This window comes from Phytobacter sp., assembly GCF_059074235.1.
Window position 1 is genome coordinate 451470 of the sequence record NZ_JCACPZ010000004.1, and the last position, 115343, is coordinate 566812.

Consider the following 115343-nt stretch of genomic DNA (forward strand, 5'->3'; position numbering starts at 1 on the left):
TTTGATGGAATCAATCAGTTGTCCGTGATTTCCTTTCGGGAAGTCACTGCGTCCCACGCCACCTTTGAAAATAACATCGCCAGAGATCAGCAGTCTTGATTGCGCATCAAAAAAGACGATATGGCCCGGCGTATGACCGGGGCAATGCAGCACCTGCAAATTGACCTTGCCTACACTCACCGCCTCCCCTTCGTTTAACCAACGATCGGGGGTTAACGGCTGGCAGTCATCCAGACCAAACATGCGGCTCTGTGCAGGCAGGCCCTGAAGCCAAAACTCATCTTCTTTTTCCGGCCCGATAACGGGAACACCGTAATGCTGCGCCAGCTCAGCGGCTGCCCCCACATGATCCAGATGACCGTGCGTGAGCAAAATCTGGGTTAACGTTACACCAGAAGCATCTACTTCTTGCTTGATGCGTTCTGCATCACCACCAGGGTCCACCACGGCAGCAAGTCGGGTTTCTTCACACCAGATTAATGAACAATTCTGGGAGAATGCGGTAACCGGAATAATACGATAGTTCATGCTGCTCCTGTCTGTTTCTGTCTGAGGATTACCAGTGCCGTAACGGCCCGGTATCAATATGCACAAAGTCACTGCTGGGGTAATATCCTACACCACCCGCACGCAGAGATAACGCAGCTTTGCGAACATTGCTCAGAGAAATCCCTTCGATGTGAAAATCCATCGCCTGCCCCTTGGTGTGATAGCTGTTTTTTGCTACCCCACGGCTGTGAGCACGGAGTTCATTGTTGGTATCTACCGAACGGTACCCCGAAATCAGTTGCACCGGCTTGCGTGTTCCCAGTAAGCCCTGCAGGCGGAAAATCTGATCAAACAATTGCGGATCGATGGTCTTTATTTTATTCGCGCGATAATCACGGAAAAAATGATTTAGTTTTGCTAGTTCGTCCTGAATATAGCCCTTACCATCGAAAAACTCGGCCTTAATAGATTCTCCAGTATGAAGATTATTCAGCGTTAAAATACGCGGGCGTGGTGTTGATAGGGTTGCAAATGCACGTTGGGGTAAGATGGCTGCACCAAGGGCAATACCACCTAACGCCAACAATTTGCGGCGATTAGCGTCAAATTTGTCCATGATATTCAGGTCTTCAAGAAAGCAAAGTGATCGTATTTTATGCACTTTTGTTGCGCACGAAAGGCACCTTACCGGGCAAAAACGCCCACGTCAAGGCAGCCTGACCCCAGGAAAGACGGGCCTTACAGCATATCAGGCCCATTTCCCCCAGGTATTACGACAACGATGTTTTCAGAACGTCTTCATTTACCTGATTAATTGTTCAGCTTTCGCCAGAATTTGTGCACCGGATCGCGCCGTCAGATCGTAATTGTAAATATCTGTACGATATTGTGTACGCCCATCAGCACCTACAAATGCAGTCAAATAATAAAGATTAACGGGAATATTCTGACGAATATTAACGTAGCGGGTATCCCCTTCTTTTAGCGCGTCGGAAATGCGTGAATCATTCCAGCCTGCATCCTGCAACAACATATTGGCCAGTTCCGAGGCTTTATTCACCCTCACGCAGCCAGAACTCAACGCACGCGCGTCTTTCTGGAACAGGTTATGGTTCGGCGTGTCATGCAGATAAATGGCGTCAGAACTCGGCATATTGAATTTGTAGCGTCCAAGTGAGTTCTGCGCTCCTGGCGCCTGCTGGAAGCGGAATGGCAGATTGGATGGTGTGATGGTTGCCCAGTCGACCATCCCGGGGTCGATCGCCTCTTTACTGTTCCAGCCTCGCATTACGGTATAGCCGTGACGTTCGAGGTAGCCTGGGTCGTTCCAGACTTTAGGCAAAATATCTTTGCGCGCCAGCGTCGGCGGCACATTCCACGGTGGGTTAACGACCACATTGTTAAGCGCACTGCTCATCATTGGCGTTTTACGATCCGGACGCCCCACGATCACCCGTGACGCAAGCACCTCATTACCGTTCAGGTAATAGACCAGTGAGTATTCCGGAATGTTCACCATAATGCCCGTGGATAATTTACCCGGCAGCAGACGAAGGCGCTGGATGTTGAGGGCCAGTACGCCCGCACGCTGTGCAGGGGTAACGTTAAGCCAGTCACGCGTTGCGGTGCCAATCACGCCATCAGCGTGTAAGCCTTGCGCAGTCTGGAAGCGTTTTACGGCCTCAACCAGTTTGCGATCATACTCGCTGCGTAACGTCGTTGCTGGCTGGCCTTTTTTAGCCTGCTGCAACGGAGCCGGTGTCGCTGATTGCTTCGCATCAACCGCAATGGCTGAAGGGCTCACCACTGCATCCGTCGCGGTATCACCTGGCAACGCGATTTTAGGCTGCTCATCCATCATGCCACTACGCTGTAAAATCTCGCGTAGCGCAGGCACATCGTTGCTCCACTGACCTGGGCGCAGTGAGGTTGTTGCCGTAAGCTGCGGCCACGGATTATTGTCCGCCACCAGCGTCAGCAAGGACTGATGCAGAGCACTATATTGCGGATGCCGAGGCGCAAGGCTGGTGATAAAACGGGAGACGTCGCCGTTGTCCAGCGCCACCTGCCATTGGTTGATGACCGACAGCGGAGGCATGTCCATAGCGTAAGGTTTGCTACTGTAGAGCCAGCGATTACCTTTCACGGGGATACTGGCAACAAAGTGCAGGTAGCCCATCATTGCATCTGAGAGCACCACATCCCTTGCCATACCCGTCACACCCGGGTCGGTGAGTAATTCAACCCATGCAGTAAACTGCGGCTGAAAGCCGGCAATAGCAACTTCAGCAAGTTGCTGCTGAAATGCCTGAACGGCCTCACGATTCTCCCACAATGGTTTCATCTCCCGGGCTGCGTACAACGCAGCGAGAGAGTTCATATAGACAGGAGTCCAGTTAGCGGGTAATACACTTTGCAGCGACGTGCGAGCATTTGCTGCAGCGTTTGCCATCGGGAAAGGCGCCAACCCAGCCATCATCGCCGTAGCAGGAGATTGCGCCAGCGGCTGGGTTAACGCAGTGGGTTGATCGCCCAGTGTTGCTGAACTATCAACGGGTACTACTTCAGGCTCATCAGCCTGTGCACTAAACAGCGGAGCGAGTACGAATGTCAGGCATAAACCTAATGCGGACATCCGACGACCATACGACTTCATAAGCAACATCCCTTGCCCCCTGTTTCTCAGTAAACCAAAAACACTTCAGTCTTCATCTAATTATATAAAGACAAAAAAGCATTTGCCTTGCCAAATGTAAAGAAGTTTAAAGACTGGTGGCCGCTCAGCGGACCTGTTTCAGAAAAGAAAAAGGGCGGCATTTCTGCCGCCCTTATAAACGATGAGACCGTCAGGATGCGTCAGCCGTTCCAGGTAGGGTTTCCGGTAACTGAGCGGCAAAACCGCGCAGGCCGACGACATGCACATGCTCGTTATTGTGCACAACCTTACGTACCAGCTTATAGGTTGTCCCTTTCTCCGGACTGATATTTTCCGGAGCCGCGATAATCAGCTGCATCTCCAGGCGTTCACACAGTTCGAACAAAGTGGCAATGGAACGGGCATCAAGGCGCGCAGCTTCATCCAGGAACAGCAGTCGGCATGGAGAGATGTCTTTACCACGCAGACGACGTGATTCGTCTTCCCAGCTCTGCACCACCATGACCAGAATCGACATCCCGGTACCGATCGCTTCCCCAGTAGAGAGCGCACCAGATTCCGCACGTAACCAGCCGTCTGAACCACGATTAACCTCAACTTCCATTTCCAGATAGTTACGATAATCCAGTAACTCTTCACCGATGGTTTGCGGCGTACGCTGCCCAAGGTCAATCTGCGGGTTCAGGCGCTGGTACAGCTTCGCCAGCGCTTCCGAGAAGGTCAGACGGTTGCTGTTAAACAGATCCTGATGCTGTTCATGTTGCTCAGAAAGCACTGTCAGCAAGGTCGCGTGGGTTTCACGTACGTTCACATTCAGTCGAACGCTGTTCACCTGACCAAAGGAGACACTTTGCAGCCCCTGGTTCAGCACACGGATACGGTTCTGCTCGCGCTGGATGGTTTTACGAATAATGTTCGCCACACTGCGGGAGCTGATGGCCAGTTTCTGTTCGCGGGAGGTTAACTCTTCCGTCAGACGACTCAGTTCAATTTCCATCTGCTCGATGGCTTCGACTGGATCATCAGTACGGATAATATCCTGACGAATACGTTCACGCAGATGCTGATAAACCGCCACGAAGAACTGAATCTTGCGCTCTGGGCGCTTCGGATCTTCCGACATGCGCAGAACGTCGCGCAGATGTTCGTTGTCCGCCACCGCAAGGCGCAATGCACCCAACGCTTTATCCGACATCGAACGCAGTTCGTCGCCAGATTGATAGGCCAGTTCACGGCGGTGGAGACGACGTTCAACGCCATTCTCTTTCACCATCCGCATAACCGCGCACCAGCCCGCTTTGGCGGTCACCACTTGTTCACGCACTTCGTGATAATCACGCTCCAGACGGCGCAATTTGCGGGTCAGGTTATCCATTTCCGCTTCACAGAACGTCAGCGCTTTTTCGAGCTGATTACGGCGCGCACGGTTGCCGGAAAGCTGGGCATGGAGCTCATCACGACGAATCCGTGCACGCTCTTCCGCACCGCTGTCCGCACGGACACCGATATCCTGCAGTTCTTTTTGCAGATCGTTAAGCAACTCTTTTTTAGTATCAAAGGAGCTTTTCAGCGACGCCATGACCTGATTGTACTGACTGAGCTGAGCCGCATGGCTACGCAGCGCTTCACGCGTACGGCTACGTTCGGCTTCCGCCTGCTCCAGACGTTGGCGCAATTTCTCGTTAAGGTCGTTGTTACCGCTGAGCATTTCCGCAGAATCGGAATAGCTAAAGTGCGCACGACGCTGAACCACTTCCGTCAGGGCAAAGGCCTGCTGACGGGCATCTCGTTGCGCTTGTTGCGACAACGCATAATCTTCTTTTAACTGTTCAAACTGTTCCGGATCGTTTTGCAGTACGGAAACCACCGGTTCGAGCTTCGCCAGTTGGTTGCCAAACTGTTGGATGAAGCGAGCGGCTTCCTGCGCTTCGTCCAGACGTTCCTGAATCTCGTCAACGCGGTCAGCAAGCGTCTCATCCGCCAGCAGGCTCAGACGTGGCAGGAGACGGTTAAGCTGCGCCACGCCCTCTTTCGCTTGCTCGAACTGCGTACGGTTTTGCTGGTTATCATTTTCATGCGCACTGATTGCCCGCTCCAGCTCACCACGGCGGATGTTGAGGGTGCGAATTTCCGCTTCCGGATCGGCGTCAAATGCCACCGACAGGTGACTGCCGATAAAGCGGCTGAAGGCCTGGTGCAGACGCTGCGTTTTTTGCACATCGAAAGACAGAGTAGCAAAGCGTTCAGACAGCTCTTCGCGCTCAGCGTGGAGGCTCTCGATACGGCTTTCACGCGCGGCACGACCAAACAACGGTACAGAAGGGAAGCGCGAATAACGCCACTGCCGGTCAGCAATTTTCACGACAACAGCTTTTTCCAGTTCATCCACACCGAAAACGCTGTCATCGAAAGACTGCGGGTCCCCTTCAATCAAATAGAGATCTTCCGGGCAGTCGTCCAGGCCTTCCAACAGTTCCGACACCAGCGATAAATCCGGGACGACGATGGCATGGCGTGAAGGGCCATAAAGCGCAGAATAATACGGCGCATCTTCCAGGCTGACGTCGTCATAGATTTCTGACAGCAGCACGCCCCCGAAACGTTCGGCGAGGGTGTTCAGGCGACCATCTTCTGCCCCGCCAGGCTGGCTCAGGCGTTCAATTTCTTCATCTACCGCTCGTTTGCGCGCGCCAACCTCATCGCGTTCCACGATGGCTTCACGCTCACGCTCCAGCAATTGCTGGAGGTATTCGGTCACATCCTGACCGGATTCAAACTGCTCACCACTCTGTTCACACAGTTGCGTCAGGCTGCTCTGCGCCGCCAGCCAGACTGGCGCACGCTGAGTCAGCGTCTGAATACGTGACTGCAGCTGTTCCTGCTCCTGGCGTAGCGCCATACGCTGTTCGCCTGCGGTGGAAACCTGCTCCGACAGCACTGCAATTTGTGCTTCCAGCTCCTGATGCAACGACTCAAGCTCTTCGGCATCATATTTTTTGCCCTGGCGTTTGCAAAACTCAGCCAGCAGTCGCTCGGCTTCCTGCTGCTCACGCAGACGCTGTTCAAGCTCATTGAGACGCATACGCAGTGATTGCGCTTCACCCGCATGGTGGCGCTGGTTGGCGCTGTCACGCAGCAGGTCACGCGCCACATTCCAGGCATCGCCACGCGCCAGCGGACCGTTAATCGCAACAACTAGCTGGTAGGCCTGCTCAAACTGGCTGTGCGCCGTTTGTGCCACGCTCATGCGTTGATCCAGCACCAGTAATTTTTCAGTCGCTTCGAGCTCTTTCGCCTGGAAGGTTTCCAGCCATTCATCCGCCGTTTCTGACGTCAGATCCGGCAATTTACACAGATCTCTGGCACGCTGGAGGGCCTGCAATGCCTGGTTATATTGAATGGCTCGGGTTTGCTGCACATCCAGCGCCTGCTGGTAATCGGCAAGCTGATTTTTCAGCTCATCCACTTCCAGCTCAGCCGCTTCTGCGCGAGCTTCGTTCTCTTCCTGACGATCGGCTGCCTCGGCAACCACTTCAGTTTGCTCTTCAAGGCGAATCTGCAACTCTTCCAGATCCGACTCATAGCGCTCAATTTTTTCCTGCTGACGCAGTGCTGTCTGCACCAGATTCAGGTGATCGCTGGCCGCCTGATAATCGGCTTCCAGGTCGCCCTCTGCACCATTCTGCTCAGCCAGTTCGCGTGCCATATCAACATGCTTGTACTGTTCAGCCGCCAGCTGTTGGCGTGAAGAGAAGAGATCGCGACGATCGGTGATGGCTTTATCCAGATGGATGCGACGCTCATTAGCATGGCGCATATAATCCGCCGCCACATAGTTAGTGGCTTCGCTGATCAGGTGCTTGAACAGGTCACGGTCCGACTGAGTAACACGAATGGCTTCAAGCGTCATTCGGTTCTCTCTCAGTGCCGCTTCCATGTCCTGGAAGGCCTTACGTACACCACTGTTTTCAGGCAACAGGTAGTCGCGCAAAGAACGCGTAATTGCACTCGAGATACCGCCGTAGAGCGAGGCTTCAATCAGGCGGTAGAACTTGCTACGGTCAGATGCAGTACGCAGACGGCGGGCAACAATCCCCAAATCAAACATCAGCGCATGGTAGTCGGTGATGGAGTTAAATTGCTTAAACTGCACCCCTTCCATCGCATCGAGTTTGTCTTTTACTTCCTGCAAAGGCAGCACACGTGCCTGACGTTCGTTGAGTGTTTCCGTCAGCAATTGTGTCGGTAAAAAGGCGGTCGGCAGCCCCTGGATTGCAAAAGGTTTGATGTCGACTTTACGGTCGCGGCCTGCGACCTGCTGTAAACGCACCCCGACCAGCACACGCTGATGACGAGAGTTGATCACGTCCAACACGGCATAACAGACGCCGGCTTTTAATTTACCGTGCAGGCCTTTATCTCTGGAACCCGAGGTTGCCCCCGCTTCCGTGGTATTACGGAAATGAAGTAGCGTCAGATCGGGAATCAGTGCCGTGACAAAAGCGGCCATGGTGGTGGACTTACCCGCACCGTTACCCCCGGATAAGGTGGTGACCAGCTCATCCAGGTCAAACGTGCGGGCAAAGAAACCGTTCCAGTTAATCAGCGTCAGTGAGCGAAATTTACCGCGATCAATCATTATTCTTCCTCTCCACTATCCGGCTGGCTCTCTTCTGGCTCATCATTGAGCTGCAGGTGATTTTCGACAGGCATAGCTTCACCATCACGGATTAAGCGACGCTGCGCTTCACGGGCATCGTCTCCGGAGCGCACATCAGCACCAAAGCGGAACACGGATTCAGTTATCCGGAACTTGCTGCTGTCATTTCCCATAAACCAGACCATGCCAAGACGGCGCAGGCGATTAAGGGAGGAACGCATTTTTTCCTGCAATTTCTGTCGATCAAGGTCAGAACCGGTTGAGCGGTTATTCACCAACTTCAGCAGGCGACTTTCGTCAGCTAATGACAGGAGTTCGTCATAAAGTTCCTGCTGGGTGAAAATCCCTTCGTTGGCCAGACGCTCCGGGCTGAGATAGAGGTAGCAGAGAATTTTACCCACCATCATATCCAGCTCAGACAGCACCGAACGTGGGATCAGCGTTGTGGAACGCGGACGCAGGTAGAAAAAACCTTCCGGTGCACGCAGTAACTCTACGTTATACCGGGCGTAGAACTCTTCCAGATACTCCTGAAAATCCATCAAGAAAGCGTGATTATCCAGCTCATCAAGACCGATATGACGGCCTGAGCGCAACGCGCTGTCGAGTGCCGGAAAAAGGGAATTCGAGAGTGCCTGGGCCAGTTTAACCGGCATCATTTGTTCAATATTTGTCAATGACATGTGCCTGTACCTTGGCTCCGTAATCATTAATCGGCTGCCATTTTGGTGGCAGTCCGGTGAAGTCTGCTTGCGCCACGCCAAGGCGCACCGCCTGATCAATGACGATCCTTGCAACATCAAAGTGCCGCGCACGTGGGTATCGCAGCAGATATTCGCGTACAACCAGGCCGAGATCCAGTGGGGTTTCTCTGGTTTTATAGATAGCCAACTGTTCTTCGATCATCGCCGCAAGTTGTTCGCGAATTTCGTTGAATTCTTCGAACTCCAGATCCGGAGGAAGCTCCCCCATCACCTCTTCATCGCGCAATGTCATCTCTTCATCACGCATATCCAGTAACCTGTCGGCGTTGGCATAGGTGAGCGCCCAGGGAGCATCGAAATAGGACTGAACGGACTGGCGCAGACGCTGGGCAAACACGCGGTTTTTGTCCATATCAATCGCAGTACGGATAAATTTGTGCACGTGGCGGTCATAACCGATCCACAAGTCGATGGCCTGTTGGCCCCAACTGACAATACGGTCCAGCTTGCTTTGCAGATCGAAAACCAGGCGATCGATGAACTCAAGGTCGTTGTGGGCCAGGATCGCATCCTGAATTTGCAACAGGTTCGCCTGCAGTTTATCCCCCGCCGCATCCAGCGTGTCCTGCAGTTCTCGCAGCGTACCGGAAGTTTCTGACAGTAAAAGTTCGCAGCTTGAAATCGCCGCGCGCCAGTCTTTGTTCAAGAGCTGGGCAATATCGTCTTTCACCAGTTGCTGCTGCTCGTCCATCACGCGCTGCGTCAAATCGATGCTGTCGAAGATCTCCGCCACGGAGTATTTCAATGGCGCATACACATTGCGGTGCCAGTGGAATTCATCCCCGCCTTCATCTGCAGCATCGGCGGCACGTTTTAATTCCCCGGCCACAATGGAAAGCTGCATGGAGAGACGCAGCGTGGAAAATTCACGCTGGCGAATATAGTAGTCCGTGATCCCGATCCCCAGTGGGGTCAGGCGATAGATAGCATTGCCTTCGGTAAGCTCGCTGGTAAAACGGTTTAATAAGCGCTGACGCACCATATCGTTGATGGCGTTGTTGGCGCGTTGGGTGATGGTTTCACTGCTTTGCTCGAACGCGTCGCTGACATGGCGAAACGCATCCACCAGCTCTCCTTCGCTCATTTCACCATCCAGTCGTTCACTGTTTAACGTGGCGACCGCCAGCAAAAATGAGAGTCTGTCCACCGGCAATGCGATGGAAAAATCATTTTTTCTGGCCCAGGCAACCAGTTCGGGAACCGTCTGGGAAAATTCACTCATCGTTCATCCTTTCATCTCTCTGCGGCTTGAGCGCGGTCACGTGAATATAACGACCCAGGCTAACATAGGGCTCCTGACGACAATATTGCGTTTCAAGTTCCAGTAATGCGGCATAGCAGTCATGCTGCTGCTGTTTGTCTCGCAGGTAATCATGAAAAACGCGGACACCGGTTTTCCCGGTAATATGCCAGCCAATCTCTTTGAGCCAGCCATAGACCTCATCCGGATGGCGCGGATAATCCGGGGACAAGGTACGCTTTTTCTTCTTAGGCATTCCTGCCAGCACGTAGTCGAAATTGCCCACGACCATATTGCGCATCAGCAGGCCGTTTGCATTGTAGAACATCAACGACAGCGCACCACCCGGAGACAGAACTGACCACAGCGTACGTAAAACACTCTCAGGTTCAGCAACCCATTCAAGCACCGCATGGAACAATATCAGATCAACCGACGATTCCAAATGCTGTGCAATATCCTGAGCGGCGCATTGTACAAAATGCATGTTACCGCTCACACCTTTCTCTTCTGCCGCCACTTTTGCGCGGGCAATCATCTCCTGGGAGACGTCGCACAAAGTGACATGATGGCCCCGTTGCGCCATCTGTATTGCCGTCTGTCCTTCGCCTCCGCCAGCATCCAACACACGAAGTTTTTTCTCGCCAAACCCGGAAAGCAAGGTCTCCAGATCTTGCCAGAGGATCGCCTGACGCAGTTGGCCCTTTGTCGTGCCATAAATATTACGCGAGAACTTTTCCGCGATGCCGTCGAAATTACGATCCTTCATGACTGCTCCACGATCCTGACAAAACCGCTATTTTGTCACAGCCGTGCGGAGAATGAACCCACCTGGTGTAAGATCGCCGTGAAACGCTAGCTATATGGTCAAAAAGGAGACGGAAGCCGTGCTTTTCACCCTCAAAAAATACATTGGTGGCCTGATGTTACCCCTGCCCCTTTTGTTGCTTCTGATTGGCATGGGGCTGTTACTGGTCTGGTTTAGCCGCTGGCAGAAGGCCGGAAAAGGTCTCATCACCCTAAGTTGGCTGGTCTTATTGCTCATCAGTTTGCAGCCCGTTGCCGACAAAATGCTCCGACCGCTCGAAAGCAGCTACCCGACCTGGCGCGGCGGTGAACAGGTGAAGTACGTGGTGATTCTGGGCGGCGGTTACACCTGGAACGATAATTGGGCCCCCAGTTCCAATCTCATTAACAACAGCCTGCCTCGCCTTAATGAAGGGATCCGTTTATGGCGAGAAAACCCCGGGGCTAAATTGATCTTTACCGGTGCAGCCGCGAAAACAAACCCGGTGAGTACCGCGGAAGTGGGTGCACGCGTGGCAGAAAGTCTCGGCGTTCCGCGTAGCGAAATCATCACGCTGGATAAGCCTAAAGATACCGAAGAAGAGGCCGCCGCCGTGAAGCAAGCGATTGGGGATGTGCCTTTCTTGTTAGTGACATCCGCGTCGCATATGCCACGGGCAGTCATTTTCTTCCGTCAGGCCGGATTGCACCCACTTCCCGCTCCAGCGAATCAACTGGCGATCGATTCCCCGCTCAATCCCTGGGAACGTGTCATCCCCTCCCCGGTCTGGCTGATGCACAGTGACCGGGTCGGATACGAAACGCTGGGGCGAATCTGGCAGTGGCTTAAAGGGGATTCAGGCGAGCCAGGGCAGGAGTGATTTTGAGGCTAAATCGAAGCTGCTGCGATTGAACTGACCGGTATTGACCAGTTGCGCCACTTCATCCCACAGCAGATACAGCCAGCGTCGCCACATAAAAGCCTCCGAGACAGGCGCTCGCTGGAGGTAGTGCCAGAGCAGCCCTTCAGAGAGAGGCCCATCCGCCAGACGGAACAGTTCATATTCACGTGGGGCCCAGAGCATAATGCCTGGGCCGACCATCGCCAGCAGTTGGTCACTACGCGCGTCTTTGAGCATACTGCGCAGGTTAAAATGACCATGCACCAGCACGCAGTTGTCATTAAAACCGTCAAACAGCGCGGGCAGACACTCACGGGTTCTGAACAGAATCCGCTTATCCTGCATGGTTAACCCAGTATTTTGGTACTGATTGAGCGTCGACCAGAGAACTTCGACGCGCTGTCGGAACCACGAGGGCCAGATATTTTCCTGGGTGCTGTCGACCATACCGACACAACCCCGACTGTCCTGCCGATGCCAGGCCAAAAGCCCCTCAACAATCTGATCTTTGAGTTGCTCCCAGCGTTCAGGCGTGCGTGCTGGTGCTTCGACGGGCACACCACGCAGCCGCTCAATGAGAAGGACATCCGGGCCGGGGTGCTCTTCATGGGTCATCACGCCATAGACCACTGGCATACGTACGGTGCCACTGCGCGCCAGCATTGAGATTTTCCACGCCAGCTGTCGCGCCAGTCCAGGAGTGGTAAAGCTTCTCGCCAGCAGTGGCATCGCATTTCCCTGGCTGTCATAAAGCGACCACAACGCCGTGTCAGGTCGTTCACTGACACATTCCATTCGGCTCAGCCTTTCACCCAACAGGTGGCTCAGTTCTGCGCGCAGTTGTTCCATATAAGATTACCCTCATGAAGACCACTGCTTTTATAATGAGCGCCAGTCAGAGGGATGTCACCCTGATGAGATCAAATCAGGATGAGAATCTGGTGGAAAAATGCAAATCCCCTCCGGGCGGAGGGGATGAAAGGAGAAATTAGTGCATTTCAGCGCGAACGCGCGCCAGATCTTCCGGGGTGTCAACGCCAGTGCCTGGGATCTCAGCGGCGACGGCAACATGGATTTTCTCGCCGTACCAGAGCACGCGAAGTTGCTCAAGCATTTCAATATTTTCCAGCGGGCTGGCTTCCCAGTTTACGTAGCGACGGATAAAACCTGCGCGATAACCGTAGATCCCCAGATGACGAAGCAACGTATTGCCGATAGTTTCTTTGGAAACCGCAAAACGGTCACGATCCCAGGGAATGGTGGCGCGGGAGAAATAGAGGGCATAGCCTTCCGCATCCAGCACCACTTTTACCGCATTTGGATTAAAGGCTTCTTCTGCGCTGTGAATAGGCGCGGCGAGTGTTGCCATCCCAACCGAGCGTGCCGCCAGGTTTTCCGCGACCTGACGAATAATGGCCGATGGGATCATCGGCTCATCCCCCTGCACGTTCACAATCACCGTATCATCACTGAAGCCACACTTCTCGACCACTTCCGCAAGACGCTCTGTACCGGACTGATGATCGGCACGCGTCATACACACCTCGCCCCCGGCGGCTTCAACGGCTTTCGCCACATCAGCATGATCGGTCGCCACAATCACACGCGCTGCGCCCGACTCTCTGGCGCGCTCTAGCACATGTACCACCATCGGCTTGCCGTTAATGTCGACTAATGGCTTACCTGGCAAGCGGGTCGAGGCATAGCGAGCGGGAATAATGACGACAAAGCTCATGGGCGGTTCTCTTCTTCTGTCAGTGGACGGGCTTCAACTTCTAACAGTACCGGGATCCCTTCGCGCACCGGATAAGCGAGACTATCCAGCTTGCAGATTAACTCTTGTTTGTCCTGACTGTAATACAGTTTGCCGTTGCAAACCGGGCAGGCAATGATTTCCAGCAACCGATGATCCATATTTTCTCCTGATAAAACCGGACGTTTAATCGTTAAATATTAACATAATCGTTGATCAGACCGGGGCAATTTCCAGTCCGTGACGTATTTGGGCAAACATGCCGTCTGGTAGATGACCAAAGGTGATACGCTGCGCGCCCTGCCAGCGAGCAAATTCAGCAATGGCGCCAGAAAGCCCTTTTTCGAGAGCCTGGCCCGGTTTCACGTCAGATTCAAGATAGAGCGCGATAACTTCAAGGACGCCCTCTTTGCGATGCATTTTGGCATCCATTCGCCCCACAAGACGGCCGCGGTGAAGCAGCGGTAACACGAAGTATCCGAACTGGCGTTTTGCCGCGGGCGTGTAGCACTCGAGCCGGTAGCTAAAGTTGAAAAGTTGCTCAGCCCGTTTACGATCCCATACCACCGGGTCAAAAGGCGAAAGCACGGCACTGTGGGTGGCGGTTAATTTTCCGGCGATATTCTGTTCCAGCAATGGCAACAGATCGGTATGCAGCCAGGCCGGGCCGAGGGTTTCAACATCCACCGGCACGATGACATTTTCTTCCTGCAATTTTTCAAGTAAGACAGGTAAGGCTGGTTGGCGCAGGCGATAGTAGTCAGCCAGCCATTGTGCGCGAAAAACACCGAGGCTACGGACGCTGTTTACCAACATCAAGTGTTCTGCATCCGCTTGGGACAAGAGGTCGCGTTCATCATCCCAGTGTGGCATGACGCGTGTGGTGAGATCGTAGACGCGTTGGAAATTGCGCCGCTCAATCACCATCACCTTACCCGCAGTGAACAGCCCTTCAAGATGGCGTTTATGTGGCTTCCATTCCCACCAGCCACTTGCACCTTTACGCGGATGTTCAAAATCAGCAGAGCGAACCGGGCCGTTGTGGTGAATATGCGTTAGCAGAGCGTCAATCTCTTGCGCATGTTCATGCATCCACTCTTTACGGTATTTCCAGCCCATGTTGTCAGGCGCAAGCATCCGATGACGAATCAACTGAAAATCGCTGCGCGGTAAAAAGCAGGCTTCGTGCGCCCAGTACTCCATCAGCTCGCCGCGGCTTAGCGCCTCATCCAACCATTGCGGAGAATAGTGACCGAGACGACTGAACAGTACAAGGTAGGGGCTTCTGGCGACAATATTGATGGTATCGATTTGCAGCAATGACATGCGCTGGATGGTAGAGAGAATATCTCCCGGCTTTGCTTTTCGCGTCGGTTTTCGAAGTAACCCCTGGGCGGCAAGATGGAGATTACGGGCGACTTGCAATGAAATTTGCGGCACTGACATAGGCTTCCCGGTCTAAAACGAGGTGCAGCCGCCAGAGCGTTAATGCACCAGGGTTAACAATTCCTGCAGCAGTTTTTCTGCTTGCTCATGCGCAAGATGAGCATCAACAGGCAGATACCACCAGTTTTCTTCTGCAAAATCGCGGCATTTCACGGCGTCTTTTTCCGTCATGATCAGCGTCTGCCCTGCTTTCAATAGTTTTGCGACATCCGCATGTGACAGCGCCTGGTGGTCGGCCAGCGCAACGGTCAGCTCAGGCGTCACGCCACACTGAGCAAGCGTAGCAAAAAAACGCGGAGGATGACCGATACCCGCCATCGCAACCAGATGCTGTAATTCGCGAACATCACGGCGCTCGCCAGTGCGCAGATTGACTGCCTGTCCGGGCTCCAGCTGCATAGCAATTTCCGAGCCCAAAGTCACGCCACCGTTGGTGATCACGGCATCGACTGTTTTCAGACGTGATGCCCGTTCGCGCATTGGACCTGCCGGTAACCACCAGCCATTACCGAAACGGCGGACGCCATCAATGACCACAATCTCTTTATCACGGTGCAGCCGATAATGCTGTAGACCATCGTCAGTGATAACAATTTGTACCGGATCATGATCCAGCAGTGCCTGTACGGCGTCAACACGGACAGGTGATACCGCAACAGGCGCGCCCGTACGCTGATAAATCAACACCGGCTCATCGCCAGCTTGCGCCGTTGTGGTCTCAGGAGCTAGCACCAGTGGGTACTGAGGTGCTTTACCGCCATACCCGCGTGAAACAACGCCTACGCGAATACCACGCTGCTGCAGTTGCTCCACCAGCCAGATCACAACGGGCGTTTTACCATTACCACCCGCGGTGAGATTACCCACCACGACGACAGGTACCGGCGCACGCCAGGGCTTTCTCAACCCCCACCGCCAGCTCAGCCGAATCATGCCACTTACCAGGCCATACAGCCAGGAAAGCGGCAATAAGAGCAGCCAGAGCGGTGATTCGCCGGACCAGATTCGCGCTATCATTCGCCAAACTGCATTTTATGCAATTGTGCGTAAACGCCGCGGTGCTCCAGCAGTTCGGCATGGCTACCACGTTCAACAATGCGACCATCTTCGACAACGACAATTTCATCAGCCTGTTCAATGGTAGACAGTCGGTGCGCGATAACCAGCGACGTCCTGTTTTTCTGCAGTTCGTTGAGTGCCGCCTGAATCGCACGCTCAGATTCGGTATCCAGCGCGGATGTCGCTTCATCAAGAATCAGGATTGGGCTGTCACGCAGCAAGGCGCGGGCAATGGCGATACGCTGGCGCTGACCGCCGGAGAGCAATACGCCGTTCTCGCCAATAATGGTGTCCAGGCCGTTATCCATTTTACGGATGAAGTCCATGGCATAGGCCATTTTTGCCGCTTGCTCGATTTGCTCGCGATCGAACTCATCCGTGCGGGCATAAGCAATGTTGTTCGCAACGGTGTCATTGAAAAGATGGACATTTTGCGATACCAGAGCGACCTGATTACGCAATGAGGTCAATTTGTACTCGCGCAAATCGTGGCCATCCATGAGGATTTCGCCTTCATCGATGTCGTAAAAACGCGTGATCAAACTGGCCATCGTTGACTTACCGGAACCGGAGCGCCCAACCAGTGCGACGGTCTTCCCTGCCGGGATTTTCAAGTTGATGTTGCGTAGCGCCGGTGTTTCACGGCCAGGGTAAGTGAAAGTTACATTGCGGAATTCAATGTCGCCCTGCGCACGTTCAATGACCAGTTTGCCTTCATCTTTTTCCTGCTCGCTGTCCAGAATCGCAAACAGAGTCTGACATGCCGCCATACCGCGCTGGAACTGGGCATTGACGTTAGTCAACGACTTGAGCGGACGCATCAGTGCAATCATTGAAGAGAAGACAACAGTAATCGTACCCGCAGTCAGCGTTTCCATGACGCTTGGGAAGCTCGCGGCATACAGTACGAACGCCAGTGCCAGTGAAGCAATCAGCTGAATAATCGGATCAGAGATAGATGATGCAGAGACCATTTTCATGCCCTGCAGACGCATTTTGTTGCTGACTTTATCAAAGCGGCTGGTCTCAACTTCCTGACCACCAAACATCAGCACTTCTTTATGCCCTTTCAGCATCTGTTCTGCACTGGTGGTCACCTGCCCCATGGTGTTCTGCATATTCTTACTGATATTACGGAAGCGTTTTGACACCACACGAATGGCAAATGAGACGACAGGCGCAAGGACAATCAAAATGACCGACAGCTGCCAGCTGTAATAGAACATCATGATGAACAGGCCAATGATCGAGGCCCCTTCGCGCACAACGGTAATCAAGGCGCTGGACGATGACGACGCAACCTGCTCGGAGTCATAGGTAATACGTGACAACAGTGTCCCGGTCGATTGTTTATCAAAATAGGAGACAGGCATGCCCATCATGTGGCTAAACAAACGACGGCGCATGGTCATGACCACTTTGCCGGAAACCCACGAGATACAGTAGCTTGAGATGTAGCTGGTGATGCCGCGTAAAATCATCAGCCCGATAACCACCAGTGGCATCCACAGCAGCACTGAACGGTCCGTTTTGCCAAAACCATCATCCAGTAACGGTTTAAGAAGCGATAGCATGAAGGTATCGCTGGCTGCGTTGAGGATTAACGCTACTCCCGAGACGAACAACCCCGCTTTAAACGGCGCAATCATGGGCCAGAGGCGGCGGAATGTTTGCCATGTTGAGAGATCTTTGTCGTTATGCATTCAAAAAACCAGCACTTGTTGAAATAGCCGCATATTCTACCCGTTATCGCCAGGTACGCCAAACCACTGATGATACCAACGAGGCAAAATTTGCATTCGTAAGCTCACGATTTCCCACCCATCAGGGGAAAATGAAGCCGTAAGCTGTCCATGATGCGGGGTGTCATACCAGGCGTACGCTTGTTCGAGGTACCTTTTTTTCACTTTGGCTGAGGGCAATCGCCAGGAATTATACCGTGAAGCGGATACCAGCGCGGCCTCGCCACTGACTCGCTGAATAAACGGGGTGGCGGAAGACGTATTGCTGCCATGATGAGGCACCTGAATAAGGGTTGCCCTAAGATGCTGCCAGTAATGGCTCATCATTGCCAGTTCCGCGGGTGTTTCGATGTCACCCGTGAGTAAAACGCTCTGTTTCCCGTCATCGACTTTCACCACACAGGAGACATTGTTACCCCGCATCGGCGCATCCTTCACTGGCCAGTGTGCACTGAACGTCAGGCCTTGCCATTGCCAGGTTTCTCCACGAAAACAGGGGCGATGATTCTCCCAGCCTAAAGGACTTCTCACCCACATTTCAGGCCAGGCGCGCAAAAGAGTGTTGAGACCACCTCTATGATCAAGATGCTCATGGCTCAGGATAATCCCTTCGGGTTGCAGATTGTGCCAGCGAAGCCAGGGAACAATAAGCTGTTTTGCACTGTCTCCGCCCGGCCAGGCTAAGCCCGTGTCGTAAAGAATGGCCTTACCATTGCGTTCAATAACCATTGCAAGCCCCTGCCCCACATCCAGCATATGCACACGCCAGATGCCTGGTGGCGAACTACGAAAAAGAGGAAAGATCAGTGCGGTCATTACGGCAAGACAAAGCAAGGGTACTGATCGATAAAGATTTAAGCGCATAGCAATCAGAAGCAACCAGGGGAAGCCACCCAGGCCGAGCCAACGTGCATCAACATTTACCCATCCTGGCGGTAAGATGCGTAAGAACCAAAACAGAAATTCCAGCGAGCCGTCAGAAGCAGACCAGAGAACACTCTCAACAAATTGTGGCCCCGTAAGATGAAGTAACATTCCTGCTAAAATCAGCGGAACGGTTACAAATGTCACTAGCGGTACTGCCAGTAAGTTGGCCACCAGCGAACTCACGCTCACGCCATGAAATGAGAGAATCTGCAACGGTAGCAATAACAATGTCATACCCGCCTGCAAATACAGCAAATTGATTAACCAGCGATACCACCATGCCATTGCATCCGTCTTGAGCGGTAACCACTGATACCAAAAAATAAGTGCAGCTACGGCAAAAGCGGAAAGCCACAAACTTTGCGACAATATCGCGATGGGATCGACAAACAAGATACCAGCGACACAACAACTCCAGACTTGCCAGGCGCTCCATTGTCGACCAGAAAGACGCAACGCGGCCCATACGCCCAGTGATATTGCCGTTCTGAATGCAGGAGGTTGCATTCCAGTAAGCCAGGCGTAATAAAACGCGCAGATAGCACCGGCATAGAGAGGTAATCGCCAGTTTATCCAGTATGCCGGGAAGAAAAACTGCACTCCTCTGGTAAGCAACCCCCCCAGCACGGCCGTTAATGCGATGTGCAGCCCAGAAATCGCCATCAAATGCGCAGTGCCTGTCTCACGCATAATGTCCCTGGTATCCACATCAAGAGAGGAACGTTCTCCTAAACCTAACGCCAGCATGACCGCTTGCCAGTGAAAAGGCTCAAGTGTCTTCTTCAGTGAATTAAGGAACAGCCCCCGCCAGCTACAATCGCGACTTATGATGTTTGCGCTTAAAAAACGCCCCGTTAACGGTAGATGACTGGACAGCGCATGTCGCTGTGTATCAAACCCACCGTCATTGAGTTGACCGTGAATAGCCCTGGCTCTGATGGTCATTTCCCATTGCTGACCAACACAGACCGCCTCAGGCAAGTACTCGCCATAAAACACGATGCCCGATGCAGGATAGAGACGTTCACCATTCAGATGCGTGATGCTGGCATAGTGGGTCGTCATATGATCCGTATCGATGATGACAACCTGTACTTTCTGATTACGTCCTGGGATCTGCTCCATAGGCCACATCTGCTGTAGCGCTGCCAGTACACCCCATGCAAAAAACAGCAACGTCAGTCCAACACAGCGCAGGGCATGCTGACGCTGCATGACCAGTAAACATGCCAGCAAGATAATGGGCCAGAGATAATGCACACCAGGTAAGGTTGGCAAAAATAAGAGCGGCAGCAATCCCAGATTGATACACATCGCCAGAACGGGTAACGGCATTCACACCTCCTTGTTGCCGCGAGTGTGAATGGCTCTTTCAGAACTGTCTGGTCAGAATGTTGAGTTTTGCGGCAGCCGCTGACGGAGATCTCCGCTTTTGCATTCGGCGACAGGGAATTTGCGGGGCGGATCCAGTTATCACAAAGCAATACGCCAGAAACGAAAAAAGCACCTTATCGGTGCTTTTTGCGATGGCTAAGTTTCAATAGAAATTAAAACTTACTCATAAATATTGGCGCGGTCACGTAGTTCTTTACCCGGCTTAAAGTGCGGAACGTATTTACCTTCCAGATCCACTTTGTCGCCCGTTTTTGGGTTACGTCCGGTGCGAGGTGCACGATAGTGCAGAGAAAAACTACCGAAACCGCGGATCTCAATACGCTCACCCTGGGCGAGAGTAGAGGCCATATGCTCCAGCATCTCTTTTACTGCATCTTCCACGGCTTTCGCGGGAATATGCGAGTGCTGGCTGGCAAGTCTTTCAATCAATTCTGACTTGGTCATGATTCCTCCGGTTTCCTTCAAGGCAAATTAGCTTAACAGCTTGAACAAGGGCGGCCGTAGCCGCCCTTTGTGCTTGATTACAGGACGAAATCTGTAATCTGTCAAGTATCCTCATCATACTTCGGGTAACAGAACCATTTGTTTCGTTGCTTACCCCGGAATGAACCGGGGTTTTGCATTCAACAATCAGACGTTACTCGAATAATGCTGAGAAATTACTCGCCTTTAGCTGCTTTGAAGGCTTCAGCCATAGCGTTAGAGAAGTTACCGTCTTCCTGTTTGTTGTTAACAGTTGCGATAGCATCTTTCTCGTCAGCTTCGTCTTTAGCACGTACAGACAGGCTGATTGCACGGTTCTTACGATCAACACCGGTGAATTTAGCTTCTACATCATCACCAACGTTCAGAACCAGAGTTGCATCTTCAACGCGGTCACGTGAAGCTTCAGAAGCGCGCAGGTAACCTTCAACGCCGTCAGCCAGTTCTACGGTTGCGCCTTTAGCGTCAACTGCAGTGACTTTACCGTTTACAATTGCGCCTTTCTTATTCACTGCAACCCAGTTGTTGAACGGATCTTCTGCGAGCTGTTTAACGCCCAGAGAGATACGCTCACGCTCTGCGTCAACCTGCAGAACAACTGCTGCGATTTCGTCGCCTTTTTTGTATTCACGAACTGCTTCTTCGCCTGTAACGTTCCAGGAGATGTCAGACAGGTGAACCAGGCCGTCGATGCCGCCGTCCAGGCCGATGAAGATACCGAAGTCAGTGATAGACTTGATTTTACCTTCAACACGGTCGCCCTTGTTGTGGGTTTCCGCGAACTGCTGCCATGGGTTGTTTTTGCACTGCTTCAGACCCAGGGAGATACGACGACGTTCTTCGTCGATATCCAGAACCATAACTTCCACTACATCGCCAACGTTAACAACTTTGGACGGGTGGATGTTTTTGTTGGTCCAATCCATTTCGGAAACGTGAACCAGGCCTTCAACGCCTTCTTCGATTTCAACGAAGCAGCCGTAGTCGGTCAGGTTGGTCACGCGACCAGTCAGTTTGGTACCTTCCGGATAACGCTTAGCGATAGCGACCCAAGGATCTTCGCCCAGCTGTTTCAGGCCCAGGGATACACGAGTGCGCTCGCGGTCGAACTTCAGCACTTTAACAGTGATTTCGTCGCCAACGTTTACGATTTCGCTCGGGTGCTTAACGCGTTTCCACGCCATGTCGGTGATGTGCAGCAGGCCATCAACGCCGCCCAGATCAACGAATGCGCCGTAGTCAGTGAGGTTCTTAACGATACCTTTGACTTCCATGCCTTCCTGCAGGTTTTCCAGCAGCTGATCGCGTTCTGCGCTGTTTTCGGATTCGATAACGGCACGACGGGATACAACAACGTTGTTACGCTTCTGGTCAAGCTTGATGACTTTGAATTCAAGCTCTTTGCCTTCCAGGTGCAGGGTGTCGCGAACTGGACGCACGTCAACCAGGGAACCTGGCAGGAACGCACGAATACCATTCAGCTCAACAGTGAAGCCACCTTTAACTTTGCCGTTGATAACACCGACCACAGTTTCAGCTTCTTCGTAAGCTTTTTCCAGCGTGATCCAAGCTTCGTGACGTTTAGCTTTCTCACGGGACAGCAGGGTTTCACCGAAGCCGTCTTCTACTGCATCCAGAGCAACGTCAACTTCGTCACCAACCTGGATTTCCAGTTCGCCCTGGGCGTTTTTGAACTGCTCTGCCGGGATGGCGGACTCAGATTTCAGACCGGCGTCAACCAGTACGATATCTTTGTCGATAGCAACAACAACACCACGAACGATGGAACCCGGACGGGTTTCGATTGTTTTTAAGGATTCTTCAAATAGTTGAGCAAAAGATTCAGTCATGTTTAATCTTCAGGTTTCATATTTAACGTCCACCTGGCTCCGTGCCGGATGGGGTTGTTTAACATACCCGCTAACACTCCATTGCTGCGGGGGTACTGCAAATTCGGTCGCTTTACGCGAGAGCCAATTTTTGGCGCGCATATTGTAACGCTTTTTCAATCACTTGCTCAATACTTAAACTGGTGGAATCCAGTACTAAAGCATCAGCAGCGGGAATAAGCGGCGCAACGGGACGGTTACGATCACGATCGTCACGTTCTTTGATCTCGGCCAAAAGGCGATCAAAGTTAACACTAAAGCCTTTTTCCTGCAACTGAAGCATGCGGCGATGCGCGCGCTCTTCAGATGAGGCATCAAGGAAAATTTTGACGGGGGCATCCGGAAAAACAACCGTCCCCATATCACGTCCGTCGGCAATCAATCCCGGCGCTTCACGGAAGGCACGCTGACGACGCAACAATGCTTCACGAACGCGCGGAAATGCAGCGATCTGAGAAGCAGCGTTGGCTACTTCCTGTGTACGAATTTCGCCGCTTACGTCTTCACCCTCCAGAATCACTTCGACATTGCCATTCGTCGAAATAAAACGCACATCCAGGTGAGCCGCCAGCGGAACCAAAACCTCTTCCGAAGAGACATCAACATGATGATGCAATGCAGCCAGTGCCAGCACACGATAGATTGCGCCAGAATCCAGTAGATGCCATTGCAACGTTTCCGCCATTGCTTTGCACAGGGTGCCTTTCCCCGCACCGCTTGGCCCATCAATGGTGATTACCGGGGCAATTGCTGTCATCTTTTTCTCCTTCATTAAGGCATACCGTTAACGTGAACGCGGCGCATTATACGCTGCAACGCGAATGACCGTTACCCTCATATGCAAATAACGAAATGAACAGGATTAAGTGAGGAAGGTTTGCGCAATTATAGAGGGCTGGCAGAACGCCAGCCCGGAAGTGACAATTATTTACTTTTTGTCTGCCGCAATCCGATCGCGAATGTGCTTAGCACGCTCTGCTGAAGGCGGGTGCGAATCAAACATGGATTTTTCTGAACCAGCATCCAACTTAGCCAGTTTCTCAAAGCTTGTGACTAAGCCCTGAGTACTGATCTTACGCTTTTTAAGCAGATCGTAGGAGAAGTCATCAGCATCCGATTCCTGACTACGGGAGAAGGCGGAGTTAATCATTTTCTCCCCCAGTTCGCCGAGCTGAGAATTCGAAAGCTGGGCGCCGACGGCGCTGCTCGCAGAAATGGCATCGCGCGCTGCCAGCGTCGCATACGCGGTTTGCATGGCTTTACGGGTATGGCCCAACGCAACATGTCCCATCTCATGACCCAGCACTGCTTCAACTTCATTGTCGGTCATCATGTCCATCAGGCCGCTATAAACGCGAATACAGCCGTTGGCCATTGCCCACGCATTCACATCTTTAGTGGCATAGACTTTGTAATTAACCGGGGTACCGTCGATGGAACTGCCCAGCGCTTTGGAGATTTTTGCCAGTCGTTTGGTATAAGAACTTGAGGCCGGAGCAACGGTGTTCTGCTTATCCATCTCCGCACACGCTTCATTTGACAGTGTTTTAACGTCTGCATCGCTTAATGTCGCGGCTTTATATGCAGACATGCCTGATTTCGCCAGCGAATCAGGATCGAGACTCATTGTTTTACAGCCAGAGATCAGTGTTGCCGCAACCAGGCAACTTAAGAGTACTTTTTTATTTTTCATTACATCATCCTTGTATTAATCAATGACACCATTGGGATAAACCCGCATGAAGACTAACACTACAAGGTGATGATGTTATAACCAAAAAATGACAGGTGCGGGCTACCCTGCAATATGTTACAGAGCAGCCCGGCATATCAAGCGAGGGTACTGATGCGCGCTAGCTGCTCAAAGTAGTCAGGGAAAGTTTTCGCCGTGCATTTCGGATCGAGGATAGTCACCGGCGTGTCTGACAAGGCCACCAGTGAGAAACACATCGCCATACGGTGATCGTTGTAGGTACCGATCTCTGCATACTGGATGTGAGCAGGTGGCGTGACACGAATATAGTCTTCACCCTCTTCCACTTCGGCACCCACTTTACGCAGTTCAGTCGCCATCGCGAACAGACGGTCGGTCTCTTTCACACGCCAGTTGTAGATGTTGCGCATCGTCGTGGTGCCACGCGCAAACAGCGCCGCCGTCGCGATGGTCATCGCCGCGTCAGGGATATGGTTCATATCCATATCAATGGCGTTCAACTCGCCGCGGGTACAGGAGATAAAGTCATCGCCCCACACCACCTGCGCACCCATTTTTTCCAGTACGTCGGCAAAACGAATATCGCCCTGCACGCTGTTGCGACCAATGCCCGTCACTTTCACCGTACCGCCCTTCACGGCTGCTGCGGCAAGGAAGTAAGAAGCTGAAGAGGCATCGCCTTCCACCAGGTAGTGTCCCGGAGACTGATAACGCTGATTACCACGCACAATAAAGCGCTGGTAGTCCTGATTGTCCACTTCAACCCCAAAGGTTTTCATCAGGTGCAGCGTAATGTCGATATACGGTTTTGAGACCAGCTCGCCTTTAATGGTGATGGTCGTATCCTGCGGCGCAAGAGGAGCTGTCATCAGCAATGCCGTCAGGAACTGGCTGGAAACACTGCCATCAACCTCAACGGTACCGCCAGCAAAGCCACCACGTAAACGCAGCGGCGGGTAATTTTCTTGCTCAAGATAGTCAATCAGAGCGCCACCCTGACGCAGCGCATCGACCAGATGGCCAATCGGGCGCTCTTTCATGCGCGGTTCGCCGGTCAGTACCAGATCGTTGCTGCCCAGGCACAATGCTGCCGCCAGAGGACGCATTGCCGTACCGGCATTCCCCAGGAACAGCTCCAGCGGCTTGTCCGAAACCAGCGGACCACCAACACCGGTGACTTCACAGCGAGTACGATCATCAGACAACGTAAATGAGACGCCCAACGCACTGAGCGCATTGAGCATATGGCGTACATCGTCACTGTCCAGCAGGTTGGTCAGCACGGTGGTGCCCTCAGCAAACGCAGCCAGCAGCAAGGCGCGATTGGAGACACTTTTTGAGCCGGGCAGATTGATGGTGCCATCAACGCGCGCGATGGGTTGTAACGTCAGGGATTCCATGAAACTTAACTCTCAACAAAACGGAATAAAAAACCCCGCAGCAGGCCACGGGGGTATGAAGAAAGACCAGATTAACCGCGACGGCGTTCGAAGTCAGCCATAAAGTCAGTCAGTGCTTTCACGCCTTCCAGCGGCATCGCGTTATAGATTGAAGCGCGCATGCCACCGACTACACGATGGCCTTTCAGCGCATGCAGGCCTGCTTCCAGGGACTCTTCGAGGAAGAGTTTGTCCAGTGCGCTATCAGCCAACTGGAACGGAATATTCATGCGTGAGCGGTTCGCTTTCGCTACATCGTTGCGGTAGAAATCACTGCCATCAATCACACCGTAGAGCAGATCGGCTTTTTGCTGATTGACCTTATCCATCGCCGCCACACCACCATTGTTTTTCACCCATTTGAAGACCAGACCCGCCAGATACCAGGCAAAGGTCGGAGGGGTGTTAAACATGGAGTCATTTTCAGCCAGAATGCTGTAATCAAGAATCGACGGGCAACTCTGATGCGCTTTGCCCAACAGATCATCACGCACAATCACCAGCGTCAATCCGGCAGGACCGATGTTTTTCTGCGCACCCGCATAGATCACACCATAACGACTGATATCCAGCGGACGAGACAGAATCGTTGAAGAGTAGTCAGCCGCCACAACCACATCGCTGCCAAAGTTTGGCGTTTCATCAATTGCGATGCCATCGATGGTTTCGTTCGGGCAGTAGTGCAGGTAAGCACTGTTACCGCTGAGCTGCCATTCACTCATCGGCTTCACGCCACGCAGCCCGTCAACGGTAATTTTGGCGTCAATGACGTTCGGCGTGCAGTATTTTTTGGCTTCTTTTACTGCACTTGCCGCCCAGTAACCCGCATCAACGTAATCCGCTGTCGTCTTGTCACCCAGGATGTTCAGAGGAACACCAGCAAACTGACCGCGACCACCGCCATGGCAAAAGAGAACTTTGTAGTTTGAGGGGATGTTCAGCAGGTCACGAAAGTCCTTTTCTGCCTCTTCCGCTACCTGGATAAATTCTTTACCACGGTGGCTGATTTCCATCACCGAGGTACCAAGACCTTGCCAGTCACATAACTCTTGTTGAGCTTGTTTAAGCACATCCGCCGGTAACATTGCCGGACCTGAACTGAAATTGAAGACCTGAGCCATTTCCCCTCACCACGCTAAAAGCAATAAGTTATAACAGTGGATATCGGTTTTATCATTCAGTGACACGCGCCGCAATGTCTAAAACTTATGACCTCGCAAATGTGCTCTACTTCACACAAAACATTCTCCCGGTTAATCGTCATAAAACCGACATAATTGCTATCAGGTGATGCGAATTGCCCGGCTGGCCTTCGACCATTCTGGATTTGCGCAGCGCGGACATAATTGATGCTCTCCCTGATGCATTGCCATCACCAGGCTACAACGTGTACAGGCATAGTCGGAAGCATCCGGCACCGTGGTGTAACGGGTGGAAAAGGTTGCGGGTAAAATAGACAGACCTGGTTTCACTTCGTCATCCGGGTAATAATAAACGCTGAGCTGACCATTAGTTTCGAGTATAGCCAGCCGTACCTGTCCGAGGTGATCCACGCTACCCTGGCGCAGTTCCATAAAAAATTCGTACTCCGTGATGTTTTCCGCCTCAAGCTTTTCCCACGCCAGTTGGCCATTTTCGACAGCGACGACAGGTTTGCCTTCCAACAAATCCCCTAATCTTTCACTATGGGCCATGAGCCACATAACCAGTCGATAAAGCAGCCCCAATGTGATGAACACCACCAGCACGGGCAACATAGGAACATTATCGTAGAACGCCACATCCCCAGCCGCCGAGCCCAGCGTCAGGATAATCAACACTTCAAACAGCGACATCTGCCGCACGCCACGGCGACCTGTAATTTTGAGAAATAAGAAGACCAAAACAAAGGTATAAAGGCTACGAAGCGAGACTTCCCAGAGAAAATCAAGCGGCACCTTATCAAGCGCCATACGATGTAGATCAAACGCTTTCATTTTTAATGCCTTAGCAGCTATTTACGTTACATAAGCATAGTCAAAAGTTTTATTTTCGCCGACCGCCCGGTGAAGATAGCGTCAGTCACATAAAACCCGTATGATCGCCCGCTTTACGTACAAAAAAAGTGACTGCTGCTATGACGCAAACCTATATCCCCGGCAAAGACGCCGCACTGGAAGATTCCATCGCTCGCTTCCAGCAAAAACTGCTCGATCTTGGCTTTAATATCGAAGAGGCTTCCTGGCTGAACCCGGTACCGAATGTCTGGTCAGTGCATATTCGCGATAAAGACAGTGCGCTGTGTTTCACTAACGGTAAAGGTGCCACCAAGAAGGCGGCTCTGGCTTCCGCACTGGGTGAATATTTTGAGCGTCTGTCCACCAACTACTTCTTCGCTGATTTCTGGCTGGGCGACACCATTGCCAATGGCCCGTTCGTTCACTACCCGAACGAAAAATGGTTCCCGCTGCCGGAAGATGACGAGCTGCCGGAAGGCATTCTGGATACCCGCCTGCGTGCGTTTTATGATCCGGAGAACGAACTGACCGCAGGCATGCTCGTGGATTTGCAGTCTGGCAATGAAGCGCGTGGCATCTGTGCCCTGCCCTTTACCCGCCAGTCCGACGCGCAGACCGTCTACATTCCGATGAACATCGTCGGTAACCTGTATGTCTCTAATGGCATGTCCGCAGGCAACACCGCTAACGAAGCGCGTGTTCAGGGCTTGTCTGAAGTCTTCGAGCGTCACATCAAAAATCGCATCATCAGCGAACGCATCAGCCTGCCGGAAATTCCTGCAGATGTGCTGGCACGCTACCCGGGTGTTGTCGCCTCTATTGAGAAACTTGAAGCTGAAGGTTTCCCAATTTTTGCTTACGATGGTTCACTGGGCGGTCAGTATCCGGTCATTTGTGTTGTGCTGTTTAACCCAGCCAACGGAACCTGTTTTGCTTCCTTTGGTGCGCACCCGGACTTCGGTGTGGCGCTGGAGCGTACCGTCACTGAGCTGTTGCAGGGTCGTGGTCTGAAAGATCTGGATGTCTTTACCCCGCCAACGTTCGATGACGAAGAAGTCGCAGAACATACCAACCTCGAAACACACTTCATTGATTCCAGCGGTTCCATCTCCTGGGATCTGTTCAAGCAGGACGCTGACTATCCGTTTGCTGACTGGAGTTTTGCTGGCACGACGGAAGAAGAGTTCGCCACCCTGATGGCTATCTTCAACGCGGAAGATAAAGAAGTGTACATTGCCGACTACGAACACCTGGGCGTTTATGCCTGCCGTATCCTGGTGCCGGGTATGTCTGACATTTATCCTGCTGAAGATCTGTGGCTGGCAAACAATGCCATGGGCACTCATCTGCGCGAAACGATCCTCTCTCTGCCAGGCAGTGAATGGGAGAAAGAAGACTACCTGAATCTGATCGAGCAGCTTGATGAAGAAGGTCATGACGACTTTACCCGAGTGCGTGAGTTACTCGGTCTGGCTACCGGTAAAGACAACGGCTGGTTCACACTGCGTATTGGCGAGCTGAAAGCCATGCTTGCACTGGCAGGCGGTGATCTGGAGCAGGCGCTGTCCTGGGTTGAGTGGACGATTGAATTCAACGGCTCTGTCTTCACGGCAGAACGTGCCAATTACTATCGTTGCCTGCAGACCTTGTTACTGCTCTCGCAGGAAGAGGAGCGCCAGCCGCTTCAGTATCTGAATGCATTTGTGCGGATGTACGGTTCGGCTGCTGTCGAATCAGCAAGTGCAGCATTAAGTGGTGAAGAGCCGTTCTTCGGTCTGCAACCTGCAGATGGCACACTGGAAGCCTTCCCGGCCCATCAGGCGTTGTTAGCCGCTTACGAAAAATTACAACGTGCTAAACGTGCTTTCTGGTCGAAATAACGACAAGTAGTACGACAAAATGTAGGCTTAATGACAGGTCTACGTTATATTACGGGGCAATTTCATTGCCCCGTTTTATTTATATTTCGGCAATGCACGCCAATTGTGATAATTAAGTTAATTATGGGTAAATATATATATTAATACCCAGGGCTTATTGTTACTTTTTATGGCAATTACTCCATTTTAATTAACTGTTTCACGGGAGGCCGTATAAAAATTTTCAACACTTTTTGCAAACTTTAAACTTTATTTTTATTTTGATAATCAACAAGTTACTTCGCAATCGTGCTAAAACCCTGCGCTTTGCGGTACCATTAGCCAGGCGAGATATGATCCATATCAAATTCTCTTCTATAATGCTTTGTTAGTATCTCCTCGCCGACTTAAACAAAGAGAGAGTTAGTGTGAAAGCTGACAACCCTTTTGATCTAATACTTCCAGCTGCGATGGCAAAAGTTGCCGAAGAAGCAGGTGTCTATAAAGCAACAAAGAAACCGCTGACGACGTTCTTTTTGGCGATTACAGCAGGCGTCTTTATCTCCATCGCTTTTGTTTTCTATATTACTGCCACAACAGGTACAGCATCGATGCCCTTTGGCATTGCTAAACTTATTGGTGGTGTGTGCTTCTCATTAGGGCTGATCCTTTGCGTCATCTGCGGCGCTGACCTCTTTACATCAACTGTGTTGATCGTGGTCGCTAAAGCCAGCGGACGTATTACCTGGGGCCAACTGGCTCGCAATTGGGCAAACGTCTATATCGGTAACTTGATTGGCGCGCTGCTCTTCGTCTTACTGATTTGGTTGTCTGGCGAGTATATGGTGGCAAACGGTGGCTGGGGCTTAAACGTCCTGCAAACAGCTGACCACAAGTTGCATCATACTTTTGTTGAAGCCGTTGCACTGGGCATTTTAGCAAACCTGATGGTCTGCCTGGCGGTATGGATGAGTTATTCCGGCCGCAGCCTGACAGATAAAGCATTAATTATGGTTCTGCCGGTGGGCATGTTTGTAGCCAGCGGTTTTGAGCACAGTATCGCAAACATGTTTATGATCCCGATGGGTATCTTAATTCGTAACTTTGCGACCCCGGAGTTCTGGACCGCTATTGGTTCCAGCCCGGAAAACTTTTCTCACCTGACTATTGCAAATTTCATCACTGATAATCTGATTCCTGTAACAATTGGGAATATCATTGGTGGAGGATTGTTAGTTGGGTTGACATACTGGGTCATTTACCTGCGTGGCGACGATCACCATTAATGGTTGTCTCAGGCAGTAAATAAAAAATCCACTTAAGAAGGTAGGTGTTACATGTCCGAGCTTAATGAAAAACTAGCCACAGCCTGGGAAGGTTTTGCGAAAGGTGACTGGCAGAAAGAAGTAAACGTACGTGACTTCATCCAGAAAAACTATACCCCTTATGAGGGTGATGAATCCTTCCTGGCGGGCGCAACTGATGCGACCACCACGCTGTGGGATAAAGTTATGGAAGGTGTTAAACAGGAAAACCGCACCCATGCGCCTGTTGATTTCGACACCTCTGTTGCGTCAACTATTACTTCTCACGACGCTGGCTACATCAACAAAAGCCTTGAGAAAATCGTTGGTCTGCAGACCGAAGCTCCACTGAAACGTGCGATCATCCCGTTCGGTGGTATCAAAATGGTTGAAGGTTCCTGCAAAGCGTACAATCGCGAGCTGGATCCAGCACTGAAAAAAATCTTCACCGACTACCGCAAAACTCACAACCAGGGCGTATTTGATGTTTACACCAAAGACATCCTGAACTGCCGTAAGTCTGGTGTTCTGACCGGCCTGCCGGATGCTTATGGCCGTGGCCGTATCATCGGTGACTACCGTCGTGTTGCGTTGTACGGTATCGACTTCCTGCTGAAAGACAAATACGCACAGTTCCTGTCTCTGCAGTCTGACATGGAAAATGGCGTTAACCTGGAAGCCACTATCCGTCTGCGTGAAGAAATCTCCGAACAGCACCGCGCACTGGGTCAGATTAAAGAAATGGCAGCAAAATATGGCTGCGATATCTCTGCTCCAGCAACCTCCGCTCAGGAAGCTATTCAGTGGACTTACTTCGGTTACCTGGCCGCAGTTAAATCCCAGAACGGCGCAGCAATGTCCTTCGGTCGTACCGCTACCTTCCTGGACGTGTTCATCGAACGCGACCTGAAAGCAGGCAAAATCACCGAACAAGAAGCGCAGGAAATGGTTGACCACCTGGTCATGAAACTGCGTATGGTTCGCTTCCTGCGTACTCCTGAATATGATGAACTGTTCTCCGGTGACCCGATCTGGGCAACTGAATCCATCGCAGGTATGGGCGTTGATGGCCGTACTCTGGTGACCAAAAACAGCTTCCGTTTCCTGAACACCCTGTACACCATGGGGCCGTCTCCGGAGCCGAACATCACCATTCTGTGGTCTGAAAAACTGCCACTGAACTTCAAAAAATACGCTGCTAAAGTCTCCATCGACACCTCTTCTCTGCAATACGAGAACGACGATCTGATGCGTCCGGACTTCAACAACGACGATTACGCGATTGCTTGCTGCGTAAGCCCGATGGTTGTTGGTAAACAAATGCAGTTCTTCGGTGCTCGCGCTAACCTCGCGAAAACCATGCTGTACGCTATCAACGGCGGCGTTGATGAAAAACTGAAAATCCAGGTGGGTCCGAAATCTGAACCTATCAAAGGCGACGTCCTGAAATTCGACGAAGTCATGGATCGTATGGATCACTTCATGGACTGGCTGGCTAAACAGTATGTCACCGCTCTGAACGTTATCCACTACATGCACGACAAATACAGCTACGAAGCGTCTCTGATGGCACTGCATGACCGTGACGTCGTTCGCACCATGGCGTGTGGTATCGCTGGTCTGTCCGTTGCAGCTGACTCCCTGTCTGCAATCAAACATGCGAAAGTTAAACCAATTCGTGACGAAGACGGTCTGGCTATCGACTTCGAAATCGAAGGCGAATACCCGCAGTTTGGTAACAACGACGCTCGCGTTGATGACATGGCGGTTGACCTGGTAGAACGTTTCATGAAGAAAATTCAGAAACTGACTACTTACCGTAACGCTATCCCGACTCAGTCTGTTCTGACCATCACCTCTAACGTTGTGTATGGTAAGAAAACCGGTAACACCCCAGACGGTCGTCGTGCTGGCGCACCGTTCGGACCAGGTGCTAACCCAATGCACGGCCGTGACCAGAAAGGTGCAGTTGCCTCTCTGACCTCCGTTGCTAAACTGCCGTTTGCTTACGCTAAAGATGGTATCTCTTATACCTTCTCTATCGTTCCAAACGCACTGGGCAAAGACGATGAAGTGCGTAAAACTAACCTGGCAGGCCTGATGGATGGTTACTTCCACCACGAGTCTTCTATCGAAGGTGGTCAGCACCTCAACGTGAACGTAATGAACCGCGAAATGCTGCTCGACGCGATGGAAAACCCGGAAAAATATCCGCAGCTGACCATCCGTGTATCTGGCTACGCAGTACGTTTTAACTCCCTGACTAAAGAACAGCAGCAGGACGTTATTACCCGTACTTTCACTCAGACCATGTAATGGTATTGACTGAAATCGCGAAGTAAAAAGCGTACAATAAAGGCTCCACGTCAGTGGGGCCTTTTTAACACCCCTCCCCCAGTCTGCTTTGTCAGATATCTATACTAAAACGATGGATATCAGCCAAAATAGACTTAAACACAGCCGGATTGAGCTGTGCATCAATACAGGCCCCGGATGGGCCATATCTGGAGAATACACCGCAATGTCAGTGATTGGTCGCATCCACTCCTTTGAATCCTGTGGCACTGTTGATGGCCCAGGTATCCGTTTCATTACCTTCTTCCAGGGCTGCCTGATGCGCTGTCTCTACTGTCACAACCGTGACACCTGGGACACACACAGTGGCAAAGAAATAACCGTTGATGAACTCATGAAAGACGTGGTGACCTATCGTCACTTTATGAATGCATCAGGGGGCGGCGTCACAGCCTCCGGCGGCGAAGCGATGTTGCAAGCCGAATTCGTACGTGACTGGTTCCGTGCCTGTAAAAAAGAAGGCATTCACACCTGCCTTGATACCAACGGTTTCGTGCGTCGCTACGATCCGGTTGTTGATGAATTACTGGAAGTGACCGACCTGGTGATGCTCGATCTCAAGCAGATGAATGATGAGATCCACCAGAACCTGGTGGGCGTATCCAACCACCGCACGCTGGAATTCGCCAAATACCTGTCCAATAAGAATATCAACGTCTGGATCCGTTACGTCGTCGTACCGGGCTGGTCAGACGATGATGATTCCGCACACCGTCTGGGCGAATTTACCCGCGATATGGGTAACGTCGAAAAAATCGAGTTACTGCCGTACCACGAGTTGGGTAAACACAAATGGGTCGCGATGGGTGAAGAGTACAAACTGGATGGTATTCATCCACCGAAGAAAGAGACCATGGAACGCGTGAAAGGTATTCTCGAACAGTACGGTCACAAGGTGATGTACTGAACCCGCACCAGTTTCTTTGTCGGAAGGCATAAAAGTAAAAAGCCCGCGGAATCTCCGGCGGGCTTTTTTTCAGGCATGTGCGACAGGTGTCGGATGGTGACCGGCTTTGCGCATCAGCATCATCAGGTAAATAAATGACACGCAGGCAATCATGATAAACAACAGGCTGTCTGAATAGCTCTGCATAAGCATTGCGGTCAGGGTTGGGCCTAACAGGCTGCCGATGGTGTAGCTTAACAGCAGCGCCTGATTCATCGCCACCAGCTGATGATATTCCACTTTCTCGCAAGCCCAGGCCATCGCAACCGGATACAGCGTAAACCCGGCGGTACCTAATACGAACAGAGCCGGAGCCATCGCTGCGTTGCCCAGCATCGCTACACACCCCAGAATGACCACGAATACCTGTACGCGCAGTACCAGCAAGCGGCCAAAACGATCCGCGAGTCGACCTATTGGCCACTGCCCGACAATGCCCGCACTGACCATCAGCGCCATCCAGAATCCAATGCCTGAATCGCTCACACCCTGATGATTGAGATAGAGTGGCATTAAGCCGTATAACGAGCCGAGAATAATACCGGAAATAATACAACCGTTGACACCGAGACGCGCCTGGCGCAAACGGAACATCGGCCATACTGAAGTCGTGCTTTGCACTTCATCATGTTGCCCGGTGATATGGGTAAACAGTAGCGGTAAAATCGCGGCCAACACCAGGCCCACCGCCCACGGGAGAACGCTCATCAGGTCGGTGGGCAATTTGCTGACCATCACCTGCCCCAGCACCGTACCGACGTAATAGACCATCATATATGCCGCAAGCAGGCGTCCACGATTTCCTGACGTACCGCTGCGCATCAGAGCACTTTCCACCACGACCCAAATCATGGCGCAACCGACCCCGGCAACGAAACGCCAGGTCAGCCAGCTCCAGAATCCGATATTAAAGCCCAGCCCTGCACAGCCCACGGCGAAAATCAGCGAGGCAAAATAATAGGTGCGATTAAAGCCCATCCGCTGGATAAGCCACCCCGTCATCATCGTTCCCAGTAAATTACCGGTAAAATAGGAAGAGCCGACCATACCAACCTGCCATGTCGGCATGTTTTCATGGGCGAGCCAAAGCGGGACCAGCGTGTTCAACACTGCGATCGCAAGGGTCAACAGAAGCAGGCCACAGAGCAATAAAAGCACTGGCCGGGTATAGGTGGTCATGGATTAAAACCGTGAGGAAGTTCAAGATTCGTGCGCATCATGCCACTGGCAAAAACATTGTCAATCTACTGATTTTGGGCACCCGCACGTTTTATTCACTGACGATATATAAAACTTATCCTGCGTGTTCGTTCTCGATGCTTAGTGAAAAGCACTCTATTGATTAATAAGATTTATTTAACTTTATCCTCCAAAATGTTTAGTAGAAAAAATTCATGATGAATATAAGCTCTGGCCGGGGAAAATCCCGGCCAGAGAGAGGGAATTAACCGGCGACCGCCATGCCGACCGTCATATGCAATCCGTAAAACAGACCACGGCCAATCAACTCGCCGGCCACCACCAGTGTTACACCGGCAAGCAGGCTGGTTACACGCGGGGATTTACGCATCGCCAGTGGGCAAATCCAGCAGCCCAGGCCCGCGACCAGCAGCACCATTCGCCATACCTGTAAACTGCCGTAATCCGGCACCAGTGCGTTCGCCTGCACCACCGAACTGTGTACCGCGCTGAGGCTCATCGCCTGCAGCATGACCAGCGCCAGGCTTGCCAGCAGTGCGGCGACGCTCAGTGAGGCAAAGGTCGCACCGTTAAACGGCGTTTTTGCCACGCGCAGCAGCAGCGCCGCCAGCAGCGGACCACCGAGCAACATCGTCAGGAAGAAACCGACGGTGGTGTAAGCCGAGTGCCAGGTCGGAACCGTGTCAATCTGGTACACCCGGGTCATCGCCCAGACAAACACCACGCCCAGCACCATGCTCACCATCAGCCAGAGTTTGCCCAGCGTAGCCGGCATTTTGCCCAGCTGAGTCACCAGCCACCAGAAACCGCCCACGGCGAAGAAGACTGAACCAGCGGCGATTTCATTACTCAACGCCGAAGCGCCCACCCGGTTCAGGGAGTTGAAGGCGCGCATCGGGGACCCCAGGTGCAGCATCGACGCGATAAACCCGATGCCCATCAGCACCCAAAGAAAGAACATGCTGCGGGTGATGCGCTGCTGGCTGTCGGCGTCATCTTTTGCCGCCAGCCAGGCCAGCCCCATCACGATTAACCCGCCCGCCACGCACTGCCCGAGCACCGTAAACAACACCAGCGGCCATTCATGCCATCCGTTACCCATCTCACACCTCCCGCGGGTTTGCCAGATAGCCGGTGGTATCCCCAGTTGGGCGGCTGTTGGCGTTAGGTTTAATCACAATGCACGGCTTGGTGAAACGTGCAGCCGGAAGCGGCGCAACGGCCGCCAGTGCTCCGTGTTTTTTACGCAGTTCGTCAATCGGACCGAAATCCAGCGCCCGCAGTGGGCAGGACTCGACGCAGATGGGTTTGTGACCCTCAGCGACGCGGCTGTAACAGCCATCGCATTTGGTCATGTGACCTTTTTGCGCATTGTACTGTGGCGCACCGTACGGGCAGGCCATGTGACAGTAGCGGCAGCCGATGCAGATATCTTCGTCCACCACCACAAAGCCGTCCTCACGTTTGTGCATCGCGCCGCTGGGGCAGACTTTGGTGCAGGCCGGGTCTTCGCAGTGGTTGCAGGCAATCGACAGATAGTAGGCAAAGACGTTCTGGTGCCAGACGCCGTTGTCTTCCTGCCAGTCCCCGCCTGCGTATTCATAAATGCGTCGAAAGCTGACGTCCGGGGTTAAGTCTTTGTAATCTTTACAGGCCAGCTCACAGGTTTTGCAGCCGGTACAGCGGGCGGAATCAATAAAAAATCCGTATTGGGTGGTCATCGGCTACTCCTTAAACCTTCTCAACCTGGACGAGATTGCTATGAGAAGGGTTTCCCTTCGCCAGCGGTGATGGCCGCTGACTGGTCAGAACATTGATACAGCCAGCCTGATCGATCCCTTTTCCATCAGGCGCATACCACGCCCCTTCTCCCAATGCGACGACGCCCGGAATAATACGCGGCGTCACCTTCGCTTCAATGTGCACTTCACCGCGATCGTTGCGAATACGCACCCGATCGCCGTTAGTAATGCCACGCTCTTTCGCATCAATCGGATTGATCCACATCTCCTGACGACAGGCTGCCTTCAGCACATCGATATTACCGTAGGTCGAATGGGTTCGTGATTTGTAGTGGAATCCGGTGAGCTGCAATGGCCATTTTTTTACCAGAGGATCGTTCGGACTCTCGAAACCCGGACTGTAAACCGGCAAGGGATCGATAACATCGTCTTTATCCAGTTGCCAGGTGGCGGCAATACGGGCCAGTTGCGCAGAGTATATTTCGATTTTTCCTGAGGGTGTGGTTAACGGATTCGCATCAGGATCGGCACGAAATGCTTTGTAAGCCACATGGTGGCCTTCAGGATCACGTTGCTTAAACATGCCCTGTTTACGGAAAGCATCAAACTCCGGCAATGCCGGGATGGCTGCCCGGGATTGTTCGTAGAGATGGCGCATCCAGCCTTCCTGAGTGCGTCCTTCAGTGAATTGCTGCTCAACACCCAGGCGTTTCGCCAGCTCGCTTGTCATCTCATAAATAGTTTTGCATTCAAAACGCGGCTTAATAACCTGATCGTTAAAAATCACGTACGCCATGTTGCCGCAGGAAGCATCAAGGGCGAAATCCATCTGTTCTGATGCGGTACAGTCAGGCAGAAGAATATCGGCGTACTTCGCCGAAGAGGTCATATGGCAGTCAATCACCACAATCAGCTCACACTTTTTATCGTCCTGTAAAATGTCGTGCGTTCGATTGATTTGCGAATGCTGATTTACCAGACAGTTTCCCGCGTAATTCCAGACCATCTTGATGGGGACATCCAGTTTGTCTTTGCCGCGAACACCATCGCGCGTAGCGGTCATTTGCGGACCACGTTCAATGGCATCGGTCCACATAAACATGGAAATGCTGGTCTGTACCGGATTTTCTAACGTCGGCATACGAACAAATGGCAAGGAATACGAACCTTCACGGGCTCCAGAATTCCCGCCGTTTATGCCAACATTCCCGCTGAGGATAGCGAGCATGGCAATAGCCCGCGAAACCAGTTCACCATTTGAGTGGCGCTGCGGCCCCCACCCCTGAGAGATACACGCGGCTTTTGCTCCGGCGATTTCCCGCGCCAGCTTCACAATACGGGCCGCAGGAATGCCGGTAATGGCAGATGCCCATTCTGGCGTTTTCGCTATACCGTCGTTGCCCTGCCCCAAAATATGCGCTTTATAATGCCCATTTGCGGGCGCATCTGCAGGCAACGTTTTCTCATCGTAACCGACACAATATTTATCAAGGAAAGGCTGATCAACCAGGTTTTCATCGATCATCACCCAAGCCAGAGCCGACACCAGGGCTGCATCAGTACCCGGGCGGATCGGGATCCATTCATCCTCTCGTCCCGCCCCCGTATCCGTGTAGCGCGGATCGATAATAATCAGCCGAGCATTCGACTTCTGCCGTGCCTGTTCAAGGTAGTAAGTCACACCACCACCGCTCATGCGTGTCTCACCAGGGTTGTTGCCAAACAGCACGACCAGATCGCTGTTTTCAATGTCTGAGGGGCTGTTACCGTCCGCCCATCCGCCATAGGTGTAATTAAGTCCGGCTGCAATTTGCGCGGTGGAGTAATCCCCATAATGGTTCAGATAACCGCCACAGCAGTTCATTAACCGTGCAATCAGGGTTTTTCCCGGGGGCCAGGAACGCGTCAAGGTTCCCCCTAACGTGCCGGTTCCGTAATTCAGGTAGATGGATTCATTGCCATACTCTTTAATCAGCCGGGTCATATTTTCAGCAATAGTGCTGTAGGCCTCGTCCCAGCTAATTCGCTCAAATTTCCCTTCACCGCGTTTACCCACGCGTTTCATCGGATATTTTAATCGGTCAGGGTTATAGACTCGTCTGCGCATCGAGCGCCCGCGCAGACATGCACGCACCTGATGCAGGCCATCGTAGTTATCGTCACCAGTGTTATCCGTTTCAACATACTTAATTTCGCCATCTGCGACATGCATACGTAACGGGCAACGGCTACCGCAGTTGACAGTACAGGCGCTCCATACAACGCGCTCCGGCGAGGGAGTCAACGACTCTGCCGCAGAAACATAGCGGGAAAAAGGTAGCGTGAATGCGCTGCTTGCCACCGCCAGCCCACCCATCACGCCGGTTTTCACCAGGCCGCGTCGGCTGACTTCTACATCCAGTAGCATTTCGGGGGTTTTAGATTCCATAAAGACTCACTTTGCTCACGAAAAGAAACACTTCAGAATCGCTATATAGATATGTATATATCGAAATCTGAAATTTTTAGTTTTTTATCCTGAAATACGGCAGTAATTATGACCACTCAATAATTGTGGTTTATTGCCTGGTATCAAAGCGAGCAAAAAAAAAGCGCCCGAAGGCGCTTTATACTTAAGATAGAGAAGGAATTAACCGATGAACTCAGCACCGCGCATGTAAGGACGCAGCACTTCCGGGATCTCAATACGGCCATCAGCCTGCTGATAGTTTTCCAGCACGGCGACAAGCGTACGACCTACCGCCAGACCAGAACCGTTCAGCGTGTGAACAAGACGGGTTTTCTTGTCGGATTTGCTGCGGCAACGCGCCTGCATGCGGCGAGCCTGGAAGTCCCAGACGTTCGAGCAAGAGGAAATTTCACGGTAGGTATTCTGTGCCGGAACCCACACTTCCAGATCGTAGGTTTTGCATGCGCCAAAGCCCATATCACCGGTGCAAAGCGCAACGCGACGGTACGGCAGGCCCAGCAACTCCAGTACTTTTTCAGCATGACCGGTCATCTCTTCGAGAGCAGCCATGGACTCTTCCGGACGAACAATTTGCACCATCTCAACTTTGTCGAACTGGTGCATGCGGATCAGACCGCGGGTGTCGCGTCCATAGGAACCGGCTTCGGAGCGGAAGCACGGAGAGTGCGCAGTCAGTTTGATCGGCAGATCGTCTTCATCGATGATCTCGTCGCGCACAAGGTTAGTCAGCGGAACTTCTGCAGTTGGGATCAACGCATAGTTGCTGCTGTCTGCCTCTTCATCCAGCGGGCGCGTGTGGAACAGATCGCCTGCAAATTTCGGCAACTGACCCGTACCGTACAGGGTGTCATGGTTCACCAGATAAGGAACATAGGTTTCGCTGTAACCGTGTTGCTCGGTATGCAGATCGAGCATGAACTGCGCCAGTGCACGGTGCAGATGAGCAATCTGGCCTTTCATGACCACAAAACGGGAACCGGTCAGCTTAACCGCAGCAGCAAAATCCAGCCCGCCATGCATTTCGCCCAGCGTCACGTGGTCACGCACGTCAAAGTCAAACTGGCGCGGCGTGCCCCAGCGTTTCACTTCAACGTTATCATTTTCGTCTTTACCCACCGGAACACTGTCGTCCGGGGTGTTCGGGATGGCCAGCGCGATGTCACGGATTTCTGCCAGCAGCGTTTCCAGCTCAGCCTTAGCAGCATCCAGATCTTCACCCAGCTTGTTCACTTCCAGGCGTAAAGGCTCGATGTCTTCCCCGCGTGCTTTAGCCTGGCCGATGGATTTCGATCGCGAGTTACGCTCTGCCTGCAGATTTTCAGTGTTTACCTGCAAAACCTTACGACGCTCTTCAAGAGCGCGTAACTTATCTACATCCAGCTTAAAGCCCCGGCGTGCCAGTTTTTCTGCGACTGCGTCTGGCTCGGTACGCAGCAGATTGGGATCGAGCATGCTTATCCTGTGCTTATCGAATTGAAATAATGAGAAAGTGGCCACAGCCTGCGGCCACAGAGATACAGCGACAACATTACCGCAAGGTCACTCTCAACGGTAGCGTTTTATGGGGCTTTTATGATCCTGTTCAGCCAGCCAGGCGAGCTTTTCGCCAATCTTACCCTCAAGACCCCGGTTCGTCGGATAGTAGTAACGTGTTTGTGCTATTTCTTCAGGGAAAAAGACCTCGCCAGCCGCGTAGGCATTGGGTTCGTCATGGGCATAGCGATACTCCTGGCCATAACCCATCTCTTTCATCAATTTGGTTGGCGCATTACGCAAATGGACGGGAACATCGTAATCCGGGCGTTCACGGGCATCGGCCATCGCGGCTTTAAAAGCGGTATAGACCGCATTACTTTTCGGCGCACAGGCCAGATAGACAATCGCCTGTGCAATAGCACGTTCACCTTCCGCCGGGCCCACGCGGGTAAAGCAATCCCATGCCGAAATCGCCACCTGCATAGCTCGGGGATCGGCATTGCCAACATCTTCAGAAGCAATCGCCAGGCAGCGACGTGCAACATAGAGAGGATCTCCTCCCGCCGTGATGATCCGGGCATACCAGTAAAGCGCAGCATCAGGGGCGCTACCCCGCACAGATTTATGCAGTGCCGAGATCAAATCGTAAAAACGGTCACCTTTGTTATCAAAACGCGCACTGCGTTCACCGGCGATTTCCGTCAACAGTGTCGGTTGTAACACCCGTTTCCCTGAACCGTCGAGTTCGGCCATGTCGGCCATCATTTCCAGCGTATTCAGTGCACGCCGTGCATCACCGTTAACCAGTTCAGCAATAGCTTTGCGGGTATCGTCTGGTAGCACGATGTCCTGACCACCATAACCGCGTGCGTTGTCTTCCATTGCCTGGGTCAGAACCTGTTCAATATCGTCAGTGGTCAGAGACTTGAGCAGATAGACGCGTGCGCGAGAGAGCAATGCGGAGTTGAGTTCAAACGAGGGATTTTCAGTCGTCGCACCAATAAACGTGATGGTGCCGTCTTCAATATGCGGCAGAAAAGCATCTTGCTGGCTTTTGTTGAATCGATGGACTTCGTCCACAAACAGAATAGTGCGACGCCCGGCATTGCGGTTTTGCCGCGCTCGCTCAATCGCTTCACGGATCTCTTTGACGCCGGAAGTGACGGCAGAAATGCGCTCGACATCCGCACTGGCGTAGCGAGCAATTACTTCCGCCAGCGTGGTCTTTCCTGTACCCGGTGGCCCCCAAAGGATCATGGAGTGCAGATGCCCGGCTTCTATTGCACGGGGTAAGGGTTTCCCCGCAGCCAGTAAATGCTGCTGACCGATGTACTGCGCTAAATTTTCTGGCCGCATGCGAGCGGCCAGAGGTTGAAATGTATTATCGGAAAAGTCGAGCGACAGGTTGCCCACGCATGCCTCTTACTTACGTTGATCGTCAACCGTTACGCCCTTTGGCGGGGTAAAGGTGAATTTAGAAGGATCAATGCTACCGTTTTGCTGAGATTTGAGCTGATAGCTGCTCTTCTGGTCGTCCTGCTCAATGGCACTGAACTGATGAATGGTGCCATCACGACTCACATTGATCGTGAACTGTTTCAGGTTACCGCTGGCCGATTTCGGCGTCAGGACAAAATCATCGCCATTCTGAGCGATGTTATATTTCTGCCAGTCGCTGCTCTGGTTACGCGCAATAAGCATAAAGGGCGTGTTGCTGGTGGCATCCGTCAGCGTAGTGGCTGTTGCCTGCTCCACAAACGGGTTATAGAACCACAGCGTTTTACCGTCTGACACCAGCACACTTTCATCGGGTTGCGTCATGTGCCAGTTAAACAGGCTCGGACGTTTAACCCATAAATCCCCTTGCCCTTCCTGCACCGCAGCCCCACTGCCATCCGTTACTTTCTGGGTGAAACTGGCATGGAAGCTGTTCACTTTATCAAGGCGGCTTTTCAGGTCACTGGACGCATCAGCCCAGACATTGCTGACCATGAAGCTACCGATTAATGCACAAGCCATCGCGATTCTTTTCATTGTTATTCCTTAAATTCATCGCCTCCGGATGAGGCACCTTCCTGTCACTCTAAAAGCAGTTCGGGACGAGTGACAGGAGAAAAGACTTAAATTTTACCGCTTTACCCATCTTTGCATTTAATCGAATGGCGGCGGGGCAAGGACCTCACGGTTACCATTGTGCCCCTGCTCGCTCACGATGCCCTGGGCTTCCATCTGCTCGATAATACGCGCGGCGCGGTTATAGCCAATACGGAACTGACGCTGCACACCCGAAATCGAGGCTTTACGTTTTTCCGTCACAAAATTAACGGCCTGATCGAACAACGGATCCAGCTCTTCTCCACTATCGAAACCGCCACTACCGCCTTCGCTTTCGCTGTCAGAGGTAATACCGTCGATATACTGCGGGCGACCACGGGCTTTCCAGTCCTGAACAACCGCATGCACTTCTTCATCGCGCACAAAAGCCCCATGGACACGAACAGGGATGGTCGAGTTCGGACCGGAGTAAAGCATATCCCCCATCCCAAGCAAGGATTCTGCACCGCCCTGATCAAGAATGGTACGTGAGTCAATTTTACTTGATACGGTAAAGGCGATACGTGTCGGGATGTTCGCTTTGATAAGCCCTGTAATTACATCAACCGACGGTCGCTGAGTTGCCAGTACAAGATGTATGCCTGCCGCACGGGCTTTCTGTGCCAGACGTGCGATCAGTTCTTCAACCTTCTTGCCGACCGTCATCATCAGGTCAGCAAATTCATCCACCAGAACGACAATATACGGCAACTTTTCCAGTACCGGATGTTCGATAGCCATGCTGTCACCCGGTTTCCAGTAGGGATCAGGGATTGGGCGGCCCATCTTCGCGGCTTCGGCAATCTTGTCGTTATAGCCCGCCAGGTTTCGAACGCCCAACGCGGACATCAGCTTATAACGACGCTCCATCTCGTTCACGCTCCAGCGCAACGCATTGGCCGCGTCCTTCATGTCGGTGACCACTTCCGTTAATAGGTGCGGAATACCCTCATAAACGGACAGCTCCAGCATTTTGGGGTCGATCATGATGAACTTAACGTCTTCAGGCTGCGCTTTATAGAGCATGCTGAGGATCATGGCGTTAACGCCCACAGATTTACCAGAACCGGTGGTACCCGCAACCAACAGGTGAGGCATTTTCGCTAGATCGGCCGTTACCGGATCACCGGCAATGTCTTTCCCGAGGACGACGGTCAACGGAGAAGGATTATCGCGGAAACTGGCACAGTCCAACACTTCACGCAGATATACGGTCTGACGCTTTTTATTCGGCAACTCCAGACCAACGTAAGGTTTGCCAGGAATGACTTCAACAACACGAACCGCAGCCGTCGACAATGAACGGGCTAAGTCGCGGGACAAATTGGAAATACGAGCGGCTTTTACCCCTGGCGCCAGGTTTAGCTCAAAGCGGGTAATCACCGGACCCGGCGAATAATTCACAACATCCGCTTTGATACGGAAATCAGCAAGTCGGGCTTCAACCAGACGGGCCATCTGTTGCAGCGCAAACGTATCGACCGGCTCAACCTGCGACGGCGGTGGTGTAAGCAGATCCAGTGAAGGCAACGGCGTCGTAGGTTTCTGCAACGGACGGCTGTCACCATTACGCATCAACAACGGATGAATCAGGCTTTCCTTAGGGGCCGGCGCTTGCGGCTGCTGATGAGCTGCAACAGGTTGCTGCGGGGCATACTGAGGTCGTGGAACCTCAGCTTCCGGCATTACGCTCGGTGTAAAAAGCGGCTCACTCGGGCCATCATCCACCAGCGCTTTGGTTGGCGAAAACTCGAAATCATCCAGTGAGAACATACCTGGCGCGACCGAGCTGTCGCTTGAGTAACGCTGCTGCTGGCTGCTGGCAAACTGACGAGCCAGCTCGGCTTCAGCCTCTTCATCTTCGCTGAGCTCAGGTGAAACAGGGGTCGATGGCGCGTCATACGTGTACTCTTCGCTATAACGGTTATGCTGACTGGCTGCAAACTGCTGGGCCAGTTCCTGCTGCTGAAGCATATCGGCTTCATCATCGTTCATCGGCTCATGCAGCGGGCGTTGTTCTGCACGTGCACGTTCTTCAGCCATCCGCTGTGAGGGTAATTTAATACCATAAGAGGCCAGTTCACGACGCGTAGGAACACGTACACGATTCGGGCGGGGCAATTGTGGACCAATGCCCTCTTTTACCTGCTGACGTACCGCCCCCCCTTCAGCCAGACTGAACATTGGGCTGCCGGTATCCGTTGCAGGAGATTCAGACAGGCTTGATGCCACCGACACCGCAACAGGTGCGACCGTAGCCAACGCTGGAGACGTAGGTGCTGGCGTAACAGGACGAGCGGGCTCTTGCATCGGCTCAGGAACCGGTTGATACCAGGCCGCGAGTTGCTCACGCTCACGCGCACGCTTCTCTTCCACTTCTTCAAAATAGTAAAGCGGTGGACGCGCCGCCTGTTTCACCTCTTCAACCTCAGGTGCCGGTTCTGTTTCAGTTACGAGTTCAGGCGCAGCATAATCCGGCTCAGGCATATAAGCCTGATACCCGGCAGGCTCAGCAACAACGGGAGGCGTTGGTTGCCAGTCACTTTCTTGTACTGGCGCAACATAATGCGAAAGCGGCACTTGCTCGGCAACCGGAATTGCTGGTGCGAATGGCTCTTGCGCCTCAGGCTGCCAGGCGGGAGCTTGTTCCGCTGAGTATGCGGCTGGTGCCGACGGCGCAGCATAAGCCTGAGCCGCTGTCATGTCAGCCGCAGCGGCAGTTAATGGTTCGGTTGCCCGGTATCCGCTGAGCAGCGGATCATAAGCATCTTGTTCAGACTGGGTGGCGCGATTGCCGGAAAACAGGACATCATCAGCATCCGCAGGGACACCGCGCGCAGAGTATTCGACCTCATCGCTGCCTTCATCATCCATGCGCTTGCCGGAGAACAGAGCCTCGTCCGTTTTTCGCCCCATGGGATTATTGAATTTTTCTGCCACGCGTTTGCGACGCGCCAGCGCCCCTCGCATGATACGCGCCCGACGTGACTCACGCGGGGCTCTTGAGGACTCGTCTTCATATTCGTCATCCTCATATTCTTCTTCATCGACCCAGGAGTCGTCGCGGCGGGTACGGTTGCTGGCAAAAGTCAGGATGCTAAGAATAACGCTACCGATCTTCTCCGCAATCGTCACCCATGACCAACCTGTAAAGAGCGTCAGCCCTGCCGCCCAAACACATAGCAAAGCGATCGTCCCACCGCTACTGCGTAACAGGGGTTGCAAGGTGGTGCTAAGCAGGCTACCAATCACGCCACCAGAGGCAAAGTACCAAATGTCATCGGCGTTGATAGCGGCAAGACCACAGGAGGTAAGAATCAGCGCCAGTGCACCAATTAAACGCAGGGAAACAGCAAAATAATCGATATAGTCTTCGTTGGCGCGATGGCGATAAGCAAACCAACAGCCGCCGATAATGATCACCGGAATGGTGTACGCCATAACGCCAAATACGAAGAATAAGGTATCAGCCAGCCATGCACCGGGTTGGCCACCTAAGTTATGAATAGGCTCATGCCATGCAGTTTGTGACCAACTGGGATCGGACGGATTAAAGCTAATAAGTGCCGCCATCAGCCAGATGGCAAACAGAGATACGAGGATCAGCAACGCCTCAAGGAGTCGACGCCCGCTGCTTAGCTTGGTAAGTGTGACTTCTTTGTCTTCTGTGTATTCCTGGCTCAAGTAAGGCTCTCCAGCTAAAACGGACAACAGCGCCGGGAAGCCCCGGCACTGTTGCTGTATGGATTAACAGGAGTGTAATCAAAAAAAGCCGATTTTGCACCTGTTCCGTATTAGCGCGTCTTGATAACCAGACGATTGCTCTGTTTGACTTCTTCCATCACCACATAGGTACGGGTGTCATTCACGCCTGGCAGTCGCAGCAGGGTTTCCCCTAACAGCTTACGGTAGGCTGACATATCTGGCACACGCGTTTTCAACAGGTAGTCGAAATCACCAGATACGAGATGACACTCTTGAATTTCTTCAAGTTTCTGTACTGCGGAGTTAAATTGCTCAAACACATCCGGCGCGCCACGATTCAGAGTAATCTCAACAAATACCAGAAGTGATGCATCCAGATAATGTGGGTTCAGCAGCGCTGTGTAGCCCTGAATGAAACCCTGTCTTTCCAGCCTGCGCACACGCTCAAGGCACGGCGTAGGAGAAAGCCCTACTCGTTTAGAAAGCTCGACGTTGGAAATACGCCCATCTTTTTGCAATTCGTTCAGAATATTACGATCAATGCGGTCGAGATCTTTGCCAGGGCGCTTCTTGCTATCTACCATTATTATTGTCTCTCTGTATTCCTTCCCTACTCCTGTCTTGACCCTGTGCACTTCACTGTTCAGAGTCTTTGCCCGTCGCTTTACGTGTGATGTGTTAATAAGAAACTAGCACCACGTAATCCCAGGGTCTGTATTAAGAAGCCGTTGCCTGAAGGCAGCTTTCGACATCACGAATGGCATCTGTCCACACCATGCGTAGATTTCGCTAGCCCGGTAAAAATGGCATTTACATGCATGACTTTGCATCACGCGCGAAACACTGCTTTTTTTTCTTCCTTTGATGTTTTCGCAAATGCGCAGGGGATTGTCAAAGCAAAACATCTTTTTTTAGTACAACATGCCAGATATTCATCATCACGGTCAGTGAATACTCATGTTATCCCCCTATAACAGACCAATTTTCAGTAGAAATTGTTATATTTCGATTATTCGCTTGAACTTTTCCATCGGCTTTATCTATTACACATATCGTTAACAAAACCGCTGCACCCTTTTTTTACGCCCACAAATTCCCTACAATCCAGACCAATGTCTGCAAATAAAAACGAGGATTTCATGGGTACGGCCAAACACAGTAAGCTGCTTATCCTGGGTTCAGGCCCCGCGGGTTACACCGCTGCGGTCTATGCTGCGCGTGCAAACCTGGAACCGGTATTAATCACAGGTATGGAAAAAGGCGGTCAACTCACCACCACAACTGAGGTGGAAAACTGGCCGGGCGATCCGAATCACCTGACCGGGCCGTTACTGATGGAGCGCATGCATGAACATGCCGAGAAATTCGATACGCAGATTCTGTTTGATCACATCAACAGCGTTGATCTGCAGAATCGTCCGTTCCGCCTGACCGGCGACAGCGGCGAATACACCTGTGACGCATTAATCATCGCAACAGGCGCGTCTGCACGTTATCTGGGGCTGCCATCTGAAGAAGCATTTAAAGGCCGCGGCGTCTCTGCCTGCGCAACCTGTGATGGTTTCTTCTACCGCAATCAGAAGGTCGCGGTAATTGGTGGCGGCAATACTGCCGTTGAAGAGGCGCTTTATCTGGCTAACATCGCCTCTGAAGTGCATCTGATCCACCGCCGTGATTCTTTCCGTGCTGAAAAAATCCTGATCAAACGTCTGATGGAAAAAGTGGCTAACGGTAATATCGTTCTGCACACCAACCGTACGCTGGAAGAAGTGACCGGCGATCAGATGGGTGTGAGTGGACTGCGTCTGCGCGATACGCAAAACACCGATACCGTCGAGTCACTCGACGTAGCAGGTCTGTTTGTCGCCATCGGTCATAGCCCGAACACTGCGATCTTTGCTGGCCAGTTAGAACTGGAAAACGGCTACATCAAAGTGCAGTCCGGTATTCATGGTAATGCCACGCAAACCAGTATCCCAGGCGTCTTTGCTGCTGGCGACGTAATGGACCACATCTACCGTCAGGCTATCACCTCTGCTGGGACAGGTTGCATGGCCGCGCTGGATGCCGAGCGCTATCTCGACGGTCTGGCTCAGGAAAGTAAATAATCTTTACAAGTCAGTAACAAAGGTAAATAAGGCGACTATAAGTCGCCTTTATTTTTGTGCCGATGTAACATTGCGAAGCTAAAAAAATCCGATAACTTCACCTGCAAAGCGCGCAATGAATAAAACCCGTCAACAAGAATTAACACGCTGGTTAAAACAGCAGAGTGTCATCTCCCGCCGCTGGCTCATGATGTCCCGACTTCTGGGAGTGGTGAGTGGCGTTCTGATCGTCGCACAAGCCTGGATGCTGGCGAAAATCCTGAACCAGCTGATCATGGAGAATATCCCGCGTGAAGCATTACTGCTCCCCTTCGCACTGTTGGTGCTGACTTTTATCCTGCGCAGTTGGGTGACCTGGTTGCGCGAGCGTGTTGGGTTCCATGCGGGTGCCCATATCCGATTTGAGATCCGCCGCCGGGTACTCAACCGCTTGCAACAGGCTGGTCCTGCCTGGATTCAGGGGAAACCCGCTGGCAGTTGGGCCACGCTGATTCTTGAGCAGATTGACGACATGCATGATTTTTATGCCCGCTATCTGCCACAGATGACACTGGCCGCCAGTGTGCCTCTGTTGATTGTTATTACGATATTCCCCATTAACTGGGCCGCCGCATTAATCCTGTTATGCACCGCCCCATTGATCCCTCTGTTTATGGCGATGGTGGGAATGGGTGCCGCTGATGCAAACCGTCGTAACTTTAAAGCGCTGGCACGTTTGAGCGGGCATTTCCTTGACCGTTTACGGGGTATGGAAACACTGCGTATTTTTAATCGTGGCGCGGCTGAAACAGAAAATATCCGTCTGGCCTCTGAGGATTTTCGTAGCCGCACGATGGAAGTCTTACGTCTCGCATTTTTATCATCCGGCGTACTCGAATTTTTCACCTCGCTGTCCATCGCACTGGTCGCGGTCTATTTCGGCTTTTCTTACCTCGGTGAATTCAATTTTGGTCACTATGGGGCGGGGGTCACGTTGTTTGCCGGATTCCTCGCGCTAATTCTGGCACCGGAATTTTTCCAGCCTCTGCGTGACCTGGGGACGTTTTATCATGCAAAAGCGCAAGCTATAGGTGCGGCTGACAGTTTGAAAACCTTTATGGAAGCCCCGCTCGCTCATCGACAGCGCGGTGACATCACGTTAAAAAGTGATGAGGCGATAACCCTTACGGCACGAGACCTGATCCTTAAATCCCCTGACGGGGCCGTACTTGCCGGCCCACTCAACTTCACCCTACCTGCCGGCCAGCGCGTTGTGCTGGTCGGAAAAAGTGGTTCAGGCAAAAGCTCCCTCATCAATGCGCTTTCCGGCTTTCTTCCCTATGACGGCTCATTGCTGGTTAATGGCGTGGAGTTAGGAGACCTGGATCCAGATGCCTGGCGACGTGCAATTAGCTGGGTGGGTCAGAACCCGCAGCTCCCGGCTACGACCCTACGCGAAAACATTCTGCTGGGCAGACCGGATGCAAGCGATGCGGAACTGCAGGCTGTGCTCGACAAAGCCTGGGTGAGTGAATTTTTACCATTATTACCGCAAGGCCTCGATACGCCAACGGGCGATCAGGGTGCGCGTCTGTCCGTAGGCCAGGCTCAGCGTGTGGCCGTTGCACGTGCCTTGCTGGATGAAAGCAAACTCTTGTTGCTTGATGAACCTGCAGCCAGTCTGGACAGCCATAGTGAACAACGCGTAATGCAGGCACTCAATGAGGCCTCGTCACATCAGACAACCCTGATGGTGACGCATCAACTGGAAGGATTAACCGACTGGAGTACCATTTGGGTGATGGATAACGGACACATCATTGAGCAGGGCTCATTTACCGAGCTTTCTCAGACTAATGGGGCGTTTGCTACTCTGCTCGCTCACCGTCAGGAGGCGATTTAAATGCGCGCACTTCTCCCCTACCTCGCACTCTACAAACGCCATATCTGGCTGCTCAGCCTCGGTGTCATTCTGGCGATTGTGACATTGCTGGCAAGTATTGGGTTGCTGACGCTGTCCGGTTGGTTCCTGTCCGCATCCGCGGTAGTGGGTGTCGCGGGAATTTACAGCTTTAACTATATGTTGCCCGCAGCCGGAGTACGTGGTGCTGCCATTATTCGCACCGCAGGACGTTACTTTGAACGCCTGGTGAGCCACGATGCAACCTTCCGTGTGCTGCAACATTTGCGCGTCAGCACCTTCAGTAAGTTGCTTCCTTTGTCCCCTGCTGGGCTGGCTCGCTTTCGTCAGGGTGAGTTGCTTAACCGCGTGGTCGCAGATGTCGATACACTGGATCACCTCTACCTGCGCGTTATTTCGCCTCTTGTAGGCGCACTCGTTGTCATTGTGGTGATCACATTAGGCCTGAGTGTTCTGGACATGACGCTGGCCTGGACGCTGGGCGGCATTATGCTGGCAACGCTATTTATTCTGCCGCCGCTCTTTTATCGTGCGGGGAAACCTACGGGTGAGAGTCTGACTCATTTACGTGGTCAGTATCGCCAGCAGCTAACCAGTTGGCTGCAAGGACAGGCAGAGTTAACCATTTTTGGTGCCAGTCAGCGTTATCGCGAACAGATGGAAAATACTGAACTGAGCTGGCATGACGCCCAGCGCCGCCAGTCCGATTTAACCGCAGCCGCACAGGCCGTAATGTTAGTGATCAGCGCCACGGCGGTGGTTGCCATGTTGTGGCTGGCTGCAGGCGGCGTGGGTGGAGACACACAACCTGGCGCACTTATCGCACTCTTCGTCTTTTGTGCACTGGCCGCATTTGAAGCACTGGCGCCGGTGACGGGCGCTTTCCAGCACCTGGGGCAGGTCATTGCATCAGCGGTACGCATCACGCAAATCACCGACTGTCCGCCTGAAGTCGCGTTTCCGGATATCGCTGACGCGCCACTGGAAAAGGTGAATCTGCACCTCAGTAATGTCACCTTTGCCTATCCCGGCCAACCGCTGAATGCGCTCAATCAGCTCTCATTATCTCTTTCATCGGGAGAGCATGTCGCAATACTCGGACGCACCGGTTGCGGCAAATCAACGCTGCTACAACTGCTCACTCGTGCATGGGATCCGCAATCAGGTCAGATCCTGTTCAACGACAAGCCGCTCGCAAATCTGAGTGAAACAGCGTTACGTGGGAGTATCAGCATGGTGCCCCAACGGGTCCATCTGTTCAGCGCCACTTTGCGCGACAACTTGCTTCTGGCTTCTCCGCAAGCCAGCGATGAAACCCTAGCCGCGATGCTCACCCAGGTAGGGCTGGAAAAACTGCTGGATGAGAGCGGTCTGAACGCCTGGCTTGGTGAAGGTGGTCGCCAGTTATCCGGCGGTGAGCTCCGCAGGCTCGCGATTGCCAGGGCGCTTTTACACGATGCTCCGCTGGTCCTTCTTGATGAACCCACCGAGGGGCTGGACGCGGCGACTGAGAGTCAAATACTTGATTTACTTAAGCAAGTCATGAAAGAAAAAACCTTACTCATGGTCACACATCGCCTACGCGGCTTGTCACATTTTGATCAGATTATTGTGATGGACAACGGCGAAATAATTGAGCAAGGTAATCACGCAGCGTTAATGGCGAAACAGGGGCGTTACTACCAGTTTAAGCAGCGTCTGTAATCCGTCTGTATCGTCATTTTTCGTTTGAACTTGCGCTGACGCTAAAGTGAAATACGAAGATGACGATATACATTATGAATTACTCATTGTTGCGTTGTGGAGCGTTGCAGTTATGCGCCTGGTCCAGCTTTCTCGTCACACTATTGCTTTTCCTTCGCCAGAAGCGGCGTTGCGCGAACCCAATGGATTGCTGGCCCTCGGCGGGGATCTCAGCCCTGCCCGATTATTAATGGCCTATCAACGCGGCATCTTCCCCTGGTTTTCTCCCGGCGATCCTATCCTTTGGTGGTCGCCCGATCCACGCGCCGTACTCTGGCCAGCAGACTTTCACGTTAGCCGCAGCATGAAACGCTTTCACAAAACCTCGCCCTATCGCGTCACCATCAACCATGCATTTGGTCGTGTCATCGACGGCTGCGCCGAAGATCGTGATGAGGGAACGTGGATAACCTCTGATATTGTCCTGGCTTATCATCGTCTCCATGAACTGGGTCATGCGCACTCTATCGAAGTCTGGCAGGACGATGAACTCGTCGGAGGAATGTACGGTGTGGCGCAGGGGACGCTGTTCTGCGGTGAATCCATGTTCAGCCGCAAGCTGAATGCCTCCAAAACCGCACTGATGCTCTTCTGCGATGCCTTTGCCCGTGCAGGTGGTAAACTGATTGATTGCCAGGTGCTCAATACGCACACCGCCTCGCTGGGGGCCGTAGAAATTACGCGTCGTGATTACCTTGAGCATCTTGGTCTGGCACGACAGCAGCCTATGCCATCCCATTTTTGGGTGCCACGAGAACTGTTTTTACACGCGTGATGAATGTTTTCGGCACATTTTTTATCAGGGTGTTATAATGGTCGCTCAGAGCAGCTTCTGCCTGTTACCCGCCATTATTCGGGAAGCTCGTATCAGGGACGCCCTTCTTAGTACTCAATCGCTCCCCTTTACGATGCGCGTGATGCGCGTCCTGGTAATGGCATGTGGGTAATGCGCAAAAGCCGTTTGCTGCCTTTTATCAGCACAAATCTTTACTTAACAGACGAACTTGGGCATTATCTTGCCGGTTCAAAAAAATATGGTAGTGATACCCCCGAGGATTAGATGGCCAAAGAAGACAATATTGAAATGCAAGGCACCGTTCTGGATACGTTGCCTAATACTATGTTCCGCGTAGAACTTGAAAACGGTCACGTGGTCACTGCGCATATCTCCGGTAAAATGCGTAAAAACTACATCCGCATTTTGACGGGCGATAAAGTGACTGTTGAGCTGACCCCGTACGACCTGAGCAAAGGCCGCATTGTCTTCCGTAGCCGTTAATCACCGTTAGCCACGACGCTTCGTGCGAATTTCAGAAAGCCGGACAGTTGTCCGGCTTTTGTCGTTTAGGCACGTTAATAGTGTTCGCCGTTTTCAGGCATAAAAAAACCGGACTCACGTCCGGTTTTTATTTTAGCTAAATCACAATCAATGCGCCGTTTCCGGTTTATGCTTCTGCGCACTCTGGAAACCATATTTCAGCTCATCGTTTTCCAGTGTTACTGTGACCTGACCACCGTCGACTAACAAGCCAAACAGCAGTTCGTTAGCCAGCGGTTTTTTCAGGTTGTCCTGAATAACACGGGTCATCGGACGTGCACCCATGGCACGATCGTAACCTTTTTCTGCCAGCCAGTTGCGAGCATCCTGGCTAACTTCCAACGACACGCCTTTCTGGTCCAGCTGCACCTGAAGCTCAACAATGAACTTGTCGACAACCTGATGGATAACGTCAGTAGACAAGTGATCGAACCAGATAATGTTGTCCAGACGGTTGCGGAACTCTGGCGTAAAGATCTTTTTGATCTCTTCCATCGCATCAGTGCTGTTGTCCTGATGGATAAGACCAATAGATTTACGCTCCGTTTCGCGTACGCCGGCGTTGGTAGTCATCACCAGAACCACGTTGCGGAAATCTGCTTTACGCCCGTTGTTGTCGGTCAGCGTACCGTTATCCATCACCTGCAGCAGCAGGTTAAAGACATCCGGGTGCGCTTTTTCGATTTCATCAAGCAGCAGTACCGCATGCGGATGTTTGATAACCGCGTCAGTCAGCAAACCGCCCTGGTCAAAGCCCACATAACCCGGAGGCGCACCGATTAAACGGCTGACGGTGTGACGTTCCATATATTCGGACATATCAAAACGCAGCAGTTCAATCCCAAGAGCTTTGGAAAGCTGCACCGTCACCTCGGTTTTCCCGACGCCTGTTGGACCGGCAAACAGGAAAGAACCAACCGGTTTATGATCCTGACCGAGGCCCGCACGGCTCATCTTAATGGCTTCGGTTAAGGCCTCAATGGCTTTATCCTGACCAAAGACCAACATTTTCAGACGTTCGCCGAGGCTCTTCAGCGTATCGCGATCGCTTTGCGAAACACTCTTCTCAGGAATACGTGCAATACGCGCGACGACCGATTCGATATCCGCCACGTTAATGGTTTTCTTGCGCTTGCTGATCGGCATCAGGCGTGCACGTGCACCAGCTTCATCAATCACGTCAATCGCTTTATCCGGCAGATGGCGGTCGTTAATGTATTTCACCGCCAGCTCCACGGCTGCACGGACTGCTTTCGCCGTGTAACGCACATCATGATGCGCTTCGTATTTCGGTTTCAGGCCATTAATGATCTGCACCGTCTCTTCAACAGAAGGCTCAGTGATATCAATTTTCTGGAAGCGGCGTGCCAGCGCACGATCTTTCTCGAAGATGTTGCTAAATTCCTGATAGGTCGTGGAACCCATCACACGAATTTTACCGCTGGAGAGCAACGGTTTGATCAGGTTGGCGGCATCAACCTGCCCACCCGATGCCGCACCCGCACCGATAATGGTGTGGATCTCATCGATGAACAGAATGCTGCTGGTGTCCTGCTCAAGCTGTTTCAGCAGCGCTTTAAAGCGTTTCTCGAAATCGCCGCGATATTTGGTACCCGCCAGCAGTGAGCCGATATCAAGCGAGTAAATGGTGCAGTCGGCCATGATTTCTGGCACATCGCCCTGCACAATACGCCATGCCAGACCTTCAGCAATGGCCGTTTTACCCACACCAGACTCACCGACCAACAGCGGGTTGTTTTTACGGCGACGGCAGAGTACCTGAATAGCACGCTCAAGTTCTTTGTCGCGGCCAATCAGCGGATCGATTCCGCCGACGCGAGCAAGCTGATTAAGGTTGGTGGTGAAGTTTTCCATACGTTCCTCCCCGCCTGCTTGCTCTTCGTTGTTATTGGCCTGACTGCCAGAGTCAGAAGAAGAAGACTGTCCCGGCTCGTCTTTACGGGTGCCGTGGGAGATAAAGTTCACCACATCAAGGCGGCTGACTTCATGTTTGCGTAACAGATAAGCCGCTTGCGACTCCTGCTCGCTGAATATTGCAACCAGCACGTTCGCCCCGGACACTTCGCTACGACCGGAGGACTGGACGTGAAACACCGCACGCTGAAGAACACGCTGGAAGCTGAGCGTCGGCTGAGTGTCGCGCTCCTCTTCACTCATCGGCAGGACGGGTGTGGTTTGTTCGATGAAGGCTTCGAGTTCCTGCCGCAACGCCACCAGGTCCACTGAACACGCTTCCAGCGCTTCACGGGCCGAGGGGTTACTGAGCAGTGCCAGTAACAGATGTTCGACAGTCATAAACTCATGTCGGTGCTCACGCGCTCTGGCGAAAGCCATGTTTAAACTGAGTTCCAGTTCTTGATTGAGCATTGGCACCTCCCCCAATTTCACGCCTGTAATCAGGCCTTTTCCAGCGTACACAGCAACGGATGCTCGTTCTCCCGGGCGTAATCGTTCACCATAGACACTTTCGTTTCTGCGACTTCGGCGGTGAAAATTCCACAAATGGCCTTTCCACGATAGTGCACGGTAAGCATCAGTTGCGTTGCACGTTCTACATCATAAGAAAAGAACTTTTGTAGCACGTCAATAACAAATTCCATCGGCGTGTAGTCATCGTTCATTAACATCACTTTATACATCGATGGCGGTTTTAGCGCGTCACGCAGTTTTTCATCCGCCAGGTGGTCAAAATCCAGCCAACTATTGCTTTTGCCCATCGTCAGTTTTCATCTTAGGTTACAGGTTCCGGCGACGTTCAATCGACCGATTACATGATTCTAGATGTATTTTAAATCTACATCAGGTGTTAGATAACTATCATCTATCGTTGTCATCCGCGACGGCTGTCACAAACCCTTTCAATAGCGTTAACTGCTTCAAATTTTTGATTGATACACCCCTCAGAACCCCTGCCAAACGCTTGACGCGTTGCCCGATTTCTCTAAATTGTACTGTCGAGAGTTGGCGAGGTTTTGAACAACCGCCACACTCTGCCACCGGTTCATTCCATCTTACTTAAATAAGATTTACGAAGGATGTCGAAGCATGGAAACGGGTACTGTTAAGTGGTTCAACAATGCAAAAGGGTTTGGCTTCATTTGCCCTGAAGGCGGCGGCGAAGATATCTTCGCGCATTACTCCACCATTCAAATGGATGGTTACAGAACGCTAAAAGCCGGGCAAACCGTCCGGTTTGATGTACATCAAGGCCCCAAAGGCAATCATGCCAGCCTTATCGTGCCTCTCGAAATGGAAGCCGTGGCCTGACGTCACTTCTTTCATTGTGTACATCCCGCAGTTAAAATGCCAGTCCAGTCGACTGGCATTTTTATTTACTCGCGGGCCAGTGCATCAACCGGGTCAAGTCGCGCCGCACTGCGGGCCGGTAACCAGCCGAACAGCACACCGGTAAAGGTTGAACAGGCAAACGCTGTTATGAGTGCAACCGGCGAGAAACCAATTTCCCACCCCGGCAAGAACAACTGCAGCGTGAAAGCAATCGCCATCGATAGCGTCACACCCAGAGCACCACCCACCAGACACACCAGCACGGCTTCAATCAGAAATTGCGCCAGTACATCACTAGCCCGAGCGCCTACCGCCATCCTGATACCAATCTCGCGGGTGCGTTCAGTCACGGACACCAACATGATGTTCATCACGCCAATCCCCCCCACCAGCAGAGAGATAACCGCCACCAGTGTTAAGAACAGCTGAAGAGTACGTGTGGTCTTTTCCGCCGTTTTCAAGACGCCGTCCATGTTCCAGGTGAAGAAATCTTTCTTCCCATGACGCAACGTCAACAGCCGTTCGAGTTGCTGCTCAGCCTGCGTACTGCCATAGCCTTCATTGACACGCACGGTAATGGAATTGAGCCAGGATTGCCCCAGCACACGGGCTGAGAGCGTGGAATAAGGCAGCCAGACGCGCAGAATTTTACTGCTGCCAAACATCGATTGCTTCTCCTGCGCCACACCAATAACCGTGGCCGGCATATTGCCTACCAGGATAATTTCTCCCACGACATTCGCTTTATTCGGGAACAGCTGGCGTCGGGTATTGTTGTCGAGCACGACCACCTGCGCCCGCCCCTTCTGCTGCTCCTCATTAAAGGTGCTGCCTTCGCTGAAGGTCATTCCGTAGACGTTGAAGTACTGGCTACTGACGCCATTGGCACTCGCAGCCACATCAATATTACCGTTGCGTAGCCGCAGGTTTTGCGAAATAGCAGGTGTTGCGGATTGTACCCAGGGCTGTTTTTGGATGGCGACAAGGTCGTCATACTTTAACGCCTGCTGATACTGCGGATCGTCATCACCAAAATCTTTGCCGGGATAGATATCAATCGTGTTAGTGCCAATCGAGCGAATGTCTGCCAGCACCAGTTGTTTGGCAGCATCGCCTACCACCACGATAGAGACCACCGACGCGATGCCGATAATGATTCCCAGCATGGTAAGCAGCGTACGCATTTTGTTGGCGGCCATTGCGCGCCACGCCATCATCAGGGCTTCGCGAAAACGCCCCGAAAACTGACGCATAGCCGGGGCATTCTCGGGTTCAGCCTTCAACGTCTGCGACGAAGCCGATACCTGCGCAGGAGGATTGGCAATAATTTCGCCGTCACGAATTTCAATGACTCGCTGCGCCTGGGCTGCCACTTCCGGATCATGCGTAACGATAATAACGGTGTGCCCACGCTCGCGCAGTTGGTGAAGGATAGCCATCACCTCTTCACCGGAATGGCTGTCCAGTGCCCCGGTCGGTTCATCAGCAAGGATAACCTGCCCACCGTTCATCAGCGCACGGGCAATACTGACCCGCTGCTGCTGACCACCGGAAAGCTGCGAAGGAGAGTATTCTTCACGCTCGCTTAACCCCAGGCGGGCGAGCAGTTCCTGCGCACGGGCAAGGCGGGCTTTTCGTTCAACACCCGCATACACCGCCGGAACTTCGACGTTCTGCGCGGCCGTTAAGTGCGAAAGCAGATGATAGCGCTGGAAGATAAAACCAAAATGTTCCCGACGCAGACGGGCAAGCGCATCGCTATTAAGCGTTGACACATCTGTTCCTGCAACACGATACGTGCCGCTCGAAGGCTTATCCAGGCAACCGAGAATGTTCATCAGCGTCGACTTACCTGAGCCAGAGGCTCCGACAATCGCCACCATTTCGCCTGCATGGATCTGCAAAGAGATGCCCTTGAGCACCTCCACCTGACCGTCGCCTGAGGGATAACTACGACGAATATTGCTCAGGTCAAGAAGCACTGTCATTGCCCCACTCCGGCAGGCGTTGTCGTGACGATCACCTCGTCACCCGCTTCAAGCCCTTTGGTCACTTCTGCGTCAGTGTCATTACGCATACCCAATGTGATTTCGCGATCCCGCACTTCGCCATTTCGTAGCAGCTTCACTTTATAGCGGTTATCACCCACCGGATCGCCCAGTGATGACAGAGGAACGGTGAGTACATTCTTCACACCACTCAATTGAATGTGCACCTGTGCAGTCATTTCCAATCGCAGGACGCCTTGCGGGTTAGGCACTTCAAAGCGCGCATAATAGAAGATGGCATCATTCACTTTGGTTGGCGTCGGCAGAATATCTTTCAGCTTGCCTTCATAACGGGTATCCGGATCGCCAAGCACAGTAAACCAGGCTTTTTGACCGGGTTTAAGATGAATAATATCAGCCTCTGAAACCTGCGCTTTCACCAGCATGGTGGACATATCTGCCAGGGTCAGAATGTTCGGAGCCTGTTGAGCAGCGATGACCGTCTGCCCCTGCAATGTGGTGATTTCGGTCACTTCACCTGCCATAGGGGCCACGATGCGGGTGTAATCAAGGTTAGCTTTGGCGGTATCAAGTGTGGCCTGGTTGCGCTGGATCTGCGCATCAATGGTGCCGATCTGCGCCTCTTTTACTGCCAGCTCTGTTGCGGCGCTGTCCAAATCCTGCCGTGATACCAGATTGTTTTTTATCAGTTGCTGCTGACGCCCCAGCGTTACGCTTGCGAGTTTTCGCTCTGCTTCGGCCTGCCGACGTTGTGCCCGCAGCTCCATCAGCGTTGCGTTAACTTCTTTGATCTGGTTCTCGGCCTGCTCGGGGTCGATAACCCCCAACAGCTGATCTTTTTTAACTTTATCACCGATACTGACCGACAAGGTTTTCAACTGCCCGCTGACCTGAGCACCCACATCGACCTTACGAAGAGCATCAAGCTTTCCCGTCGCCAGCACGCTTTGTGAAAGTTCACCAGGACGTACAATCAGTGTCTGGTAGTGCGGCACTGGCGCATTCAACTGACGCCATAACCAGAATCCGGCCAGCATCACCAACAAAGCCAGTAGCAACCAGCGTTTTTTGCGTTTTCCCTTAAAATTCATAAAAATTCCTAATGTCTTCACTAACGCTATTGATGCCAATAATAACTAAACAGTGTCCTAACGGAACGTAATCTTTTTATACACTCTGAAATCCATTTATCTGCCGTTGAAGCTTCGCTTGTTTAAATAGCCGAATCACCACTCTTTTTTCAGGTTATTCCATGTCTATCATTGCTGACGCATCTTCACCAGGCTCACCTGTCACCCAGACAGGCTGGCAGCTTTTCCGAGCTCTCGCAACGGGCATGCTAAGACCCGGACTCGCCTGGCATAACCCGGCTTATCGCCGTAAATTCATGATGCGCTCACTGCTGATGCCGCTCAGCACATCGACTTTGCTGGCGGATTTAGCCAAGCATCCGGACATTCTGCCAATGCTGCACGCGCAGCCGGGTTTACCTTGCCGACTGCATCGCCCCTGGCTGTCGCTGGTAATGGACAGAAAACAGACGCTGGCAGCGCTGGCTTATCATTACCAGATCTTCGCCACCCACCTGTCTGCGCCCGTACGCATGAGCTATTTCACGTCGCAGGGTATTACCCTGGCGGAGCTTACCGGAAAAAGCGAGGAGCTTTACAACATCCGTCTGGTCGCCGAGGCCAATCTGGATAAAGAAGGTGAAGCAACACTGATCTTCTGTGATGCCCAGCAGACGCCGCTGGCAGAAATGACTTTCGCCCTCTGCGAATATCAGGGTAAGCGCACGCTGTTTATCGGTGGATTGCAAGGGGCAAAAGCCAATGTGTCCCATGAGGCCATTCAGTCTGCAACCAAAGCCTGCCACGGCCTGTTCCCGAAACGTTTGTTACTGGAAGCCTGTACTGAGCTGGCGACATTCATGGGCATGGAGCAGATCATTGCGGTCAGTAACACCACGCATATTTATAAAAGCTGGCGCTATCGCAAGAAAAAACAAGGCAAGCTGTTCGCAGACTACGACAGTTTCTGGCAGTCACTCTCTGGCGAGCAAAATGCCGACGGCACGTTCCTTCTGCCTTCCACTATCGCACGTAAGCCGATGGAAGAGATTGCCAGTAAAAAACGCTCTGAATACCGCCGCCGTTATGAATTACTGGATTCACTGCAGGCGCAAATCGCAGCCGCACTGAAACGTTAATCCGCCCGACCTCGCGCCAGCCAAAGCACGCGCGAAAACATCTTACGCAGCAGGTGCGGTACTGATTCTACGCCGCGCCTGCCTGCTTCCATCGCGACCTCAATCGCCAGATCCGGTTTAGACGAACGATGGATGGCTTTAGTAATGATACGGCGCATATTCATCGGTACTTTCTCTGGCAGTTGTGCAACACGATGATAGACGTCAGCAAAACCTTCGCGGTACATGAAGTGTTCCATGTCCAATGCGGGTAATTCGGTCAGGTGATCCCGCACATGGTCGCCGTCTCCGTTTAAGAGCCCCCGAACCGTTGCGGCATATTTTCTCCCGGCATCATCGCCATCCACCAGAACATGCCACTCAATACCCATACGCCGAGCGAATTTCACCAGAGGTTTCAAACCCGACTGGGCAAACTCAATCACTTTGACCCCTTCGGCATCAAAGTGGTGCCCGCACTGGCGAGCAAACTCATTAATCACCCAGGTTTCCGTCTCCCCCTCCACCAGCAGCCAGCAGCGGGCGAAGAGCGACGAGGCGCGATTAAAGCGAATATGGAAAGCAATACGACGCCCCTCATCAGCATTCATTCCGCCAGGCCCTAAACGCCATGCCGCAACGCGTGAAGACTCCCTCACCAGGCGACAAACATGCTCCACCGGCGTCAATGAAAGCAATTCCCCCGAATTGGTCGTGGTTATCTGTTGCAGAGGCAGCAAATTAAGCAGATGCCAGGCTACAGAGAGCATAATCGGATGGAGTCGCGTTTCAGGATCTTCGACCAGCAGTAATGGACGCGCATCGCGATCCAGTTGCACATTCCCCTTGGCCTGCAACAAGGTGGCAAAGAAGCCCAGCAGGATGACGCGATACATGCGCCCACCGGGTTTATCAATTATCCGGTTGATAACGTCCAGATAGCGCCAGCTACGCTGCTCATCATGGGAACGACGACGCATCAGCCTCTGGTGAGAAGGGCCACTCCCCTGTTCAGCAAAATAGTGCTCAAGCAACTGGACCATCGCCGATAAGCCATGCCGGATTTGCGCATCAGAGAGATTTTGTGGTCGGGCAACTAGCTCACGGGATAGCAGATCCAACTGCCGGGCAGTGGCCTCAATTTCCGGTGCCTGGGTATGACCACCACCATGAATACGACGCATAAAGCGGGCATCTCGCAGGCGAAGCACAGGCATGAGTCGAATCAGATGATGAGCAAAATCATCGATGTCGCTTAACCTAAGAGGATCACCCCGGGCGTCCAGGAACGTGCGTAATGTCATCACACTGCCATCTTCCGCCAACTCGCCTTCAAGCCGATAAAAGAGCCGATGATAGCCATCGCTGCAAGGTACCCAGCACTCTCCTAGTGGGCGGTAGCGACGGACCAAATGGCGCCCTGGTTCGGATTCACGAAACGTCAAAATGATATGCAGATGATGTTCGCGGCCCTGAATATCACCGGGAGGAAACCAAAAATCGTCGCGAACGAAGTGATACAAATCCGTTTCCGGCGACAACAATAGCGTCAATGCGTCCAGCAGGCTGGATTTACCCCAGGCATTTTCCCCGATCAGGACGTTGTTCTGCTCCAGCATCAGCGATAAGCGGTTAATACCGCGAAACCCTACAATGTCCACACGCTCAAGAATCATAGCCCCTCCGGGAAACATGCCATTTTCCATAAAGTTACCTTGAGTATAGCGGTAGGATGCCCGGGGAAAAACCGTATTTACGCATCGGTATAAAAACGGTTATATCTCCGCACCACAAAGTCGGAGCACATTTGATATATTCTTAAAACTCTGCTTCATTTGAAAATATCTCACTTACGTTCTTTCATTCGAGTCACAATATTTACTCCTCTTTGCCCTAAATCAAACTAAGACTATTTATTTATCTGGCTAGCACACTCGCACTATTTCTAAAATAGCGACGCGTCAGTCCATATTATTTTGGCTGATATCACAGGACGTATGATCTTTATAGAGGAATTTATGTTTAGAAAATTAACAGCCGAATGTTTTGGTACATTTTGGTTGGTATTGGGTGGCTGTGGAAGTGCTGTTCTGGCAGCAGCATTTCCAGAACTGGGAATTGGTTTTGTCGGTGTTGCTCTGGCATTTGGTTTAACGGTTTTGACTATGGCTTATGCAGTTGGGCATATTTCCGGTGGCCACTTTAACCCAGCTGTAACGCTGGGATTATGGGCTGGCGGACGTTTCCCGGGAAAAGAGATTGCCGGGTATATTGTGGCCCAGGTCGTCGGCGGTATTATTGCGGCAGCCGTGCTGTACCTCATTGCCAGCGGGAAAGTGGGGTTTGATGCTGCAACCAGTGGATTTGCGGCCAATGGTTACGGTGATCACTCTCCGGGAAACTATTCATTATTATCAGCCGTTGTAATAGAACTCGTTCTGACATGCGGATTTATTATGATTATTCATGGTGCTACCGATAAATCAGCCCCTGTTGGCTTTGCCCCTATTGCGATCGGTCTGTCACTCACCCTGATCCATTTAATAAGTATTCCCGTCACCAATACTTCCGTTAACCCGGCACGCAGTACTGCGGTGGCCATATTCCAGGGAACCTGGGCACTGGAGCAATTATGGTTATTCTGGTTAGCCCCGATTGCTGGCGGTATTTTAGGCGGTATTTTATATCGCACTCTTCTGGAAAAACGGCACTAAACTTATCCATGATAATCATCTTGGAAGAGATGAAATAATATCCGACCCTCAGCCGGGAACGGTGTTCTACCAGACCCGGCAGCAATACCAGAAATGTTATTGAGAATTATTCCTTTTAATATTTAACATCTCCACTTCCGCGCAGTTACCTCTTTGGCGGTAGAATGTCGTCACTAAAGTTGCGCTAAATCAATCTCTCTTTAAGTTGTATAAAAAACATCTTTTAAGCCGTTACGCACACGCTTAATCTTAAACATGTATTTCAAATATAACTTTAAAACTTATAAGGTGTGACTATGTTTTGTGTGCAATGTGAACAAACCATCCGTACCCCGGCGGGCGATGGCTGCGCTTATGCGCAGGGTATGTGCGGCAAAACGGCCGAAACATCGGACCTGCAGGACCTGCTGATCGCAGCACTTCAGGGGCTTTCAGCCTGGGCCAGCAAAGCACGTGAGTACGATATTATCGTTCATGACATCGATAATTTCGCCCCGCGCGCCTTCTTCTCTACTCTGACCAACGTCAACTTCGATTCCGTGCGTATTGTCGGTTATGCGCGTGAAGCAATTGCTTACCGTGAAACGTTAAAAGCGCAGTGCCTGAGCAAAGATCCTTCTGCCACCGTTGAAAACCCGATGGCTGACCTGCAACTGTTAAGCGATGACCTGGGCGACCTTCAACGCCAGGCCGCTGCGTTTACGCCAAACATTGATAAGGCCGTTATCGGTGAAAACATTCTTGGTCTGCGTCTTCTCTGCCTCTACGGCCTGAAAGGTGCAGCAGCGTACATGGAACATGCCCATGTCCTTGGTCAGTACGACAATGAAATCTACGCGCAGTACCACAACATCATGGCATGGCTGGGTACCTGGCCTGCGGATATGAATGCCCTGCTCAACTGCTCGATGGAAATCGGTCAGATGAACTTTAAAGTGATGAGCATTCTGGATGCTGGCGAAACCACCGCCTACGGCCACCCAACGCCAACACAGGTCAACGTGAAAGCCGTTGCCGGTAAATGCATCCTGATTTCCGGTCACGACCTGAAAGATCTGCACAACCTGCTGCAACAAACCGAAGGGACTGGCGTTAACGTCTATACCCACGGCGAAATGCTGCCTGCGCACGGTTATCCGGAACTGCGTAAATACAAGCATCTGGTCGGTAACTACGGCAGCGGCTGGCAGAACCAGCAGGTAGAATTTGCCCGCTTCCCTGGCCCAATTGTGATGACCTCCAACTGCATCATCGACCCGACCGTGGGTTCTTATGATGAGCGTATCTGGACCCGCAGCATCGTCGGCTGGCCGGGCGTCAACCATCTGGAAGGCGACGATTTCACCCGCGTTATCGACCAGGCACAACAGCTTGCGGGCTTCCCGTACAGCGAAATTGAACACCTGATCACCGTTGGCTTTGGTCGCCAGACGCTGCTGGGTGCAGCCGATACCCTGATTGACCTGGTGAGCCGCGAAAAACTGCGTCACATCTTCCTGGTTGGCGGCTGTGACGGCGCACGTGGCGAACGTAACTACTTTACTGATTTCGCCACCAGCGTGCCGGATGACTGCCTGATCCTGACCCTGGCCTGCGGCAAATATCGCTTTAACAAACTGGACTTCGGCAACATCGAAGGCCTGCCGCGTCTGGTCGATGCCGGTCAGTGTAACGATGCCTATTCCGCGATTATCCTGGCCGTTACGCTGGCAGAAAAACTGGGCTGTGGCGTGAACGATCTGCCGCTGTCACTGGTCCTCTCCTGGTTCGAACAGAAAGCGATCGTTATTCTCCTGACGCTGCTGTCACTGGGTGTCACCAACATCGTGACCGGGCCAACCGCGCCGGGCTTCCTGACGCCGGATCTGTTGGCTGTACTGAATGAGAAATTCGGTCTGCGTGCCATCACGACCGTTGAGCAGGATTTGCAGCAGATGTTAGGTGCTTAAGGAGTAAAGAATGACGATGCCAACCCCGCAGTGCCCATGGCGTATGCAGGTTCACCACATCCAGCAGGAAACGCCGGATGTCTGGACGCTGTCGCTGTTATGCCATGATTATTACCCTTACCGCGCAGGTCAGTACGCGCTGGTGAGTATCCGCAACAGTGCAGAGCAGATGCGTGCTTACACAATTTCCTCGACGCCAGGGGTGAACGAATACATCACGCTGACCATTCGTCGTCTGGATGACGGTGTCGGTTCCTCCTGGCTGACGCGGGATGTCAAACGCGGCGATTATCTGTGGTTGTCTGACGCGCAGGGTGATTTCACCTGCGACAATCAGGCCAATGATAAATTGCTGCTGCTGGCGGCAGGTTGTGGGGTGACGCCGGTCATGTCGATGCGTCGTTGGCTGGCAAAATACCGTCCGCAGACGGACGTGCAGGTTATTTTTAGCGTGCGTTCACCGCAGGATGTGATTTTTGCCAGTGAGTGGAAAAATTACCCGGTCACCCTGGTGGCGGAAAACAACGCCACCGACGGTTTCCTGGCCGGGCGTTTGACCCAGGATATGCTGCGTGCCGTCCCGGATCTTGCCTCACGCACCGTCATGACCTGCGGGCCTGCGCCTTATATGGCTCAGGTTGAGAAAGATGTAAAAGCGCTCGGCGTTACGCAGTTCTTTAACGAGAAATTCTTCACGCCGGTCGCAGAAGCGGCCACCAGTGGGCTGAAATTCACCAAGCTCCAGCCAGCAAAAGAGTTTTATGCGCCCGTTGGCACGACCTTGCTGGAAGCCTTTGAAAGCAATAAAGTACCTGTGAATGCTGCCTGCCGGGCGGGCGTGTGCGGATCCTGCAAAACGAAGGTGATTTCCGGGAAGTACAGCGTCAACAGTACGATGACGTTGACCCCGCAGGAGATTACTGACGGCTATGTACTGGCTTGCTCATGCCATCCGGAGAGTGATTTAGTACTCGCATAACTAGCATACCGGCACAGGAAAAAGGCCTTCCCAAACGGGAAGGCCTTTTTATTATTTCAGGGAAGGAATGAGGGAGTAACGGCCCGCACCCAGGAAGGCCACAGCCAGTCCACCGATAAAGAAGTAAACCAGACTTTCGATAGCCCAGGCACCCGTCGCATCCAGGGCACCGGTTTTACCGACACCGACCATCAGCCATGCAACCACCATAGTGAAGGCCAGAACCAGCGCAGCCGGGCGGGTAAAGACGCCAATGACGATAAGAATGGGGGCAAGCACTTCACCCACCAGTACCCCATACGCGATAAAACCAGGCAATCCTTTCGCAACTAACATACCGGCGATACCATCAGTACCGTCCATCAGCTTGTGGAAACCGTGAAAAAACATCAGTCCACCTACTGCCAGGCGCAGCAGTAACCGACCAAAATCCTCATGCGCTAACATCTTATTAACCGGATCTAACAATGTTTTAACCATCTGAAATGATTCCTATTTTTATCCAACTGTAAGCAGATTATTCCTAATACTAAAATAAATAAAGCCCTAACTAATGAGGGGCAATTTACGCAAAATTAATGACATTTCATCGACTACGCTTTAGACGACATACTCAAATGGAGTCAGACGATGAAACAGACAGTGGCAGCCTATATTGCGAGCACGCTTGAGCAGGTTGGGATCAAACGGATCTGGGGCGTAACCGGGGATTCTCTTAATGGCTTAAGTGATAGTCTCAATCGTATGGGCACGATTGACTGGATGCCTACGCGTCATGAAGAAGTGGCAGCTTTTGCGGCAGGGGCCGAAGCGCAATTGACCGGTGAGCTGGCCGTATGTGCTGGGTCCTGTGGCCCGGGTAACCTGCATCTGATTAACGGTCTGTTTGACTGCCACCGCAACCATGTTCCGGTGCTGGCAATTGCTGCCCATATTCCGTCGAGCGAGATTGGCAGCGGCTATTTCCAGGAGACTCACCCGCAAGAGTTGTTCCGTGAATGCAGCCACTATTGCGAACTGGTTTCCTCTCCTGAACAAATTCCGCAGGTGCTGGCGATTGCCCTGCGTACTGCGATTCTGAAACGTGGCGTGGCGGTGATTGTTCTACCCGGTGACGTGGCGCTGAAACCGGCCCCGGAAACCGCCAGCAGCCACTGGTATTCTGCACCGCAACCAGTCATCACTCCCGCGCAGGAAGAACTCAAAAAACTGGCGCAATTACTGCGCTACTCCAGCAACATTGCTCTGATGTGTGGCAGTGGCTGCGCCGGAGCCCATAGCACCCTGATTGAATTCGCCGCCAAACTGAAAGCGCCAATTGTGCACGCCATGCGCGGTAAAGAGCATGTGGAGTACGATAATCCGTACGATGTGGGTATGACCGGGCTTATCGGTTTCTCCTCGGGGTTCCATACCATGATGAATGCCGACACGCTGATCCTGCTCGGCACCCAGTTCCCTTATCGCGCGTTCTACCCGACCGATGCCAAAATCATTCAGATTGATATCAACCCCGGCAGCATTGGCGCACATAGCAAAGTGGATATGGCACTGGTAGGCGATATCAATGCCACGCTTACTGCTCTGTTGCCATTGCTGGAGGAGAAAACCGATCGTCGTTTCCTCGACAAAGCGCTGGAGCATTATCGCGATGCACGTAAGGGGCTGGATGACCTGGCGAAGCCCAGCGAGAAAGCCGTTCACCCGCAATATCTGGCGCAACAAATCAGCCATTTCGCCAGTGACGATGCCATTTTCACCTGCGATGTGGGCACACCGACCGTCTGGGCGGCCCGCTATCTGAAAATGAACGGAAAACGCCGTTTACTGGGCTCGTTTAACCATGGTTCGATGGCCAATGCCATGCCGCAGGCGTTGGGAGCCAAAGCCACCGCGCCCCATCGTCAGGTCGTTGCTATGTGCGGCGATGGCGGCTTCAGTATGCTGATGGGGGATTTTCTCTCGGTCGTGCAGATGAAGCTGCCCGTGAAAATTATCGTCTTTAACAATAGCGTGCTGGGCTTTGTGGCGATGGAGATGAAGGCCGGCGGCTATCTAACCGATGGCACGGAACTACATGACACTAACTTCGCACGTATTGCTGAAGCTTGCGGTATTACCGGTATCCGCGTCGAGAAATCGGCCGATGTCGATGCAGCCCTGCAACAGGCCTTTTCTATTGATGGCCCGGTGCTGGTTGATGTGGTCGTCGCAAAAGACGAGCTGGCGATACCCCCACAAATCAAGCTGGAACAAGCCAAAGGCTTCAGCCTTTATATGCTGCGTGCCATCATCAGCGGACGTGGCGATGAAGTTATCGAACTGGCGAAAACCAATTGGCTCAGGTAAAACAGAAGGCATTCTCCGTTGTTAGGTAAGGAAATGCCATGATCGATTTACGCAGCGATACCGTCACCCGACCGAGTCGTGCCATGCTCGAACAGATGCTGGCCGCCCCGGTTGGGGACGATGTCTACGGGGATGACCCGACCGTTAATGAACTCCAGCGCTATGCCGCTGCACTTAGCGGTAAAGACGCCTCCCTTTTCCTGCCGACAGGCACTCAGGCGAATCTGGTAGCCTTGCTGAGCCACTGTGAACGTGGCGAAGAGTATATCGTCGGTCAGGGGGCGCATAACTACCTCTACGAAGCCGGTGGTGCGGCAGTGCTCGGCAGTATTCAGCCACAGCCTATCGACGCAGCACCCGACGGTACCCTGCCGCTGGATAAAGTCGCCGCCAAAATCAAAGCCGATGACATTCACTTCGCCCGTACCAAATTGCTGAGCCTCGAAAACACCCACAACGGTAAAGTTCTCCCGCGTGAGTACCTGAAACAGGCATGGGAATTTACCCGTCAGAAAGGGCTGGCGCTGCATGTGGATGGGGCACGTATTTTCAACGCTGTGGTCGAGTACGGCTGCGAACTGCGTGACATCACGCAATTCTGTGACTCGTTCACCATTTGCCTCTCCAAAGGCCTCGGCACACCGGTCGGCTCTCTGCTGGTGGGCGACAGCGACTACATCAAGCGCGCAAACCGCTGGCGTAAAATGACAGGGGGCGGTATGCGCCAGGCCGGTATTCTGGCGGCTGCTGGTCTCTATGCACTGGAAAATAACGTTCAGCGTCTGAAAGACGATCATGATAATGCCGCCTGGATGGCAACCCAACTGCGGGAAATTGGCGCCGACGTGATGCGTCATGACACCAACATGCTGTTTGTGCGCGTCGGTGAAGAGCATGCTGCTGCACTGGGTGCATTTATGCGTGAACGTGACGTACTCATCAACGCTTCCCCGATTGTACGCCTGGTGATGCACCTGGACGTCAACCGTGAGCAGCTTGCTGAGGTGGTTCGCCACTGGCAGGCATTTTTGCAGCGTTAAGGAGTCGGCGTGCCAAAACCTATCCTCGTGCTCGGGGCCAGCGGCTATATCGGTCAGCACCTGATTCAGGCTTTGAGCCAGCAGGGTCATGAGGTGCGGGCGGCAGCACGCCAGCTCGCTCGTTTGCAAAAGCAGCAATTGCCGGGCGTCTCCTGCCACGAGATCGACCTGAGTTGGCCGGACGATCTCCCGTCATTACTGAAGGATGTCGACACGCTCTATTACCTGGTGCACAGCATGGGTGAAATCGGCGATCTGGTGGCGCAGGAGCGGCAAATTGCGCTCAATGTGCGTGATGCCTTGCGGGAGGTTCCCGTCAGGCAGGTCATCTTCTTAAGCTCGCTACAGGCAAAAGAGGCCAGCGACTCGCACCATCTCAAAGCCCGTCAGCTAACGGGCGATCTGCTGCGTGATTCGGGTGTCCCGGTAAGTGAACTGCGCGCCGGAATTATCGTCGGCGCCGGTTCCGCAGCCTTCGAAGTGATGCGTGATATGGTCTATAACCTGCCGGTGCTCACCCCCCCGCGCTGGGTGCGTTCGCGTACCACGCCCATTGCACTGGAAAATCTGCTGCATTACTTGTTGGAACTGCGCCACCACTTTTCAGCACAGCATCGGGTGTTTGAGGCCGCCGGGCCAGACGTGCTCAGCTACCAGCAACAGTTCGAACATTTTATGGCGGTGAGTGGCGTACATCGCCCGCTTGTGGCGATCCCCTTGCCTACCCGGCTTATTTCCGTCTGGTTTTTGCAGGTGATTACTTCGGTGCCCCCCACCATCGCCCAAAACCTGATTCAGGGGCTGAAACACGACCTGCTCGCCGATGATGTCGCCCTGCGTGAACTGATTCCCCAACCCCTGATCCCTTTTGATGAGGCGGTAAGGCGCACGCTACAGGAAGAGGAAAAACTGGTGAACTCCAGTGACTGGGGCTACTCCCCTCAGGCTTTTGCTCGCTGGCGACCACAGTATGGCTACTTCCCCAAACAGGCAGGTTTTACCGTCAAAACAGACGCCAGCCTCAATGAGCTCTGGGATGTCATCAACCAGATTGGCGGCCAAGAGCGCTATTTCTTCGGTAATGCTCTCTGGCAAACCCGGGAGCTACTCGACAGACTTATCGGCCACCGGCTGGCAAAAGGCCGCCCGACCCGCGCACATTTGCAGGTGGGCGATCAGGTGGATAGCTGGCGAGTGATTATTGCTGAGCCTCAGGAGCAGTTAGCGCTGCTGTTTGGCATGAAAGCGCCGGGCCTGGGGCGGCTTTGCTTTAGCCTGACAGACAAAGGACAACACCGACTGCTGGACGTGCGTGCTTACTGGCACCCGCACGGCATGCCTGGCTTGATCTACTGGTTACTGATGATTCCGGCACATCTGTTTATCTTTCGGGGGATGGCGCGGCGTATTGCGCGACTGGCAGAACAATCCGCAGAAAAAATCTGAAAACAGCCCTTATTCTTTCACGTTTCCCATTGCATACCGACGTATTTCACGGAAGAATGCGCACGCAATGAATGCGGGTCACTATAGTGGATTGCTATGAAGGTTTTGGTTACAGGCGCAACCAGCGGTTTAGGTCGTAATGCCGTCGAATATTTACGCCAGAAAGGCATCAGCGTGCGGGCAACCGGGCGCAACAAAGCGATGGGCGCGCTGCTGACAAAAATGGGTGCGGAGTTCATCCATGCCGACCTGACCGAACTGGTTTCTTCCCAGGCCAAAGCGATGCTCGCAGGGGTGGATACCCTCTGGCACTGCTCCAGCTTCACCTCTCCCTGGGGCACGCAAGCCGCATTTGATCTAGCTAACGTCCGCGCTACCCGTCGCCTCGGCGAATGGGCTGTAGCCTGGGGCGTGCGCAACTTTATTCATATCTCGTCACCGTCACTCTACTTCGACTATCGCCACCACCACGCTATCCAGGAAGAGTTTCGCCCGACGCGTTTCGCCAACGAATTTGCCCGCAGCAAAGCCGCCAGCGAGGATGTGATTCAACTGCTGGCACGGGCGAACCCCAATACCCGTTTTACGGTGCTACGCCCACAAAGTTTGTTCGGTCCGCATGACAAAGTCCTCATCCCCCGCCTCGCGCAGATGATGCATCACTATCGCAGTGTTCTGCTGCCACGCGGTGGCCGTGCTACGGTGGACATGACTTATTATGAAAACGCTGTGCATGCGATGTGGCTGGCGAGCCAGGAGGCGTGCGATTCGCTGCCGTCCGGACGCACCTACAACATTACAAACGGCGAACCCCGCACGCTGCGCAGCATTGTACAGAAGCTGATTGATGAGCTGGATGTAGACTGCCGCATCCGCTCCGTGCCCTATGCCATGCTCGATGTGGTCGCGCGCAGCATGGAGCATTTCGGTAATAAGTCAGCCAAAGAGCCAGCCTTTACCCACTATGGCGTCTCCAAGCTCAACTTCGATTTCACGCTTGATATCAGCCGTGCGGAAAAAGAGCTCGGTTATCAGCCCATTGTCACCATTGATGACGGCATTATCCGCACGGCCCATTGGCTGAAAGATCACGGCAAGATTTAACGTTCAACCCTGCCCGTATTTCTCCAGTAACGCTTCTGCAATCGCCTGAGTTTGTGCATCGGCTACGCCGTTGTACAGCGCCGGGCGGAAATGCATCTGGAACGCCATAATCACCCGCTTTTGCTGACCTGGCGTCATGTCAGGTTTGACTTCGTAACCATAACGCGCAAGCAAGTCGAGCAATGAGGCGGTGTCAACCGCGTCATAGGAGTCACGCCCGTTCAGATAAAAAGCAACGCGTGCGGCATCCGGCCAGGCTCCAATGCCCTGCTCAGCCAGCAGATGCCATGGGAAAAGCGGCCCCGGATCGTCTTTACGCTGCGGGGCGATATCCGAGTGCGCCACCACATTCTGCGGCAGTATGTTGTAACTATGAATAATATCTTTCGCCAGCGGAATCAGCGCGGCAATTTGCTGCGGTTCAAACGGCGTAAAGCGCTTGATACCGGCGACGTTTTGCCAGCCGCGATTCTCCAGCTCAATGCCAATTGAAGTGTCGTTAATCCGCGTGGCATTACGCCAGTAGCTGATACCCGCGTGCCATGCAAGCTGCTGCTCCGGCACCAGTTGCCAGATGCGCGGTTTGCCGTCATGCATTGGAGGGCGTGCGGGGATTAAATAATGAGAACTCACCTGCTTGTCGGTTAAGGTCGCCAGTGAGACATCAAAATCATCCGCCGTGTAATGAATCACCAGCACTTTAATGCGCGGATAAGCCGCCTGCGCCTGGCGTCGGGTATCGAGCTGATAGCCGGCCTTGTCGACAATGCCTTTTTCACCTGCACACCCCACCAGTAGCAGAGCCAGCAATAACAACGAAATATAACGACTCATCAGTGTGTTTTCACCGCCGTTCCACTGACGCTAACCATCAACATGCTGCTGTCCTTGCCGACCGTCTCATAGTCAATATCAATGCCGACTACGGCATTGGCACCCAGCGCTTTCGCCTGCTCGCCCATCTCGCGAAACGCAATTTCCCGCGCTTTACGCAGCTCTTTTTCATAGGAACCAGAACGGCCACCCACGATGTCACGAATACCGGCAAAGAAATCGCGGAAAATGTTGGCCCCCAGAATGGCTTCACCGGTGACGACACCACAGTATTCAACGATCGGTTGCCCTTCCAGGGTCGGGGTAGTTGAAAATTGCATCAGTTGCTCCTTTTAGGCTTCACGTGCGTTACTCCCCACATTATCGAAGCAATACACTATTCTTGAAAGGTACTTAAATCCGAAGCGAAAATAAGGAAATCATTATGCGCTATTCTGCTCTGACTCTCGCTTTACCCTGTGCATTGCTGCTCAGCGCCTGTACCACGGTCACTCCTGCATATAAGGACATCGGCACCCGTAGCGGTCCATGCATTGAAGGCGGCCCGGATACGGTGGCACAGAAATTCTACGATTACCGTATTGAACACCGGGGCAATGACCTGTCGGCACTTCGTCCTTATTTGAGTGATGATCTGGCGGCGAAATTAACCGCTGCGGGTCGTGACAATCGAAACACTGTACTGCTGAAATCCGATCCCTTTTCCAGCCGTACCGTGGCACCTGAAAAAGCCAGTGTCGCCAGTGCCTCCACCATCCCTAATACTGACGCACGCAACATCCCTCTTCGTGTGACACTGACCCAGGGCAGCCAGCAATGGCAGGATGAAGTCTTGATGATCCGCGAGGGCCAGTGCTGGGCAGTCGATGACGTGCGCTATCTGGGTGGCGCCTCTCATGCCCCTGCCGGGACGTTACGCCAGTCAATCGAGCATCGGTAGCGAATCAGGCGAGTGAAAGCGGAAAATCCCCCTTAATCCCCGCAAAATGTCTGGCATTCCAGCGTGAATGCCGACATTTATGCCTGCTTACCTCTCGCCCCGGTATTTTGTGCTAACTTTATTGAGTAACACGGTTTATATTTAAGTTTTAACGCACAAATATTGCATAACTATTCTGCGAACGTTACTATTTGCGGCCTCAATTGCTATTAGATTGCCTCGATGAGTATAAAATTAAACGGCATTAACTGCTTCTATGGCGCACACCAGGCGCTCTTCGATATCACGCTTGATTGCCCGCAGGGCGAAACGCTGGTGCTCCTTGGTCCAAGCGGTGCGGGCAAAAGCTCTTTGCTTCGCGTGCTGAACCTGCTCGAGCAGCCGCGTTCGGGCCAGCTCAGCATTGCAGGTAATCACTTCGATTTTGCCAAAACCCCCTCTGACAAAGCGATTCGCGATCTGCGTCAGAATGTGGGCATGGTCTTCCAGCAATACAATCTGTGGCCACACCTGACGGTGGCGCAAAACCTGATTGAAGCCCCCTGCCGCGTGCTGGGACTCAGTAAAGATCAGGCGCTTGCCCGTGCCGATAAGCTGCTGGAACGTTTACGTCTCAAACCTTATAGCGACCGTTACCCGCTGCACCTCTCTGGTGGTCAGCAACAGCGCGTGGCCATTGCCCGTGCGCTGATGATGGAACCGCAGGTTCTGCTGTTTGATGAACCCACCGCCGCACTCGATCCGGAAATTACCGCGCAAATCGTCAGCATCATTCGTGAGCTGGCTGAGACCGGTATTACCCAGGTTATCGTAACCCACGAAGTGGAAGTGGCGCGCAAGACCGCCAGCCGCGTGGTGTACATGGAAAACGGCCATATTATCGAACAAGGGGATGCGAGCTGCTTTACCACACCGCAGACCGACGCCTTTAAATACTACTTATCTCACTGATATTCTTGGGGACATGACAATGAAAAAAATAGTAATCGCCGCATTGCTGGCCAGCGTCAGCCTGACTGCTTCTGCAGCCCAGACTATCCGTTTCGCCACCGAAGCCAGTTACCCTCCGTTTGAGTCCACTGATGCGAACAACAAGATTGTCGGCTTTGACGTTGATCTGGCCAATGCGCTGTGTAAAGAGATCGATGCCACCTGTACCTTCACTAACCAGGCCTTTGACAGCCTGATCCCAAGCCTGAAATTCCGTCGTTTTGACGCAGTCATGGCCGGCATGGACATCACGCCTGAGCGTGAAAAGCAGGTGCTTTTCACCACCCCTTACTACGACAACTCTGCGCTTTTCGTGGGCCAAACCGGTAAATACACCAGCATTGATGCGCTGAAAGGCAAAAAAGTGGGCGTGCAGAACGGGACGACTCACCAGAAATTCATAAACGATAAACACCCGGAAATTACCACCGTGCCGTATGACAGCTACCAGAACGCCAAGCTGGATCTGCAAAATGGCCGCATCGATGCCGTATTTGGTGATACCGCAGTCGTAACCGAGTGGCTGAAATCAAATGACAAACTGGCTGCGGTTGGCGACAAAGTCACCGATAAAGAGTACTTCGGTACTGGCCTGGGTATCGCTGTGCGCCAGGGCAACACCGAGCTGCAGCAGAAATTCAATGCCGCGCTGGAAAAAGTGAAGAAAGATGGGACTTACGAGACCATCTACAGCAAATGGTTCCAGAAGTAATCTGAATGAACGAAATTTTTCCTTTAGCAAGCGCCGCCGGAATGACCGTCGGCCTTGCCGTTTGCGCACTGGTCATCGGCCTGGTTCTGGCGATGATCTTTGCGGTATGGGAATCAGCGAAGTGGCGCCCTGTCGCATGGGCAGGCACCGCACTGGTCACCATTTTACGCGGCCTGCCAGAGATTCTGGTGGTGCTGTTTATCTATTTTGGCTCTTCACAGCTGCTGCTTATCCTCTCTGACGGTTTCAGCATCAACCTTGGGTTTGTGCAGATTCCGGTGCAGTTGCAGATTGAAAACTTCGATGTCAGTCCGTTCCTGTGCGGCGTGATTGCGCTGTCGCTGCTCTACTCCGCCTATGCGTCACAAACACTGCGTGGGGCGCTCAAAGCCGTGCCGCAGGGTCAATGGGAATCAGGGCAGGCATTGGGGCTGTCGAAAAGCGCCATCTTCTTCCGTCTGGTGATGCCACAGATGTGGCGTCATGCGCTGCCAGGGCTGGGTAACCAGTGGCTGGTGCTGCTCAAAGATACCGCGCTGGTTTCGCTGATAAGCGTAAATGACCTGATGTTGCAAACCAAAAGCATCGCGACCCGTACCCAGGAGCCGTTTACCTGGTACATCGTCGCGGCGGCCATTTATCTTGTGGTTACGCTGCTTAGCCAATGGATCCTCAAACGCATTGACCTGCGTGCGACGCGTTTTGAACGGAGACCAGGCTGATGATGGCGTTTTTCCCGGAATTATTTAAAGGCCTGCACACCAGCCTGACGCTGACCGCTGCTTCACTGATTGTGGCGCTTATCCTGTCCCTGCTGTTTACCATTGTGCTGACGCTCAAAACCCCGGTGTTATCCTGGGTGGTACGTGGCTACATCACGCTGTTTACCGGAACACCGCTGCTGGTACAGATCTTCCTGATTTACTACGGCCCAGGTCAGTTCCCGGTGCTGCAGGAATATCCGGTTATCTGGCATCTGCTGTCGGAGCCCTGGCTGTGTGCCCTGATTGCCCTGTCACTTAACAGTGCGGCTTACACGACCCTTCTGTTCCATGGCGCGATTCGCGCGATCCCGGACGGGCAATGGCAATCCTGTAGCGCGCTGGGGATGAGTAAAAAGGACACGCTGGCTATCCTGCTGCCGTACGCCTTCAAACGCGCCCTGTCGTCCTACTCGAACGAAGTGGTACTGGTATTCAAAAGTACCTCTCTTGCGTATACCATCACGCTGATGGAAGTAATGGGACACGGGCAGTTGCTGTATGGACGCACTTATGATGTCACGGTGTTTGGTGCAGCCGGCCTGATTTACCTGGTGGTGAACGGGTTGTTGACCCTGATGATGCGACTGATTGAACGCAAGGCGCTGGCATTCGAACGTCGAAACTAGTGCATAAATAGTAATCAGAAAAGCGAGTAACTTATTAAGTACTCGCTTTTTTTATGCGCAATAAAAAATATTTAAGCAAATATATTGCATATAAATTCATTAACTGGCATTGTTAGCCCCATGCCTCAGACATGGCAACGACAATAAGATTGACAGACAGGAGTTCCAAAAATGAAAAAACTGATTCTGGCTGCGTTACTCGCCACTTTCGCTGCAGGCGCGACTGCCGCTGACAAAATTAACTTCGGTGTTTCCGCGACTTACCCTCCGTTTGAATCCATGGATGCGAACAACAAAATTGTTGGTTTCGATATCGACCTGGCGAATGCACTTTGCAAACAAATGCAGGCTGATTGCACCTTTACTAACCATGCTTTCGACAGCCTGATCCCGGCACTGAAATTCAAAAAATATGACGCCGTTATTTCGGGTATGGATATCACCCCGGAGCGTAGCAAGCAGGTCTCCTTCACCGAGCCGTACTATGCCAACTCTGCGCTGGTTATCGCTAAAAAAGATGCGTTCAAATCCTTTGACGATCTGAAAGGCAAACGCATCGGGATGGAAAACGGGACGACCCACCAGAAATACCTGCAGGATAAACACCCGGAAGTTAAAACCGTTGCCTACGACAGCTATCAGAATGCGATTATCGACCTGAAAAATGGCCGTATTGATGGCGTTTTCGGTGATACCGCGGTTGTTAACGAGTGGCTGAAGACTAACCCGCAGCTGGGTGCCGCCACGCCGAAAGTAACCGATGCACAATACTTCGGTACCGGCCTTGGCATCGCAGTTCGCCCGGACAACAAAGCGCTGCTGGAAAAACTGAACGGTGCACTGGCAGCGATCAAAGCTGACGGTACTTATCAGAAAATCAGCGACCAGTGGTTCCCGCAGTAAGTTGATTTAGCTGACTGAAAAGAAAAAGCCGCGTAATGCGGCTTTTTTTATTTTACGCCCCCTGAAACGGAAGCGAGAAACGGAAGCAGGCTCCCGTACGAACATCCACCAGTTGAATATCCCCACCATGCAATTGCAGCATACGCCGGACAATCATCAGTCCCAGCCCACCACGCGCTTCCCCGGTACGGGGTTTGTCCAGAATAGATGGGCGCTCGAACAGGCTCGCCCGCAGCGCCGTCGGTACGCCTGAACCGCTATCCTCAACCTCCACCACCAGATGGCCCTCTTCCTGCCGGGCCCGCAGTGAGATGCTTCCACCGTCCGGAGAATGACGAATGGCGTTATCCAGCAAATTGGTCAGCACTCTTTCCATCATCGATAAATCGGCATACACATGCGGTAGCCCCATGGGCAAATCCAGGTGTAAGCGAATCGCCCGCGTTTCTGCCATCAGGTCAAATTTTTGCGCCACGTCCTGCACCAGTTCCGCCATCGCAAACGACTCTGGCTGCGGTTTAATGCCACCGTGTTCAAGCTTTGCCAGTTCAAAAAGCTGCTGCGACAGATGCCGCACCTTATTGCCCTGGCGCATCGCAATGCTCAGGTAGTGTTTGGATTCTTCCACTGTCAGATGGTCCGCTTTCGCTGACAGCGTTTCCAGATAGCCCAGTAATGAGGTCAGCGGCGTGCGCAAATCATGTGAGATGTTGGCGACAAATTCCCGCCGCTGTCTGTCGTTGTCAGCCAGCTCATCCCACTGGCTGGCAATTTTGCGGGACAGCTCAATATAGGCATTCTGTAGCACCGCAACTTCATTCCCGGCTGCCGGGTCAAGCGGCTGTTCGGCCAGACGTTTGATGGCGGTGATGCTCTCCTGCTCCAGCGAACTGACTTCGCGGGTCAGCAATTTCACCGGACGCGTCACCCACCACCAGGCGATAACCCCCGCAAGGGTTCCCAGAGCGGCAACGAGAAGTAGCGACCACAGCAGCGCACTCCACAGCGCTTTCTGCCATGCGGTATCCGCCAGCGCATCCAGCGCTTCCCCCTGAAGCACAATGTAGAGATAGCCGCGCAGCTGCCCATCAACACGCACGGGCGAGACGCTGAATACTTTTTGCTTGTCGGGACTACGTGGATCGTCACCATAAACGGGCCACGCGGCCCCGGCGAGGAAATCCTGCAACGGTGCAATGCTGATGTGCTCACGCTTGATATGGCCCGCAGGCGCGGCGTCTGCCAGCAACTGGCCCTCCGGGGAGACCATGTACAGCTCCACGCTCGGATTGAGCGTCATCAGGCGATCAAAAAGGGATTTCAGCGTCCCCCTGTTCACCTGCCCTTGTTTATCAAGTAACGGTTCGCTGTTGGCAATTTGTTGTGCCAGCCCTGCAGAAAGCCGCTGGACCATCGCATCACCATAACGGGTGCTGCTGTAAAGCTGCAGGCTACAAGCAGCGGCGGCGCAGAGTAACAGAAGTGCGGTAAACACCAGCGTCAGGCGCTGGCTCAGACTTAAACGCTGCATCACCCCTCCTCGCGCCCGCTGGTGGCAAACTTATACCCTTTTCCCCACACGGTGAGGATAACCTCCGGGGCCGCGGCATCTTTTTCAATCTTCATGCGCAGGCGATTAATATGCGTATTAACGGTGTGTTCGTAGCCTTCATGCTGGTAACCCCATACCTGATCGAGCAGCGCCAGTCGGGAAAACACCTCGCCGGGGTGGCGGGCAAACCAGTAGAGGAGATCAAACTCACGCGGGGTTAAGTCCACCAGTTCTCCACGCAGGCGAACTTCACGCGGTAACGGATCGATAGTCAGATCATGGCACTCAATGCTGCCCATCCCCAGCCGGATATTGCGCCCCATCGCCTCCTGACGACGGAACAGCGCTTTCACCCGCGCCACCAGTTCCAGTACGGAAAAAGGTTTAGCCAGATAGTCATCCGCACCCATTTCAAGGCCGAGCACACGATGGGTTTCACTGCTTCTGGCACTGATGATAATCACCGGCAGATAACGGGTCATCTGGCGGATCCGGCGGCAGATTTCCAGACCGTCCACATTGGGTAGCATCAAATCCAGAATGACTGCATCCCAGTCGGTCTTTTCCAACTGGAGCAACGCCTTCGCGCCGTCCTCTTCATGGACAATCTGATAACCCTCATCGCGAAGATTAAGTTGTAGTAGGTTGGCAATGTCCCGATCGTCTTCGACCAGCAGTATTTTTTTTGCGGTATCCATCGTCTGTCCCGGTTAAAGCGTTACTGATTAGATTAACGAATAACCGGGCAGGAAGTTGTCACAAATTCGTTATAGTTCGCAGAAGGGGATTATTTTCTTATCAACAGGCTCAATACTTCGTAATGCGCGGTGTGCGGGAACATATCAAACAGCTGAACCCGCTCAATTCGGTAGCCGGGCAGTAACTGGAAATCCTTCGCCATGGTCTGCGCATTACAGCTCGAGTAGACGATAAACGGCGGAGCCATGCGGCTGAGGTAATCGCACAGCGTTTTACCAATGCCACGTCGCGGCGGGTTAACCAGCACCAGATCCGGCACTTTACCCTGATCGGTTGCGAAGGCAGTGGAATCGAGCGCCTGAAAATGCAGCCGGGTTAAGCCCAACTGTTTAGCTGACTGGCTGGCGCTGGCAATGGCTTCCGGCGCAATTTCGATACCGGTCAGCGTCATTTCCGGCGTGGCGCAATGCAGACCAAATCCACCCACACCGCAGAAAAGATCCCACATGTGCTGGATCGGCAGCGTCCTCACCCAGTCCCGCGCCGTTGCATACAAAGCACTGGCGACCGTCGGGTTAGTCTGGAAGAAGCTTTGCGGACGGATCCACAACGGCACATCGTTAAAGCATTCCGCCAGCGCCTGCTGTTCGGTGAGGAAAATCTCCTTCTCCCCTTCCATAATCGCCATATGAACCGGCTGAATATTAACGGAGATGACGCTCAGTTGCGGCACCTGCGCTTGCAGCCACGGCAGCGCTGCGCGCAACTGTTCCAGTTTCGCTTCTGAGCGCAGTACAAAGCGCAGCATCATTCCACCGGTATGCTGACTTTCGGTAAGCAGGAGGTATTTCAGCTCGCCACGCTTGCGTTCAACGTTGTAGGGTGTTAACCCGGCACGAGCGATAAAGGGTTTCAGAGCGGTAAACACCGGTGAGAACGAAGGCGGGTACAAAGGACAATCTGTTAGATCTTCCGGCGTGCCGTCGCGATGCAGCATGCCCAGTAGCGGTTTTTCGACGCTGCCGCTGACCACCATTTTTGCCTTATTACGGAACCCTGCTTCTGGGCCGCTAACAGGCGCGCACCACTCCGCTACCGGCAGACCGCTTAGCAATGTCTTAAGGTCGCTCATCTTGGCGGTCAGTTGTTCAGAAACCGGTTGTTCAATCCACTGGCAGGAACGACAGCGTCCGGCGTCATAAAGTGCGCACTGCATAATAAAGCCTTCTGTTTTGCGGGGCCGGGATTGTACCACCGTTATTGCAGTCGGAAAAACCGTCGGCAGGTCGAGGGGACAAAGAGTAAAAACAGCGCCAGCAGATCGGGCAGTTTTTGCATCATCAACGCACGGAAGATTTCGCGTTTCGACTCACCGGCAATACTGAAAAGCTCTGGATACCCATAGCCCAGCGATGCGGCCCACAGGTAGCCGCCGGAAATAATTTGAGTCAATAGATAGAGCCAGCGCGCCCAGTTCCGGCCTTTTACCACCGAAAACGCACATAATATTTCGATAAACACCAGCACCAGGCTGCCAAAGAAAATCAGCGTCAACGCCCAGGTTTGTGCACTGCGCTGCACAAAGTCAACCAACCCTCGCGGTCCGAGGGTCATGAAGAGCATCAGGAAGTCGACACAGCGAATGGTGATAATGGCGATGGCCGCGACCTGGACTAACGCCGGGACATTCGGGCGGGCATGGCTGTAGTGTGTTTTAGTAAAGAATCCCAATCGGTAGTATTCCCTGTGAAAAGATGCCGCGACAAGCGCGGCATCTGCGACACAACTTTTAAGATTCTAGAGGCATTAGCCCCGTCTTGCACGCTGGATATCTCTGATACGTTGCTTTTCCGCACGCGCCATCAGATACCAGGCGATAAAACCGACAATCCCCACTACGCCAAGGATTAGCGAGGCCAGCGCGTTGATTTCCGGGTTGACCCCCATACGCACGCTGGAGAAGACCAGCATAGGCAACGTGGTCGCCCCCGGTCCGGAGACAAAGCTCGCGATAACCAGGTCGTCCAGTGAGAGAGTGAAGCCCAGTAACCAGCCAGAAATGATCGCAGGCATCAGCATCGGGAGCGTAATGATGAAGAAGACTTTCAGTGGTGTTGCCCCCAGGTCCATCGCCGCCTCTTCAATCGAGCGGTCCAGTTCGCGTAAGCGCGACGAGATAACCACCGCCACATATGCCGTACAGAAGGTGACATGGGCCAGCCAGATAGTCAGCATACCACGGTCTGCAGGCCAGCCGATGGCATGACCCAGCGCCACAAACAGCAACAGCAATGACAATCCAGTGATCACGTCCGGCATAACCAGCGGCGCAGTAATCATAAACGCAAAGCCATTTGACCCGCGAAAACGCCCAAAACGCACCATCACAACGGCTGCAATGGTCCCGAGGATCGCCGCCATGGTGGCCGCACAGGCGGCAATTGTCAGACTTAAGCCCACGGCGCTCATCATCGCATCGTCATGGAACAATTCGCTGTACCAGCGCGTTGACCACCCCGCCCACACAGTCACCAGTTTGGAGCTGTTAAACGAGTAGATAACCAGCATCAGCATCGGTGCATACAGGAAGGTAAACCCGAGCACCAGAATCAGGATGCGCCACGGAGAGCGCACGACCGGCAAGTTGTTCATGCGCTGTCCCCCATCTGTTTTTGCTGGTGTTTGTGGAACCACATGATAGGCGCAATCAGCAGCAGCAACATGATAATGGCAACCGCCGATGCAACTGGCCAGTCACGGTTATTAAAGAACTCCTGCCACAACACGCGACCAATCATGATGCTGTCCGGGCCGCCGAGCAGTTCAGGGATAACGAACTCGCCCACCGCCGGGATGAACACCAGCATGGAACCGGCAATAATGCCCCCCTTCGTAAGCGGCACGATGACGCTGAAGAAGGTCTTCAGCGGACGCGCACCCAAATCCAGAGACGCTTCCACCAGCGAATAATCGATACGCGTCAGTGCGGTGTAGATAGGCAGCACCATAAACGGCAGATAGGCATACACAATGCCGATGTACACCGCCAGGTTGGTGTGCAAGATCTCCAGCGGCTGATCGATAACGCCCAGCCATAGCAGGAAGTTATTCAGCACGCCGTTGCTTTTCAAAATCCCCATCCACGCATACACGCGGATTAAGAATGAGGTCCATGACGGCAGAATAACCAACAATAACAAAATATTGCGTGTCGATGGCTTACTGACCGCCACCGCCCACGCCAGCGGATATCCCACCACCAGGCAACAAAGGGTTGAGACCGCCGCAACCTGTAAAGACTGGAGATACGCTTCGAAGTAGAGCGGATCGTCGGTCAATTGCAGGAAATTGTTGATATTAAGAGAGAGGGTCAGATGGTTATCCGCCCACTCCACCAGATCGGTATAGGGTGGAATGGCGCGAGCCATCTCTGCCAGACTGATTTTGAAAACAATCAGAAACGGCAGTAAAAACAGCAAAATCAGCCAGATATACGGCAGCGCAATGACCAGTTTGCGCCCGTGCTTCATCTGCAAACGCGCAAGCCAGAGTGTAAAACCACCCGGCTGTTCAACGCGGGATGGGGGTTCAAGTGTACTCATTACCGCTCCTTAAACCGTCAGGACCACACAGCTGTCCGCTTCCCAACACAGGCGCACTTCATCACCCCAGGTCGGCATGCCTTTACGATAGCGATACGCGTTCTGAAGCTGCGCGCTGATCATTTGCCCACTTTGCAAACGCACGTGGTAAATCGACAGGTCACCCAGGTAGGCGATATGCACCACCTCACCCACCGCGAAGTTATAACCGTCGGCAGGTGGCTCCTCGCAGAGCATAATTTTTTCCGGACGCAGTGCCACATAGACCGGTACGTTGTCGACGACGGAGGAATCCACGTCCACCTTCAGCGGATGGACCAGCCCCGGCGAGTCAATAATCAGACCGTCGTCCTGGCGCTCTTTCAGTACACCTTCAAAGACGTTAACCGAGCCGATGAATTCAGCGCTGTAGCGGGTGGTCGGGTGTTCATAAATCTCTTCCGGCTCACCAATCTGCACGAACTTACCTCGGTTCATGATGGCGATACGCCCGGCCATGGTCATCGCCTCTTCCTGGTCGTGGGTTACCATCACACAGGTCACACCAACGCGCTCAAGGATGTCCACCACTTCCAGTTGCATACGGTCGCGCAGTTTTTTGTCCAGCGCCCCCATCGGCTCATCAAGCAGCAATAATTTCGGGCGTTTTGCCAGGCTACGTGCCAGTGCCACGCGCTGACGCTGCCCACCAGAAAGCTGATGAGGTTTGCGTTTGGCAAACTCCTGCATGTGCACAAGGCTGAGCATTTCAGCCACGCGCGCGGTGATTTCTGCTTTTGGTAATTTGTCCTGCTTGAGACCAAACGCGATGTTTTGTTCCACGGTCATATGGGGGAAAAGCGCATAGGACTGGAACATCATATTGATAGGGCGCAGATACGGTGGCACATGTGCCAGATCCACGCCATCAAGCATGATCTGCCCGGTGGTCGGCAGTTCAAACCCTGCCAGCATGCGCAGCAGCGTCGACTTACCGCAGCCAGATGGCCCCAGCAGGGCGAAGATTTCGCCTTTATAAATCGTCAGACTGACATCATCAACGGCGTGCTGACCGTCGAAGGACTTGGTCAGATTGCGGATTTCCAGCAGGGGCGTTAAATCCTTACGGGTTTTCGCCTGTGGGCGGGGGATAGCGTCATTCACTCAAGTGCTCTCCGGCAAAAAAACCTCAACCAGTCTCAATTGGTTGATGACAAATGACTGGACAGAGGCTAATGACCTCTGTCCATTTTTGGGGCAGTTGCACCGCCCTGGTGCAACTCAATCACGATTCAGATGATTGATTTACTTGCCGCTTTTCACTTTTGTCCACGCACGGGTTCTTACGCGGTCAATTTTCGGATCCTGCACTTTCAGCGTATAGAGTTTGGCGAACACATCCGCAGGCGGGTAAATAGCCGGGTTATCGCGTACTTCAGCACTGATCAGCGGGACAGAAGTTTTGTTACCGTTAGCATAGAACACGTGGTCGCTGATGTGGGCAATCACGTCCGGACGCATCAGGTAGTTCAGGAACTGATAGGCTTCGTCTTTGTTTTTCGCATCAGCCGGCATCGCGAAGACATCAAAGAACGCCAGCGCACCTTCTTTAGGAATGATGTAGTTAACATTCACGCCGTTTTTCGCTTCTTTGGCACGGTTTGCAGCCTGCCACACATCGCCTGCCCAGCCGATGGCTACGCAGATATCGCCGTTAGCAAGATCGTTGATGTACTGAGAAGAGTGGAAGTAGCGAATATTCGGACGCAGTTTCAACAGCAGATCGGTGGCCGCAACGGAGTAGTCATCCGCTTTGCTGCTGTTCGGATCTTTGCCGAGGTAGTTCAGCACTGTGGCGAAAATCTCTTCCGGTGCATCCAGGAAGGAGACGCCGCAGCTTTTCAATTTTTCCAGGTTTTCCGGTTTCAGCACCAGATCCCAGCTGTTGACCGGCACATCGCCCAGGGCAGCTTTCACTTTATCGACGTTATAGCCGATGCCGGTGGTGGCCCACAGGTACGGTACCGCGTATTTGTTATCCGGGTCGTGTTTAGCGACCATCTTCAACACGTCTGGATCCATATTTTTCCAGTTCGGCAGCTTGCTTTTATCCAGCGGCTGGAACACACCCGCTGTCAGCTGACGTTCCAGGAAGCTTGCGGACGGCACCACCAGATCGAAACCGGTACTACCGGCCATCAGTTTGCCTTCCAGGACTTCATTGGAGTCAAACACGTCATAAATGACTTTAATGCCAGTCTCTTTTTCAAAATTTGCCACCGTATCCGGCGCAATATAGTCAGACCAGTTGTAAACATGCAGCGTCTTTTGTTCTGCGGCGAGTGTGCTGGCAGAGACGGCCATTAATGCACCCGCAACAAGACCTGATAACCATTTTTTGCTCAAGGCGGTCATATCTCATTCCTTCTGGAAAGTCCGTTACCATACGAACTAAGTGTACGCATTTAAGATATGCAAAATTCATGCATATTTTGTCAGTCTGCACTGGCCGAAGAGAAAAATTCTTTCGGTCGACGCCGCATGCTTTTTAAAGCACCGCAAGAATAACTGTAGCCAGGGTTAGAGGCTATAGGGCAGATTAAAAAACGCCTTTTATCAATTTTTTATGCAGATTCTGTCTATGTGATAAGCCGAACAGGCGGGAATGGCGGTGAAAAATGCTGGCAGGAAAGGATAAATACAGAATAAAAACATCTGTTATGCAGCCGCTCTGGCAGCGACTGCGCTTAAGTTACAAAGCTTTAGTGAAGAAAATTGCGCGATTCCTCGCCGCCTGCCGAATCTTCTTCTTCCGGCACATAGAGCAATTGGTGGGCGCGAGCCTCGAGAATCACCATTGAAATTTGCTCTTCACTTTGCTGCATAAACCAGGCGAACTGCTCAATAGTCACCCCGGCATTAACGGATAATGTCTGGCAGACGACCAGCTTTGGCAGATTATCGTCCTGAATATCGATAAATGCTTTCACCGTCAAAGAACTGGCATTGATGGCAGAGAGATCGGCAGCCAGTGCCAGCAGTGCAGACGGCTTCACTTCCGCCATCGCGGTAAAGAGCACGACATCATTAATGAGATCGATTTTGGCGTCGAACACCCCATCAAAATTCTGCATATGCGGCAGGTGCAACGCCTGGCAGGTATCGCATTCAAAGAAGTTAATACCCACTTCGTCGAGCCATTGACGTAGGGTGTCCAGACCAGGGACGACAAGTGAATCCATAGCGCGAAACGACCTCTGACTAAGAAAATAATGCCCTAGCTTACGCAAAAAGCCGGGCGTGTACCATTGCAGAGGGGAGAAAATCGACTATCCACCAGTTTTCAGGCAAAAACCCGGCGTGGCGTGACGCTCAATCCAGTGGATCATTTTGACCGCAATATCGATACCAGTGGTTTTTTCGATACCTTCTAGTCCGGGTGACGCATTGACTTCCATCACCAGCGGCCCGCGATTAGCACGTAAAATATCGACCCCGGCAACATCCAGACCGAGCGTTTTTACCGCCGCCAGCGCCAGCTCTCGCTCACGCGGAGTAATAGTGGCAACCGTTGCCACACCGCCACGGTGCAAATTAGAGCGGAAATCGCCCTCTTTGGCCTGACGTTCAATGGCGGCGACCACTTCATCACCCACGACAAGACAGCGGATATCTCTGCCCTTCGCCTCTTCAATGTATTCCTGCACCAGGATGTGCGCATTGAGGCCGCGGAACGCATCGATGACGCTTTCTGCCGCCTGCCGGGTTTCCGCCAGCACCACACCGATACCCTGCGTGCCTTCCACCAGCTTCACCACCAGCGGCGCACCACCCACCATCGCAATCAGGTCACTGGTGTCATCGGGCGAGTGGGCAATGCCGGTTACCGGAAGATCGATCCCCTGGCGGGCAAGCAACTGAAGCGAACGCAATTTATCTCTGGCACGCGTAATGGCCACAGATTCATTAAGCGGATAGCTGCCGAGCATCTCAAACTGGCGAAGCGAGGCGGTGCCGTAATAGGTAATCGCAGTGCCGATGCGTGGGATCACCGCATCAAAATGGGGAAGCTGACGGCCTTTGTAATGAACAGCGGACGCGGCAGGATCGATACTCATATAGCATGACAGCGGATCGAGGATCTCGATTTGATGGCCACGTGCAGTGGCCGCTTCCCGCAGACGTTTGCACGAATAGAGCGTTCCGTCCCGGGACAATATAGCGATTTTCACCCTGCACCTCTCTGATTTGCGCTGGAAAAGCCCGCGTATCATACACGCAGCGAGGTGCAGGATGCATGAGGAATTAACGCACTGCCCATCCCTGTTTGTGCAAATAATCGAGAATAAACGGACGGTTCTCTTTAATGATGGTGCGGCGAATATGATCGCTCCAGGTATCGCGACGATTATTACTGCCACGGGAGAGATAATAGGCCGCCAGTTCCTCGTCATACTGTGACAGCACCTGCGCATCCACCGGCTGGTAGCTATTTTCATGCAGCAGCATGGACGCCGGTATACGTGGTTTCACATCCGGGTTATCCGCAGGCCAGCCCAGGCACAGTCCAAACAACGGCAGCACATGTTTTGGCAGCTTCAGCAGCGTCGTCACATCGTCGATATTGTTACGCAGCCCGCCGATATACACTCCGCCAAGCCCCAGTGATTCCGCTGCCGTCAGGGCATTTTGCGCCATCATGGCGGTATCGACCACGCCAAGCAGCAACTGTTCTGCCAGGCCAAGTTGCGCCTCAGGGCAAATCTGTAAGTGGCGATTAAAGTCCGCGCAGAAAACCCAAAACTCCGCCGCCTGCCCCACGTGCTGTTGCCCACCGGTGAGCGTCACCAGCTGCTCGCGAAGATCAGTATCGGTAATACGAATAATGGAGCTGCATTGCAAAAAGCTGGAGCTGGAAGTGCCCTGCGCACCGGCAACGATCGCCGCACGCTGTTCATCGGTAATAGGCTCAGCGGTGAAATGGCGAATGGAGCGATGGCTACGCAGCAGTTCGATGGTGGGGGTCATGACGTTTCCCTGAAAATAAGCAAAGCCCTCATTATAGGTCAACCTCTGCCAGAGGTTATCCGATTGTTGCGCTGAAAGGTTCCAGGCATCAACACAACAGGCACAACCTGTTTTAAATATGAACAAATAACCCGCATCATAGCTGCAGTTACCGTTTCGTTTGAGGGAGATACAGCATGTATGCAGTGATATTTGGTCGTGCGGGTTGCCCGCAGTGCGCCCGCGTCAAAGAGGTTGCCGAGCGGATAGGTAAAAAGCAGAAAGAATTCGAATGGCGCTATGTGGACATTCATACCGATGGCGTCAGCCGTGCAGCGTTAGAAGAGGCAGCCGGTAAGCCCATTGAGACCGTGCCGCAGATTTTTATCGATCAGAAACACATTGGCAGCGCAACTGAGTTCAACAAGTACATCCGCAAACATTTCGGCTGGTTTGCCTGATAAACCCGATTTCTCCACCAGGGCGCAGAGATTTCAGCGCGCCCGGGAAGAGAAGAACCGGCTGAAGAACAGGTAGCACAGTGCGCCCAGCGAGCACCAGAACAGACCGCTGAACAACCACGCCAGTTCCTGCCAGAAAGAGCGGACCGGGGTAAAGCATAACCGCATCAGCACAAAGCAGAGAGGAGCGGCGAGGATCGCGCCAAACAGCGAGAGCATGACATTGTGGCGACGAGAAAAAATACCTGCAACAACACCCGGCAAAATGAAAAACAGCATCCCCAGTTCCGGATGACCGGATGCCTGAAATGCACCGTCCACATTCATAGCCAGTGATAAACAAACCACAATAAAAAGTATAAAGCAGCAAAAGATGCCCGCTACGTTCTGTTTATACTTCAATCCATCCTCCTGATTTTTTCTCTATCAAACAGGTCATTCGTTCGAAAGAACGTCTGGTCAGATAAAGCATGATGGCAGTCCATGCCAAATGGCCCCCAAGGGATTAGTTGATTCTCACTAGCCGTTGCAATTCATTACGATTAAACTAGCGGCCAGTTATTGTTTTGCTGCAAATAGCCTGGGCGTTTTTACTGTTTTTATTGCCCGGACAGAGCCAAAACAGTAGCCCAAATAACCATTTCTTTCAATAGCTTACAAGTAAACAAGAAGTTAGCCTCCGTGAATATAAACGTCGCAGATTTGTTAAACGGGAATTACATACTGTTATTATTTGTGGTCCTGGCACTCGGGCTCTGCCTGGGTAAATTACGCCTGGGTTCTGTACAACTCGGTAATTCCATTGGCGTTTTAGTGGTTTCGCTATTATTAGGTCAGCAACATTTCAGCATTAACACCGACGCCCTAAATCTGGGTTTTATGCTGTTTATTTTTTGTGTCGGAGTGGAAGCTGGGCCTAACTTTTTTTCTATTTTCTTCCGCGACGGCAAAAATTATCTGATGCTGGCGTTGGTATTAGTCGGCAGCGCGCTGCTGATTGCACTGGGTCTGGGTAAACTGTTCGGCTGGGATATTGGTCTCACCGCGGGGATGCTGGCAGGGTCGATGACCTCTACTCCTGTGCTGGTAGGTGCGGGAGATACCTTGCGCCACCTGGGGATGGACAGCAGTCAGCTCTCCAGCGCACTCGATCATCTGAGCCTCGGCTATGCCCTGACCTATCTTATCGGTCTGGTGAGTTTGATTGTCGCCTCGCGCTACATGCCAAAGCTGCAACATCAGGATCTGCAAACCAGCGCCCAGCAAATCGCCCGCGAACGTGGCCTGGATACTGACACCAACCGCAAAGTCTACTTGCCGGTGATCCGCGCGTACCGCGTTGGCCCCGAACTGGTGGCCTGGGCCGACGGCAAAAATCTGCGCGAACTGGGGATTTACCGCCAGACCGGGTGCTACATCGAACGTATTCGCCGCAACGGCATTCTGGCTAACCCAGACGGTGATGCGGTGCTGCAAGTGGGTGATGAAATTTCCCTGGTCGGTTACCCGGACGCCCACGCCCGTCTCGATCCGAGCTTCCGTAATGGCAAAGAGGTGTTTGACCGCGATCTGCTCGACATGCGCATCGTCACCGAAGAGATCGTGGTTAAAAACCATAACGTGGTGAATCGCCGCCTGGCGCAGCTTAAACTGACCGACCACGGCTGCTTCCTTAACCGCGTTATCCGCAGCCAAATTGAGATGCCGATTGATGACAACATCGTGCTCAATAAAGGCGATGTGCTACAAGTCAGCGGTGAAGCAAAACGCGTGAAGACCATTGCGGACCGTATTGGCTTTATCTCCATTCACAGCCAGGTAACCGATCTCCTCGCCTTCTGCGCCTTCTTTATCGTCGGCCTGATGATCGGCATGATCACCTTCCAGTTCAGCTCATTCAGCTTCGGCATTGGTAACGCAGCCGGTCTGCTGTTCGCCGGGATCATGCTCGGCTTCCTGCGTGCGAACCACCCGACCTTCGGTTACATCCCGCAGGGCGCACTGAATATGGTGAAAGAGTTTGGTCTGATGGTCTTTATGGCTGGCGTAGGTCTGAGCGCAGGTAGCGGCATCGGTAACGGGCTGGGCGAAGTGGGCGGGCAGATGCTGATTGCCGGGCTTATCGTGAGTCTGGTGCCGGTGATGATCTGCTTCCTGTTCGGCGCTTACGTGCTCAAAATGAACCGCGCCCTGCTCTTCGGCGCGATGATGGGAGCCCGCACCTGTGCGCCTGCAATGGAGATTATCAGCGACACCGCGCGCAGTAACATCCCGGCACTAGGCTATGCAGGCACCTATGCTATCGCCAACGTCTTACTCACGCTGGCAGGGACATTGATCATCATTATCTGGCCGATACTCGGATAACTCCGAAGTCGCAAAATATTTTCAACGACCAGAGAACTTTTTTACCAGGCATCAGTCATAACTAGTGCCACTGCTTTTCTTTGATGTCCCCCATTTTGTGGAGCCCATCAACCCCGCCACTTAGGTTCAAGGTTGATGGGTTTTTTGTTGCCTGATATTATTAAATTTATAAATCATTGGGTTACATGACTTATGCGTAGCCTTTGGCGACAGAATGGCGACAGCGCTTTGCGCTGCTCGTATAAGGGATAATTCTTGTGGCATCACAAAATCAATCCAAGTACTCTTCACTAATTTTCTACCTCCCTGAAGATATCAAACAGATATTCATAGATGAATGTGCCGAAGTTGGTCTTGAAGCAAAAAGAGTGCAATGCTTTTCATCAAATCCCAGTATTCGCGAATATCTGAGCATTCTTTATGAACGCGGGAAAAAATACGCACCACAAGTGCTAAAGGTTTTAAGTATGCTACAAAGGAAAACCAGCATAAGGATTGAAGTCTCCGCAGACAGGAAGACTATTGATTTGCACGGCGTATCTCCAGATGATGCGATCAAACTAATTCAGGCAGCAAACACAATTAGAGTGATAGATACTGAGTCTGTAGGAATTTCGGACGCGGGTTCAACCCCCGCCAGCCCCACCAATTAAAACAAGGGGTTACGTGAAAACACAGCCCTTTTTTTTGTCCATGTCCACTTTGCGTCCACCAAGCTTATACGCCATTGATTTTCTAGTTACGGGATATGCTAGAAAGGGTAAATATAGTCAAATTCAAATTAAAATATTTTCAAACATTATTGAGTTTAAAGTAGCTTAGTTGGAGAGCCAGTTCATACTGCTCCTACTGATTAAAAGGAAAGTTATCAAACACAAGAGGCCAGCTATGGATGAGAAAAACTATTACATTGATAATATATCCGAGATAATCACGGGATATATAACAATTGATAATACGGATATATTCTCTGAGTTAACTATTAATGAAGATGGCATAATTGTAAAAATAATCGACTTTAACGGCAAGCAAGCTCACTTGTTATTCAACTCAAGTATCAAAAAACCAATTAAATTTACCGGCTCCACTAGTTATTATTTACTTTTTGGTTTGAATTTAAAAGAAGCACAATCGATGAGAATCAAATCCAATGAAGTAATTGGAAGCCATATATTTAGTGTTCAAGGTTTTTTACACACAAGAGAGTTTGATATAGATCATAAAGAATTTTATAGCATCAGCATTTATGGCGAGGGCATAAAAAAATGGTCAGGCTCGACACTTAAGATCGGAAACATTATAAAAAATACAACCAATCATATTCTCCCTGATGATGAGGATTTAATTGAATTTGAGAAAAGCATTATTGGGGTTGGAACTATCGGACTATATAATTCTTATAGGTATGGTGGTATAAATGGATTGCACTCTTTTGGTTTAGAAATAGAACCACATATCAAACTCACCTTCGAACAGCCCGTTAATTTAGGACAAGTGATTGATATACACACTGACTTATACATGCTATTGAGGTTTTTCATAGGTAACTCTATGTCTATTTCTGATGTAAAAGTCATGACAACGCCATACCATAACATGTCAAATACCCATCTCTATATACCTGAAAAGAAAGCAATTAAAATAAACTACCGAAATACTGCGTTACTACCATACTCACAACATGATCATCGTCTTAATGATTACAACTTTCCTGATAGCATATGGGATAATTATTTTTCACCGCAGCACAAGGACCTTAAAGAACTGTTAAAAAAATACGTCACTTATTCCATGATTAATAATGATGAGGAGCAATTTTTAGGGTTTTATAGAATAATTGAAACCATGACTTTAGAAAAGTCTCACTTCGTTAATGAGAACGATTTAGATATATTATTAAAGCGCTCAAGATTATTTTTATCAAAAAAATTCCCAGGCTCACAAATATCTAAATTTATAAGAGCAATAAAAAAAGCGAACACTGAAAAAAACAATACTGAGCGCTGCATCCATCACTTTATAAGTGACCTCCCCAAAATGACCTCTGAAATATTGAGGCTGGGTGAAATAAATATCACTGAAATATGCAACTCCAGAAACAAGATAATTCACCAACCTCTATTTATTGAAACACCTGAAAACATTCACACTCATAAATCAAAGGTCGAAACCCTAACAAAACTGGCGCTACTTATTAAACTAGGCGTACCTACAAGCATGATAGATAAAATAGCATACTTCCTTTTGTAGGTTTTTAACAAAACTTAAAAATGTCAGTTATTAATGAAGAGTATAATAACTGACATTTTATTTTGAATATGCCTACAACCCTATAACCCTTTAGTGCGTACAAACAACCATATTGCTAATATTGTATGATGATATTTTTCATCGCTAATGTATGGAAGTAAAAATTGATAACATCACATTTCATTTCAAATGGAGAAGTCAATGAATGTTTTTCATTTCCTACGCCCCTGTAACCTGCCCTATGAACCCTGCTACAACTACATTTCCGTTAAAACTTAAAGACGTCATCTCAGAAAAAATCCTCAATCCCAATCCACGTAAAATTTTTTTCATATATTTTTCAATATGATAAATAATCTCATATTCAAAATCAGATCCTTTAAACTGAAAAACACTGAAATTCTTTTCAATCTTTTCAGTTTGCAAACTCACGCAAGCCGCCAGCGCTGGCGCGGTCTGGCGGTCTGGTTTGTAGAAAAATAAAACTGAAAAAATTATGCGATCCAAAAACCGCAGGCGGGTGCGGTGTAGTGCCGTTTTTGTCTGCGACACATTTATTTTGTGGGCGTGTGGCTGCGCCAGCGGGACGGGGTTGCGGTGATCCATTTGATGGGGTTCGGTTGCGTGCGTGGGAGAGTGATGCGCTCATAGCGCGTTCTGCTGCGTCTGATGAGGTGGCATAAAAAAACCCGCTCAATGGCGGGCTGGGTGGGTGCTATTCAGGCAATGATTTGTTCGTATTTCCCTCGGGTCGTGTCCGCCTTTGAAGCGGTCTGTTCAAAGGCGCTGGACTGAATCGGCGCGCCCGTTCCCGAGTGCGTGTGACTGGCACACTGCTGCGCCAGCTCTGCCAGTAGGTCGATAGTGTCAATCAACATCGTCAGGGCGTTGGTACTCTCCGTGCCGATATGAACGGTCTGGCCAATCACCTGCTGACCTTCGGCCACGCTCTTACGCAGGGCGGCAATCTTTTCTGTCAGCGCGCCGCCTGTCTCGATATCGATATTCCCGGCCACCTTGCTGGACTGTTTCCCTCCAATATCCGTTCGCGCATCACCCGTTACACTCACCTCTCCCCTGCAATTCGCCCAATCATCACTCTCAGGTCTTCCCTTTTCAGCGGCTCTCTGTCGACGACAAAGTGCAGCGTCATCCCTTCGATAAACGCATCCAGCGCGCGGGCGGTGATTGGATCAAACCACTGCTCAAGGGTGGTCTGACTGGTGCGCATCCAGTTTTGCATTACGCTTTTAAAGGTCGGCTTTTTCGTCATAAACGCATAAAGCTGGTACATCAGTTCCATGTTGTGTGGCGTGGTGACCTGGGCACTGTATATGAGATCGGTGACCGCATCGCAGGCATCGGCCTGGTTTTTGACGTTGTCGAAAAAGGCCCGGTACTGTACCGACATCTGCTGGGTGAAACGGGTAAAGGCTTCATCCAGCAGTGCATCGATACCGGCGAAATAGTAGGTCATCGAACCAAGCGGCACGTCTGCGCAACTGGCGATTTTACGGTGGGTTACGGCCTGAATCCCATGTTCGGCAATGGTTTCCAGCGTCGCTTCAATGATTCTTTCGCGCCGCTGTGGGTCGTTAGGTCGTCTGCTCATACATCCTCTCAATCAGTTATGTACAAATGTACACACTCTTGCTAGTGTTGTCCTCTCTTTTCCCTGCAGGATGCGACGTAATGGCAGTCATCTCACACCGTAATGCCCTGAAACACCGGCTCTGGGCGCTGTTCACCTTCTTCTTCATACCCGGACTATTGATGGCTTCCTGGGCCACCCGTACTCCGGCAATCCGCGATATTCTGTCGGTGTCGACGGCGGAAATGGGGGCCGTGCTGTTTGGCCTTTCCGTCGGCTCCATGAGTGGCATCCTCTCCTCCGGCTGGCTGGTTAAACGCTTTGGCACACGCAAAGTCATTCGCGCCAGCATGGCGGCGGCCGTCGCGGGCATGGTGATTCTGAGTCTCGCCCTGTGGTTGGCTTCTCCCCTGCTGTTCGCGGTTGGACTGGCGTTCTTTGGCGGCAGCATGGGCGCGGGCGAAGTGGCGATTAACATCGAAGGCGCAGTGGTTGAACGCGAGATGAACAAAACCGTGCTGCCGATGATGCACGGCTTTTACAGCCTCGGCACACTGGCAGGCGCGGGCATTGGTATGACCTTAACCGCGTTCGGTACGCCAGCCACGTTGCACATCCTGCTGGCAGCAATTGTGGCGATTACGCCGATTGTCATCGCCATCTCTGCCATTCCCGAAGGGACGGGTAAAGACACGCCGGAAGACAAACAGCGCAATAAAGCGGGCGTCCCTTTTTATCGCGATGTTCAGTTACTGTTGATTGGCGTCGTGGTACTGGCAATGGCCTTTGCAGAGGGTTCCGCCAACGACTGGCTGCCGCTGCTGATGGTCGATGGACATGGCTTTAACCCGACATCCGGCTCATTGATTTACGCAGGCTTTACGCTGGGGATGACCGTCGGGCGCTTTACCGGTGGCTGGTTTATCGATCGTTACAGTCGCGTGGCGGTGGTTCGAGCCAGCGCATTAATGGGGGCGATTGGCATCGGGCTAATCATCTTTGTTGATAACGCCTGGATTGCCGGACTGTCGGTCATTTTCTGGGGACTCGGCGCGTCGTTGGGCTTCCCGCTGACTATCTCTGCGGCCAGCGATACCGGCCCGGATGCTCCGACCCGCGTCAGCGTAGTGGCAACAACAGGCTACCTTGCCTTTCTCGTGGGACCGCCGCTGCTGGGCTTCCTCGGTGAGCATTACGGATTACGCAGCGCCATGCTGGTGGTATTGGGTCTGGTGCTGGTCGCCGCACTGGTTGCTAAAGCCGTTGCGAAGCCTGAAACCCCGCTGCAATCCGCTACCGAGTGATCTGCCCGCGAGTGCGGTGAATTTATCGCACTCGCGGCAACAAACGGCTTCAGGCAATTACGCATACTTCGCCCGGTTTTGTGGCTGGCATCCGGTCAGCCACGTTTATATCCTGAGGCGAACATGAAACGCTCCCTGCTCTCCCTTGTGCTTTTTGCCACTATTTCGACTGGCGCAATGGCGCAAAACATTACGGTAAACGTGCCGGATGGTTACAAAATCGAACTCGTTCCGATTAACACGCCGACGACGCAGACCGCGTATGTTGCTCCGCAGGTGGTTGCACCCGCACCGGTGGTTCGCGTTGCGCCCCGCGCCCGCCATCTGGCAAGCGTGGGTGAAGGAATGATCATCGAACACCAGATTGATGATCACCATTGAGGGAAGAGGCTGTTTAGCGCTCCGGCGTGAGCAGCCTTAACCTTCCAGCGAATTACCCACACTTTTGTCCCGCAGGAAAATCACCATCAGGCCGAGCCAGAGAATACCGTTCACTAAGTTGAAAAGGCTGAACAGGCCATTGCCGCCCATAAGCCAGGCATGCTTACTGATTTCGATGCCAGCAGTGAAGATAAACATTTGCAGCATCCCCATCGCCGCCGACACTGCGCCTTTACTCACATCGCTTGCAAACAGGGTCAGTCGCACCAGGCCCGCATTCGCCAGGCCAATGCCAAAGGCGTAAATGCTTAAACCCGCGGTCATCCACAAATAAGCGTGTGATGACTCCACGGTGGCGATGGCGGCCACGATAAGCCCGGCCACAATCGGCCAGCCACCAAGAATGATAAGCGCACGCACCGTCCGCCGTGAGGTCAGTTTTGCCAGCACCAGGTTACCCACGATCAGCGCGCCGAAAATCGGCACCTGCAACAGGCCATATTCGTAGCTGGTGAGCTGTTCACCGCTGATAATGATGATGGGCGACTGAGCAATCCAGGCCAGTAACGGCAGGCTGACAAAGCCAGTCGCCAGCGCCCCGGCAACAAAGCGCACGTTCTTCAGCACCAGCGCATAGTCGTGCCACAGGGCTTTCATCGACAGCGGCTCGCCCAGCCGGGTGGCGGTCTCCGGCATCGCTCGCTGCAAGCCAAAGAACGCGAAAGCCGCGAGGACAGCAAACAGCACAAACATCCCTTCCCACGGCACGGCATGCACCCAGGCAGCCCCGACCAGCGGGCCGAGCAGCGGCGCAATCAGCGCTACGTTAGCCATCAGTGCGGTTATCTTGATGCAGACCGCCTCGTCAAATGACTCCTGAATCGCCGCGTAACCCACCGCACCAATAAAGCAGAGGCTGATTCCCTGCAGGAAACGCAGAAAGGTGAACTGTTCAATGTTCTGCGCCAGCAGCGTGGCAAGACAGGTCAGGATGAACCACACCACACCCGCGAGCATCACCGGGCGGCGGCCAATGCGATCCGACAGCGGGCCCAGCAGCCACTGCAAAAACATACCGCCCGCCAGATAAGCGGTCATCGAGGTCGGCACCCACTCAATACCCGCTTGATATTGTTCAACCACGGCCAGCATGCCGGGCTGAATCATATCGTTAGCGATATAGGTGGAGAATTCGTACAGGACCAGACAGAGCGGGAATAACAGCGCCTGACGACCCAGACGTTGTCCAGAAAGGGAATGATTTTGCATGCAATCTCTTTAACGTAAAAAATCGCGCAGAGTGTAATCAAAGCCTCCGCGTCGGGATAGTGAATTGTGTGGTCAACGGCGCAGAAAGCACTTTTTTACTGCTTAAGGTTCTCTTAAGCGTCGCGGCGTAATGTTTCAGAATAATGAACCTTTTGACGTCAGAATTCTCTAACTCTGCGTCCAGAAAAGTAAAGGCACTTTACCCTGCGTAATCATGCTTTTAAGGTTAGCGTTTTCCCATTACTGCCTGTGTGCTAAGCGTCGTCAACGGTATGTTAGAAACTTTGAACTACTCGCTGTACGAGTGGATTAATGCCACTCCTGATTCCCCGGCCTGGCTCATCAGTGCCGCCCGTTTTATTGCCAACGATGTCATTGGTATCGTGCCGCTGCTGGCTGTGGGTTTGTGGCTCTGGGGGCCCCGTCATCAGGTAAGCGCCCAGCGCCAACTGGTGATTAAAGTCACGATGGCGATGGCCATCAGCATGACGCTGTCATACGTGCTGGGGCATCTGTTCCCTCACAACCGCCCGTTCGTCGATCACATTGGCTACAACTTCCTGCAGCATTCAGCAGACTACTCGTTCCCAAGCGATCACGGGACGGTGATTTTCACCTTTGCGGTGGCCTTTATAGCGTGGCACCGGGCGTGGTCTGGCACAGTGCTGATGCTGGTTGCGCTGGCGATAGCCTGGTCCCGCGTCTACGTAGGCGTCCACTGGCCGCTGGATATGCTCGGCGGATTAATGGTCGCCCTCTGCGGTTGCCTGACGGCACAAATGCTGTGGCAATCCTTCGGTAACGCCCTGCTCCGCGTGGTACAGCAGCTTTACCGCCTCTGCTTTGCTATCCCCATTCGCCGCGGCTGGGTACGTGACTAAGCCCGACGGCACAGGTAAGATGAACGCCCTGCTCTATGCAGGGCTTTCTTTATACTCAGGGGATCTATGGAAACAAGACGTGACGAACGTATCGGTCAGTTACTCTCCGCGCTCAAACGCAGTGACAAACTGCATCTGAAAGAAGCCGCCGCCCTGTTGGGCGTATCCGAGATGACCATTCGCCGCGATCTCAGCACCAACAGCGCACCTGTTGTGCTGCTGGGGGGCTACATTGTTCTGGAACCCCGCACCGCCAGCCATTACTTGCTCAGCGATCAAAAAACTCGTCTGGTCGAAGAGAAACGCCGTGCCGCCGAGCTGGCCGCAAAACTGGTGCAACCACACCAGATGGTTTTCTTCGATTGTGGTACGACAACGCCCTGGATCATCGAAGCTATCCCGGAAGAGGTGCCTTTCACCGGCGTCTGCTACTCCCTGAACACCTTCCTGGCGCTACAAGAAAAACCCTTGTGCCGGGCTATCCTGAGCGGCGGTGAGTTCCACGCCAGCAACGCCATCTTCCAGCCCGTTAGTTTCAAAGAGACGCTGAGCTATTTGCGCCCGGACATCGCGTTCTACTCCGCCGCCGGGGTGCATGTAGAGCAGGGTGTGACCTGCTTTAATCTGGAAGAGTTACCGCTTAAACATTGGGCGATGGCCAGCGCGCAGTACCACGTACTGGTGGTCGATCACAGCAAGTTTGGCAAAGTACGCCCGGCCTGCATGGGCGAGTTAAGTCACTTTAACGCCATCGTCAGCGACTGCCGCCCGGACGATGCCGTCGTCGATTTCGCCAAAGCGCAGCAAATCAAACTGATGTACTGACCGTGACCGTGCCCGCAACGGGCACGGCCTTAATCCATCAGGAGAACCAGCCGCCAAACCACTGGTGGAATTTCATCAGTACGAAGTCCCACATCCGGCCAAAGAAACCGCCCTCTTCAACCGCTTCCATCACAATCAACGGACGCTGTTCAATTGACTTGCCGTTAAGCTGGAAGTCTATCGTACCGACCACCTGACCTTTTTTCAGCGGTGCCGTCAGTTGCGGTTCTGTCAGGGTATAGCTGGCTTTCAGATTTTTAAGCTGACCACGCGGAATAGTGACTGAACCCGCTTCACCCGCACCCAGCTTCACCTCGCTCTGATCGCCAAACCAGACGCGCTGGCTGACGAAGGTCGCATCCGGTTTAATCGGGGTGACGGTTTCGAAGAAGCGGAAACCCCAGGTGAGCAGTTTTTCTGATTCGTTGAAGCGGATGCGGTCAGTTTTCGACCCCAGAACCACCGAAATCAAGCGCATATCACCCTGGGTTGCCGAGGCCACCAGGTTGTAGCCTGCACCATCTGTCGTTCCGGTTTTCATCCCATCAACGTTCATACTAGTGCTCCACAACAGGCGGTTGCGGTTCGGCTGGCGAATCTTGTTAAAGGTGAACTCTTTCTCTTTGTGAATGGCGTACTCTTCCGGCACATCATGGATAAGTGCTCTGCCGAGTAACGCCATATCGCGGGCAGTACTGAACTGCCCTGGCGCATCCAGTCCGTGTACCGTTTTGAAGGTGGTATTGGTCAGCCCCAGTTTGGTCACATAGCCATTCATCAGGCTGACAAATGAATCCTGACTGCCCGCCACATGGTCGGCAATGGCAATACTGGCATCGTTACCGGACTGAATGATGACCCCTTTGTTGAGGTCCGCGACCGAAACCTGATCCCCAGGTTTGAGGAACATCAGTGAGGAGCCGCGCAGAGCCGGGTTGCCGGTTGCCCAGGCGTCTTTGCCAACGGTCACCGTGTCAGTAAGCTGAATTTTTCCGGCCTTAAGTGCCTGACCGACCACGTAGCTGGTCATTAGTTTGGTCAGACTCGCCGGGTCGAGTTTCTCGTCGGCATTGCCTTCCGTAAGTACTTTCCCGCTGTTGTAATCCATCAGGATCCAGGCGCGGGCGTCGATCGCTGGCGCATCAGGCGCCTGCTCAACCGCATACAGAGGGGAGGAAAAGAGAACGATCAGCGCGGCTCCAGCCGCAAGGCCGCGTGGGAAGAGAGATAAATGCGTCATATAGGCCACCCAGGTATCCATTCTGAAATAAACGTCGCACCACCGTGCCGCAACAAGCCGTGAGTAATAGCGCATAACGTACGTGAATGAAAGCGCCGAAAAGTAAAGTTTATGCAATAACATACTGTTGCGCTGACTCAGGCCAATTTTTTTGTAAATCGTTGCCAGAACGTTAACTTTATCCCACCATGGTGACCATCTGAAGGTGCGAAACATCAAGGGGGTCATATGATCACGCTGTGGGGCAGAAATAACTCGTCGAACGTGAAGAAAGTACGCTGGACGCTGGAAGAGCTGGAATTACCCTATGAACATATTCTGGCGGGCGGGGCATTCGGCCTGAACCGTGAAGCCGAATTCCTGGCGATGAACCCGAACGGTCTGGTGCCACTGCTGCGCGATGACGAAACCGACGTTGTGCTCTGGGAATCCAACACCATCGTACGTTACCTCAGCGCACAATACGGCCAGGCGCGTTTGTGGCCGGAGTCACCGGCCGTCCGCGCGCAGGGTGAAAAGTGGATGGACTGGGCGCTGAGCACGCTGGCACCCAAGCACGGCATTCTATTGGTCGGCATCGTGCGTACGCCAGCAGACAAGCGTGATAACGCCGCTATCGAAGCGGGGATTAACGCCTGCGAAGATCTGTTCGCACTGCTGGATGAAGCACTTGCCACTCAACCGTGGCTCTCCGGCGACGCCTTCGGCCCTGGCGATATCGCCGTCGCGCCTTTCATCTACAACCTCTACAACATTGGCCTGAGCTGGGGACCGCGCCCGCATCTGGAAAGCTGGTATCAGCGCCTCACGCAGCGCCCGGCGTTCCGTGAAATCGTGATGATTCCGGTCACCTGACCGACCACCCGGCGTAGATTACTGCGCCGGGCTCACTTTCAGCAGTTCCCCGTCTGTCTCGTCCGTCAGCACATATAAAAATCCATCCGGCCCGACGCGCACATCACGAATACGCTGGTTGCGATCGCCCAGAATACGCCCGTCTTCCGTCACCGTGTTACCGTTGACGCTCATCACAATGACATCCTCGTCTTTAAGCGCCCCGATAAAGAGTTTGTTCTTCCACTGCGGGAAGGTATCGGCGTTATAGAACGCCATGCCGCTTATCGCCGGGGATTTTTTCCAGTAGAAAATCGGCTGCTCAGTGCCCTCGACTTCCCCTCCTTTGGCCTCCGGGATGGGCGAACCGCCGTAGTTAATGCCCCAGGTTGCCAGCGGCCAGCCATAGTTTTTGCCTTTCTCCGGTATGTTTATTTCGTCCCCACCGCGCGGACCATGTTCGTTCATCCACAGCGCATTGCTCCACGGATTCATCGCCATGCCCTGCGGGTTACGTATCCCATAAGACCAGATTTCAGGGCGCTTGCCCGCCTGCCCGGCGAAGGGGTTATCCGGCGGCACTTTCCCCTGATCGGTGAGACGCACCAGTTTACCCTGCAATTTGTCCAGATCCTGCGCCGTCGGGCGCTGATTGTTCTCCCCGAGGCCAATCCACAGGTAGCCTTTGCCGTCAAAGACCATTCTGCCGCCAAAGTGATTACCGGTCGAAAGCTTCGGCTCCTGGCGGAAGACCACCTGGAAGGCTTCAACACGTGAGAGGTCGTCCGTCAAACGCCCGTAACCCACCGCCGTTCCCGCTTTGCCATCGTTGCCCACCTCCACATAGCTCAGCCACACGCGGCGCGACTGCGCAAAATCGGGGGCCAGCACCACATCCAACAAACCGCCCTGCCCGTTCGCCCACACGCGCGGCACACCAACGATAGGGTCAGAAATGCCCTTCCCGGCCTGCCAGTGGCGCAACTGCCCACCACGCATGGTTATCAATAGCCCTTGATTGCCGGGTAAAAAGGCCAGAGACCAGGGGTGATCGAGCTTGGTTTGCAGCACCTCAACCTTTACAGGCGCAGGGGCCGCGACGACGGAAGCAGAGAGGAGCAAAGTAGGTATTAAATAGATTGCGTGGCGACGCATGGCACACTCCTTGAGCGATTGTTTGCCTAAAGGGTAGACAGCCTGCGTAAGCGAGAGGGGACTTTTACAAAAACTGAAATTAAAAAAGGGGGAGTTTCCTCCCCCGGCTTCACGCCTCTTCGAGCCGTGAATGTTCACTCAGAAAATCGATGCTGAAATTCAGCACGTTCAACGAACGTTCTAATTTATCAGCATTCACTGCAATGTAGGTCGGACAGTCATGGCGCCCGCTAAGCAGGCTTACAGCTGCCGAAGATAACGCTTCTTCTGCACGGTACAATGCACCACGATTATCGTGGTCCAGCAACTGATTCAGTTGCTCACCTCTATCGCGAATCTCCCTCGCGAGTTCAAAGAAACTGTCCTTTAACTGATCGGTTTCGCTGACCGACATATAGCCTTTTGCTTTACGCAATTGGATATAGGTCTCAAGCTCAACACGGGCATTGAGCAATTTGTCCAGCAGGCAGCGTGTGAGTTCATCGACGGTCATACGTATTCCCTCCCTTGTCAGCCATTGTGCCACTCCATAGTATGGACAACTTTTGAACAAAAGCATGAGCACGGTCAATTATTGACCGCCGAAGACGCATCTTTACACTTTAGTACTGCTTCACATTATGCCCGACTGGCAAGCCACGCACGCCATCCGCCCCACTCAGTGATGTCTGTCGCCCCCTGCAATCCATAATTTTCACAAATGAATCCAGTCAACCATCTTCCGTCTGCCAGTTCTACTTTACCCAGGCCAAGCGGTGCCGGAATACCGAACAGGAAGGAGCCCAGTTCACTCGACGGGATCTCCCACACTTCCACTTCAATTGCCCGTCCCTGCTCGCTGTTGCGGATCATCCCCGGCCGTTTACCGTCGGCCAGTGCATACAAACGATAGGCTGCGGCACTTTGCATGGCCTCCACCAGCTGTCCCTGGCGCTGACGTAATTGATGATTCAGCGCCAGCCCGTCGAGATGCGCCCCGCAGACCACTACCTGCACTCGATCGTTGCCCGCCACTCCAGCCAGTGCCGGCGCGTTAAGCTGGCTACCACCCGGTAAAGTGAGCGCTTGCGCACGTTGCAGTGCATCCGCCAGCCCCAGCAAATACTGGTCAGTGAAGGCACGACCAAACAATGTCACACCCGAGGGTAAACCGTTCGCCATAAACCCGACCGGTACCGCCACAGCGGCGTAATCCAGCAGATTCATAAAGTTGGTGTAGTACCCCAAATCGGAGTTTCGTTTTACCGGCTCGTCACCCAGCTCTGCCAGCGTAACCGGACGTGGATAGGTCGGTGTGAGCACACACTCCAGTCCGGCAAGCGTCGCATCGCACAGCGCTTTGAAATGCTGCAATTTGTACAAACCATCAAAGGTGCTGACCGCATCGGTACCCGGCGCTTTTTGCAGCACGTCGCGGATAACCGGCAGCACGGCATCCGGCTGCTGTTCAATCAACGGGCCGACCACATGATAGCGCTCCGCCACCCAAGGCCCCTCGTAGAGCAGCTTCGCCGCCGTCATAAAGGGGGTGAAATCAATGCTGACCGCCACACCGCCCAGCGCTTCCAGTTGCGCTTTGGCGACATAAAACAGCGCTTCACTTTCCGAACAGCCGAGAAATTCCAGCTTGTCGGGAACGCCAAAACGGAAACCTTTTTGTGGTGCACCGAAGGCCTGAACACCGTTCCACGCCGGGTTCTGACGACTGTAATCATCAGCAGAGTCCAGCACTGCTGTCAGTGCCAGCAAACGGCTGGCCTCGGCGGCGGTCGCGGTGAAGTACGTCACGCAGTCCAGAGTGCGGCAGGCGGGCAGCACACCCGCCGTTGAAATCAGTCCTTTGGTCGCTTTGAGTCCGACCAGATTGTTGAGAGAAGCCGGAACGCGCCCGCTGCCCGCAGTGTCGGTTCCCAGTGCAAAGCTGGCGACGCCGAGCGCCACCGCAAGCGATGAACCGGCGCTGGAGCCGCCTGACGGATAGTCCGGATGCACACTGTTGCGACAGGCACCGTAGGGTGAGCGCGTGCCATTCAGCCCGGTGGCAAACTGGTCGAGGTTGGTTTTACCCAGCGGAACCGCCCCCAGCGCAATCAACTGGCGAACGATAGTCGCATCCTGCTCAGCCGTGTGGGCAAAAGCCGGACAGGCTGCCGTGGTGGGTATGCCCGTTAGATCGATATTGTCTTTGATCGCAAAAGGCACGCCGTAGAGCGGCAGTTCATCCGGCTGACGAGCATCGAGGGCTACCAGATACGGCTCCAGCTCCGCGTCGGTCAGAATATGGATGAAGAGATTAAATTCCGGATTGAGCGCGACAGCGCGTTCGCGCAACTGTTTTATCAACACGCGTGGCGTCAGCGTGCCGTTACGATACTGCGCTGCCAGCGTATCGAGTCGTAAATCAAAAGAATGTGTCATTGTGCTTTCTCCATTACCACTACGCATTGCCCGGCGCGCACGGAGGTTCCCGGCTGCACCCGAACCTGACTGACCACACCAGCGTGGGGCGCGGTCAACGGAATTTCCATCTTCATGGATTCCAGGACGACCAGTATCTGACCCTCGCTGACGACTTCGCCTTCCCGGACGTTCACCTGCCAGAGGTTGCCGGAAACCGGGCTGTCGACGCCAATGTCACCGGCTTTCAGCGGCGCATCTTCGCCTTCGTCAGCCACCACGTCGGTGCTGTCGAAATGGGCCTGTCCGCTGGCAATCCAGCGATCGCGCTCGGCGGCAAATGCCTGCTGCTGGTGAGTGCGGTTCGCCGCAATGCTTTCTGCTTCGTCGGCGAGGAACTGTTGGTACTCCGCCAGGCGCAGTGTGGTCTGCTCAATACGCAGCGGGTAGCGCCCGAGCGGGAAGTCACGGCGAATGGTCAGCAGTTCCTCAGCGGAGACCGGGTAGAAACGAATCTGGTCAAAGAAGCGCAGCAGCCAGGGTTTGCCGCCAAAATCTGCGACATCGCGATAGCGGTTCCACATTTGCAGCGTGCGCCCGACGAACTGGTAACCTCCCGGCCCTTCCATGCCATAGACGCAGAGATACGCCCCGCCAATCCCCACCGAGTTTTCAGCCGTCCAGGTACGGGCCGGGTTGTATTTGGTGGTCACCAGGCGGTGACGCGGGTCAAGTGGCGTAGCGACCGGTGCGCCGAGGTACACATCCCCAAGACCCATCACCAGATAACGGGCATCAAAGACGGTTTTGTACACCTCGTCGATGTTTTCCAGATCGTTGATGCGGCGGATAAACTCCAGGTTACTCGGGCACCAGGGGGCATCGCGGCGCACGGTAGTCATGTATTTTTCAATGGCTTTCTGGCAGGCCGGATCGTCCCAGGAGAGCGGCAACCAGACAATACGCGAAGGAACATCCAGGTCCGCGCTCTGGCAGACGTTATCCCACTGCTGTTTAATCACCTTGAGCAGTCGCTCTAGGGGCAAGGTTTCCGGCTGATAGTGCACCTGCAAGGAACGGATACCCGGCGTCAGGTCAATCACCCCCTCCAGCGCACGGGCTTCCAGCGCCTGCATCAGCGCATGAGCGCGAAAACGCAGCACCAGATCCAGCTCCGGCGCACCGATTTCCAGCAACAAGTGGGTATCGCCGGACAGGCGTGCCACCAGCCGTTTGTCGGCGTCTCCGGTATCCAGAACAATCGGCGAGACGCGCGTGACAGGCTGCCAGTTCACAGCAACAGGTTGCAGTGTCTCCACTTCCTGCTTGTCCGCCTGCGCCAGCAGGCGTGCGGTCGCCACATCCACTGGCACAAAGCGCACCTTATCGCCCGCTTTCAGTTGCCCAAGCTGCCAGAGATCCGCTTCGATGATGGTCACCGGGCAGACAAAGCCGCCGAGGCTTGGGCCATCCGGGCCAAGAATGACCGGCATATCGCCGGTGAAATCCACCGCGCCAATGGCATACGGGTTGTCATGAATGTTGGACGGATGCAGCCCGGCCTCGCCGCCGCTGTCACGGACCCACTCCGGCTTCGGCCCAATCAGGCGAATGCCAGTTCGACTGGAATTGAAGTGCACCTCCCAGTCGGTGGCAAAAAAGGTGTTGATGTAGTTTTCCGAGAAATATTCCGGCGCACCGTGCGGCCCATAAATGACCCGCAGATCACGCACGGCAGGTAACTCGGTGTGCAGCAGCGCAGACAGTTCGGTTGCCACTCTGACTCGCCACCAGCGTGTTGATATGCAGCACATCGCCCGTGCGCAGTGCCCGACCGGCATGGCCGCCGAACTGCCCAAGGGTGAAAGTGCTTTTGCTGCCGAGATAGTCCGGCACATTGATACCGCCGCGCAGGCACAGATAGCTGCGCACACCTGCCCCGCTCACCTCGCCCAGACGCAAGGTACTGCCCGCCGGAAGGGCAAAGACGGTGTTCATGGCAATATCGTCGCCGTCAAGCTGGATACTAATAGCTGCCCCGGTCACCACCGCAACGGCGTCAGTGTTGAATTTCAGCGTCGGGCCGCTGAGGGTGATTTCCAGAGCGGCGTCGGTTAACACATTGCCCAGCAGCGTATTGCCCAGGCGCAGTGCGCGAGAGTCCATCGGCCCTGACGGCGGCACACCGACGGCCCAGTAGCCCTGACGCCCCGGATAATCCTGCACCGTGGTCTGGGTGCCCGCGCTCAGTACCTCGACAGTGGTGGCGTGGTAGAGAAGCCCTTCCAGGCAGCGTGTCCAGGGTTCACCTTCAGCAAAGGGGGCAAAGGCGAGGATCTGTTGCAGATACTGACGGTTGGTTTCAACACCGTAGAGGCGAGTCGCCTCCAGCGCGGTATCCAGTTCGGCAATCGCCCGCTCACGGGTCGGCTGCCAGGTGATAATTTTAGCCAGCATCGGATCGAAGAACGGCGGCACTTCGCACCCGGCTTCTATCCATGTGTCGATACGCAGCGACTGGCGATCGTCTGCCGGAAAAAAGACCTCGGTTAGCAGGCCCGGCGACGGCTGGAACTGACGACCCGGATCCTCTGCATAAACACGCGCCTGCACCGCATGGCCCTGGGGAGCAAGCCCAGCAGCCAGCTCCTCCAGTGGCGGTAATTCACCCGCGGCCAGTTCAATCATCCAGCGCACCAGGTCCACGCCCCACACCTGCTCGGTCACGCCGTGCTCCACCTGCAACCGAGTGTTGACCTCAAGGAAGTAAAACTGGCGGGCCAGGCTATCATAGACAAACTCCACGGTGCCCGCGCTACGGTAGCTGATGGCCTTGCCCAGTTTGATCGCCGCTTCACACAATGCGGCTTCCATCCCTTGTGGCAGATTCGGTGCCGGGGTCTCTTCAAGCACTTTCTGGTTACGACGCTGCACCGAGCAGTCACGCACGCCAAGAGCAATGACCTCGCCTTTGCCGTCGCCAAAAATCTGCACTTCCAGATGACGTGCACGCTCGATGTATTTTTCGATAAATACACCTGCGTCGCTGAAGTTGTTTTTGCCCAGCCGCACCACCGCATCAAAGGCTTCCGCCAGTTCCGCCGCGCTATAACAGACGCGCATACCGATGCCGCCGCCCCCTGCGGTGCTTTTGAGCATCACCGGGAAACCAACAACGCTCGCAGCCTGTTGCGCTTCGTCCAGGTTCGCCAGCAGTTCAGTGCCTTCGAGCATCGGCACGCCGTGGGTTTTGGCCAGCGCACGTGCCGTGTGTTTTAAGCCGAAGACGCGCAGTTGTTCTGGTGTGGGCCCAACAAAGGCAATACCCGCGGCTTCGCAGGCCTCGGCGAACGCGGCGTTTTCTGAGAGGAAACCGTAACCGGGGTGAATGGCCTGAGCACCGCTCTGGCGCGCCGCGTCGATGATTTTTTCGGTGACGAGGTATGTGTGTGCTGCCGGGCCATCGCCCAGACTAATGGCTTCATCAGCATCACGGATATGCAAGCTGCTGGCGTCGGCCTCTGACCAGACGGATACACCCGCGACATTCATGCTACGCAGGGTGCGCAGAATACGGCAGGCAATCGCGCCACGGTTAGCAATAAGGAGTTTCGTAAACATAGTCAGGACTCAATCGTGGCGGGTCGTCCCGCCGAAAATCGGCTCACCTTGCGGTCGTCCACAAGGGGCGATGTCCTTACGGACGTGGCGTCGGGGTCGAGTCCGGGTTTACGGGCAGACGAGCGGCGCGAACGGCAAACAGGTGGTAAATCAGGCTACGTAAGCGCGCCCAGCGTGTTAGTTCCATACCAGCACCTCCGCAGGCGTTGGGTTCCAGCCATTGCAGGGGTTGTTGAGCTGCGGGCAGTTGGAGATCAGCACAATGACGTTACATTCAGCACGTAACTCCACGTACTTACCGGGCGCGGAAATACCGTCTTCAAAGGTCAGCCCACCTTGTGGCGTCACCGGGACATTCATAAAGAAGTTGATGTTGGCCCCAATATCCCGTTTGTGCAGTCGGCCATCGTGCAGACAGGCGCAGAGGAAGTTATCGCGACAGCTATGCATCTGACGTTTATCCAGCGCATAGCGCACGGTGTTACTCTCCTGGGCGCAGGCACCGCCGAGGGTGTCGTGGCGACCACAGGTATCCGCCACAATAGTCAGCAGTGGGTTGCCCAGGTTGGAGTACAGCACGCTGCCGGTGGTCAGGTAGGCGTTCCCCTGGCGGCGTAAGGTACGCTGCGGATCGTAGCGCTCCCGTGACTGATCAGCGTTATAAAACAGGGTATCAACGGCCTGATTACCTTCCAGATCCAATAAACGGACGGTCTGGCCTTTTTTCACTTCAAAAAGATAGGGTTCGCCCGCCGGGATTACATGGCGAAAGACGGCCTCATCGGGATGCTTCTGGCTCGATACATTCATCATGTCTCTCCTTACAGAGCAAATAAGCGGGTGTTAGTGAACGCACGTTCGTTTTCCGGACGGGTCAGTAGCACATCAATGGCGGCGTTTTCATCTTCAGCCTGACGCCAGGTCAGTTGCACCGGGCGCGGCGCATAGTCGCTTGCCGGATCCATCGGGTGTTGCAGTGCCGTCATCACGACCAGCACGTCCATCGGCGCAAACAGTTCCACATAGTTGCCCGGTTGCGAGAAATCGCTGTGGAAGGTAAACGCACCGTCTTCCGCTACCGTCACTTTGCTAAAGAAGTTGACGACCATCAGCAGGTCTTCAAGGCTCAAATCCCATTTGCCCATCTCCACCAGCAGGTTGTCGGCACCGTTACGGTAAAAGCCGTTGCGCAGACTCTGATAACGACCCTCACCATATTTCTCGCTCACTTCAGCAGCGTTGAGCACGCCGCCAAACGGGTCATGCCAGCCGCAGGTGTCAGCGACGATGCCTGCCAACACACGTCCCATATCGGAGTAAAAACAGTGGCCTGCGGTCAGGCGTGCCGTGTGCTGGCCTTTCAGGGTGTCCGGCAGATTCAGACGCTCACTCTTCTCGTGCGGGTTGAGCATCATCAGGCTGACGTTAGCCCCGCCTTCGATGTCAGTCATGCGCAGGATTTGCCCGCGCTTGAGAATAAACGAGAGGTTGCCGCCACCAGGCAGGGTCTCTTCTCGCAGAACAGAGGCCGATTTATCTAATAAAGTCATCATGTTAATTCCTTAACGCATAGACGTTATCTGGCGCGATACCGGTCATTTCAGCCAGTCGCGTTTCGTTTAGCGGAATGTCGTAGGTGATACGTGCGCCGTAAGCATTGGGTTCGTGCGGGTCAATGCGCACCTTGTCAAACACCAGCAATCGGGTTCCCAGGTTGAAGCCCTCAGACAGGTCGTGGGTAACCATAAAGACCGTCATGCGGGTTTCGCTCCATAGCTGAAGCAGCAGCGCATGCATGTCTTTACGAATACCGGGGTCCAGCGCACCGAAGGGCTCATCCAGCAGCAGCACGCGTGGCTGCATAATGAACGCCTGCGCGATGGCCAGCCGCTGTTGCATGCCGCCGGAAAGCTGCGCCGGGTATTTGTCCAGCGCCTGCCCGAGGCCCACTTTCTCCAGCATCCATACCGCCCGCTCGCGCGCTTCACGTTTACTGGCACCAAACAGGCGCCCGAGGAAGCGGGCCTGTGGGAACTCCAGACCAATGGTGACGTTATCCAGCACACTTAAGTGCGGAAAGACCGAGTAACGCTGGAAGACCACACCACGGCTTCTGTCCGGCTCCGCCTGTAGCGCTTTGCCATCCAGTAACAGCGTGCCGCGACTCGGTGCTTCCTGCCCCAACAGCAAACGCAGGAAGGTCGATTTTCCGCAGCCGGATGCCCCGACCATTGAACAAAATTCCCCGGCATTCACCTGCAAATTGAGACGCTCCAGCACGACGTGCGAACCGTACTCCTGCCAGACATTGTTGATGTCGATAAAGCTCATGCCTTCCCTCCTTCCGCCCAGGGAAAACAGGTTTTGTGAAGTTGACGCAGACCCAAATCCATCAGCCACGCCAGTAACGTTATCCACACCACGTAGGGGATGATGACGTCCATCGCCATGTAGCGGCGCACCAGGAAGATGCGATAGCCCAGCCCCGCCGTTGAAGAGATGGCCTCCGCTGAAATGAGGAACAGCCACGCCGAACCGAGCAACAGGCGCAATGAGGTCAGCAACCGGGACAGCAGCTGTGGCAGCACCACGCGCAGCACCAGCGTCCAGCTTGATGCCCCCAACGTCTGGGCCTTGATCAGAATTTCAGGCGGGATTTCCCTCGCGCGGTGTTCAAGATCACGGGCCAGCATCGGGGTAATGCCGATGACAATGAGCATCACTTTCGAGAGTTCATCCAGGCCAAAAACAATAAACAGCACCGGCAAAATCGCCAGAGGGGGGATCATCGACAGCACCGTCATCAGCGGCGACACTGAGGCCCGCCACATCGGGAAGACCCCGGCGGTTATACCGATACATAACCCGACCAGCGAGGCGATGGCCAGCCCGGTCAGCAGGCGTGCCAGACTGACCAGAGTGTCCATCCAGAAGAGATAATCGCCACTGCGTTTATCCGGGCTGAAGGCCATCCGCGACATCGCGTCCAGCATTTGCTGCATGCCGGGCAGGAGTTTGTCCTGTGGGTTAGCCTCAAGTCGTACAGCCGATCCCAGAAAGTACGCTGCCAGCAGAATCACGAAGGGCAGCAGGACAAGCGTAAAGCGCATGCCCCGGGTCGGATGGCGGTTAATATGTCGCATGGCGTCGTTTCCCGTCAGTCAATCAGTTAAAGCTTGCCGTCGGCGGCCATCTTCACGAAGCTATCGTCAAAGCGCAGTTTGACGTTGCTGGCATCGCCGAGTGCTGCATTACCCGGGAAAGCCATCCCAATGAAATCTGCACTTTGTGCACCGTCACCCAGCAGCCCTTTATCGAAGGAGAACTGCGCCACGCGCTGCATGGTCTTCGGCAATTCCGGGGAGGTCATAAACGCCAGGTTGTCGGCAGGAGTGTAGAAGAGATGGGTGGTTTTCAGTTGCGCCTGATAGCCTGCCAGATCGGTGCCGGAGGCCGCCGCCATTGCACTCAGCGCCTCTTTATTCTGCTCTTTCATCTGGGCCATCATTTCGTACCACGCGCCGGTCAGGGCTTTACCCAGCGCCGGGTTATCTTTCAGGGTCTCTGTGTTCACTACCATCATGTCGATGAGTTCACCTGGCACCTGAGAAGAGCTGAAGACCTCAGTGGTTTTCGGCGTCCCTTTGATAACGGAAAGCTGCGGGTTCCAGGCCACGGCAGCCTGCACTTTCGGCGTGGCGAAAGCGGAGACGATATCGGCATCGGAGGTGTTCACCACGGTGACATCTTTTTCCGCCAGACCGGCTTTCTCCAGACCACGCACCAGCAGGTAGTGGGAGACGGAGAGTTCAGGCAGGTAAATTTTCTGCCCTTTCAGATCTTTGAGGGTTTTGCCCTCACCTTTCATGACCACGCCGTCGTTGCCTTCGGAGTAGCTGCCAGCAATCAGCGCCGTAGTATCCACGCCGCCCGCCGCCGGGATAGTCAGCGCGTCCATGTTAGTCATGGTGCAGCCATCAAACTGACCGGCGGTGTACTGGTTAATGGATTCGATGTAATCATTAAGCTGAACGATATTGATTTTGATGCCGTATTTGTCAGCCCATTTATCAATGATTTTGCTGTTGCTGATGGTGCCCCAGGGCATCCAGCCTGCGTAGATAGTCCAGCAGACATTGAACTCTTTCTTCACAGCAGCAAAGGTGGGGAGTGTGGTCAACATGACCAGTGACAGCACAAGAGAGCGGAGTAATGGCGTTTTTTTCATCATTGACCTCTGAGTGGTACAAAATAAGGGGCAGCGCGACACCCACTGGTGCTGCTGTCTCCCGGGTTTTTGTCCCGCCGTGTAACCTCTCAGAGGTCGCCAGCTCTTGGACCAGACATCCGCTCACGCGAATCGGAACCCTAGCCAGCTATTTATCAAATTGTGTGTTGCACTGCTCTCTCGTTACTGCAAGGGATGTGCCAGGTTATTTGTAGGTAAAATTCATGGTGTTATGGGTTTTAGATTCTCAAAATTCACTATTTTGGTGAGCCAGAATCATGCAGTGCACCATGCTGGTGCCTGCGAGCGTGTAGCCAATGCCAGTGCTTCTGATGTATTGTTTTTAAACGATTAATCCTGCAAAGAGTCGCCTGCCATCATGATAAAAATTCTGGGAAAAACCTCGTCCATTAATGTGCGAAAAGTGTTGTGGACCTGCGAAGAGGCAGGCCTTGAGTATCAGCAGGAAGATTACGGCAGCGGGTTTGCCTCTACGCAAACTGACGCCTTTCGGGCCATGAACCCTAATGAGATGGTGCCGGTGCTGATTGACGGTGATTTTGTGCTCTGGGAATCCAACTCCATCTGTCGCTATCTGGCGCGTAAAGCGGGCCGTAGCGATCTGCTCCCTGTCGATGCGCAGGCGTGCGCTAATGTAGAGCACTGGATGGACTGGCAGGCGACCGAATTTAACAACGCCTGGCGCTATGTGTTCCCGGCCCTGGTGCGTAAAAATCCGGCCTATAACGATCAGCAGGCCATTGAGGCCGGCATTAAGGAGTGGAACCACTGCATCGGGATTGTGAATCAACAACTGGAAAAAACCCAGGCCTGGGCGGCGGGTGACAGCTTTAGCCTTGCGGATGTTGTGTTGGGACTGTCGGTAAACCGTTGGAAGATGACACCGTTCGAACACCCGGAATTCCCGGCGCTTGAGGCGTGGTTTGCGCGTTTAAATCAGCGACCAGCATTTTTACGCCACGGGAATAATGGCGTGCCGTAACAGACAGCAGGCAATAAAAACCCCATCAGCATGAAATCCAAATTTGCTTATGGGGGTATGCAATTGCACGATACGTTACACCGTTATCATCACCCTTAACTAAAATCGTACAAATAACAACCTGCCTTATTTTTAACCAATCGTGATCAACATCACACCTACATCATTGGATCATATTTTTCACAAACAATTACTGACAACTATTGATTAGCAGGCTATCATTTAGCGCGTAAATGATTATGTTTCCAAAGAATTCCCTGTGCTGTATATCGCCGTTCCG

The 115343-nt window shown here is 53.1% G+C and carries 97 protein-coding genes, 3 pseudogenes and 1 riboswitch (1 of these 101 only partly in view); of the genes and pseudogenes, 35 read left to right on the forward strand and 65 right to left on the reverse strand.

The window, feature by feature from the left end:
• From AC5JPW_RS06215 to cmoM, 7 genes are all read right to left on the reverse strand, one after another.
• Window positions 1-528: the 5' portion of an MBL fold metallo-hydrolase gene (locus AC5JPW_RS06215; protein WP_494238934.1), read on the reverse strand. 120 nt of this gene lie to the left of the window's left edge; the window shows 528 of its 648 coding nt (coding positions 1-528); its start codon is at window positions 526-528; its stop codon lies off the left edge, out of view.
• Window positions 529-556: 28 nt separating this feature from the next.
• Window positions 557-1105: a peptidoglycan L,D-endopeptidase MepK gene (mepK, locus tag AC5JPW_RS06220; RefSeq protein ID WP_494238936.1), complete on the reverse strand. Its 549-nt coding sequence runs from the start codon at window positions 1103-1105 to the stop codon at window positions 557-559.
• Between the two features lie 186 nt (window positions 1106-1291).
• Window positions 1292-3154, reverse strand: a complete 1863-nt coding sequence (gene ldtD, locus AC5JPW_RS06225) for a L,D-transpeptidase (protein WP_494238937.1) — start codon at window positions 3152-3154, stop codon at window positions 1292-1294.
• A 181-nt stretch (window positions 3155-3335) separates the two neighbouring features.
• A complete protein-coding gene (gene mukB / locus AC5JPW_RS06230; protein WP_494238939.1) occupies window positions 3336-7784 on the reverse strand; it encodes a chromosome partition protein MukB in 4449 nt (1482 codons plus the stop codon).
• Entirely contained in the window at window positions 7784-8488 is a 705-nt protein-coding gene (gene mukE, locus AC5JPW_RS06235) for a chromosome partition protein MukE (protein WP_494238941.1), read from the reverse strand. Before mukE ends, mukB begins: the two co-directional genes overlap by 1 nt.
• Entirely contained in the window at window positions 8469-9791 is a 1323-nt protein-coding gene (mukF, locus tag AC5JPW_RS06240; protein ID WP_494238943.1) for a chromosome partition protein MukF, read from the reverse strand. Before mukF ends, mukE begins: the two co-directional genes overlap by 20 nt.
• Window positions 9784-10578: a tRNA uridine 5-oxyacetic acid(34) methyltransferase CmoM gene (gene cmoM, locus AC5JPW_RS06245; protein WP_494238945.1), complete on the reverse strand. Its 795-nt coding sequence runs from the start codon at window positions 10576-10578 to the stop codon at window positions 9784-9786. The genes mukF and cmoM overlap by 8 nt, the downstream gene beginning before the upstream one ends.
• Before the next feature lie 118 nt (window positions 10579-10696).
• On the opposite strand from cmoM, the gene elyC reads away from it, so the two are divergent.
• Window positions 10697-11476, forward strand: a complete 780-nt coding sequence (elyC, locus tag AC5JPW_RS06250; protein ID WP_494238947.1) for an envelope biogenesis factor ElyC — start codon at window positions 10697-10699, stop codon at window positions 11474-11476.
• Here elyC and AC5JPW_RS06255 read toward each other — a convergent pair.
• The 14 genes from AC5JPW_RS06255 to AC5JPW_RS06320 form a co-directional block, all read right to left on the reverse strand.
• Window positions 11453-12346 carry a YcbJ family phosphotransferase gene (locus AC5JPW_RS06255; protein ID WP_494238949.1) on the reverse strand — a complete coding sequence of 298 codons (894 nt, stop codon included), beginning with the start codon at window positions 12344-12346 and terminating at the stop codon, window positions 11453-11455. The two genes, elyC and AC5JPW_RS06255, sit on opposite strands and share 24 nt — an antisense overlap.
• Before the next feature lie 139 nt (window positions 12347-12485).
• Window positions 12486-13232, reverse strand: a complete 747-nt coding sequence (kdsB, locus tag AC5JPW_RS06260) for a 3-deoxy-manno-octulosonate cytidylyltransferase (RefSeq protein ID WP_494238951.1) — start codon at window positions 13230-13232, stop codon at window positions 12486-12488.
• Window positions 13229-13411 (reverse strand): Trm112 family protein, encoded by a 183-nt coding sequence (locus tag AC5JPW_RS06265; RefSeq protein ID WP_494238953.1) that lies wholly within the window; start codon window positions 13409-13411, stop codon window positions 13229-13231. The genes kdsB and AC5JPW_RS06265 overlap by 4 nt, the downstream gene beginning before the upstream one ends.
• 55 nt (window positions 13412-13466) lie before the next feature.
• On the reverse strand, window positions 13467-14696 hold the full coding sequence (locus tag AC5JPW_RS06270; RefSeq protein ID WP_494238955.1) for a winged helix-turn-helix domain-containing protein: 1230 nt from the start codon (window positions 14694-14696) through the stop codon (window positions 13467-13469).
• A 39-nt stretch (window positions 14697-14735) separates the two neighbouring features.
• Window positions 14736-15713: a tetraacyldisaccharide 4'-kinase gene (gene lpxK, locus AC5JPW_RS06275; protein WP_494238957.1), complete on the reverse strand. Its 978-nt coding sequence runs from the start codon at window positions 15711-15713 to the stop codon at window positions 14736-14738.
• A complete protein-coding gene (gene msbA / locus AC5JPW_RS06280; RefSeq protein WP_494238959.1) occupies window positions 15710-17458 on the reverse strand; it encodes a lipid A ABC transporter ATP-binding protein/permease MsbA in 1749 nt (582 codons plus the stop codon). The genes lpxK and msbA overlap by 4 nt, the downstream gene beginning before the upstream one ends.
• 36 nt (window positions 17459-17494) lie before the next feature.
• Window positions 17495-19759: a ComEC family protein gene (locus AC5JPW_RS06285; RefSeq protein WP_494238961.1), complete on the reverse strand. Its 2265-nt coding sequence runs from the start codon at window positions 19757-19759 to the stop codon at window positions 17495-17497.
• Between the two features lie 219 nt (window positions 19760-19978).
• Window positions 19979-20263 carry an integration host factor subunit beta gene (gene ihfB, locus AC5JPW_RS06290; RefSeq protein ID WP_437431301.1) on the reverse strand — a complete coding sequence of 95 codons (285 nt, stop codon included), beginning with the start codon at window positions 20261-20263 and terminating at the stop codon, window positions 19979-19981.
• Window positions 20264-20478: 215 nt separating this feature from the next.
• Window positions 20479-22152 carry a 30S ribosomal protein S1 gene (gene rpsA / locus AC5JPW_RS06295; RefSeq protein WP_494238964.1) on the reverse strand — a complete coding sequence of 558 codons (1674 nt, stop codon included), beginning with the start codon at window positions 22150-22152 and terminating at the stop codon, window positions 20479-20481.
• A 112-nt stretch (window positions 22153-22264) separates the two neighbouring features.
• Window positions 22265-22948, reverse strand: coding sequence for a (d)CMP kinase (gene cmk, locus AC5JPW_RS06300; RefSeq protein WP_494238966.1), 684 nt, complete (start codon window positions 22946-22948; stop codon window positions 22265-22267).
• Between the two features lie 171 nt (window positions 22949-23119).
• Window positions 23120-23884 (reverse strand): metalloprotease LoiP, encoded by a 765-nt coding sequence (gene loiP / locus AC5JPW_RS06305; protein WP_494238968.1) that lies wholly within the window; start codon window positions 23882-23884, stop codon window positions 23120-23122.
• 137 nt (window positions 23885-24021) lie between these two features.
• Window positions 24022-25305, reverse strand: a complete 1284-nt coding sequence (gene aroA, locus AC5JPW_RS06310; protein WP_494238970.1) for a 3-phosphoshikimate 1-carboxyvinyltransferase — start codon at window positions 25303-25305, stop codon at window positions 24022-24024.
• A gap of 71 nt (window positions 25306-25376) precedes the next feature.
• Window positions 25377-26465 (reverse strand): 3-phosphoserine/phosphohydroxythreonine transaminase, encoded by a 1089-nt coding sequence (gene serC / locus AC5JPW_RS06315; protein WP_494238972.1) that lies wholly within the window; start codon window positions 26463-26465, stop codon window positions 25377-25379.
• 162 nt (window positions 26466-26627) lie between these two features.
• Entirely contained in the window at window positions 26628-27320 is a 693-nt protein-coding gene (locus AC5JPW_RS06320) for a DUF421 domain-containing protein (protein WP_494238974.1), read from the reverse strand.
• 140 nt (window positions 27321-27460) lie between these two features.
• Between AC5JPW_RS06320 and ycaO the strand changes: the two genes are divergently transcribed.
• From ycaO to pflA, 4 genes are all read left to right on the forward strand, one after another.
• Window positions 27461-29221: a 30S ribosomal protein S12 methylthiotransferase accessory factor YcaO gene (ycaO, locus tag AC5JPW_RS06325; RefSeq protein ID WP_494238976.1), complete on the forward strand. Its 1761-nt coding sequence runs from the start codon at window positions 27461-27463 to the stop codon at window positions 29219-29221.
• A gap of 407 nt (window positions 29222-29628) precedes the next feature.
• Window positions 29629-30486, forward strand: a complete 858-nt coding sequence (gene focA, locus AC5JPW_RS06330) for a formate transporter FocA (protein ID WP_494238977.1) — start codon at window positions 29629-29631, stop codon at window positions 30484-30486.
• Between the two features lie 51 nt (window positions 30487-30537).
• Window positions 30538-32820, forward strand: a complete 2283-nt coding sequence (pflB, locus tag AC5JPW_RS06335; protein WP_494238979.1) for a formate C-acetyltransferase — start codon at window positions 30538-30540, stop codon at window positions 32818-32820.
• A gap of 205 nt (window positions 32821-33025) precedes the next feature.
• Window positions 33026-33766, forward strand: a complete 741-nt coding sequence (gene pflA, locus AC5JPW_RS06340) for a pyruvate formate lyase 1-activating protein (RefSeq protein WP_494238981.1) — start codon at window positions 33026-33028, stop codon at window positions 33764-33766.
• 69 nt (window positions 33767-33835) lie between these two features.
• On the opposite strand, the gene AC5JPW_RS06345 is transcribed toward pflA, so the two are convergent.
• The 9 genes from AC5JPW_RS06345 to lrp form a co-directional block, all read right to left on the reverse strand.
• Window positions 33836-34984: an MFS transporter gene (locus AC5JPW_RS06345; protein WP_494238983.1), complete on the reverse strand. Its 1149-nt coding sequence runs from the start codon at window positions 34982-34984 to the stop codon at window positions 33836-33838.
• Between the two features lie 265 nt (window positions 34985-35249).
• Entirely contained in the window at window positions 35250-36107 is an 858-nt protein-coding gene (locus AC5JPW_RS06350) for a dimethyl sulfoxide reductase anchor subunit family protein (protein ID WP_494238985.1), read from the reverse strand.
• A gap of 1 nt (window position 36108) precedes the next feature.
• Entirely contained in the window at window positions 36109-36726 is a 618-nt protein-coding gene (locus AC5JPW_RS06355) for a DMSO/selenate family reductase complex B subunit (RefSeq protein ID WP_494238987.1), read from the reverse strand.
• A 10-nt stretch (window positions 36727-36736) separates the two neighbouring features.
• The gene (dmsA, locus tag AC5JPW_RS06360) at window positions 36737-39175 is read right to left on the reverse strand and encodes a dimethylsulfoxide reductase subunit A (RefSeq protein ID WP_494238989.1); all 2439 of its coding nucleotides are present in this window, start codon (window positions 39173-39175) and stop codon (window positions 36737-36739) included.
• Window positions 39176-39376: 201 nt separating this feature from the next.
• Window positions 39377-40669, reverse strand: coding sequence for a serine--tRNA ligase (gene serS, locus AC5JPW_RS06365; RefSeq protein WP_494238991.1), 1293 nt, complete (start codon window positions 40667-40669; stop codon window positions 39377-39379).
• A 93-nt stretch (window positions 40670-40762) separates the two neighbouring features.
• On the reverse strand, window positions 40763-42106 hold the full coding sequence (gene rarA / locus AC5JPW_RS06370) for a replication-associated recombination protein RarA (protein WP_494238993.1): 1344 nt from the start codon (window positions 42104-42106) through the stop codon (window positions 40763-40765).
• Between the two features lie 9 nt (window positions 42107-42115).
• Window positions 42116-42727, reverse strand: a complete 612-nt coding sequence (gene lolA / locus AC5JPW_RS06375) for an outer membrane lipoprotein periplasmic chaperone LolA (protein ID WP_494238995.1) — start codon at window positions 42725-42727, stop codon at window positions 42116-42118.
• Between the two features lie 117 nt (window positions 42728-42844).
• Window positions 42845-46471 (reverse strand): DNA translocase FtsK 4TM domain-containing protein, encoded by a 3627-nt coding sequence (locus AC5JPW_RS06380; protein ID WP_494238997.1) that lies wholly within the window; start codon window positions 46469-46471, stop codon window positions 42845-42847.
• A gap of 110 nt (window positions 46472-46581) precedes the next feature.
• Window positions 46582-47076: a leucine-responsive transcriptional regulator Lrp gene (gene lrp, locus AC5JPW_RS06385; RefSeq protein ID WP_002439523.1), complete on the reverse strand. Its 495-nt coding sequence runs from the start codon at window positions 47074-47076 to the stop codon at window positions 46582-46584.
• Between the two features lie 555 nt (window positions 47077-47631).
• On the opposite strand from lrp, the gene trxB reads away from it, so the two are divergent.
• The 5 genes from trxB (at window position 47632) to infA (ending at window position 53522) form a co-directional block, all read left to right on the forward strand.
• A complete protein-coding gene (trxB, locus tag AC5JPW_RS06390; RefSeq protein ID WP_494239000.1) occupies window positions 47632-48600 on the forward strand; it encodes a thioredoxin-disulfide reductase in 969 nt (322 codons plus the stop codon).
• Window positions 48601-48715: 115 nt separating this feature from the next.
• On the forward strand, window positions 48716-50482 hold the full coding sequence (gene cydD / locus AC5JPW_RS06395; RefSeq protein WP_494239002.1) for a heme ABC transporter permease/ATP-binding protein CydD: 1767 nt from the start codon (window positions 48716-48718) through the stop codon (window positions 50480-50482).
• On the forward strand, window positions 50483-52204 hold the full coding sequence (gene cydC, locus AC5JPW_RS06400) for a heme ABC transporter ATP-binding protein/permease CydC (RefSeq protein ID WP_494239003.1): 1722 nt from the start codon (window positions 50483-50485) through the stop codon (window positions 52202-52204). It abuts the gene before it with no gap.
• 112 nt (window positions 52205-52316) lie between these two features.
• Window positions 52317-53018: a leucyl/phenylalanyl-tRNA--protein transferase gene (gene aat, locus AC5JPW_RS06405; RefSeq protein WP_494241146.1), complete on the forward strand. Its 702-nt coding sequence runs from the start codon at window positions 52317-52319 to the stop codon at window positions 53016-53018.
• A 285-nt stretch (window positions 53019-53303) separates the two neighbouring features.
• A complete protein-coding gene (gene infA / locus AC5JPW_RS06410) occupies window positions 53304-53522 on the forward strand; it encodes a translation initiation factor IF-1 (protein ID WP_002211347.1) in 219 nt (72 codons plus the stop codon).
• Between the two features lie 147 nt (window positions 53523-53669).
• Here the strand turns inward: infA and clpA are convergent, their stop codons facing one another.
• The 3 genes and pseudogenes from clpA to AC5JPW_RS06425 form a co-directional block, all read right to left on the reverse strand.
• Complete coding sequence (gene clpA / locus AC5JPW_RS06415) at window positions 53670-55949, reverse strand: ATP-dependent Clp protease ATP-binding subunit ClpA (RefSeq protein ID WP_494239008.1); 2280 nt, start codon at window positions 55947-55949, stop codon at window positions 53670-53672.
• Between the two features lie 29 nt (window positions 55950-55978).
• Entirely contained in the window at window positions 55979-56299 is a 321-nt protein-coding gene (gene clpS, locus AC5JPW_RS06420; protein ID WP_437431280.1) for an ATP-dependent Clp protease adapter ClpS, read from the reverse strand.
• 100 nt (window positions 56300-56399) lie between these two features.
• A pseudogene (locus tag AC5JPW_RS06425) lies at window positions 56400-56475 on the reverse strand (hypothetical protein).
• 152 nt (window positions 56476-56627) lie between these two features.
• Between AC5JPW_RS06425 and cspD the strand changes: the two are divergent.
• Complete coding sequence (gene cspD, locus AC5JPW_RS06430) at window positions 56628-56849, forward strand: cold shock-like protein CspD (RefSeq protein ID WP_437431279.1); 222 nt, start codon at window positions 56628-56630, stop codon at window positions 56847-56849.
• A 65-nt stretch (window positions 56850-56914) separates the two neighbouring features.
• Here the strand turns inward: cspD and macB are convergent, their stop codons facing one another.
• Together macB and macA are read right to left on the reverse strand one after the other, a co-directional pair.
• A complete protein-coding gene (macB, locus tag AC5JPW_RS06435) occupies window positions 56915-58858 on the reverse strand; it encodes a macrolide ABC transporter ATP-binding protein/permease MacB (RefSeq protein ID WP_494239011.1) in 1944 nt (647 codons plus the stop codon).
• A complete protein-coding gene (gene macA, locus AC5JPW_RS06440) occupies window positions 58855-59970 on the reverse strand; it encodes a macrolide transporter subunit MacA (RefSeq protein WP_494239012.1) in 1116 nt (371 codons plus the stop codon). The genes macB and macA overlap by 4 nt, the downstream gene beginning before the upstream one ends.
• A gap of 161 nt (window positions 59971-60131) precedes the next feature.
• On the opposite strand from macA, the gene AC5JPW_RS06445 reads away from it, so the two are divergent.
• Window positions 60132-61088 carry a VirK/YbjX family protein gene (locus AC5JPW_RS06445; RefSeq protein WP_494239013.1) on the forward strand — a complete coding sequence of 319 codons (957 nt, stop codon included), beginning with the start codon at window positions 60132-60134 and terminating at the stop codon, window positions 61086-61088.
• On the opposite strand, the gene AC5JPW_RS06450 is transcribed toward AC5JPW_RS06445, so the two are convergent.
• Window positions 61085-62743: an ATP-dependent endonuclease gene (locus AC5JPW_RS06450; RefSeq protein WP_494239015.1), complete on the reverse strand. Its 1659-nt coding sequence runs from the start codon at window positions 62741-62743 to the stop codon at window positions 61085-61087. The genes AC5JPW_RS06445 and AC5JPW_RS06450 overlap by 4 nt on opposite strands.
• Window positions 62744-63085: 342 nt before the next feature.
• Between AC5JPW_RS06450 and aqpZ the strand changes: the two genes are divergently transcribed.
• The 3 genes from aqpZ to hcr all read left to right on the forward strand — a co-directional run bounded on the left by aqpZ (window position 63086) and on the right by hcr (window position 66709).
• On the forward strand, window positions 63086-63781 hold the full coding sequence (gene aqpZ / locus AC5JPW_RS06455; protein WP_494239016.1) for an aquaporin Z: 696 nt from the start codon (window positions 63086-63088) through the stop codon (window positions 63779-63781).
• A gap of 296 nt (window positions 63782-64077) precedes the next feature.
• Complete coding sequence (gene hcp / locus AC5JPW_RS06460; RefSeq protein WP_494239017.1) at window positions 64078-65730, forward strand: hydroxylamine reductase; 1653 nt, start codon at window positions 64078-64080, stop codon at window positions 65728-65730.
• A 10-nt stretch (window positions 65731-65740) separates the two neighbouring features.
• The gene (gene hcr, locus AC5JPW_RS06465; RefSeq protein ID WP_494239019.1) at window positions 65741-66709 is read left to right on the forward strand and encodes an NADH oxidoreductase; all 969 of its coding nucleotides are present in this window, start codon (window positions 65741-65743) and stop codon (window positions 66707-66709) included.
• Between the two features lie 51 nt (window positions 66710-66760).
• Here the strand turns inward: hcr and AC5JPW_RS06470 are convergent, their stop codons facing one another.
• Window positions 66761-67189, reverse strand: coding sequence for a DoxX family protein (locus AC5JPW_RS06470; RefSeq protein ID WP_494239021.1), 429 nt, complete (start codon window positions 67187-67189; stop codon window positions 66761-66763).
• A gap of 150 nt (window positions 67190-67339) precedes the next feature.
• Here AC5JPW_RS06470 and poxB point away from each other — a divergent pair, with 150 nt between their 5' ends.
• The 4 genes from poxB (at window position 67340) to AC5JPW_RS06490 (ending at window position 72648) form a co-directional block, all read left to right on the forward strand.
• On the forward strand, window positions 67340-69058 hold the full coding sequence (gene poxB, locus AC5JPW_RS06475; RefSeq protein WP_494239022.1) for a ubiquinone-dependent pyruvate dehydrogenase: 1719 nt from the start codon (window positions 67340-67342) through the stop codon (window positions 69056-69058).
• A 38-nt stretch (window positions 69059-69096) separates the two neighbouring features.
• A complete protein-coding gene (ltaE, locus tag AC5JPW_RS06480; RefSeq protein WP_494239024.1) occupies window positions 69097-70098 on the forward strand; it encodes a low-specificity L-threonine aldolase in 1002 nt (333 codons plus the stop codon).
• A 9-nt stretch (window positions 70099-70107) separates the two neighbouring features.
• On the forward strand, window positions 70108-71544 hold the full coding sequence (locus AC5JPW_RS06485; RefSeq protein ID WP_494239025.1) for a DUF2867 domain-containing protein: 1437 nt from the start codon (window positions 70108-70110) through the stop codon (window positions 71542-71544).
• A 96-nt stretch (window positions 71545-71640) separates the two neighbouring features.
• Window positions 71641-72648, forward strand: a complete 1008-nt coding sequence (locus AC5JPW_RS06490) for a 3-beta-hydroxysteroid dehydrogenase (protein ID WP_494239026.1) — start codon at window positions 71641-71643, stop codon at window positions 72646-72648.
• Between the two features lie 3 nt (window positions 72649-72651).
• Here the strand turns inward: AC5JPW_RS06490 and AC5JPW_RS06495 are convergent, their stop codons facing one another.
• Both AC5JPW_RS06495 and AC5JPW_RS06500 read right to left on the reverse strand, forming a co-directional pair.
• Window positions 72652-73482, reverse strand: coding sequence for an N-acetylmuramoyl-L-alanine amidase (locus AC5JPW_RS06495; RefSeq protein ID WP_494239027.1), 831 nt, complete (start codon window positions 73480-73482; stop codon window positions 72652-72654).
• The gene (locus AC5JPW_RS06500; RefSeq protein WP_494239028.1) at window positions 73482-73802 is read right to left on the reverse strand and encodes a heavy metal-binding domain-containing protein; all 321 of its coding nucleotides are present in this window, start codon (window positions 73800-73802) and stop codon (window positions 73482-73484) included. The genes AC5JPW_RS06495 and AC5JPW_RS06500 overlap by 1 nt, the downstream gene beginning before the upstream one ends.
• A 104-nt stretch (window positions 73803-73906) precedes the next feature.
• Between AC5JPW_RS06500 and AC5JPW_RS06505 the strand changes: the two genes are divergently transcribed.
• The 6 genes from AC5JPW_RS06505 (at window position 73907) to artJ (ending at window position 78417) form a co-directional block, all read left to right on the forward strand.
• Window positions 73907-74422, forward strand: a complete 516-nt coding sequence (locus tag AC5JPW_RS06505; RefSeq protein ID WP_494239029.1) for a lipoprotein — start codon at window positions 73907-73909, stop codon at window positions 74420-74422.
• 222 nt (window positions 74423-74644) lie between these two features.
• Window positions 74645-75373, forward strand: coding sequence for an arginine ABC transporter ATP-binding protein ArtP (artP, locus tag AC5JPW_RS06510; protein WP_494239030.1), 729 nt, complete (start codon window positions 74645-74647; stop codon window positions 75371-75373).
• 19 nt (window positions 75374-75392) lie between these two features.
• Complete coding sequence (gene artI / locus AC5JPW_RS06515) at window positions 75393-76124, forward strand: arginine ABC transporter substrate-binding protein ArtI (protein ID WP_494239032.1); 732 nt, start codon at window positions 75393-75395, stop codon at window positions 76122-76124.
• Window positions 76125-76129: 5 nt separating this feature from the next.
• A complete protein-coding gene (artQ, locus tag AC5JPW_RS06520) occupies window positions 76130-76846 on the forward strand; it encodes an arginine ABC transporter permease ArtQ (protein ID WP_494239034.1) in 717 nt (238 codons plus the stop codon).
• A complete protein-coding gene (gene artM / locus AC5JPW_RS06525; RefSeq protein ID WP_494239035.1) occupies window positions 76846-77514 on the forward strand; it encodes an arginine ABC transporter permease ArtM in 669 nt (222 codons plus the stop codon). Before artQ ends, artM begins: the two co-directional genes overlap by 1 nt.
• Before the next feature lie 171 nt (window positions 77515-77685).
• Window positions 77686-78417, forward strand: a complete 732-nt coding sequence (gene artJ, locus AC5JPW_RS06530; protein WP_494239036.1) for an arginine ABC transporter substrate-binding protein ArtJ — start codon at window positions 77686-77688, stop codon at window positions 78415-78417.
• Between the two features lie 52 nt (window positions 78418-78469).
• Here the strand turns inward: artJ and AC5JPW_RS06535 are convergent, their stop codons facing one another.
• From AC5JPW_RS06535 to nfsA, 11 genes are all read right to left on the reverse strand, one after another.
• The gene (locus AC5JPW_RS06535; RefSeq protein WP_494239038.1) at window positions 78470-79951 is read right to left on the reverse strand and encodes a sensor histidine kinase; all 1482 of its coding nucleotides are present in this window, start codon (window positions 79949-79951) and stop codon (window positions 78470-78472) included.
• Complete coding sequence (locus tag AC5JPW_RS06540) at window positions 79948-80667, reverse strand: response regulator (RefSeq protein WP_494239039.1); 720 nt, start codon at window positions 80665-80667, stop codon at window positions 79948-79950. The genes AC5JPW_RS06535 and AC5JPW_RS06540 overlap by 4 nt, the downstream gene beginning before the upstream one ends.
• An 89-nt stretch (window positions 80668-80756) precedes the next feature.
• On the reverse strand, window positions 80757-81884 hold the full coding sequence (rlmC, locus tag AC5JPW_RS06545; RefSeq protein ID WP_494239041.1) for a 23S rRNA (uracil(747)-C(5))-methyltransferase RlmC: 1128 nt from the start codon (window positions 81882-81884) through the stop codon (window positions 80757-80759).
• Window positions 81885-81925: 41 nt separating this feature from the next.
• The gene (locus tag AC5JPW_RS06550; protein WP_494239043.1) at window positions 81926-82399 is read right to left on the reverse strand and encodes a YbjO family protein; all 474 of its coding nucleotides are present in this window, start codon (window positions 82397-82399) and stop codon (window positions 81926-81928) included.
• 75 nt (window positions 82400-82474) lie between these two features.
• Complete coding sequence (gene potI / locus AC5JPW_RS06555) at window positions 82475-83320, reverse strand: putrescine ABC transporter permease PotI (protein WP_494239045.1); 846 nt, start codon at window positions 83318-83320, stop codon at window positions 82475-82477.
• Window positions 83317-84270 carry a putrescine ABC transporter permease PotH gene (potH, locus tag AC5JPW_RS06560; protein WP_494239046.1) on the reverse strand — a complete coding sequence of 318 codons (954 nt, stop codon included), beginning with the start codon at window positions 84268-84270 and terminating at the stop codon, window positions 83317-83319. The genes potI and potH overlap by 4 nt, the downstream gene beginning before the upstream one ends.
• Before the next feature lie 9 nt (window positions 84271-84279).
• Window positions 84280-85413 carry a putrescine ABC transporter ATP-binding subunit PotG gene (gene potG / locus AC5JPW_RS06565; RefSeq protein WP_494239047.1) on the reverse strand — a complete coding sequence of 378 codons (1134 nt, stop codon included), beginning with the start codon at window positions 85411-85413 and terminating at the stop codon, window positions 84280-84282.
• 141 nt (window positions 85414-85554) lie between these two features.
• On the reverse strand, window positions 85555-86664 hold the full coding sequence (gene potF / locus AC5JPW_RS06570; protein WP_494239048.1) for a spermidine/putrescine ABC transporter substrate-binding protein PotF: 1110 nt from the start codon (window positions 86662-86664) through the stop codon (window positions 85555-85557).
• A gap of 347 nt (window positions 86665-87011) precedes the next feature.
• Entirely contained in the window at window positions 87012-87491 is a 480-nt protein-coding gene (locus AC5JPW_RS06575) for a YbjN domain-containing protein (protein WP_494239049.1), read from the reverse strand.
• 87 nt (window positions 87492-87578) lie between these two features.
• Window positions 87579-88481: a 30S ribosomal protein S6--L-glutamate ligase gene (gene rimK, locus AC5JPW_RS06580; protein WP_494239051.1), complete on the reverse strand. Its 903-nt coding sequence runs from the start codon at window positions 88479-88481 to the stop codon at window positions 87579-87581.
• A 73-nt stretch (window positions 88482-88554) separates the two neighbouring features.
• On the reverse strand, window positions 88555-89277 hold the full coding sequence (gene nfsA / locus AC5JPW_RS06585; RefSeq protein ID WP_494239053.1) for an oxygen-insensitive NADPH nitroreductase: 723 nt from the start codon (window positions 89275-89277) through the stop codon (window positions 88555-88557).
• Between the two features lie 176 nt (window positions 89278-89453).
• Between nfsA and AC5JPW_RS06590 the strand changes: the two genes are divergently transcribed.
• Window positions 89454-89717, forward strand: coding sequence for a GrxA family glutaredoxin (locus AC5JPW_RS06590; RefSeq protein ID WP_494239054.1), 264 nt, complete (start codon window positions 89454-89456; stop codon window positions 89715-89717).
• A gap of 33 nt (window positions 89718-89750) precedes the next feature.
• On the opposite strand, the gene AC5JPW_RS06595 is transcribed toward AC5JPW_RS06590, so the two are convergent.
• Window positions 89751-90119 carry an inner membrane protein YbjM gene (locus AC5JPW_RS06595; RefSeq protein WP_494239056.1) on the reverse strand — a complete coding sequence of 123 codons (369 nt, stop codon included), beginning with the start codon at window positions 90117-90119 and terminating at the stop codon, window positions 89751-89753.
• 279 nt (window positions 90120-90398) lie between these two features.
• On the opposite strand from AC5JPW_RS06595, the gene AC5JPW_RS06600 reads away from it, so the two are divergent.
• The 3 genes from AC5JPW_RS06600 to AC5JPW_RS06610 all read left to right on the forward strand — a co-directional run bounded on the left by AC5JPW_RS06600 (window position 90399) and on the right by AC5JPW_RS06610 (window position 94334).
• The gene (locus AC5JPW_RS06600) at window positions 90399-92084 is read left to right on the forward strand and encodes an aspartate:alanine antiporter (protein WP_494239058.1); all 1686 of its coding nucleotides are present in this window, start codon (window positions 90399-90401) and stop codon (window positions 92082-92084) included.
• Window positions 92085-92341: 257 nt separating this feature from the next.
• Entirely contained in the window at window positions 92342-92737 is a 396-nt protein-coding gene (locus AC5JPW_RS06605; RefSeq protein WP_494239059.1) for a hypothetical protein, read from the forward strand.
• Window positions 92738-92972: 235 nt separating this feature from the next.
• Complete coding sequence (locus AC5JPW_RS06610; protein ID WP_494239060.1) at window positions 92973-94334, forward strand: ApeA N-terminal domain 1-containing protein; 1362 nt, start codon at window positions 92973-92975, stop codon at window positions 94332-94334.
• 219 nt (window positions 94335-94553) lie between these two features.
• Here the strand turns inward: AC5JPW_RS06610 and AC5JPW_RS06615 are convergent, their stop codons facing one another.
• The 3 genes and pseudogenes from AC5JPW_RS06615 to AC5JPW_RS06625 all read right to left on the reverse strand — a co-directional run bounded on the left by AC5JPW_RS06615 (window position 94554) and on the right by AC5JPW_RS06625 (window position 95946).
• Window positions 94554-94940 (reverse strand): hypothetical protein, encoded by a 387-nt coding sequence (locus AC5JPW_RS06615; protein ID WP_494239061.1) that lies wholly within the window; start codon window positions 94938-94940, stop codon window positions 94554-94556.
• A 113-nt stretch (window positions 94941-95053) separates the two neighbouring features.
• Window positions 95054-95401: pseudogene (locus AC5JPW_RS06620) on the reverse strand (phage tail sheath family protein); the annotation flags it as partial.
• Window positions 95401-95946 (reverse strand): TetR/AcrR family transcriptional regulator, encoded by a 546-nt coding sequence (locus tag AC5JPW_RS06625; protein ID WP_494239062.1) that lies wholly within the window; start codon window positions 95944-95946, stop codon window positions 95401-95403. The gene AC5JPW_RS06625 and the pseudogene AC5JPW_RS06620, both read right to left, overlap by 1 nt.
• Window positions 95947-96026: 80 nt before the next feature.
• Between AC5JPW_RS06625 and AC5JPW_RS06630 the strand changes: the two genes are divergently transcribed.
• Window positions 96027-97229, forward strand: coding sequence for an MFS transporter (locus tag AC5JPW_RS06630; RefSeq protein WP_494239064.1), 1203 nt, complete (start codon window positions 96027-96029; stop codon window positions 97227-97229).
• Between the two features lie 123 nt (window positions 97230-97352).
• The gene (locus AC5JPW_RS06635) at window positions 97353-97610 is read left to right on the forward strand and encodes a hypothetical protein (protein ID WP_494239065.1); all 258 of its coding nucleotides are present in this window, start codon (window positions 97353-97355) and stop codon (window positions 97608-97610) included.
• Between the two features lie 36 nt (window positions 97611-97646).
• On the opposite strand, the gene AC5JPW_RS06640 is transcribed toward AC5JPW_RS06635, so the two are convergent.
• The gene (locus tag AC5JPW_RS06640) at window positions 97647-98879 is read right to left on the reverse strand and encodes an MFS transporter (protein ID WP_494239066.1); all 1233 of its coding nucleotides are present in this window, start codon (window positions 98877-98879) and stop codon (window positions 97647-97649) included.
• Window positions 98880-99151: 272 nt separating this feature from the next.
• Between AC5JPW_RS06640 and ybjG the strand changes: the two genes are divergently transcribed.
• Together ybjG and deoR are read left to right on the forward strand one after the other, a co-directional pair.
• Window positions 99152-99760, forward strand: a complete 609-nt coding sequence (gene ybjG / locus AC5JPW_RS06645; protein WP_494239067.1) for an undecaprenyl-diphosphate phosphatase — start codon at window positions 99152-99154, stop codon at window positions 99758-99760.
• A gap of 66 nt (window positions 99761-99826) precedes the next feature.
• A complete protein-coding gene (gene deoR / locus AC5JPW_RS06650) occupies window positions 99827-100585 on the forward strand; it encodes a DNA-binding transcriptional repressor DeoR (RefSeq protein ID WP_494239069.1) in 759 nt (252 codons plus the stop codon).
• Window positions 100586-100622: 37 nt separating this feature from the next.
• Here the strand turns inward: deoR and dacC are convergent, their stop codons facing one another.
• The gene (gene dacC, locus AC5JPW_RS06655; protein ID WP_494239070.1) at window positions 100623-101825 is read right to left on the reverse strand and encodes a serine-type D-Ala-D-Ala carboxypeptidase; all 1203 of its coding nucleotides are present in this window, start codon (window positions 101823-101825) and stop codon (window positions 100623-100625) included.
• A 228-nt stretch (window positions 101826-102053) separates the two neighbouring features.
• On the opposite strand from dacC, the gene AC5JPW_RS06660 reads away from it, so the two are divergent.
• Window positions 102054-102680 (forward strand): glutathione S-transferase family protein, encoded by a 627-nt coding sequence (locus AC5JPW_RS06660; RefSeq protein WP_494239071.1) that lies wholly within the window; start codon window positions 102054-102056, stop codon window positions 102678-102680.
• A gap of 18 nt (window positions 102681-102698) precedes the next feature.
• On the opposite strand, the gene AC5JPW_RS06665 is transcribed toward AC5JPW_RS06660, so the two are convergent.
• The 9 genes and pseudogenes from AC5JPW_RS06665 to AC5JPW_RS06705 form a co-directional block, all read right to left on the reverse strand.
• Complete coding sequence (locus AC5JPW_RS06665) at window positions 102699-103814, reverse strand: PQQ-dependent sugar dehydrogenase (protein WP_494239073.1); 1116 nt, start codon at window positions 103812-103814, stop codon at window positions 102699-102701.
• 109 nt (window positions 103815-103923) lie between these two features.
• On the reverse strand, window positions 103924-104307 hold the full coding sequence (locus AC5JPW_RS06670; RefSeq protein WP_494239074.1) for a biofilm formation regulator BssR: 384 nt from the start codon (window positions 104305-104307) through the stop codon (window positions 103924-103926).
• A gap of 125 nt (window positions 104308-104432) precedes the next feature.
• Window positions 104433-106232: an allophanate hydrolase gene (gene atzF / locus AC5JPW_RS06675; RefSeq protein ID WP_494239076.1), complete on the reverse strand. Its 1800-nt coding sequence runs from the start codon at window positions 106230-106232 to the stop codon at window positions 104433-104435.
• Window positions 106229-109832 (reverse strand): annotated as a pseudogene (gene uca, locus AC5JPW_RS06680) (urea carboxylase). The gene atzF and the pseudogene uca overlap by 4 nt, the downstream one beginning before the upstream one ends.
• 177 nt (window positions 109833-110009) lie before the next feature.
• Entirely contained in the window at window positions 110010-110642 is a 633-nt protein-coding gene (locus tag AC5JPW_RS06685; protein ID WP_494241147.1) for an urea amidolyase associated protein UAAP2, read from the reverse strand.
• Window positions 110643-110653: 11 nt separating this feature from the next.
• Window positions 110654-111382, reverse strand: coding sequence for an urea amidolyase associated protein UAAP1 (locus AC5JPW_RS06690; protein WP_494241149.1), 729 nt, complete (start codon window positions 111380-111382; stop codon window positions 110654-110656).
• A gap of 4 nt (window positions 111383-111386) precedes the next feature.
• Window positions 111387-112163 (reverse strand): ABC transporter ATP-binding protein, encoded by a 777-nt coding sequence (locus AC5JPW_RS06695; RefSeq protein ID WP_494239078.1) that lies wholly within the window; start codon window positions 112161-112163, stop codon window positions 111387-111389.
• Window positions 112160-112975 carry an ABC transporter permease gene (locus AC5JPW_RS06700; RefSeq protein ID WP_494239079.1) on the reverse strand — a complete coding sequence of 272 codons (816 nt, stop codon included), beginning with the start codon at window positions 112973-112975 and terminating at the stop codon, window positions 112160-112162. Before AC5JPW_RS06700 ends, AC5JPW_RS06695 begins: the two co-directional genes overlap by 4 nt.
• Window positions 112976-113001: 26 nt before the next feature.
• On the reverse strand, window positions 113002-114060 hold the full coding sequence (locus AC5JPW_RS06705; RefSeq protein WP_494241151.1) for a putative urea ABC transporter substrate-binding protein: 1059 nt from the start codon (window positions 114058-114060) through the stop codon (window positions 113002-113004).
• A gap of 56 nt (window positions 114061-114116) precedes the next feature.
• Window positions 114117-114215, reverse strand: a riboswitch (guanidine-I (ykkC/yxkD leader).
• Between the two features lie 224 nt (window positions 114216-114439).
• On the opposite strand from AC5JPW_RS06705, the gene AC5JPW_RS06710 reads away from it, so the two are divergent.
• Window positions 114440-115063: a glutathione S-transferase family protein gene (locus AC5JPW_RS06710; protein WP_494239080.1), complete on the forward strand. Its 624-nt coding sequence runs from the start codon at window positions 114440-114442 to the stop codon at window positions 115061-115063.
• Window positions 115064-115343 lie beyond the last annotated feature (280 nt).

Excerpts from the sequence above, each read along its gene's own strand:
- AC5JPW_RS06710 (WP_494239080.1), top strand. The coding sequence starts at position 114,440 with ATGATAAAAATTCTGGGAAAAACCTCGTCCATTAATGTGCGAAAAGTG.
- atzF (WP_494239076.1), bottom strand. The coding sequence starts at position 106,232 with ATGACACATTCTTTTGATTTACGACTCGATACGCTGGCAGCGCAGTAT.
- AC5JPW_RS06445 (WP_494239013.1), top strand. The coding sequence starts at position 60,132 with ATGTCTATCATTGCTGACGCATCTTCACCAGGCTCACCTGTCACCCAG.
- AC5JPW_RS06665 (WP_494239073.1), bottom strand. The coding sequence starts at position 103,814 with ATGCGTCGCCACGCAATCTATTTAATACCTACTTTGCTCCTCTCTGCT.
- cmoM (WP_494238945.1), bottom strand. The coding sequence starts at position 10,578 with ATGAAGGATCGTAATTTCGACGGCATCGCGGAAAAGTTCTCGCGTAAT.
- AC5JPW_RS06470 (WP_494239021.1), bottom strand. The coding sequence starts at position 67,189 with ATGGTTAAAACATTGTTAGATCCGGTTAATAAGATGTTAGCGCATGAG.
- AC5JPW_RS06270 (WP_494238955.1), bottom strand. The coding sequence starts at position 14,696 with ATGTCAGTGCCGCAAATTTCATTGCAAGTCGCCCGTAATCTCCATCTT.
- artM (WP_494239035.1), top strand. The coding sequence starts at position 76,846 with ATGATGGCGTTTTTCCCGGAATTATTTAAAGGCCTGCACACCAGCCTG.
- AC5JPW_RS06320 (WP_494238974.1), bottom strand. The coding sequence starts at position 27,320 with ATGAAAGCGTTTGATCTACATCGTATGGCGCTTGATAAGGTGCCGCTT.
- ybjG (WP_494239067.1), top strand. The coding sequence starts at position 99,152 with ATGTTAGAAACTTTGAACTACTCGCTGTACGAGTGGATTAATGCCACT.
- macB (WP_494239011.1), bottom strand. The coding sequence starts at position 58,858 with ATGACAGTGCTTCTTGACCTGAGCAATATTCGTCGTAGTTATCCCTCA.
- poxB (WP_494239022.1), top strand. The coding sequence starts at position 67,340 with ATGAAACAGACAGTGGCAGCCTATATTGCGAGCACGCTTGAGCAGGTT.
- AC5JPW_RS06500 (WP_494239028.1), bottom strand. The coding sequence starts at position 73,802 with ATGCAATTTTCAACTACCCCGACCCTGGAAGGGCAACCGATCGTTGAA.
- AC5JPW_RS06285 (WP_494238961.1), bottom strand. The coding sequence starts at position 19,759 with ATGCCGTTACCCGTTCTGGCGATGTGTATCAATCTGGGATTGCTGCCG.
- rlmC (WP_494239041.1), bottom strand. The coding sequence starts at position 81,884 with ATGCAGTGCGCACTTTATGACGCCGGACGCTGTCGTTCCTGCCAGTGG.
- cydD (WP_494239002.1), top strand. The coding sequence starts at position 48,716 with ATGAATAAAACCCGTCAACAAGAATTAACACGCTGGTTAAAACAGCAG.
- potH (WP_494239046.1), bottom strand. The coding sequence starts at position 84,270 with ATGAGTACACTTGAACCCCCATCCCGCGTTGAACAGCCGGGTGGTTTT.
- trxB (WP_494239000.1), top strand. The coding sequence starts at position 47,632 with ATGGGTACGGCCAAACACAGTAAGCTGCTTATCCTGGGTTCAGGCCCC.
- cmk (WP_494238966.1), bottom strand. The coding sequence starts at position 22,948 with ATGACAGCAATTGCCCCGGTAATCACCATTGATGGGCCAAGCGGTGCG.
- artP (WP_494239030.1), top strand. The coding sequence starts at position 74,645 with ATGAGTATAAAATTAAACGGCATTAACTGCTTCTATGGCGCACACCAG.
- AC5JPW_RS06505 (WP_494239029.1), top strand. The coding sequence starts at position 73,907 with ATGCGCTATTCTGCTCTGACTCTCGCTTTACCCTGTGCATTGCTGCTC.
- loiP (WP_494238968.1), bottom strand. The coding sequence starts at position 23,884 with ATGAAAAATAAAAAAGTACTCTTAAGTTGCCTGGTTGCGGCAACACTG.
- potI (WP_494239045.1), bottom strand. The coding sequence starts at position 83,320 with ATGAACAACTTGCCGGTCGTGCGCTCTCCGTGGCGCATCCTGATTCTG.
- mukF (WP_494238943.1), bottom strand. The coding sequence starts at position 9,791 with ATGAGTGAATTTTCCCAGACGGTTCCCGAACTGGTTGCCTGGGCCAGA.
- AC5JPW_RS06255 (WP_494238949.1), bottom strand. The coding sequence starts at position 12,346 with ATGGAACAACTGCGCGCAGAACTGAGCCACCTGTTGGGTGAAAGGCTG.
- AC5JPW_RS06450 (WP_494239015.1), bottom strand. The coding sequence starts at position 62,743 with ATGATTCTTGAGCGTGTGGACATTGTAGGGTTTCGCGGTATTAACCGC.
- AC5JPW_RS06345 (WP_494238983.1), bottom strand. The coding sequence starts at position 34,984 with ATGACCACCTATACCCGGCCAGTGCTTTTATTGCTCTGTGGCCTGCTT.
- deoR (WP_494239069.1), top strand. The coding sequence starts at position 99,827 with ATGGAAACAAGACGTGACGAACGTATCGGTCAGTTACTCTCCGCGCTC.
- infA (WP_002211347.1), top strand. The coding sequence starts at position 53,304 with ATGGCCAAAGAAGACAATATTGAAATGCAAGGCACCGTTCTGGATACG.
- aat (WP_494241146.1), top strand. The coding sequence starts at position 52,317 with ATGCGCCTGGTCCAGCTTTCTCGTCACACTATTGCTTTTCCTTCGCCA.
- AC5JPW_RS06575 (WP_494239049.1), bottom strand. The coding sequence starts at position 87,491 with ATGGATTCACTTGTCGTCCCTGGTCTGGACACCCTACGTCAATGGCTC.
- ycaO (WP_494238976.1), top strand. The coding sequence starts at position 27,461 with ATGACGCAAACCTATATCCCCGGCAAAGACGCCGCACTGGAAGATTCC.
- AC5JPW_RS06695 (WP_494239078.1), bottom strand. The coding sequence starts at position 112,163 with ATGAGCTTTATCGACATCAACAATGTCTGGCAGGAGTACGGTTCGCAC.
- hcp (WP_494239017.1), top strand. The coding sequence starts at position 64,078 with ATGTTTTGTGTGCAATGTGAACAAACCATCCGTACCCCGGCGGGCGAT.
- AC5JPW_RS06495 (WP_494239027.1), bottom strand. The coding sequence starts at position 73,482 with ATGAGTCGTTATATTTCGTTGTTATTGCTGGCTCTGCTACTGGTGGGG.
- lpxK (WP_494238957.1), bottom strand. The coding sequence starts at position 15,713 with ATGATAGCGCGAATCTGGTCCGGCGAATCACCGCTCTGGCTGCTCTTA.
- AC5JPW_RS06540 (WP_494239039.1), bottom strand. The coding sequence starts at position 80,667 with ATGGATACCGCAAAAAAAATACTGCTGGTCGAAGACGATCGGGACATT.
- artJ (WP_494239036.1), top strand. The coding sequence starts at position 77,686 with ATGAAAAAACTGATTCTGGCTGCGTTACTCGCCACTTTCGCTGCAGGC.
- AC5JPW_RS06685 (WP_494241147.1), bottom strand. The coding sequence starts at position 110,642 with ATGAATGTATCGAGCCAGAAGCATCCCGATGAGGCCGTCTTTCGCCAT.
- AC5JPW_RS06490 (WP_494239026.1), top strand. The coding sequence starts at position 71,641 with ATGAAGGTTTTGGTTACAGGCGCAACCAGCGGTTTAGGTCGTAATGCC.
- AC5JPW_RS06690 (WP_494241149.1), bottom strand. The coding sequence starts at position 111,382 with ATGACTTTATTAGATAAATCGGCCTCTGTTCTGCGAGAAGAGACCCTG.
- dacC (WP_494239070.1), bottom strand. The coding sequence starts at position 101,825 with ATGACGCATTTATCTCTCTTCCCACGCGGCCTTGCGGCTGGAGCCGCG.
- AC5JPW_RS06355 (WP_494238987.1), bottom strand. The coding sequence starts at position 36,726 with ATGACCACCCAATACGGATTTTTTATTGATTCCGCCCGCTGTACCGGC.
- AC5JPW_RS06635 (WP_494239065.1), top strand. The coding sequence starts at position 97,353 with ATGAAACGCTCCCTGCTCTCCCTTGTGCTTTTTGCCACTATTTCGACT.
- dmsA (WP_494238989.1), bottom strand. The coding sequence starts at position 39,175 with ATGGAATCTAAAACCCCCGAAATGCTACTGGATGTAGAAGTCAGCCGA.
- ldtD (WP_494238937.1), bottom strand. The coding sequence starts at position 3,154 with ATGTTGCTTATGAAGTCGTATGGTCGTCGGATGTCCGCATTAGGTTTA.
- AC5JPW_RS06590 (WP_494239054.1), top strand. The coding sequence starts at position 89,454 with ATGTATGCAGTGATATTTGGTCGTGCGGGTTGCCCGCAGTGCGCCCGC.
- mepK (WP_494238936.1), bottom strand. The coding sequence starts at position 1,105 with ATGGACAAATTTGACGCTAATCGCCGCAAATTGTTGGCGTTAGGTGGT.
- aqpZ (WP_494239016.1), top strand. The coding sequence starts at position 63,086 with ATGTTTAGAAAATTAACAGCCGAATGTTTTGGTACATTTTGGTTGGTA.
- artQ (WP_494239034.1), top strand. The coding sequence starts at position 76,130 with ATGAACGAAATTTTTCCTTTAGCAAGCGCCGCCGGAATGACCGTCGGC.
- ltaE (WP_494239024.1), top strand. The coding sequence starts at position 69,097 with ATGATCGATTTACGCAGCGATACCGTCACCCGACCGAGTCGTGCCATG.
- AC5JPW_RS06660 (WP_494239071.1), top strand. The coding sequence starts at position 102,054 with ATGATCACGCTGTGGGGCAGAAATAACTCGTCGAACGTGAAGAAAGTA.
- lolA (WP_494238995.1), bottom strand. The coding sequence starts at position 42,727 with ATGAAAAGAATCGCGATGGCTTGTGCATTAATCGGTAGCTTCATGGTC.
- AC5JPW_RS06615 (WP_494239061.1), bottom strand. The coding sequence starts at position 94,940 with ATGGATCACCGCAACCCCGTCCCGCTGGCGCAGCCACACGCCCACAAA.
- pflB (WP_494238979.1), top strand. The coding sequence starts at position 30,538 with ATGTCCGAGCTTAATGAAAAACTAGCCACAGCCTGGGAAGGTTTTGCG.
- aroA (WP_494238970.1), bottom strand. The coding sequence starts at position 25,305 with ATGGAATCCCTGACGTTACAACCCATCGCGCGCGTTGATGGCACCATC.
- macA (WP_494239012.1), bottom strand. The coding sequence starts at position 59,970 with ATGAATTTTAAGGGAAAACGCAAAAAACGCTGGTTGCTACTGGCTTTG.
- kdsB (WP_494238951.1), bottom strand. The coding sequence starts at position 13,232 with ATGAGCTTTGTCGTCATTATTCCCGCTCGCTATGCCTCGACCCGCTTG.
- AC5JPW_RS06670 (WP_494239074.1), bottom strand. The coding sequence starts at position 104,307 with ATGACCGTCGATGAACTCACACGCTGCCTGCTGGACAAATTGCTCAAT.
- AC5JPW_RS06610 (WP_494239060.1), top strand. The coding sequence starts at position 92,973 with ATGGATGAGAAAAACTATTACATTGATAATATATCCGAGATAATCACG.
- ihfB (WP_437431301.1), bottom strand. The coding sequence starts at position 20,263 with ATGACCAAGTCAGAATTGATTGAAAGACTTGCCAGCCAGCACTCGCAT.
- hcr (WP_494239019.1), top strand. The coding sequence starts at position 65,741 with ATGACGATGCCAACCCCGCAGTGCCCATGGCGTATGCAGGTTCACCAC.
- AC5JPW_RS06350 (WP_494238985.1), bottom strand. The coding sequence starts at position 36,107 with ATGGGTAACGGATGGCATGAATGGCCGCTGGTGTTGTTTACGGTGCTC.
- clpA (WP_494239008.1), bottom strand. The coding sequence starts at position 55,949 with ATGCTCAATCAAGAACTGGAACTCAGTTTAAACATGGCTTTCGCCAGA.
- serC (WP_494238972.1), bottom strand. The coding sequence starts at position 26,465 with ATGGCTCAGGTCTTCAATTTCAGTTCAGGTCCGGCAATGTTACCGGCG.
- nfsA (WP_494239053.1), bottom strand. The coding sequence starts at position 89,277 with ATGACCCCCACCATCGAACTGCTGCGTAGCCATCGCTCCATTCGCCAT.
- potF (WP_494239048.1), bottom strand. The coding sequence starts at position 86,664 with ATGACCGCCTTGAGCAAAAAATGGTTATCAGGTCTTGTTGCGGGTGCA.
- pflA (WP_494238981.1), top strand. The coding sequence starts at position 33,026 with ATGTCAGTGATTGGTCGCATCCACTCCTTTGAATCCTGTGGCACTGTT.
- AC5JPW_RS06265 (WP_494238953.1), bottom strand. The coding sequence starts at position 13,411 with ATGGATCATCGGTTGCTGGAAATCATTGCCTGCCCGGTTTGCAACGGC.
- rpsA (WP_494238964.1), bottom strand. The coding sequence starts at position 22,152 with ATGACTGAATCTTTTGCTCAACTATTTGAAGAATCCTTAAAAACAATC.
- cydC (WP_494239003.1), top strand. The coding sequence starts at position 50,483 with ATGCGCGCACTTCTCCCCTACCTCGCACTCTACAAACGCCATATCTGG.
- mukB (WP_494238939.1), bottom strand. The coding sequence starts at position 7,784 with ATGATTGATCGCGGTAAATTTCGCTCACTGACGCTGATTAACTGGAAC.
- mukE (WP_494238941.1), bottom strand. The coding sequence starts at position 8,488 with ATGTCATTGACAAATATTGAACAAATGATGCCGGTTAAACTGGCCCAG.
- AC5JPW_RS06705 (WP_494241151.1), bottom strand. The coding sequence starts at position 114,060 with ATGAAAAAAACGCCATTACTCCGCTCTCTTGTGCTGTCACTGGTCATG.
- cspD (WP_437431279.1), top strand. The coding sequence starts at position 56,628 with ATGGAAACGGGTACTGTTAAGTGGTTCAACAATGCAAAAGGGTTTGGC.
- AC5JPW_RS06640 (WP_494239066.1), bottom strand. The coding sequence starts at position 98,879 with ATGCAAAATCATTCCCTTTCTGGACAACGTCTGGGTCGTCAGGCGCTG.
- AC5JPW_RS06625 (WP_494239062.1), bottom strand. The coding sequence starts at position 95,946 with ATGAGCAGACGACCTAACGACCCACAGCGGCGCGAAAGAATCATTGAA.
- msbA (WP_494238959.1), bottom strand. The coding sequence starts at position 17,458 with ATGCATAACGACAAAGATCTCTCAACATGGCAAACATTCCGCCGCCTC.
- AC5JPW_RS06700 (WP_494239079.1), bottom strand. The coding sequence starts at position 112,975 with ATGCGACATATTAACCGCCATCCGACCCGGGGCATGCGCTTTACGCTT.
- AC5JPW_RS06630 (WP_494239064.1), top strand. The coding sequence starts at position 96,027 with ATGGCAGTCATCTCACACCGTAATGCCCTGAAACACCGGCTCTGGGCG.
- clpS (WP_437431280.1), bottom strand. The coding sequence starts at position 56,299 with ATGGGCAAAAGCAATAGTTGGCTGGATTTTGACCACCTGGCGGATGAA.
- artI (WP_494239032.1), top strand. The coding sequence starts at position 75,393 with ATGAAAAAAATAGTAATCGCCGCATTGCTGGCCAGCGTCAGCCTGACT.
- lrp (WP_002439523.1), bottom strand. The coding sequence starts at position 47,076 with ATGGTAGATAGCAAGAAGCGCCCTGGCAAAGATCTCGACCGCATTGAT.
- serS (WP_494238991.1), bottom strand. The coding sequence starts at position 40,669 with ATGCTCGATCCCAATCTGCTGCGTACCGAGCCAGACGCAGTCGCAGAA.